At 31.4% G+C, this 115343-nt stretch carries 121 protein-coding genes (1 of these 121 running past the window's edge); 85 read left to right on the top strand and 36 right to left on the bottom strand.

What is annotated here, in order from left to right; translation table 11 throughout:
* On the bottom strand, window positions 1-1410 hold the 5' portion of the coding sequence (gene ilvB, locus HMPREF2586_RS12500) for a biosynthetic-type acetolactate synthase large subunit (RefSeq protein ID WP_070039243.1). Its footprint begins 381 nt before the window's first position; 1410 of the gene's 1791 nt are visible here — the first part of the coding sequence; the start codon lies at window positions 1408-1410; its stop codon lies off the left edge, out of view.
* 12 nt (window positions 1411-1422) lie between these two features.
* On the bottom strand, window positions 1423-3111 hold the full coding sequence (gene ilvD / locus HMPREF2586_RS12495) for a dihydroxy-acid dehydratase (protein WP_064210000.1): 1689 nt from the start codon (window positions 3109-3111) through the stop codon (window positions 1423-1425).
* A 612-nt stretch (window positions 3112-3723) separates the two neighbouring features.
* On the opposite strand from ilvD, the gene tsaE reads away from it, so the two are divergent.
* The 5 genes from tsaE to HMPREF2586_RS12470 all read left to right on the top strand — a co-directional run bounded on the left by tsaE (window position 3724) and on the right by HMPREF2586_RS12470 (window position 7037).
* Entirely contained in the window at window positions 3724-4185 is a 462-nt protein-coding gene (gene tsaE, locus HMPREF2586_RS12490) for a tRNA (adenosine(37)-N6)-threonylcarbamoyltransferase complex ATPase subunit type 1 TsaE (RefSeq protein WP_070039252.1), read from the top strand.
* Complete coding sequence (tsaB, locus tag HMPREF2586_RS12485) at window positions 4166-4828, top strand: tRNA (adenosine(37)-N6)-threonylcarbamoyltransferase complex dimerization subunit type 1 TsaB (RefSeq protein WP_046206530.1); 663 nt, start codon at window positions 4166-4168, stop codon at window positions 4826-4828. Before tsaE ends, tsaB begins: the two co-directional genes overlap by 20 nt.
* A complete protein-coding gene (gene rimI, locus HMPREF2586_RS12480) occupies window positions 4801-5265 on the top strand; it encodes a ribosomal protein S18-alanine N-acetyltransferase (protein WP_070658268.1) in 465 nt (154 codons plus the stop codon). The genes tsaB and rimI overlap by 28 nt, the downstream gene beginning before the upstream one ends.
* Window positions 5258-6286 (top strand): tRNA (adenosine(37)-N6)-threonylcarbamoyltransferase complex transferase subunit TsaD, encoded by a 1029-nt coding sequence (tsaD, locus tag HMPREF2586_RS12475; protein ID WP_070812752.1) that lies wholly within the window; start codon window positions 5258-5260, stop codon window positions 6284-6286. Before rimI ends, tsaD begins: the two co-directional genes overlap by 8 nt.
* Window positions 6287-6614: 328 nt before the next feature.
* Window positions 6615-7037, top strand: a complete 423-nt coding sequence (locus tag HMPREF2586_RS12470; protein WP_064209770.1) for a VOC family protein — start codon at window positions 6615-6617, stop codon at window positions 7035-7037.
* A 102-nt stretch (window positions 7038-7139) separates the two neighbouring features.
* Here HMPREF2586_RS12470 and HMPREF2586_RS12465 read toward each other — a convergent pair whose 3' ends face one another.
* Window positions 7140-8741 (bottom strand): MutS-related protein, encoded by a 1602-nt coding sequence (locus HMPREF2586_RS12465; protein ID WP_070658272.1) that lies wholly within the window; start codon window positions 8739-8741, stop codon window positions 7140-7142.
* A 345-nt stretch (window positions 8742-9086) separates the two neighbouring features.
* Window positions 9087-11015, bottom strand: a complete 1929-nt coding sequence (locus HMPREF2586_RS12460; protein ID WP_070658274.1) for an ABC transporter ATP-binding protein — start codon at window positions 11013-11015, stop codon at window positions 9087-9089.
* A 147-nt stretch (window positions 11016-11162) separates the two neighbouring features.
* Between HMPREF2586_RS12460 and HMPREF2586_RS12455 the strand changes: the two genes are divergently transcribed.
* The 5 genes from HMPREF2586_RS12455 to HMPREF2586_RS12435 all read left to right on the top strand — a co-directional run bounded on the left by HMPREF2586_RS12455 (window position 11163) and on the right by HMPREF2586_RS12435 (window position 16587).
* Window positions 11163-11804, top strand: coding sequence for a redox-sensing transcriptional repressor Rex (locus tag HMPREF2586_RS12455; RefSeq protein WP_046206525.1), 642 nt, complete (start codon window positions 11163-11165; stop codon window positions 11802-11804).
* 185 nt (window positions 11805-11989) lie between these two features.
* Complete coding sequence (locus tag HMPREF2586_RS12450; protein WP_070658276.1) at window positions 11990-13075, top strand: YeeE/YedE family protein; 1086 nt, start codon at window positions 11990-11992, stop codon at window positions 13073-13075.
* 26 nt (window positions 13076-13101) lie between these two features.
* Entirely contained in the window at window positions 13102-13326 is a 225-nt protein-coding gene (locus HMPREF2586_RS12445) for a sulfurtransferase TusA family protein (protein WP_019469551.1), read from the top strand.
* 813 nt (window positions 13327-14139) lie between these two features.
* Window positions 14140-15621, top strand: a complete 1482-nt coding sequence (locus HMPREF2586_RS12440) for a sucrose-6-phosphate hydrolase (protein ID WP_070658277.1) — start codon at window positions 14140-14142, stop codon at window positions 15619-15621.
* A complete protein-coding gene (locus tag HMPREF2586_RS12435; protein ID WP_070658279.1) occupies window positions 15622-16587 on the top strand; it encodes a carbohydrate kinase family protein in 966 nt (321 codons plus the stop codon).
* Between the two features lie 168 nt (window positions 16588-16755).
* Here HMPREF2586_RS12435 and agrA read toward each other — a convergent pair whose 3' ends face one another.
* The 6 genes from agrA to HMPREF2586_RS12405 form a co-directional block, all read right to left on the bottom strand.
* Window positions 16756-17472, bottom strand: coding sequence for a quorum-sensing response regulator AgrA (agrA, locus tag HMPREF2586_RS12430; RefSeq protein WP_046208006.1), 717 nt, complete (start codon window positions 17470-17472; stop codon window positions 16756-16758).
* Window positions 17473-17484: 12 nt separating this feature from the next.
* The gene (gene agrC / locus HMPREF2586_RS12425; protein WP_070658281.1) at window positions 17485-18780 is read right to left on the bottom strand and encodes a quorum-sensing sensor histidine kinase AgrC; all 1296 of its coding nucleotides are present in this window, start codon (window positions 18778-18780) and stop codon (window positions 17485-17487) included.
* A gap of 26 nt (window positions 18781-18806) precedes the next feature.
* Window positions 18807-18944: a cyclic lactone autoinducer peptide AgrD gene (agrD, locus tag HMPREF2586_RS12420; RefSeq protein ID WP_019469556.1), complete on the bottom strand. Its 138-nt coding sequence runs from the start codon at window positions 18942-18944 to the stop codon at window positions 18807-18809.
* A gap of 2 nt (window positions 18945-18946) precedes the next feature.
* A complete protein-coding gene (locus HMPREF2586_RS12415) occupies window positions 18947-19516 on the bottom strand; it encodes an accessory gene regulator AgrB (protein WP_070658283.1) in 570 nt (189 codons plus the stop codon).
* Window positions 19517-20253: 737 nt separating this feature from the next.
* The gene (locus HMPREF2586_RS12410; protein WP_064209760.1) at window positions 20254-21039 is read right to left on the bottom strand and encodes a carbon-nitrogen family hydrolase; all 786 of its coding nucleotides are present in this window, start codon (window positions 21037-21039) and stop codon (window positions 20254-20256) included.
* A gap of 227 nt (window positions 21040-21266) precedes the next feature.
* Window positions 21267-21896, bottom strand: a complete 630-nt coding sequence (locus HMPREF2586_RS12405) for a nitroreductase family protein (protein ID WP_046208001.1) — start codon at window positions 21894-21896, stop codon at window positions 21267-21269.
* A 193-nt stretch (window positions 21897-22089) separates the two neighbouring features.
* On the opposite strand from HMPREF2586_RS12405, the gene HMPREF2586_RS12400 reads away from it, so the two are divergent.
* Entirely contained in the window at window positions 22090-23859 is a 1770-nt protein-coding gene (locus HMPREF2586_RS12400; protein WP_070812751.1) for an SdrH family protein, read from the top strand.
* A 94-nt stretch (window positions 23860-23953) separates the two neighbouring features.
* Here HMPREF2586_RS12400 and mroQ read toward each other — a convergent pair whose 3' ends face one another.
* Window positions 23954-24697, bottom strand: a complete 744-nt coding sequence (gene mroQ / locus HMPREF2586_RS12395; protein WP_046207999.1) for an intramembrane glutamic endopeptidase MroQ — start codon at window positions 24695-24697, stop codon at window positions 23954-23956.
* 175 nt (window positions 24698-24872) lie between these two features.
* Here mroQ and groES point away from each other — a divergent pair, with 175 nt between their 5' ends.
* The gene (gene groES / locus HMPREF2586_RS12390) at window positions 24873-25157 is read left to right on the top strand and encodes a co-chaperone GroES (RefSeq protein ID WP_019469562.1); all 285 of its coding nucleotides are present in this window, start codon (window positions 24873-24875) and stop codon (window positions 25155-25157) included.
* Between the two features lie 51 nt (window positions 25158-25208).
* Window positions 25209-26831: a chaperonin GroEL gene (gene groL, locus HMPREF2586_RS12385; protein ID WP_046207998.1), complete on the top strand. Its 1623-nt coding sequence runs from the start codon at window positions 25209-25211 to the stop codon at window positions 26829-26831.
* 67 nt (window positions 26832-26898) lie between these two features.
* Here groL and HMPREF2586_RS12380 read toward each other — a convergent pair whose 3' ends face one another.
* A complete protein-coding gene (locus HMPREF2586_RS12380) occupies window positions 26899-28068 on the bottom strand; it encodes a tyrosine-type recombinase/integrase (RefSeq protein ID WP_048787037.1) in 1170 nt (389 codons plus the stop codon).
* Between the two features lie 20 nt (window positions 28069-28088).
* Entirely contained in the window at window positions 28089-28835 is a 747-nt protein-coding gene (locus tag HMPREF2586_RS12375; protein ID WP_048787038.1) for a helix-turn-helix domain-containing protein, read from the bottom strand.
* A 167-nt stretch (window positions 28836-29002) separates the two neighbouring features.
* Here HMPREF2586_RS12375 and HMPREF2586_RS12370 point away from each other — a divergent pair, with 167 nt between their 5' ends.
* The 16 genes from HMPREF2586_RS12370 to HMPREF2586_RS12295 all read left to right on the top strand — a co-directional run bounded on the left by HMPREF2586_RS12370 (window position 29003) and on the right by HMPREF2586_RS12295 (window position 38574).
* On the top strand, window positions 29003-29221 hold the full coding sequence (locus tag HMPREF2586_RS12370; RefSeq protein ID WP_048787039.1) for a helix-turn-helix domain-containing protein: 219 nt from the start codon (window positions 29003-29005) through the stop codon (window positions 29219-29221).
* A 3-nt stretch (window positions 29222-29224) separates the two neighbouring features.
* Window positions 29225-29533: a helix-turn-helix domain-containing protein gene (locus tag HMPREF2586_RS12365; RefSeq protein WP_048787040.1), complete on the top strand. Its 309-nt coding sequence runs from the start codon at window positions 29225-29227 to the stop codon at window positions 29531-29533.
* Entirely contained in the window at window positions 29530-29718 is a 189-nt protein-coding gene (locus HMPREF2586_RS12360) for a hypothetical protein (protein ID WP_048787041.1), read from the top strand. The genes HMPREF2586_RS12365 and HMPREF2586_RS12360 overlap by 4 nt, the downstream gene beginning before the upstream one ends.
* A 1-nt stretch (window position 29719) precedes the next feature.
* Window positions 29720-30034, top strand: a complete 315-nt coding sequence (locus tag HMPREF2586_RS12355; protein ID WP_048787042.1) for a hypothetical protein — start codon at window positions 29720-29722, stop codon at window positions 30032-30034.
* A 100-nt stretch (window positions 30035-30134) separates the two neighbouring features.
* Complete coding sequence (locus tag HMPREF2586_RS12350; protein WP_048787043.1) at window positions 30135-31022, top strand: primase alpha helix C-terminal domain-containing protein; 888 nt, start codon at window positions 30135-30137, stop codon at window positions 31020-31022.
* Between the two features lie 13 nt (window positions 31023-31035).
* A complete protein-coding gene (locus HMPREF2586_RS12345) occupies window positions 31036-32763 on the top strand; it encodes a DUF927 domain-containing protein (protein WP_048787044.1) in 1728 nt (575 codons plus the stop codon).
* A 330-nt stretch (window positions 32764-33093) separates the two neighbouring features.
* Window positions 33094-33507, top strand: a complete 414-nt coding sequence (locus HMPREF2586_RS13010) for a hypothetical protein (protein WP_080983400.1) — start codon at window positions 33094-33096, stop codon at window positions 33505-33507.
* A 90-nt stretch (window positions 33508-33597) separates the two neighbouring features.
* Complete coding sequence (locus HMPREF2586_RS12335) at window positions 33598-33798, top strand: hypothetical protein (protein WP_225791488.1); 201 nt, start codon at window positions 33598-33600, stop codon at window positions 33796-33798.
* Between the two features lie 13 nt (window positions 33799-33811).
* Window positions 33812-34429, top strand: a complete 618-nt coding sequence (locus HMPREF2586_RS12330; RefSeq protein ID WP_048787046.1) for a hypothetical protein — start codon at window positions 33812-33814, stop codon at window positions 34427-34429.
* An 11-nt stretch (window positions 34430-34440) separates the two neighbouring features.
* A complete protein-coding gene (locus tag HMPREF2586_RS12325) occupies window positions 34441-34914 on the top strand; it encodes a hypothetical protein (RefSeq protein WP_048787047.1) in 474 nt (157 codons plus the stop codon).
* A 1168-nt stretch (window positions 34915-36082) separates the two neighbouring features.
* Window positions 36083-36556: a phage terminase small subunit P27 family gene (locus HMPREF2586_RS12320; RefSeq protein WP_064783232.1), complete on the top strand. Its 474-nt coding sequence runs from the start codon at window positions 36083-36085 to the stop codon at window positions 36554-36556.
* 40 nt (window positions 36557-36596) lie between these two features.
* The gene (locus tag HMPREF2586_RS12315) at window positions 36597-37133 is read left to right on the top strand and encodes a hypothetical protein (protein WP_064783230.1); all 537 of its coding nucleotides are present in this window, start codon (window positions 36597-36599) and stop codon (window positions 37131-37133) included.
* Window positions 37133-37456 (top strand): hypothetical protein, encoded by a 324-nt coding sequence (locus HMPREF2586_RS12310; protein WP_371101082.1) that lies wholly within the window; start codon window positions 37133-37135, stop codon window positions 37454-37456. Before HMPREF2586_RS12315 ends, HMPREF2586_RS12310 begins: the two co-directional genes overlap by 1 nt.
* On the top strand, window positions 37453-37788 hold the full coding sequence (locus tag HMPREF2586_RS12305) for a hypothetical protein (protein WP_064783228.1): 336 nt from the start codon (window positions 37453-37455) through the stop codon (window positions 37786-37788). The genes HMPREF2586_RS12310 and HMPREF2586_RS12305 overlap by 4 nt, the downstream gene beginning before the upstream one ends.
* A 174-nt stretch (window positions 37789-37962) precedes the next feature.
* On the top strand, window positions 37963-38154 hold the full coding sequence (locus tag HMPREF2586_RS12300) for a hypothetical protein (RefSeq protein WP_065581076.1): 192 nt from the start codon (window positions 37963-37965) through the stop codon (window positions 38152-38154).
* A 9-nt stretch (window positions 38155-38163) separates the two neighbouring features.
* Window positions 38164-38574 (top strand): YolD-like family protein, encoded by a 411-nt coding sequence (locus tag HMPREF2586_RS12295; RefSeq protein WP_048787476.1) that lies wholly within the window; start codon window positions 38164-38166, stop codon window positions 38572-38574.
* Between the two features lie 28 nt (window positions 38575-38602).
* Here HMPREF2586_RS12295 and HMPREF2586_RS12290 read toward each other — a convergent pair whose 3' ends face one another.
* The 3 genes from HMPREF2586_RS12290 to HMPREF2586_RS12280 all read right to left on the bottom strand — a co-directional run bounded on the left by HMPREF2586_RS12290 (window position 38603) and on the right by HMPREF2586_RS12280 (window position 40291).
* Complete coding sequence (locus tag HMPREF2586_RS12290) at window positions 38603-39091, bottom strand: P-loop nucleotide/nucleoside kinase family protein (RefSeq protein WP_002455578.1); 489 nt, start codon at window positions 39089-39091, stop codon at window positions 38603-38605.
* Between the two features lie 182 nt (window positions 39092-39273).
* Window positions 39274-39777 carry a hypothetical protein gene (locus tag HMPREF2586_RS12285; protein ID WP_048787477.1) on the bottom strand — a complete coding sequence of 168 codons (504 nt, stop codon included), beginning with the start codon at window positions 39775-39777 and terminating at the stop codon, window positions 39274-39276.
* Complete coding sequence (locus HMPREF2586_RS12280; protein WP_037554460.1) at window positions 39770-40291, bottom strand: hypothetical protein; 522 nt, start codon at window positions 40289-40291, stop codon at window positions 39770-39772. The genes HMPREF2586_RS12285 and HMPREF2586_RS12280 overlap by 8 nt, the downstream gene beginning before the upstream one ends.
* Window positions 40292-40642: 351 nt before the next feature.
* Here HMPREF2586_RS12280 and HMPREF2586_RS12275 point away from each other — a divergent pair, with 351 nt between their 5' ends.
* The 3 genes from HMPREF2586_RS12275 to HMPREF2586_RS12265 all read left to right on the top strand — a co-directional run bounded on the left by HMPREF2586_RS12275 (window position 40643) and on the right by HMPREF2586_RS12265 (window position 42949).
* Window positions 40643-40963, top strand: coding sequence for a nuclear transport factor 2 family protein (locus HMPREF2586_RS12275; RefSeq protein ID WP_048787478.1), 321 nt, complete (start codon window positions 40643-40645; stop codon window positions 40961-40963).
* 343 nt (window positions 40964-41306) lie between these two features.
* A complete protein-coding gene (locus tag HMPREF2586_RS12270) occupies window positions 41307-41822 on the top strand; it encodes a hypothetical protein (RefSeq protein WP_048787479.1) in 516 nt (171 codons plus the stop codon).
* A gap of 659 nt (window positions 41823-42481) precedes the next feature.
* On the top strand, window positions 42482-42949 hold the full coding sequence (locus HMPREF2586_RS12265) for a bacillithiol transferase BstA (RefSeq protein ID WP_064209736.1): 468 nt from the start codon (window positions 42482-42484) through the stop codon (window positions 42947-42949).
* Window positions 42950-43322: 373 nt separating this feature from the next.
* Here HMPREF2586_RS12265 and HMPREF2586_RS12260 read toward each other — a convergent pair whose 3' ends face one another.
* Window positions 43323-44615 carry an aminotransferase class I/II-fold pyridoxal phosphate-dependent enzyme gene (locus HMPREF2586_RS12260; RefSeq protein WP_070658286.1) on the bottom strand — a complete coding sequence of 431 codons (1293 nt, stop codon included), beginning with the start codon at window positions 44613-44615 and terminating at the stop codon, window positions 43323-43325.
* A gap of 200 nt (window positions 44616-44815) precedes the next feature.
* Between HMPREF2586_RS12260 and HMPREF2586_RS13005 the strand changes: the two genes are divergently transcribed.
* The 7 genes from HMPREF2586_RS13005 (at window position 44816) to HMPREF2586_RS12230 (ending at window position 49117) form a co-directional block, all read left to right on the top strand.
* Window positions 44816-44911: a Trp-rich small protein gene (locus HMPREF2586_RS13005; RefSeq protein WP_225309943.1), complete on the top strand. Its 96-nt coding sequence runs from the start codon at window positions 44816-44818 to the stop codon at window positions 44909-44911.
* Window positions 44912-45140: 229 nt separating this feature from the next.
* Window positions 45141-45335 (top strand): SE1626 family protein, encoded by a 195-nt coding sequence (locus HMPREF2586_RS12255; RefSeq protein ID WP_046207995.1) that lies wholly within the window; start codon window positions 45141-45143, stop codon window positions 45333-45335.
* A 220-nt stretch (window positions 45336-45555) separates the two neighbouring features.
* Window positions 45556-45936: a PSM export ABC transporter transcriptional regulator PmtR gene (locus HMPREF2586_RS12250; RefSeq protein ID WP_046207994.1), complete on the top strand. Its 381-nt coding sequence runs from the start codon at window positions 45556-45558 to the stop codon at window positions 45934-45936.
* Entirely contained in the window at window positions 45933-46799 is an 867-nt protein-coding gene (locus HMPREF2586_RS12245; protein ID WP_046207993.1) for a phenol-soluble modulin export ABC transporter ATP-binding protein PmtA, read from the top strand. The genes HMPREF2586_RS12250 and HMPREF2586_RS12245 overlap by 4 nt, the downstream gene beginning before the upstream one ends.
* A 36-nt stretch (window positions 46800-46835) precedes the next feature.
* Complete coding sequence (locus HMPREF2586_RS12240) at window positions 46836-47498, top strand: phenol-soluble modulin export ABC transporter permease subunit PmtB (RefSeq protein ID WP_046207992.1); 663 nt, start codon at window positions 46836-46838, stop codon at window positions 47496-47498.
* 18 nt (window positions 47499-47516) lie between these two features.
* Window positions 47517-48389, top strand: a complete 873-nt coding sequence (locus tag HMPREF2586_RS12235; protein WP_046207991.1) for a phenol-soluble modulin export ABC transporter ATP-binding protein PmtC — start codon at window positions 47517-47519, stop codon at window positions 48387-48389.
* Window positions 48389-49117: a phenol-soluble modulin export ABC transporter permease subunit PmtD gene (locus tag HMPREF2586_RS12230; RefSeq protein WP_046207990.1), complete on the top strand. Its 729-nt coding sequence runs from the start codon at window positions 48389-48391 to the stop codon at window positions 49115-49117. The genes HMPREF2586_RS12235 and HMPREF2586_RS12230 overlap by 1 nt, the downstream gene beginning before the upstream one ends.
* Before the next feature lie 71 nt (window positions 49118-49188).
* Here the strand turns inward: HMPREF2586_RS12230 and HMPREF2586_RS12225 are convergent, their stop codons facing one another.
* On the bottom strand, window positions 49189-49749 hold the full coding sequence (locus HMPREF2586_RS12225; protein ID WP_064209734.1) for a thioredoxin family protein: 561 nt from the start codon (window positions 49747-49749) through the stop codon (window positions 49189-49191).
* Between the two features lie 452 nt (window positions 49750-50201).
* On the opposite strand from HMPREF2586_RS12225, the gene HMPREF2586_RS12220 reads away from it, so the two are divergent.
* Complete coding sequence (locus HMPREF2586_RS12220) at window positions 50202-50762, top strand: HAAS signaling domain-containing protein (protein ID WP_064209733.1); 561 nt, start codon at window positions 50202-50204, stop codon at window positions 50760-50762.
* Entirely contained in the window at window positions 50759-51610 is an 852-nt protein-coding gene (locus tag HMPREF2586_RS12215; RefSeq protein ID WP_046207987.1) for a DUF4097 family beta strand repeat-containing protein, read from the top strand. The genes HMPREF2586_RS12220 and HMPREF2586_RS12215 overlap by 4 nt, the downstream gene beginning before the upstream one ends.
* 191 nt (window positions 51611-51801) lie before the next feature.
* Here HMPREF2586_RS12215 and HMPREF2586_RS12210 read toward each other — a convergent pair whose 3' ends face one another.
* A complete protein-coding gene (locus HMPREF2586_RS12210; protein ID WP_046207986.1) occupies window positions 51802-52842 on the bottom strand; it encodes a C45 family autoproteolytic acyltransferase/hydrolase in 1041 nt (346 codons plus the stop codon).
* A gap of 429 nt (window positions 52843-53271) precedes the next feature.
* On the opposite strand from HMPREF2586_RS12210, the gene HMPREF2586_RS12755 reads away from it, so the two are divergent.
* The gene (locus HMPREF2586_RS12755; RefSeq protein ID WP_019469577.1) at window positions 53272-53442 is read left to right on the top strand and encodes a hypothetical protein; all 171 of its coding nucleotides are present in this window, start codon (window positions 53272-53274) and stop codon (window positions 53440-53442) included.
* A 186-nt stretch (window positions 53443-53628) separates the two neighbouring features.
* Here HMPREF2586_RS12755 and HMPREF2586_RS12205 read toward each other — a convergent pair whose 3' ends face one another.
* Window positions 53629-54054 carry a YolD-like family protein gene (locus tag HMPREF2586_RS12205; protein ID WP_064209731.1) on the bottom strand — a complete coding sequence of 142 codons (426 nt, stop codon included), beginning with the start codon at window positions 54052-54054 and terminating at the stop codon, window positions 53629-53631.
* 312 nt (window positions 54055-54366) lie between these two features.
* On the opposite strand from HMPREF2586_RS12205, the gene HMPREF2586_RS12200 reads away from it, so the two are divergent.
* On the top strand, window positions 54367-55404 hold the full coding sequence (locus HMPREF2586_RS12200; protein ID WP_070658287.1) for a 6-phosphogluconolactonase: 1038 nt from the start codon (window positions 54367-54369) through the stop codon (window positions 55402-55404).
* A 55-nt stretch (window positions 55405-55459) separates the two neighbouring features.
* Here HMPREF2586_RS12200 and HMPREF2586_RS12195 read toward each other — a convergent pair whose 3' ends face one another.
* The 3 genes from HMPREF2586_RS12195 to HMPREF2586_RS12185 form a co-directional block, all read right to left on the bottom strand.
* On the bottom strand, window positions 55460-56839 hold the full coding sequence (locus HMPREF2586_RS12195; RefSeq protein ID WP_070812750.1) for an aldehyde dehydrogenase: 1380 nt from the start codon (window positions 56837-56839) through the stop codon (window positions 55460-55462).
* 150 nt (window positions 56840-56989) lie between these two features.
* On the bottom strand, window positions 56990-57916 hold the full coding sequence (locus HMPREF2586_RS12190; protein ID WP_046207982.1) for a manganese-dependent inorganic pyrophosphatase: 927 nt from the start codon (window positions 57914-57916) through the stop codon (window positions 56990-56992).
* A gap of 55 nt (window positions 57917-57971) precedes the next feature.
* Window positions 57972-58523, bottom strand: coding sequence for a cysteine hydrolase family protein (locus HMPREF2586_RS12185; protein WP_070039281.1), 552 nt, complete (start codon window positions 58521-58523; stop codon window positions 57972-57974).
* A gap of 136 nt (window positions 58524-58659) precedes the next feature.
* Between HMPREF2586_RS12185 and HMPREF2586_RS12180 the strand changes: the two genes are divergently transcribed.
* Together HMPREF2586_RS12180 and HMPREF2586_RS12175 are read left to right on the top strand one after the other, a co-directional pair.
* The gene (locus HMPREF2586_RS12180) at window positions 58660-59742 is read left to right on the top strand and encodes a glycosyl hydrolase family 28-related protein (RefSeq protein WP_046207980.1); all 1083 of its coding nucleotides are present in this window, start codon (window positions 58660-58662) and stop codon (window positions 59740-59742) included.
* 132 nt (window positions 59743-59874) lie between these two features.
* Window positions 59875-61428 carry an SLC13 family permease gene (locus tag HMPREF2586_RS12175; RefSeq protein WP_046207979.1) on the top strand — a complete coding sequence of 518 codons (1554 nt, stop codon included), beginning with the start codon at window positions 59875-59877 and terminating at the stop codon, window positions 61426-61428.
* 96 nt (window positions 61429-61524) lie between these two features.
* On the opposite strand, the gene HMPREF2586_RS12170 is transcribed toward HMPREF2586_RS12175, so the two are convergent.
* Together HMPREF2586_RS12170 and HMPREF2586_RS12165 are read right to left on the bottom strand one after the other, a co-directional pair.
* Window positions 61525-62334: a prephenate dehydratase gene (locus HMPREF2586_RS12170; protein ID WP_046207978.1), complete on the bottom strand. Its 810-nt coding sequence runs from the start codon at window positions 62332-62334 to the stop codon at window positions 61525-61527.
* A gap of 33 nt (window positions 62335-62367) precedes the next feature.
* Window positions 62368-63435, bottom strand: coding sequence for a nitric oxide synthase oxygenase (locus HMPREF2586_RS12165; RefSeq protein WP_070658291.1), 1068 nt, complete (start codon window positions 63433-63435; stop codon window positions 62368-62370).
* 240 nt (window positions 63436-63675) lie between these two features.
* Here HMPREF2586_RS12165 and HMPREF2586_RS12160 point away from each other — a divergent pair, with 240 nt between their 5' ends.
* From HMPREF2586_RS12160 to HMPREF2586_RS12115, 10 genes are all read left to right on the top strand, one after another.
* Window positions 63676-65145, top strand: a complete 1470-nt coding sequence (locus HMPREF2586_RS12160) for a nicotinate phosphoribosyltransferase (RefSeq protein ID WP_070658293.1) — start codon at window positions 63676-63678, stop codon at window positions 65143-65145.
* Window positions 65138-65974: an ammonia-dependent NAD(+) synthetase gene (gene nadE / locus HMPREF2586_RS12155; RefSeq protein WP_070658295.1), complete on the top strand. Its 837-nt coding sequence runs from the start codon at window positions 65138-65140 to the stop codon at window positions 65972-65974. Before HMPREF2586_RS12160 ends, nadE begins: the two co-directional genes overlap by 8 nt.
* Window positions 65975-66043: 69 nt before the next feature.
* Complete coding sequence (locus tag HMPREF2586_RS12150) at window positions 66044-66622, top strand: DUF2179 domain-containing protein (RefSeq protein ID WP_019469590.1); 579 nt, start codon at window positions 66044-66046, stop codon at window positions 66620-66622.
* Entirely contained in the window at window positions 66619-66804 is a 186-nt protein-coding gene (locus HMPREF2586_RS12145; protein ID WP_046207974.1) for an NETI motif-containing protein, read from the top strand. The genes HMPREF2586_RS12150 and HMPREF2586_RS12145 overlap by 4 nt, the downstream gene beginning before the upstream one ends.
* 327 nt (window positions 66805-67131) lie before the next feature.
* Window positions 67132-68427, top strand: a complete 1296-nt coding sequence (gene purB, locus HMPREF2586_RS12140) for an adenylosuccinate lyase (protein ID WP_064209727.1) — start codon at window positions 67132-67134, stop codon at window positions 68425-68427.
* An 85-nt stretch (window positions 68428-68512) separates the two neighbouring features.
* A complete protein-coding gene (locus HMPREF2586_RS12135; RefSeq protein WP_046207972.1) occupies window positions 68513-68815 on the top strand; it encodes a YerC/YecD family TrpR-related protein in 303 nt (100 codons plus the stop codon).
* A gap of 295 nt (window positions 68816-69110) precedes the next feature.
* Window positions 69111-69803: a heptaprenylglyceryl phosphate synthase gene (locus tag HMPREF2586_RS12130; protein ID WP_070039287.1), complete on the top strand. Its 693-nt coding sequence runs from the start codon at window positions 69111-69113 to the stop codon at window positions 69801-69803.
* Window positions 69800-72004, top strand: a complete 2205-nt coding sequence (gene pcrA, locus HMPREF2586_RS12125) for a DNA helicase PcrA (protein ID WP_070039289.1) — start codon at window positions 69800-69802, stop codon at window positions 72002-72004. The genes HMPREF2586_RS12130 and pcrA overlap by 4 nt, the downstream gene beginning before the upstream one ends.
* A 3-nt stretch (window positions 72005-72007) precedes the next feature.
* The gene (gene ligA / locus HMPREF2586_RS12120) at window positions 72008-74011 is read left to right on the top strand and encodes an NAD-dependent DNA ligase LigA (protein WP_070658297.1); all 2004 of its coding nucleotides are present in this window, start codon (window positions 72008-72010) and stop codon (window positions 74009-74011) included.
* A 12-nt stretch (window positions 74012-74023) separates the two neighbouring features.
* Entirely contained in the window at window positions 74024-75235 is a 1212-nt protein-coding gene (locus tag HMPREF2586_RS12115; RefSeq protein WP_064209724.1) for a CamS family sex pheromone protein, read from the top strand.
* 98 nt (window positions 75236-75333) lie between these two features.
* On the opposite strand, the gene putP is transcribed toward HMPREF2586_RS12115, so the two are convergent.
* Complete coding sequence (putP, locus tag HMPREF2586_RS12110; RefSeq protein ID WP_070658299.1) at window positions 75334-76869, bottom strand: sodium/proline symporter PutP; 1536 nt, start codon at window positions 76867-76869, stop codon at window positions 75334-75336.
* Window positions 76870-77250: 381 nt separating this feature from the next.
* On the opposite strand from putP, the gene gatC reads away from it, so the two are divergent.
* The 7 genes from gatC (at window position 77251) to dinB (ending at window position 85346) form a co-directional block, all read left to right on the top strand.
* Window positions 77251-77553, top strand: coding sequence for an Asp-tRNA(Asn)/Glu-tRNA(Gln) amidotransferase subunit GatC (gene gatC, locus HMPREF2586_RS12105; RefSeq protein WP_019469599.1), 303 nt, complete (start codon window positions 77251-77253; stop codon window positions 77551-77553).
* A 1-nt stretch (window position 77554) separates the two neighbouring features.
* The gene (gene gatA, locus HMPREF2586_RS12100; protein ID WP_046207966.1) at window positions 77555-79012 is read left to right on the top strand and encodes an Asp-tRNA(Asn)/Glu-tRNA(Gln) amidotransferase subunit GatA; all 1458 of its coding nucleotides are present in this window, start codon (window positions 77555-77557) and stop codon (window positions 79010-79012) included.
* Between the two features lie 12 nt (window positions 79013-79024).
* The gene (gene gatB / locus HMPREF2586_RS12095) at window positions 79025-80452 is read left to right on the top strand and encodes an Asp-tRNA(Asn)/Glu-tRNA(Gln) amidotransferase subunit GatB (protein WP_046207965.1); all 1428 of its coding nucleotides are present in this window, start codon (window positions 79025-79027) and stop codon (window positions 80450-80452) included.
* A gap of 448 nt (window positions 80453-80900) precedes the next feature.
* Window positions 80901-81818, top strand: a complete 918-nt coding sequence (locus tag HMPREF2586_RS12090; protein ID WP_046207964.1) for a diacylglycerol kinase — start codon at window positions 80901-80903, stop codon at window positions 81816-81818.
* A 137-nt stretch (window positions 81819-81955) separates the two neighbouring features.
* Complete coding sequence (rlmD, locus tag HMPREF2586_RS12085) at window positions 81956-83317, top strand: 23S rRNA (uracil(1939)-C(5))-methyltransferase RlmD (protein ID WP_070658301.1); 1362 nt, start codon at window positions 81956-81958, stop codon at window positions 83315-83317.
* Window positions 83318-83521: 204 nt separating this feature from the next.
* Window positions 83522-84076 (top strand): DUF3267 domain-containing protein, encoded by a 555-nt coding sequence (locus tag HMPREF2586_RS12080; RefSeq protein ID WP_070658303.1) that lies wholly within the window; start codon window positions 83522-83524, stop codon window positions 84074-84076.
* Window positions 84077-84275: 199 nt separating this feature from the next.
* The gene (dinB, locus tag HMPREF2586_RS12075) at window positions 84276-85346 is read left to right on the top strand and encodes a DNA polymerase IV (RefSeq protein ID WP_064209720.1); all 1071 of its coding nucleotides are present in this window, start codon (window positions 84276-84278) and stop codon (window positions 85344-85346) included.
* Window positions 85347-85384: 38 nt separating this feature from the next.
* On the opposite strand, the gene HMPREF2586_RS12070 is transcribed toward dinB, so the two are convergent.
* Window positions 85385-85939 (bottom strand): 3'-5' exonuclease, encoded by a 555-nt coding sequence (locus HMPREF2586_RS12070; RefSeq protein WP_046207960.1) that lies wholly within the window; start codon window positions 85937-85939, stop codon window positions 85385-85387.
* Between the two features lie 215 nt (window positions 85940-86154).
* Window positions 86155-86661, bottom strand: a complete 507-nt coding sequence (locus HMPREF2586_RS12065) for a ferritin (RefSeq protein ID WP_046207959.1) — start codon at window positions 86659-86661, stop codon at window positions 86155-86157.
* 168 nt (window positions 86662-86829) lie between these two features.
* Here HMPREF2586_RS12065 and HMPREF2586_RS12060 point away from each other — a divergent pair, with 168 nt between their 5' ends.
* Together HMPREF2586_RS12060 and HMPREF2586_RS12055 are read left to right on the top strand one after the other, a co-directional pair.
* Window positions 86830-88149, top strand: coding sequence for a lipid II isoglutaminyl synthase subunit MurT (locus HMPREF2586_RS12060; RefSeq protein ID WP_070658305.1), 1320 nt, complete (start codon window positions 86830-86832; stop codon window positions 88147-88149).
* Entirely contained in the window at window positions 88146-88871 is a 726-nt protein-coding gene (locus HMPREF2586_RS12055) for a lipid II isoglutaminyl synthase subunit GatD (protein WP_064209718.1), read from the top strand. The genes HMPREF2586_RS12060 and HMPREF2586_RS12055 overlap by 4 nt, the downstream gene beginning before the upstream one ends.
* An 84-nt stretch (window positions 88872-88955) precedes the next feature.
* On the opposite strand, the gene HMPREF2586_RS12050 is transcribed toward HMPREF2586_RS12055, so the two are convergent.
* The gene (locus tag HMPREF2586_RS12050) at window positions 88956-89942 is read right to left on the bottom strand and encodes an FUSC family protein (protein WP_064209717.1); all 987 of its coding nucleotides are present in this window, start codon (window positions 89940-89942) and stop codon (window positions 88956-88958) included.
* A gap of 176 nt (window positions 89943-90118) precedes the next feature.
* Here HMPREF2586_RS12050 and map point away from each other — a divergent pair, with 176 nt between their 5' ends.
* The 5 genes from map to HMPREF2586_RS12025 all read left to right on the top strand — a co-directional run bounded on the left by map (window position 90119) and on the right by HMPREF2586_RS12025 (window position 93739).
* Window positions 90119-90871 (top strand): type I methionyl aminopeptidase, encoded by a 753-nt coding sequence (gene map / locus HMPREF2586_RS12045; RefSeq protein ID WP_046207955.1) that lies wholly within the window; start codon window positions 90119-90121, stop codon window positions 90869-90871.
* A gap of 104 nt (window positions 90872-90975) precedes the next feature.
* Window positions 90976-91362 carry a hypothetical protein gene (locus tag HMPREF2586_RS12040; protein ID WP_070658307.1) on the top strand — a complete coding sequence of 129 codons (387 nt, stop codon included), beginning with the start codon at window positions 90976-90978 and terminating at the stop codon, window positions 91360-91362.
* Window positions 91363-91378: 16 nt separating this feature from the next.
* Window positions 91379-92080, top strand: coding sequence for a cell wall-active antibiotics response protein VraT (liaF, locus tag HMPREF2586_RS12035; RefSeq protein ID WP_064209716.1), 702 nt, complete (start codon window positions 91379-91381; stop codon window positions 92078-92080).
* Window positions 92077-93120, top strand: coding sequence for a sensor histidine kinase VraS (locus HMPREF2586_RS12030; RefSeq protein WP_046207953.1), 1044 nt, complete (start codon window positions 92077-92079; stop codon window positions 93118-93120). The genes liaF and HMPREF2586_RS12030 overlap by 4 nt, the downstream gene beginning before the upstream one ends.
* Window positions 93110-93739, top strand: a complete 630-nt coding sequence (locus tag HMPREF2586_RS12025; protein WP_019469616.1) for a response regulator transcription factor VraR — start codon at window positions 93110-93112, stop codon at window positions 93737-93739. The genes HMPREF2586_RS12030 and HMPREF2586_RS12025 overlap by 11 nt, the downstream gene beginning before the upstream one ends.
* Window positions 93740-93808: 69 nt before the next feature.
* Here HMPREF2586_RS12025 and HMPREF2586_RS12020 read toward each other — a convergent pair whose 3' ends face one another.
* From HMPREF2586_RS12020 to HMPREF2586_RS12010, 3 genes are all read right to left on the bottom strand, one after another.
* Window positions 93809-94897 carry a YihY/virulence factor BrkB family protein gene (locus HMPREF2586_RS12020; RefSeq protein ID WP_046207952.1) on the bottom strand — a complete coding sequence of 363 codons (1089 nt, stop codon included), beginning with the start codon at window positions 94895-94897 and terminating at the stop codon, window positions 93809-93811.
* A 303-nt stretch (window positions 94898-95200) separates the two neighbouring features.
* Window positions 95201-95485, bottom strand: coding sequence for a YtxH domain-containing protein (locus tag HMPREF2586_RS12015; protein WP_046207951.1), 285 nt, complete (start codon window positions 95483-95485; stop codon window positions 95201-95203).
* 7 nt (window positions 95486-95492) lie between these two features.
* Window positions 95493-95957 (bottom strand): low molecular weight protein-tyrosine-phosphatase, encoded by a 465-nt coding sequence (locus tag HMPREF2586_RS12010; RefSeq protein ID WP_046207950.1) that lies wholly within the window; start codon window positions 95955-95957, stop codon window positions 95493-95495.
* Window positions 95958-96089: 132 nt separating this feature from the next.
* Between HMPREF2586_RS12010 and HMPREF2586_RS12005 the strand changes: the two genes are divergently transcribed.
* The 3 genes from HMPREF2586_RS12005 (at window position 96090) to HMPREF2586_RS11995 (ending at window position 98222) form a co-directional block, all read left to right on the top strand.
* Window positions 96090-96293 carry a DUF1128 family protein gene (locus HMPREF2586_RS12005; protein WP_046207949.1) on the top strand — a complete coding sequence of 68 codons (204 nt, stop codon included), beginning with the start codon at window positions 96090-96092 and terminating at the stop codon, window positions 96291-96293.
* 14 nt (window positions 96294-96307) lie between these two features.
* Window positions 96308-97546 carry an aminopeptidase gene (locus HMPREF2586_RS12000; protein ID WP_064209715.1) on the top strand — a complete coding sequence of 413 codons (1239 nt, stop codon included), beginning with the start codon at window positions 96308-96310 and terminating at the stop codon, window positions 97544-97546.
* Between the two features lie 154 nt (window positions 97547-97700).
* Window positions 97701-98222, top strand: coding sequence for an acyl-CoA thioesterase (locus HMPREF2586_RS11995; protein ID WP_070658309.1), 522 nt, complete (start codon window positions 97701-97703; stop codon window positions 98220-98222).
* A 118-nt stretch (window positions 98223-98340) separates the two neighbouring features.
* On the opposite strand, the gene yfkAB is transcribed toward HMPREF2586_RS11995, so the two are convergent.
* Window positions 98341-99501, bottom strand: coding sequence for a radical SAM/CxCxxxxC motif protein YfkAB (gene yfkAB, locus HMPREF2586_RS11990; protein ID WP_176745331.1), 1161 nt, complete (start codon window positions 99499-99501; stop codon window positions 98341-98343).
* Between the two features lie 176 nt (window positions 99502-99677).
* Between yfkAB and HMPREF2586_RS12750 the strand changes: the two genes are divergently transcribed.
* The 7 genes from HMPREF2586_RS12750 (at window position 99678) to HMPREF2586_RS11960 (ending at window position 105456) form a co-directional block, all read left to right on the top strand.
* On the top strand, window positions 99678-99848 hold the full coding sequence (locus tag HMPREF2586_RS12750; protein WP_019469624.1) for an SE1561 family protein: 171 nt from the start codon (window positions 99678-99680) through the stop codon (window positions 99846-99848).
* An 89-nt stretch (window positions 99849-99937) separates the two neighbouring features.
* Window positions 99938-100456: a type 1 glutamine amidotransferase domain-containing protein gene (locus HMPREF2586_RS11985; protein WP_046207946.1), complete on the top strand. Its 519-nt coding sequence runs from the start codon at window positions 99938-99940 to the stop codon at window positions 100454-100456.
* Between the two features lie 320 nt (window positions 100457-100776).
* Complete coding sequence (gene sgtB / locus HMPREF2586_RS11980) at window positions 100777-101589, top strand: monofunctional peptidoglycan glycosyltransferase SgtB (protein WP_046207945.1); 813 nt, start codon at window positions 100777-100779, stop codon at window positions 101587-101589.
* A 350-nt stretch (window positions 101590-101939) separates the two neighbouring features.
* Complete coding sequence (gene recX / locus HMPREF2586_RS11975; protein ID WP_046207944.1) at window positions 101940-102758, top strand: recombination regulator RecX; 819 nt, start codon at window positions 101940-101942, stop codon at window positions 102756-102758.
* Window positions 102736-103050 carry a YfhH family protein gene (locus HMPREF2586_RS11970; RefSeq protein WP_046207943.1) on the top strand — a complete coding sequence of 105 codons (315 nt, stop codon included), beginning with the start codon at window positions 102736-102738 and terminating at the stop codon, window positions 103048-103050. The genes recX and HMPREF2586_RS11970 overlap by 23 nt, the downstream gene beginning before the upstream one ends.
* 15 nt (window positions 103051-103065) lie before the next feature.
* On the top strand, window positions 103066-104598 hold the full coding sequence (locus HMPREF2586_RS11965; RefSeq protein ID WP_046207942.1) for an ATP-binding cassette domain-containing protein: 1533 nt from the start codon (window positions 103066-103068) through the stop codon (window positions 104596-104598).
* 9 nt (window positions 104599-104607) lie between these two features.
* Window positions 104608-105456 (top strand): sugar ABC transporter permease, encoded by an 849-nt coding sequence (locus HMPREF2586_RS11960; RefSeq protein ID WP_070658312.1) that lies wholly within the window; start codon window positions 104608-104610, stop codon window positions 105454-105456.
* 82 nt (window positions 105457-105538) lie between these two features.
* Here the strand turns inward: HMPREF2586_RS11960 and HMPREF2586_RS11955 are convergent, their stop codons facing one another.
* Window positions 105539-106516, bottom strand: coding sequence for a metal-dependent hydrolase (locus HMPREF2586_RS11955; RefSeq protein ID WP_046207940.1), 978 nt, complete (start codon window positions 106514-106516; stop codon window positions 105539-105541).
* 123 nt (window positions 106517-106639) lie between these two features.
* Here HMPREF2586_RS11955 and mutY point away from each other — a divergent pair, with 123 nt between their 5' ends.
* The 3 genes from mutY to HMPREF2586_RS11940 all read left to right on the top strand — a co-directional run bounded on the left by mutY (window position 106640) and on the right by HMPREF2586_RS11940 (window position 110228).
* On the top strand, window positions 106640-107686 hold the full coding sequence (gene mutY, locus HMPREF2586_RS11950) for an A/G-specific adenine glycosylase (RefSeq protein ID WP_070658314.1): 1047 nt from the start codon (window positions 106640-106642) through the stop codon (window positions 107684-107686).
* Between the two features lie 66 nt (window positions 107687-107752).
* Window positions 107753-108295, top strand: coding sequence for a nucleoside tri-diphosphate phosphatase (locus tag HMPREF2586_RS11945; protein WP_019469633.1), 543 nt, complete (start codon window positions 107753-107755; stop codon window positions 108293-108295).
* 196 nt (window positions 108296-108491) lie between these two features.
* A complete protein-coding gene (locus tag HMPREF2586_RS11940) occupies window positions 108492-110228 on the top strand; it encodes an ABC transporter ATP-binding protein (RefSeq protein WP_070039301.1) in 1737 nt (578 codons plus the stop codon).
* Between the two features lie 84 nt (window positions 110229-110312).
* Here the strand turns inward: HMPREF2586_RS11940 and HMPREF2586_RS11935 are convergent, their stop codons facing one another.
* Both HMPREF2586_RS11935 and HMPREF2586_RS11930 read right to left on the bottom strand, forming a co-directional pair.
* A complete protein-coding gene (locus HMPREF2586_RS11935) occupies window positions 110313-111407 on the bottom strand; it encodes an FUSC family protein (RefSeq protein WP_046207937.1) in 1095 nt (364 codons plus the stop codon).
* Window positions 111408-111482: 75 nt separating this feature from the next.
* Complete coding sequence (locus tag HMPREF2586_RS11930) at window positions 111483-112772, bottom strand: glutamate-1-semialdehyde 2,1-aminomutase (protein ID WP_070658317.1); 1290 nt, start codon at window positions 112770-112772, stop codon at window positions 111483-111485.
* Window positions 112773-112853: 81 nt separating this feature from the next.
* On the opposite strand from HMPREF2586_RS11930, the gene bcp reads away from it, so the two are divergent.
* The 3 genes from bcp (at window position 112854) to perR (ending at window position 114822) form a co-directional block, all read left to right on the top strand.
* The gene (bcp, locus tag HMPREF2586_RS11925) at window positions 112854-113309 is read left to right on the top strand and encodes a thioredoxin-dependent thiol peroxidase (protein ID WP_070658320.1); all 456 of its coding nucleotides are present in this window, start codon (window positions 112854-112856) and stop codon (window positions 113307-113309) included.
* Between the two features lie 6 nt (window positions 113310-113315).
* Window positions 113316-114266, top strand: coding sequence for an NAD(P)-dependent oxidoreductase (locus tag HMPREF2586_RS11920; protein WP_070658321.1), 951 nt, complete (start codon window positions 113316-113318; stop codon window positions 114264-114266).
* A 94-nt stretch (window positions 114267-114360) separates the two neighbouring features.
* Complete coding sequence (gene perR, locus HMPREF2586_RS11915) at window positions 114361-114822, top strand: peroxide-responsive transcriptional repressor PerR (protein WP_046207933.1); 462 nt, start codon at window positions 114361-114363, stop codon at window positions 114820-114822.
* Window positions 114823-115343 lie beyond the last annotated feature (521 nt).

Here is a 115343-nt window from a genome sequence, read left to right as displayed (position 1 = left end):
TGTTTTATCAGGTTCAGCTAATTTTGCACCTATTGCTGCAGGTATGCCAAAGCCCATTGTTCCTAAGCCACCACTCGTAACTAATTGACCGTGATTTTTAAATGGATAATATTGGGCAACCCACATTTGATGTTGACCGACATCAGTTGTAACAACTGCGTCACCTTTAGTAATTTCTCCTATATATTCAATAGTACGCTGTGGTTTTGAAAATGTACCATCTGGATCTTCTTTGTATGCAAAAGGTTGCTCTGCTTTATTGTTAAAGCATGTTTCTAACCAGTCATCATGGTTGATTGAATAGCTGTCGAATTCAAGTAATGCTTCTAAAGTTGCTTTACAATCTGCAACAATACCTAAATCAACTTTGATTATTTTATTTATTTCTGATGGATCAATGTCGATATGAACAATTTTTGCATTAGGTGCAAATTCATCTGGTTTACTTGCAAGTCTGTCATCAAAACGACTGCCAAAGTTTATAAGCAAATCACAATCTGTTAATGCCATATTGCTTGCGTATGATCCGTGCATTCCCCCCATACCTAAAAATAGGGGATTTTCATATGGTATGGCACCTAACCCTAATAAAGTACTAACTACAGGCAATTGATGTCGTGTAACAAATTCAGTGAAAACTTCATTAGCCTTAGCGTGATTTACACCAGCTCCTGATAAAACCACAGGTTTTTTAGAAGATTTTAAATAATCACGTAATTTTTGAATTTCTGTTTTGTCTGGTTGATTAGGAACTGAATAACCAGGTAGGTTCAATTCGTTTGAAACTTCTGCGTTAGTAGATAAGATTCCCATATCCTTTGGGAAGTCAATAACGACTGGTCCTTTTCTTCCTGAGTTTGCCACGTGAAATGCCTCATGGATTATTTTAGGTATTTCATTTACATTTTTAATCTGATAATTATGTTTAGTTATCGGTGTAGTCATTGAAAGCAAGTCTGCTTCTTGGAAAGCATCTTTCCCTATACCAGCTGTTGCAACTTGACCTGTGATAACGACAAGCGGTAGTGAATCACTATAAGCATCAGCAATACCAGTGATTGCATTTGTTGCTCCAGGACCACTTGTAACGACAACGACACCAGTTTTTCCAGAAACACGCGCATAACCCTCAGCAGCGTGTGAAGCACCTTGTTCATGTCTCGCTAGAATGTGTTTAATTTTCCCATCATAAAATGTGTCATATAGTGGAAGTACAGCACCACCAGGGTAACCAAATATAAAATCTACGTCTTCATTTACAAGTGAATCTACTAATAATTCTGAACCAGATTTCATTTCATCAATTGTTTCTTTTTCTAATTCAACTTCGGGCTCAATTGCTTCTGCTGTTTCAAAATAATCTAAATTTTCTGATTTTTCATATTCAAGTATTTCAGTTTGTTTAGACATCATACTCACTCCTTAAATGAGATCTTCAGGTACTTGCATAATACCACCAGTATTAGCACTCGTTACTAATGCTGTATAGCGTGCAAGATAACCTGTTTTCACTTTTGCTTTAAATGGTTTCAAGTTTTGCTTTCTAGATTCTAATACTTCGTCTGTAACTTCTACATTTAATGTTCTGTTTGTTAAATCAATTGTGATATCGTCGTTGTTTTCAATTAAAGCGATAGGTCCACCCGCCGCAGCTTCTGGTGAAATATGACCAACAGCAATACCTCGTGTTGCTCCGGAAAATCTACCATCAGTGATTAATGCAACGTCTTTACCTAACCCTCTTCCTACAATAGATGATGTAGGGGCCAACATTTCCGGCATTCCTGGTCCACCTTTAGGGCCTTCATACCTAATTACAACCACATGACCTTCACGAACTACGTGATTGTCAATTGCTTCAACTGCTTCATCATGTGAATCAAAACAAATTGCTTTTCCTTTAAAGACTTTAATTGAAGGATCAACACCACCGACTTTGATGACCGCACCTTTAGGAGCTAAATTACCATAAAGGATTGAAAGGCCACCTTGTTTATCGTATGGATTATCAAGGTGTCTGATTACATCACTATTTAATATCTCTTTGTGTTCGTTATTTTCACGAAGTGTTTTACCTGTGGCTGTAATTCTGTCTGGATGAAGTGTACCTTCTTTTTTAAATAATTCGTTAATGATAGCTGGAACGCCACCAGCTTCATGTACATCATGCATAGAATAGGAAGAACTTGGTGCTATTTTTGACAAATAAGGCGTTTTTTTCGCAATTTCATTTATTCTTGATAAGTCATAATCAATGCCAGCTTCATTTGCAATCGCTAATGTGTGTAGTACTGTATTGGTAGATCCCCCCATAGCCATGTCTAAAGCAAATGCGTCATCAATTGCTTCTTTAGTAACAATATCTCTTGGTTTAATGTCATTTTTGATATTATCAACAAGTTTAAATGCTGCTTCTCTAATCATTTCTCTACGTTGGTCACTTACTGCTAGGGCTGTACCGTTATATGGGAGAGCTAAGCCTAAGACCTCCATTAAACAATTCATTGAATTTGCTGTAAACATACCAGAACATGAACCACAAGTAGGGCAAGCATTTTGTTCCATATCTAAAAACTCATCTTTTGAAATTGAACCATCTTTAAATGCTCCAACTGCTTCAAACATTGAAGAAAGTGTTAATGCTTTACCTTGTGATGATAAACCTGCTTTCATAGGTCCACCTGAACAGAAAATAGCTGGAACATTGGTTCTTACAGCTGCTAGTAACATGCCAGGTGTAATCTTGTCACAGTTCGGTATGTAAAAGACACCATCAAACCAGTGTGCATTGATAACTGTTTCTGCAGCATCGGCAATAATTTCTCTAGATGGCAGTGAATATCTCATTCCAATATGTCCCATTGCAATACCATCATCTACACCGATTGTGTCAAATTCAAAGGGGATGGCACCTGCTTCTCGAATTGCTTCTTTAGCAATGTCAGCTAATTCTCTTAGGTGAACGTGTCCTGGTACAATGTCGATATATGAATTACATATAGCTACGAAAGGCTTATTCATATCTGTTGGTTTTTCTAAAGCACCTGTTGCATGCAAAAGGCTTCTTGCTGGAGCTTGATGATCTCCTTTTTTGATCATATCGCTTCTCATATTAATTCCCCCATAAATTTGAAAATAAAAAAGCGTCCCAATAAATAATTGGGACGCTTTCAAGTCCCATTCAACTAGAAATAGGACTTAAACATTTAGTAGATTCTTTACTAAAGTTCCAGTCCTAATAGCATAATAAAATGACTAAAATATTTGAAGTTGTTGGTTGGTATTGCATTGTATATTTGGTCATCTTATTATGCTCCTTTCCGTTAGAATGGTTTATCTGTTAATGTGTTAAATTGAATTGTCTAAAAATTCGATAAATTAAATTTACTATATTGAACTTGTGCTGTCAATGATTTTTTTAAATTTTCTATCAATTCAAATAATTTCAAAATGTTGGAACTTGTTTTAGTTTGAAGTAAAATAAGAAAAAATTTGTTAAACTATAGTAGTTAATTTAATGATAATAAAGTATTAAAGTAATAGATGATCATTTTGTGCTGATAAAAATCAATAAGAAAGTAGTCACTTTTAATGTTAGTGAATTTAAAACTTTTTTTATCCATCATTATTGATTTGGAAGTAAATAGAAATACTTGAGCGATGCACAAGCATATGCGACACTAATCCAATTGATTTGGAAGTGTCGTTAAAAAGGAGAGACATATGATTAAAATAAATGATTTAGAAAGTATGGAACATTTTGCAAAATTGTTAGCGAAACATTTATCTGCAGGGGATATTATTTTATTAAATGGTGATTTAGGTGCTGGTAAGACAACATTAACGCAATTTATTGGTAAAGCTATGGGCGTAAAACGCAATATAAATTCTCCAACGTTTAACATCATTAAATCTTATCAAGGAAACGCATTTAAGTTACATCATATGGATTGCTATAGATTAGAAGATAGTGAAGAAGATTTGGGATTTGATGAATATTTTGAAGATCAAGCTGTCACATTGATTGAGTGGAGTGAATTTATCGAATCATTTTTACCAAATAATCACCTAACTATAGATATTAAAACCATAAATGAAACGACAAGAAATATAGAAATGAAAGCAGTAGGTCAACATTACAAAACGTTAAAGGAGGCCGTTGAACATGATTTATCTGTTGATTGATACATCTAATCAACCGTTGTCTGTTGCAGTTATGCAAAATAATGTAGTACTAGGTGAAATCAATACTAACGTGAAGCAAAATCATTCTACTCAGTTAATGCCGGCGATTCAACAGTTGTTTCATGAGAGTGGAATTGCAAAAGAAGAAATAAATGCGATTATTGTCGCGCAAGGACCTGGCTCTTATACTGGACTTAGAATTGGCGTAACGGTTGCTAAAACTTTGGCCTATGCATTGAATGCTGAACTATATGGTGTTTCTTCGCTAAAAGCGTTAGCTGCAACTGTTCAAGACGATGAACGACTTTTGGTGCCGATATTTGATGCACGTAGAGAAGCAGTATACACTGGAGTTTATCGATATAATGGAAACCAATTGCTCCAAGTAGAAGAAGATCAATATTTACCAATACAAGAACTTCTCAACTTATTACATAGAATGGGAAAACCATATGTATTTGTTGGCATAGACACTGAAAAAGTAAAAGATTTATTAGATAGTGATTGCATACCTAATATACCAAAAGCAAAATATATGAAGCATTTAGTTGAAACTACTGAAGATATACATCAATTTAAACCCAATTATATTAAATTGTCAGAGGCCGAAAGAAATTGGTTAAACCAACAGAAAAAGAACTAAATATACGCTTGATGACTTTGAAGGATGTACCTCAAGTATTTGATATTGAAAGAAATAGTTTTAACGACAGTAGTTGGACAATCGATGCTTTTTATCATGAAATAGAACAGAATGAGTTTGCACATTATTTTATAATTGAGTTTAATGGTGTGATTATTGGTTATATTGGTATTTGGATAGTGATAGACCAAGCGCAGATTACAACAGTTGCGATAGATGAATTATATAGAGGCTATGGATTAGGACAATTATTATTAAAATATGCGATGAATTATGTACAAACCAAATGTGAAATTATGAGTTTAGAGGTTCGGATAGATAATGTGGTGGCACAACATGTGTATACAAATTTAGGATTCCAATTTGGAGGCAAACGTAAGAACTATTATGGTGAAGGTGAGGATGCAATAGTGATGTGGGTGAATTTAAATGAGTAATCAAACATTGATTTTAGCAGTTGAGTCAAGTTGTGACGAAACAAGTGTAAGCATTATTAAGCAAGGCACAGAAATTTTAAGTAATATTGTATTGAGTCAAATTGAAAGTCATAAGCGATTTGGAGGTGTGGTACCTGAGGTCGCTAGCCGGCACCACGTGGAAGGTATTACAACGACAATTGATCAAGCATTATATGAAGCAAATGTATCCATGGAAGATATAGATGCAGTAGCGGTAACTCAGGGTCCTGGACTCATAGGTGCATTGTTAGTAGGCATTAATGCAGCTAAGGCGTTAGCTTTTGCTTACGATAAACCATTGATACCTGTACATCATATTGCAGGACATATTTATGCGAATCATTTAGAACAACCATTACAATTTCCTTTAATAGCATTAATCGTGTCAGGTGGGCATACTGAACTAGTATACATGAAAGATCATTTGAATTTTGAAGTCATAGGAGAAACTAGAGATGATGCTGTTGGCGAAGCCTATGATAAAGTGGCGAGAACGATTGGTTTAGGCTATCCAGGTGGGCCACAAGTTGATCGATTAGCTGCAAAAGGTCAAGATAGCTATAATTTCCCGAGAGTTTGGTTAGAGGCTAATAGTTACGATTTTAGTTTTAGTGGATTAAAAAGTGCAGTCATAAATAAATTGCATAATTTACGACAAAAAGGAGCTGAAATAAAACCTGAAGGTGTAGCAACGAGTTTTCAAAATAGTGTTGTCGAAGTTTTAGTTGGCAAAGCAGTGTCAGCTTGTGAGGCATATGATGTGAAACAGTTAATTATTGCGGGTGGTGTCGCCAGTAATAAAGGTTTAAGAGCAGCGCTTGATAAATCCTGTAAGCAACATGAGATTAATTTGCGAATACCGAGCCCAAAACTTTGTACAGATAATGCTGCTATGATTGGTGCTGCAGCACATTATTTATATCAAGCTGGATTTGTTGGTGACATGTCATTAAATGGATTTAATGATATGGATATAGAGCAATTTTCAATAAACAATTAAACTTGATAGGATGAACATTTAAAAATGTAATCACTTCATTTAGTGTAATATTAACTTAATATGATATTATCTCTATAAAAATGGATACAGCTTAGATTAATTATATATGAAATTAGGAAGTAGGAATATTAAATCAATGTTTGATGTTTCTACTTCTTTTTTAAAAGTTTAATGCTATGTATTTCGTTAAATAAAAAAATATGTACATTATAAATATTATTAAGTTCAAATGTTTAAATATTAAAAAAGGGGTATATATTTTAATGTATAGTCATACTATATAGAATAATGTAAATTTAGAATTACATTATCAGGAGGCGGCTTATCAATGAAATCAGTTCAGTATTTTAATTTTGAAAATAGTTTAGCAGCATTAGACTTTTATGAAAAAAATTTAGGTGCCACAGATATTCAACGTATTGGTGGTGACCATGAAATGTTTAAAGATATGCCAGAAGAATTCCAAGTAGACAAAAACTTTACAATGAATGCTTCATTTAAAGTTTTAGGTGAAACATTTTATTGTAGTGACACATGGAAAAATAAAAAAATCGATAATAGTGGTGCAATTGTAACATTTACATTTGATCACAGTAATGAAGCGGATAAACAACTAGCCATCGATTTCTTTAACAATGCAATAGCAGCTGGTTGTGAAGAGGCAATGCCGTTAGGTAAAACGGAGTGGTCAGAATTATATGGCATGTTTAATGATCCTTTCGGTATTACTTGGATGATTAATGCTGAATAAAATAGTTAAAACAAATAAAGGAACAATGAAGCGAATATAAACTTCATTGTTCCTTTTCTGTATTTATTAGCGCATTTGTAGTTAAATGATTTGGTCTAAGTCTTAAAGGAATTGATTGGAGGATGTTTTAGCACGTGTATATACTTGATTAGGAAATTTTAAGATTCTTAATAATTCAATTGCATTTCTTGTATCTGCTTTGCCAGGTTTAATTTTAAAATCAAAAGCAATCTCATTTTCATAAATGGTTTCGTTAAAGTGAAAGTTTTTGTACTGATATTCTAATAATGTAGCTAATTCAATATCATGGGTCGCAGCTATGATTTCGTAATTTTGGCTATTGCCTAAATAATTTAACACGGATTCAGAAGCGGCAATTCGTTCTGTTGTATTAGTCCCTTTAAATATTTCATCAATGAAGCAATAAATTTTATCCTCTGTTTTTAAATCAAACAATCGTTTAATAGATTTGATTTCTGTCATAAAATAACTATCGCCAGACAAGATATCATCTTGGTTCACCATGGATGTAAAAATTAAGCCAGGTTTATATTTAAAGTACTTTGCTGTAACTGTATTTATCGTTTGAGCTAGTAAAAGATTTAAGGCGATTGCTTTCATAAATGTTGACTTGCCTGACGCGTTCGAACCAGTTAATAATATATGACTATTAATTACTAAATCATTAGAAATAGCATCGACAAGCAGTGGATGTGTAAGTGCTTCAAATTCTACTGAATCATCATTACTTGCTTGAGGCAATGCATATTGTGTTAATGTTTCTCTCCACAATGCTATTGCATAGTGATTGTCTATACTTCCTATATATTCATAACACGCCATAACTTCAGCTTCATATTTTTTAAAACTATGTTGTATTAGATGGAAGATATGGTAGTCCAACATAAATATGGCTTTTAATAAGAATGCAAATACCATAGAATCTTCTGCTGTATTAACTCTTCCCAATAGACCACTTAGCCTACGAGCAACTTTAAAATGACTAAAGTCAACATCAATGGTAGGCGCACCATCTATTTTGTGAATTGCATAAGCCTTTTTAATAACATTTGATGTATAAAATAATGAATTTAAGTCTTGATCAAATGTCCTTTTGAGTACGCCACTTAAAATCATATTAAATATAGCAACAAGTATAGTTAAAAGAATACCGATTTCAGGTTTTAAAAATGCAAACAGTAAAAAGATTAACGGTAAATATGTAGTCAACATATACAGATGATTGCGTTTCACTGTTGTTAGTTGATCAGGGAACGTTGGATAAATCGCTTTACCGATTTTAGCAAGGTGGGTCGATATCTTTAGTCGAAAAAGTTCGTCATTTTTAAATTTTTGAATTAACATCTGATTATGAATGGTAAACATTTTCCTTAAAGTTGCATATAAACGCATCTCACCAATAGCAGTAAAATTAAAGTTCATGCTGTCGAAAAGGGCTTTTAAATTCAAGTCTGCGTAAGTTTTATCATCTATCAGATTTGTTTCATCAAACTGGTGTTTATATGTATCGAATTGATAACTATACCTGTGATTTGGTCGTACAAAAGATTCTAAAGGTTTTCTTAAGGACCATAAAGGTTTGATATCATGTTTTAATCTTTTATTGGCAATGATTGATGTGATAATAAATAAAAGAGTTGTTCCAATTATTAAAACGATTAGGAACCAAAGAATAGGATACATAAGTTTCACCTCATACTAGATTAATATGCTTTATTATGTCATGAAATAAATTGATATACAAATCGCTATTTAAGTTAAATATTTATAGATGTCAATAGAGAACGTGCGTACTTATCAACAATTAGTGTATAACTTGTTGATAAGTCGTGGGCAAATGTGTGGACATACATTGTTTTCTGAATATTCATTGGCGAAAAAGTAACATTTTACCTGTGTATAACTAGGATAACTCTGTGGATAGCTTTGATGATAGGGTTAAAGTTGTGAATAGTTAATGTGTAAAAAGTTAATAAAAAAGTACGAAAAATGAATTTTTCATTTTCGTACTTTTAGTTCAAATATGCTTTAAATTAACTTTTCTTGTAATTCTGCCCATTCTGACATAACTTGTTCTAATGCTTGTTCGTTATTTTCTTTCTCGTTAGCTAAACGCTTTGCTTCCTCTGGATCACTGTATATATCTGGTAGAGTTAGCATTTCATTGATTTCATTGATTTTAGTTTCAAAGTTATCTATTTTAGTTTCGCATTCATCAATTTGTCTTTCAATTTGGCGTTGTTCACGTTTTTGAAGTTTTTGATCGGTATAATGATCATTTTGTGATTCTATTGGTTTTGTTTGATGTGAAGTTTCATTTTCCTTTTTAGCTTGAATTGCTTCATTTTCTTCTTTCTTCTCAATAAAATATTGATAATTGCCTAAATACATTGTGCCACCATGAATGTCCAAATCATAAACTTTGTTTGCAAGTTGATTTATAAAATAACGATCGTGAGAAACAAATAAAATTGTACCTTCAAAATGATCCAATGCTTGCTCTAACATTTCTTTTGAATCTATATCGAGATGATTTGTAGGTTCATCTAAGATAAGTACATTGTTACGCTCAAGCATTAATAAAGCTAATTGCAATCTAGCTTTTTCACCACCAGAAAGGTCATTAATGATTTTTTTAACATCTTCTTGTACAAATAAAAATCGGCCGAGTACTGCGCGAATATCTTTTTCATTCATTGAAGGGTATTGGTCCCACAGATAATCTAGTATTGTTTTACTAGATTTGAATTCAGCTTGTTTTTGATCATAGTAACCGATTTTTAAATTTGCACCAGTAGTGATTTCTCCGTTCAATTTCGGTTGAATACCTGCAATTGTTTTGATTAAAGTCGATTTTCCGATACCGTTAGGCCCAATAATGGCGATATGGTCTCCTTTAGTCACTTCAATATTGATACCTTTGGTAACTGGCTGCTCATATCCAATATCTAAATCTTTGATATGGAAAACATCATTTCCTGTATTTCTATCAAAGTCAAATTGGATATTAGCACTTTTGGCATCAATCATTGGTTTATTGATTCTTTCCATTTTTTCAAGCATTTTTCTACGGCTTTTTGCCATACCAGTAGTTGAAGCCCTTGCTATATTTTTCTCAACAAAAGTTTCTAAGCGTTTAATCTCATCTTGTTGACGTTCATATTCTTGCATGCGTTTTTCATAATACTTATCTCTTTTTTCAATAAATTGTTTATAATTACCTATATAATGTTGCACATCGCCAAGGGCTACATCATAGATTTGATTGACTATTTTATCTAAAAAATATCTGTCATGGCTAATGATAACAATAGCACCTTTAAAATAGTTTAAATAACTTTCTAACCATTGTGTTGTTTCCATATCCAAATGGTTAGTAGGTTCATCAAGTAATAATAAATCAGGTTCACTTAATAACATTTGGGCTAATGAAAGCCTAGTTTTTTGACCACCACTAAAATCATTAATAGGGCGATTGAAATCCGCTTCAGTAAAATTCAGTCCATGGAGCACGGTTTTTATTTTACTTTCATATTGATATCCATCCTGTTGTTCGAATTCATTGGATAAATATTCATAACGATCGATATGACTTTTATATTCGTCTGTATCATATGCATTTGCATGTTGTGCTAACCAATCTGTTTCTTTTTTCATTTCAGCTTCTAGCTTTTTCATATTTTCAAAAGGTTTAGACATTTCTTCAATCACAGTTTGGTTTGTGTTGAGTGTCATTTGTTGTGTTAAATAACCAAGTTTTAAATTTTTACTTTTTGAAACATGTCCACTATCATAACCTTCGACGCCAGCAATAATTTTCATTAATGTAGATTTACCAGCACCGTTACGTCCTACGATACCAATGCGTTCACCAGTTTTCACTTCAAAATCTACATTGTTAAAAATATCTTCTCCGTCGAATGATTTAGTAATGTCATTTAATTGTAATAATATCATCAGATTTTGCACCTCTCTATTCATTATCATTCTACCGTATTCTGCGTGTTGTTAAAACTACCAGTGTTTATTTTTATAATGTATTAATGTATAATGTTGTAGTAATTATAAGATTAATTAGACATTATAGTATAGGAGGACAAGATCTTGGCTAACCAAAGCGAAAAGATTCCTCGTGCCACGTTAAAACGGTTACCGTTATATTATAGATTCGTCAATACTTTGAAATCTAAAGGGATAGACAGAGTTAATTCTAAAACAATTAGTGAAGGTTTGAACATTGATTCTGCAACAATTCGTCGTGATTTTTCTTATTTTGGTGAATTAGGCAAAAAAGGGTATGGTTATAATATTGATAGCTTGTTACATTTTTTTAAAAATGAAATAAGTGAAAATGATGAAATTAAAATAGCCATCGTAGGTGTAGGGAACCTAGGTAAAGCATTACTAACATATAATTTTTCTATTCATGATGAAATGACTATTACAGAGGCGTTCGATATACGAGATGATGTGATAGGAACACAAATAGGCAATGTGGTTGTAAGCCCATTTTCGAAAATCACCGATGTCTTAAAGCAAGAGCAAATTGATGTCGTGATATTAACAACGCCTGAAAATGCAGCACAACAAGTTGCAGATACATTAGTTGGAGCTGGCATTAAAGGGATTTTAAATTTTACACCAACACGTGTTTATACGCCATCAGATGTTCAAGTTCATCATATTGATTTAGGGATTGAACTACAATCTTTACTTTTCTTTATGAAAAATTACAGTAATAAATAATAATTTTTAATATTAACTTTGTATAGATGCACACATTTTTGATGTTTAGTTGTCTATGCAAAGTTTTTTTACTAGCAAGTTTTCATAGCACATCTTTTCATAAGACTTAAAACAGAAAGGTTGAAATTTCACTGTAAATCTAATATGATAATTCGTATTGATTTCATCGGAAAAGAGGTAATGTTATGACGTGGTTAGTAATCAGTGGCTTAATCGTAGGCGGGCTTTTGGGGTTTGTCATGCAACGTACACGGTTTTGTCTTGCTGGTGGATTTAGGGATATGTATATCCAAAAAAGTAATAAAATGTTTTATGCCTTATTAATAGCAATATCCGTTCAAAGTATCGGACTACTCGTTTTAACTTCAACAGGGTTAGTGCAAATACCAGAGTCCACATATCCAATCATAGGTACGGTTATTGGCTCATTTATTTTTGGTATTGGCATTATATTAGCAGGCGGTTGTGCAACTGGCACATGGTATAGAGCAGGAGAAGGATTAATTGGTAGTTGGATAGCACTTATTGCATATGCATTTACATCAGCTGCTACTAAATTTGGTTTATTATTACCTTTAATGGACGGTATCAATAAACCTACTAATGTAAATACAAGTATGGCTCAAACTACAGGTATTCCGACATGGATTTGGGTCACTTTATTAACAATGATAACGCTCATATTTGTTGTAAAAACACTACGCAAACCAAAACCCAAAATTGCCGTACCAAAGTTAAAACAAAAATTTACAGGAATTCGCTATTATTTATTTGAAAAAAAATACCATCCATTTGTTGCAGCTATTGCAGTTGGACTCATTGCATTATTGGCTTGGCCAGTGAGTGAATCTACTGGTAGAATGTACGGTTTAGGCATTACAACACCATCTGCAAACATTGTTCAATTCTTTGTAACTGGTGATGTCCAACTATTAGATTGGGGTGTCTTTCTTGTTTTAGGTATTTTTGCTGGTTCTTATATTGCAGCAAAAGGTGCTAGAGAATTTAAGTGGAGATTACCAGATAAAAAAACAATCCGCAATAGTGTTATTGGTGGCGTATGTATGGGATTTGGTGCATCAGTAGCAGGCGGTTGCTCTATCGGAAATGGTTTAGTTGAAACAGCTACAATGTCTTGGAAAGGTTGGATCGCGCTTGCATCAATGATATTAGGTGCTTGGTTTATGAGTTACTTCATATTTATCAAACCAATGAGAAAAGCTCAAAAATCTACAACGCAAAAAGTTTCTACACAAACACAGACGACGTAAATTTTATTTTTTAGGAGGATTTCATTATGGTATATGAATTAGGTACAGTAGGTATGGTTTGTCCTTTTCCTTTGATTGAAGCACAGAAGAAAATGACTACTTTAGAGAACGGGGACGAATTAAAAATTGATTTTGATTGTACCCAAGCAACTGAAGCAATTCCAAATTGGGCAGCTGAAGAAGGTTACCCAGTTACTAATTATGAACAACTTGATGATGCTTCTTGGACAATCACTGTTCAGAAAGCATAGTGATATAAAACTAAATTTGAATATCTGAATAAGATAAAACACAATGCTATATGAAGTGATTTCACTTCGTTAAAGGCTGACTACAGAAAAAAAGTCCGAGACATATTTTATGTTTCGGACTTTATTTAGTTCTATAAAAATTTCTCATTTAGTTACACGCGTTGTAAGGTTAAACGAGGTTAGTCCGAGTTGAACTATTTATAAATTTTCTTAAAACTAACAAAGTATATTGATGATTTTTTGAAAGTGTTATTCATAAAGTTGTCAATTGTTAAAAGTGTTTATAAAGCAAGTTGACTTTGATTTTTAATAGTATTTAAAGGGATTACAATATGATAAAATAGAGGATGTTTACAGTGCCAAGTAGATTGATTGGAAGAGATAGTAAAAATGATTTACATATCAAAGCGAATTGTCTGTCGGATGATAGAATATCATTTCAATTACAGTCTATATGAATATTTATGATGTCAAAATAATGTGCGAAAAGTTAAATTAAGGCATTTAATAAAGCTATACTAATATTAATATTAAGTTAGAAACTATTTATAGGGATGAATGTTGATGAAACAGAACTTATGTTAAGCATTGTTGATCTGATGTGGTCTTAGTCATAGGAATCATATATTGATTAAACATCATACAAGGTGTAATGATATTGAAGAAGAGAAGCCATAGCGCTTTGAATCGATAAAAAGACAAATCTAATTAAATAGGAATGAAATAAAAACAAATGATGCATAAATGTTATGCTGAGTTGAATTGAGATGGACAATATCCGGAAAGTAGTAGTTAATAATAGGAGGAAATAAAGTGAGTGAATGGACAAGAGATGAACGTTATCAGCGTTACGAAGATATTGATCAAGAAGTAATGGATGAATTAACTGAGCTTGTGAATCAATCTAAATATAGACAATTATTTCATATACAGCCGAAAACAGGACTCTTAAATGATCCTAACGGTCTAATTTATTATAAAGGAGAATACTACATCTCACACCAGTGGTTTCCTTTAGGAGCAGTCCATGGTTTGAAATATTGGTATACATATAAAAGTAAAGATTTAATAAATTTTGAAGATCAAGGGATTTCACTAAAACCAGATACAAAAGATGATAGTCATGGTGTTTATAGCGGCAGCGCATTTACATATCACAATAACTTGTATTATATGTATACAGGAAATCATAGAGATGAAAATTGGAATAGAAAGTCGACACAACATATAGCTAAAGTACTCGATAATGGCGAGGTTCAAAAATTTCCAAAAGCAGTAATAGCAGCACCGCCGTCAGGATATACACAACATTTTAGAGATCCTAAAGTGTTTGTTAAAGATGGAATTTACTATGCAGTCATTGCTGCACAAAATGAAGAAGGATATGGAAGAATACTTCAATACCAATCAACAGACATTGTGAACTGGACATTTCAAGGAGAAATAAAAACAAAGCTTGAGGCGTTTGGTTTTATGTGGGAATGCCCAGATTATTTTAATTTAGATGGCTTCGATTTACTGTTATTTTGTCCACAAGGTATTGAACCGGAGGGTGAAAAATTTAGGAATATTTACCAATCTGGTTATATTATGGGGCAATACGACATAGATCACCTTGTTATGGATCATGGTGATTTTCATGAATTAGATTATGGTTTTGATTTTTATGCGCCTCAAACTTTTACAGATGAATTTGGCGACAGAATACTCATTGGTTGGATGGGTTTACCAGAAGTGACCTATCCTACAGATTCAGATGGTTGGGCGCATTGTTTAACAATTCCGCGTATTTTGACAATTGAACAAGGCAATTTAAAACAACGTCCTATTAAAGCACTTCAACAATTAAGAACGAATAAAGAAACAGCATTAGGTTACGCTAATAAATTTACGCGATTCTTAAAACCATATGAAGGTAAACAATTTGAATTGATTATTGATATCTTGGAAAACGAAGCTACTGAAATATATTTTGAAATAAGAGCCTCAAAATCACAATCTTTGCGCATCGCTTATAATACAAAAAATAAAAAAATTACATTAGATCGTAGTGAAAGTGGCGCATTACCAGAACCAGTAGAAGGTAAAACACGTAGCACTTATTTGGATACACCTTTATCACAATTACAAATGTACGTTGATACATCTAGCATTGAATTATTTTGTAATGATGGTGAGCGTGTAATGACTTCAAGAATTTTTACAGATGATGATGCGATAGGATTTAAAGCTTCTACTGAATCTGGGCAAGCCTTTCTCAATTTCACAAAATATGATATAAAGGGTGGACAATAAATGAAACGTTTACTTGCAATCGGCGAAGCACTTATCGATTTTATTCCTAATCAAAAAGACTCAAAATTAAAAGACGTAGAAGGGTTTACAACACAAGTAGGCGGCGCACCTTGTAACGTTGCTTGTACAACCACAAAATTAGGTGGTCAAGCAGCTATGATCACTCAGTTAGGAAACGATGCTTTTGGTGATTTAATTGTAGAAACAATAAGTAATATTGGTGTGTCTACAAACTATATCCGACGAACAGATGAAGCGAACACAGCTTTAGCATTTGTAAGTTTAACCAAAGAAGGAGAACGAGATTTTTCATTTTATCGTAAACCATCAGCAGATATGTTATATCAACCTAGCAATATAGATGCAATAACTGTAACAGAAAATGATATGTTACATTTTTGTTCTGTTGATCTCGTAGATAGTCCAATGAAACAAGCGCATAAATCGTTAATAAATAAAGTGAAATCAGCAAATGGTACGATTATATTTGATCCTAACGTACGGTTGCCATTATGGCCAAGTGAAGCGGAATGTAAAAATGCAATTCGTGAATTCTTGCCATCAGCACATATACTTAAAATTTCAGACGAAGAATTGTCATTCGTCACTGGAAAAAAAGATGAAAAAGAAGCAATCGCTTGGTTATTCCAAGGTAGTGTAGAAGCTGTTATATACACTAAGGGTAAAGAAGGTGCTGAAATTCATTTCAAAGATGGTACCGTGCTTAGTCATGGTGGTTATAAAGTGAAAGCAATAGATACGACTGGTGCCGGTGATGCTTTTGTAGGTGCATTAATTAATAGATTAGCAGCATCTGATATTATCAATCCGATAGAAGCATTAAAACGAGAAGGTGGAACTATGCTTCAATTTAGTAACATCGTTGCTGCAAAAGTTACTACAAAATATGGCGCTATTGAGAGTATACCTACTTTAGATGAAGTTCAAGTGTTACTTGATTATTAAAAAGAAAGGGAAGGACTGCAATAATTCTCTCAAGTTAAGGTGATTAAGGTTGAATGGGTGTTGAAGGTTGATTTAAGCTAAACGCATATATGAGTTTCACACAATAAATTGAAGAGTGATGTTAAAAGGCTGAGACATTTTTGTAGTCTCAGCCTTTTAGTTTATGTATTAAATTTTTTTAACATTACGTACAGAAGCATAGCAGTGTTCATTATTTTTGAAATAAACAATACGTGACTTAGAATCAATGGATTCAATATTGTGTCTATTGACAACAAAACTATTATGACATCTGAAAAAACGCTCGTCTAAATTATCAATTTCTTTTAAATTACCATAAAATTCAATTTGCCTATTGTCCAAATGAGCAATCAAACGATGCGAATTCGAAGATGATTCAAAGAACATGACATCATCGTATTGTACATAAATAGAATTGCTGCCGCGTTTAAGTTCGATTGTTTCAACCGTGCTTTCTTTTGAAAGTAATTTCAATCGAGTTTCTGAAGTTTCGAGGCAATCAATCACTCTGGATTTTAATTCGTCAGGATCATCTTTGAAGATGAAATCCATAGCAGCAACTTTATATACAAAGGTTAAATAAGTGAGCTCACTATGACTTGTGACAAATATGATATTGCTCACAGGATCATATTTTCTAATCTCACTTGCTAATTTAATACCATTAATATCGGCCTCTAATTGTATATCAAGAAAATAACAACCAATATCTTTAAGTTCCTTTGCACGTTCCAATACCTCATAAGGATCTGACGTAGCTACTTCAATTTCCATTGGTTTTTCTTCTATCATGATGTAATTATTGATAATAGAAACTATATTTTCACGTTGTCTTACATCATCTTCACAAATGAATATTTTCATATTTACACATCCTTATGAATTAGAATTTAATATTTCTACTTTTTGAATAAAGTAGTTATTGTCTATAGTTGTATCTAATAAAACATTGGAAGTTGCATCGGTTATTTCTTTTAAGTTAGATAATCCTAAACCACGATTTTTTCCTTTTGTTGAGTAATTTTCTTGGAACAAGGTATGTACTCTAGGCATATCAGGCTTACATTTGTTCATGATGATAAACATAACTGAATCGTCTTCATTTTTGATAAAAGCAATGCGAATTAGAGGATCATCCTCTATTTTTTCTGAAGCTTCTATAGCATTATCTAATAAAATACCAATAATTCTACTCAAATTGATAATAGGCATATCAATTTTTTCAATTGGCTCTGGAACTTCAATACTTAATCTAATATTTTTTTCTTGAGCTTGTAATATTTTTGTTGTGATTAAACCTTTAATTTCACGGACTTTTAAATTTTCAATACCATTAATTTTAAGTGTTTTCATTTGCATATTATCTTGCATAGGTATGATTTCTTCATTGAAATACTTACGTAAACCTTCCATATCATTTTCTCGAATATAATCAGATAATGTTGAAAGGATATTAACATAATCATGCCGAAACTTACGCATCTCATTATTAATCTTTTCAATTTGTAACGTATATTTATAATAATTTTCTATTTCTTTAATATTACGTTTATATTGGATTTGACGTATAATGCTAAAGGAAATAGTTATGATTAAAATAGCCGTAGTAATGATAACCACAGCATACATGATTACTACAAATTTAATATCTGAAAAAGACAAAATTGAATTTGGCAAATAAAAATAAATTAACAGTAAAACTGTGAGTAAAAATAAACATACAATTGAAAGATATATTTTATTTAATGATAAAAATGAAGTTGACATTTTTATGAAAAAATATTTTATTATGTATCCTAAACTTATTGCAATTATGATAAAACTCACTGCATAGAATGAGCTGAAAATATAATTTAATGTGATAACTTCTATTAATTGAGTAGCTAACCAAATAGAAATGAAATTAGCCATATATAAAATGAAAAAACTGATTAATGCTGCCACGACACCTATGGTTTGCTTTCTTATATACATAAATATAACTACAGCTATTAATAAAAAAATAGTTGTCTTTTCACTAATAAAATAATAGATAATAGTAGAAGGGATTATAATGCAAATCATTGCGATATAATCCCTAATAGTATATTTGATATTTGTTAAAGTTTTAACATTAACGAATAAAAGAACTGATTGTATTATTGCTAACAAAACAGAATTAAAAACTACCATATATATACACACTTTCTAGTAACAAATTATTTGTATAAATCTGTAATTTCTTTTGGTACCTCAGGTTCATCAAAATAAGCACTGCAAACTTTTCCACCTGAAACTGCTCCTAAAACACTGAAAAATTTAACGAATAAGTTTATGATAGATTCAAAAATATGCATATTTAAACATCCTCCTTAGGGAAAAATATTGGAATCTGTGCAAACGCAATTAGTGTAATGCCTAAAAGTACTAATTGTGAATACGGTTCCTTTAAGATTAGTGAAACAAATAATAATAATAAAGTTACAACAATTGTTTTGATTTTTTTACCTTTTCTAAGTTTTAATGGGATAGGTTGTTTTTTAGTTGCTGAAGGTGCATAAATAGCTAAAATAATGAAACCTAACAAAGCAAGCATATACATAAGAATAATATCCATTTTTATATACCCAATAAACCAAGGTAGTAAAACAAATAAAACAATGTTTTGAATATGGCACGAAAGCGATGACTTTGCATGTGCACCGTGTGCATATTGTCTAATCAAGTAATATGATAAGTGTACAGTTAGTGTGTATAAAAATATATGGCAAAGGATTGAAATGCCATAAACTACAATAGTTTTCGCAAGATTGCTAACAAAAACTTGCATGCCTAAACGGAGTTTTAGGAATTCAAGGTGATCAAGATTATTTCTTTGTTGCAGATATCGTGCTAAGTTTTCAATTTTGTTATCAATTCCCCTTAACATGGCTATTCTCTCCTCACCCGTATTATACAATTTTAATTATATTTTAGGCGTCTCATTGCTTAAGTGTATGTTTTGTATTCCTAACTGTTTGTATTTCTTATCTTTTTAATTTTAACATATAATTCTTAACAAATAAGTATGAAATATAACGAGTTAGGAATTATTAAACGCAATTTCAAAAATTCATGGTTTAATAAACTTGTATCACAAAGAAGTGATAAAATTATTTAGACTTAGCCGTTTAAATGATGTTGTTAGTTAGGCTTTTGAGCAGGAGCCTAATTGACTTTACTAAATTGTGACTGTATCTTCGTATAGTTATTGGAGTTACAAGTTTAGTTGTCGGTTTCATTTCTTTGAATACGGATAAGAGGAGGCTGATGTTGTGACAAGAACCTTTTCAGTAATAGCTAGTGGTTTCGTGAAATAGTACTAAATTAGTACACAACTCGCTTAATACGTTAAGCAAATCCCTTAAATTTGTATTTGTAGACCTTTCCCAGTCTCAAAGCAAATCTATTTTAACATTGTCTATAACAGAGACAATTTAAAATTTAAACATGTAAGCTATCGGAAACATCATTCAATTTATCATTTTAATCGGTAAATTCACTAATTTTTTTCATAATTAATAACATCCCCAAAAATAGATAGAGAAATAACTGTATAAAACATTCCCTTAATAATAAGTTACAAAAAACCGTGAGTCCCTCCCAAGCTCACGGTTTTTTTATGTTTTATTTATAAAGATGAGGTCTCAAATTTTTAAATACGGGTATTGCTTCACGTTGTTTAGAAACCTCATCTAAATTTAACGAACAATTTAATCTTCCTTCTTTATCATTGAGTTGATCTATAATTTCACCATTTGGATTAATAATTATTGAGTTACCAGCATACTCAGTTTTACCATCGTCACCACAGGTATTACAACCGACAACAAACATATCATTTTCTATCGCACGTGCTTTTAATAAGGCTATCCAATGGTCTAATCTAACACTTGGCCACTGTGCTACATAAAATGCGATTTCTGCTCCTTTACGTGCTGGATAACGTAGTATCTCAGGGAAACGCAAGTCATAACAAATAATTTGAGCAATTTTTACACCGTTAGAAAGTGAAAATGGTTCAGGAACAGCATTGCCTGGGCTCATAAAGAGTGGTTCATCTAACATTGGTACAAGATGTACCTTATCGTAACTATTGATTAAATAGCCTTGCTTAGATACTGCAAAGGCAGTGTTATATACACTTTCTTTCATGATATTAGATACAGAGCCTGCTACAATATCTACTTGATACTGAATAGCTAATTTTGAAATGAACTCAAAACTTCGTGATAATTGTTGATCTGCTAGTTTGTTCAATTGGGGTAAGGCATATCCGTTGTTCCACATTTCTGGCAATACAACAACATCTGTGTCAGTCGTCACATAATTAGAGAACCAATTTTTAATGGTTGCTTCATTAAAAGAAACATTTGCTGGTTCAATTTTAAGTTGAAAGATTTCTATATTCATCAATTTCACCCCTTAAATTAGTATTAGACTAAATATACTAAATATATTTAGAAAATTCAAAATATGATAAATTGTATTATATCTAGATATGAAAAAAGAGGCGAAGACACAGAAGTCTAAGCCTCATATTTTGGCAATCATACTAACATTGATAGAAAAGGAATGCATTTTGTCCACGTTTTTGAAGGTGGATGTATAATAACATGTCATTCCATATATTTAATCTTTTATTTTTTTATAAGGAATCGTTTGCTTATATCATTAAATTCTTTTTCATTAGCTGCTTCACGAATATTACCGAAAGGCATTTGTGCCATCAGTTTCCAAGTTTTTGGAATATCAAAAGCTTCAGAAACAGCTACATCTACAAGTGGGTTATAATGCTGTAATGAAGCCCCAATACCTTCAGTGCTTAGTGCTGTCCAAATAGCGAATTGATGCATTGCGTTTGTCTGATTAGACCAAATTGCAAAGTTTTCTGCGTAATTAGGCATTTGATTTTGTAAGCCTTCGATGACTTCTTCGTCTTCAAAATATAAAATTGTTCCATATGAATGTTTAAAATTATCAATTTTATCAGCAGTCGGTTGGAAATCGCGATCAGGTCCCATTGTATTTTTCAGTGCTTCTTTTGTAATTTCCCAAAATTTATCATGGTTATCATTTAATAATAAAACAATACGTGTAGATTGAGAGTTAAATGAAGATGGTACATGTTTAACTGCATGTTCAATTATATTTTCAACTTCTTTATCAGAAATTGAAATTTCTTTATCTAAACTATAAATTGTACGTCTTGTTTCGATTGCATTTTGAAATGCATCTAAATCTTTTGATTTTTTAGAGAAAATTCCCATTATAGTAGCTCCTTTATTAATTCAAAATATATATCTAGTATAATAATTATACCTGAGTTTGTAAATAGGGTTTTTACAAAAAATTTCAGATTTATTACTTTTTCCTTTCAATAACCATCTATTTAATGAAAAAAAGTGAGCTTTCTAATATAATTATAATGAATACAAGGATTACTAATATGGAGGTGAGAAAATGAAAGGGTATAAAATGAATAAAGTATTAATCTCTAGCTTCGCTTTTGCAATAAGTGCCGCTTTAATATCTAAACCAATTCAAGCTGTTGAAGATCAAAATAATAACACATCGACTGGCACAAAGAATAAATTTGCTGAAACTGATGAAATGGGACGTTCATATTTTGCACCTTCAATTTCCAACCTTTATAATGTAGACGATAAAGAAAATTCTGTCTCTAACGTTGAAAATAATAATATAATAAAAAATGAATTGACAGATGATAATTTAAAATCAGATGAAAACTATGATTCATTGAATGATAATGCTTCTAACAATGATGGAAGTGATACACACATTCAACCCGACAATCCAAGTGAAGGAGACATATCTGATACAAATGAAGAGGGTGGTACAGAAGAGACGGCAAAATCTGACCAACCTGATAAAGATGAAGATACATCTTCAAAACCAGATGAACCAAGCGAAGGAGACACTTCTGATACAAATGGAGACGGTGATACAGGAGAAACATCAAAACCAGACAAACCCAATAAAAATGAAGAATCACCTTCAAAACCAGATGAACCAAGCGAAGGGGACACGTCTGATACAAATGAAGATGGTGATACAGGAGAAACATCAAAACCTGACCAACCTGATAAAGATGAAGATACATCTTCAAAACCAGATGAACCAAGCGAAGGGGACACGTCTGATACAAATGAAGATGGTGATACAGGAGAAACATCAAAACCTGACCAACCTGATAAAGATGAAGATACATCTTCAAAACCAGATGAACCAAGTGAAGGAGACACGTCTGATACAAATGAAGGTGGAGGTTCATCGCCAAAACCAGACAAACCCAGTGATGGAAATACATCCGGTTCAAATGGAGGTACAGGAACACCGACAAAGCCTGACCGACCAAATGAAGGTGGAGGTTCATCACCAAAACCAGACAAACCCAGTGATGGAAATACATCCGGTTCAAATGGAGGTACAGGAACACCGACAAAGCCTGACCGACCTAATTTGACACCACCGTCAAACTCTCATTATCCCAATACACCAAGTAATGGAAATCATGAGAGTGGTAATGGAGATGCGTATCAACCAACAAAACCAATCAAACCATCATATTCTGCGCGTCCGAACTTAAAAGGGTCAAGTGAAAATGCACAATCAAATAAATATCAAAGTGATTTTAATTATGGAGATTTAGCAGTTAAAGAAGATACAAATCAAGCGTCGACGCATACAAAAAGTGACCGTCAAATTTTAAATAGATTTAACCAAATGTCTACCGGTTCATTTAAATATAATCCTTTTGTTGTAAACCAAGTAAAACAATTAAACAATGGTGAAGAAAAAATTTCTAATAGAGAAATTTTATCCATATTAAGACCACAACGATTTGATGATAATGCTTTTTTAAATGAGTTACAGAAAGGAACGAATTATTTTAAATTTCAGTATTTTAACCCATTAAAATCGCAGGATTATTATAAAAATTTAGATAATCAAGTTTTAGCTTTGATTACAGGTGAAATTGGCTCTATGCCAGATTTGAAAAATCCAAAAACGGAAAGTGCTACAGGTAAATATGAGTATCATTCTAGTGGCGATGAAGAAATGACTGAAACTGCAGATAAAGATTCAAAAAATACTATTGATATAAAATTTGAACGTATATTATTTGCTTTAATAACAGCTATTTTTATTATCTTTGTAGGTGTCGTAGTTGGTTACTTTGTTCATCGTAAAAACAAAAATAATGAATAACTAAAATATAAAAAGGGTTAATCCATTTCATAAGATGGATTAACCCTTTATTTTGAGAATGTAACTATTTTCTTATTTTATAATAAAATGTTAGTTAAACAATAAGATTAAAAATAAATGAAGTAGTTTCTTGTAACTCTTTTATTTTTTCTGGTCCAATTAAAACTTGAATAATTACTACAAAACCATTTTGCATCATATGTACAGCAATAGGAACCCATATGCGCTTAGTAAATGCATATAATCCTGAAAAAATCATTCCCATACCAAAGTAAATGATGAAGAAAGCTGGGTCACCGTGTGCAGCACTAAATATAATAGAACTTACTACCGAAGCTACAATGAATTTTAGGGTCTTATTACCTTTCATAAATTGATATAACTCACCAAAGATAACTTTTCTAAACACATATTCTTCAAGAATTGGGCCTACAATTGAAATTAAAATAATGAAGACAGGTATATCTTGAGCGACTTTCATTAACCTTTCTGTATTTGGACTTGATTGCGGTCCACCTAATACAAACATATTAATTAAATTAGCAATGATTTGATAAACCATAACACTAACATATCCAACGAATGCCCATAGTATTGCGTAGCGTTTCTTCTCTTTTGCTTGTTGTTCTAACTGTGTTGGATTAGCAATGAAATTATTGATTATAATGATAATGATGGATGCAATTATAAATAAAATCACTTGTGTATAAATATTGGTAAACATTAACGATTTACCACTTAAATTGCTGAAAAAACCAGCCATATGTAAAAATAAAACACCATATTGTGCTAGACCATAAATAACTAATGTCAATATGGATACCCACAAACGAGACATAATGAACCTCCAAAAATAGTTTATATCTTATTTTAGCGTAAATTATGTTCATACACAAAATATACAACGATGGTTTTAACTTGAAATATTGACCAACTTTGATTATTATAGAAAATAGATTAGCACTCAAGGTAATAAAGTGCTAAAGATTTCCAATTCTAAGGAGGAACAATCAATGTTAAAACCATTAGGTAACCGAGTAATTATTCAAAAAATAGAACAAGAGCAAACAACAAAAAGTGGTATTGTATTAACAGATAGCGCTAAAGAGAAGTCAAATGAAGGTACGATAATTGCAGTAGGTGCAGGACGTATTTTAAAAGATGGTTCTCGAGTTGCTCCTGAAGTGAATGAAGGCGATAACGTTGTTTTTCAACAATACGCTGGCACAGAAGTTAAACGTGGAGACGAAACATATTTAATTCTAAACGAAGATGATATTTTAGCAATTATTGAATAATAAAAATTATAACTACGATAAAATATACTAACAACATGGAGGTTAAGAAATATGGCTAAAGATTTAAAGTTCTCTGAAGATGCACGTCAATCTATGCTAAGAGGTGTAGATAAATTAGCAAATGCTGTCAAAGTTACAATTGGTCCTAAAGGACGTAATGTTGTATTAGATAAAGAATACACTTCACCATTAATTACTAATGACGGTGTAACAATTGCAAAAGAAATTGAATTAGAAGATCCTTATGAAAATATGGGTGCTAAATTAGTACAAGAAGTAGCGAACAAGACAAATGAAATCGCTGGAGACGGTACAACTACAGCTACTGTATTAGCACAAGCAATGATTCAAGAAGGTTTGAAAAATGTTACAAGCGGTGCTAATCCAGTTGGACTACGTCAAGGTATTGACAAAGCTGTAGAAGTAGCAATTGAAGCTTTACATGAAATTTCACAAAATGTAGATAATAAAAATGAAATAGCACAAGTTGGTTCTATTTCAGCAGCTGATGAAGAAATTGGTAAATATATTTCTGAAGCAATGGAAAAAGTTGGAAATGATGGTGTGATTACAATTGAAGAATCAAGTGGCTTTAATACCGAATTAGAAGTTGTAGAAGGTATGCAATTCGACAGAGGTTATCAATCTCCATATATGGTCACAGATTCAGATAAAATGGTTGCAGAGTTAGAAAGACCATATATTTTAATTACAGATAAAAAGATTTCATCTTTCCAAGATATTTTACCGTTATTAGAACAAGTAGTTCAAGCTAATCGTCCAATTTTAATAGTAGCTGACGATGTTGAAGGCGATGCATTAACAAATATAGTATTAAACCGCATGCGTGGCACGTTTACAGCAGTTGCAGTAAAAGCGCCTGGATTTGGCGATCGTCGCAAAGCAATGTTAGAAGATTTAGCAATTTTAACAGGTGCACAAGTGATTACTGACGATTTAGGCTTAGAACTTAAAGATGCAACAATTGATATGCTTGGTACTGCTAATAAAGCTGAAATTACTAAAGACAATACGACAGTTGTCGATGGTGATGGTGATCAAAACAATATCGATGCAAGAGTAAGTCAAATCAAAGCACAAATTGATGAAACTGACTCTGATTTTGATAGAGAAAAATTACAGGAACGCTTAGCGAAATTAGCAGGCGGTGTTGCAGTAATTAAAGTTGGCGCAGCAAGTGAAACAGAGTTAAAAGAGCGTAAATTACGTATTGAAGATGCTTTAAACTCTACAAGAGCTGCCGTTGAAGAAGGGATTGTAGCAGGCGGTGGTACAGCATTTATGAACATTTTTGATGAAGTATCAAAAATTGAAGCTGAAGGCGACGTAGCTACAGGGGTTAATATCGTCTTAAAAGCTCTAGAAGCACCTGTACGTCAAATAGCAGAAAATGCTGGCTTAGAAGGCTCAATTATAGTTGAAAGACTTAAAAATTCAGAAGTAGGCGTTGGCTTTAATGCTGCTACTAATGAATGGGTGAATATGCTTGAAGCTGGTATTGTAGATCCAACTAAAGTAACACGCTCATCACTTCAACACGCAGCAAGTGTTGCAGCTATGTTCTTAACAACAGAAGCAGTTGTTGCCAATATTCCTGAAGAAAATAACAATGAACCACAACCAGGTATGGGTGGCATGCCAGGCATGATGTAAAAAGACCATAGAACATTGATATGACAGTATATCGTTCGTCCGATGGTCATAATTTGGTCATAGAAATTTAAAATAATTGTTTTGAGACGTTTTCCATGAGATTACTAAATCTTTGGGAAGCGTCTTTTTTGTATGATTTTGTAATGCTTGCGTAAATATTCATAGTTGTTTGTATATCTTTATGGCGTAGTCGTTCCTGTATCTCTTTAATATGCACACCAGCTTCTATTAAAAGGCTGCAATGAGTGTATCTGAACGAGTGCGTCGTGATATTCTTATCAATATCAGTCTGTGGCATAATTGCCTGAATCCACTGTGACAGCTTCTTAATGACAAGTGGGTAGCCGTTATTGTCTGTGAATATAAAATTATTATCCACGTACAACTCATTTTTCCATTTGTCTTGCACATTCACTTTATAATCTAACAACAATTTTATAACGTTAGGATCTATTGAAATTTTACCGATAGATGATTCAGTTTTCGGTGTGAGTATCTGATAATTTTTCTTATTGTTATTCGGATTATAATATGTTTTGGTTATACTTACAGTACATTCTTCATAGTCGATATCAGACCATTTAAGCGCCAGTAATTCACCAGCACGTAATCCGAGATATGCAAGACTTACGAACACTTCAAAGCTATTCAGTGGCTTATGGTGGTTCTTAGCAACACTTAGAAACTCAAATAATTCATCTTTTTCAAGAAATTTTTGTTGTAAGCTATTCTGTTCCAAATCCTCAACAGTCGGCTTAAATTTAGCCCTCTTAATTCCCTCAATAGGCGACTTAGCAATTATCTTCATATCCAACGCATACTTAAATATAAGATTGGTTGAGCTTACAATACTATCAACATAATTTTTACTAAATTGAGTACTTATATCGTCCACAAACGCTTGGTAGTCACGCTTAGTTATAGTCTGTATACTTCTATTACCAAATTGTTGTTTAGCGTGATATATGGCTTTTTCTCTTGCTCTAACACTACTCACTTTTGCATTTCTACTATAATGATTAATCCATTCATCAGCTACATAATTAAATGTATGAGTAGACGGTGCAATATACTCGCCATTTCTTATTTGTCTTTCTACCATTTCAGCATGATTCTTAGCATCAGACTTGCGAGCAAAACCTGACTTAGATATATATTCATATTTACCAGTATTAGGATTTTTACCTAGTGATATGCGATAACGCCAGTTGTTACCACGTTTTTCATAGTTTGCCATTTAATCACCTGCCTATTTGTCTATAAGTCATCTTCGCTTATTTCTTCTTCAGTATAATAATTATTTAAGACTTTTATACTGCCATCTTCCAAAAATACTAAATTTTTTAAATGTTTATAGGCTGGAATAGTTTTTTTATTTAAAAAGTCATTTTCATTGTAATACTTCATAGTACTTACGATTTGGGTATACGGTAATAAATTAATTGAAATTGTTTGGGAGTTAAAATTAAACATTTTTTTAAAATCTTCATTTTTTTTATAACTTTCTATTAAAATTTGAAGGATAAATTCAAATTCTAACGATACGTATTCTTTCATTTGACCAGAAACTACTGGTTTATAATAGTATTTTCCACTAGTTAAGAACTCCATAGGTAAAACCCCTGAAACAGCTACATCTATATAGTCTTCTGTAAAAATTACAGTTAACAATATATTTTGTTGTTCACTTTCATTTTCGATATAAGAACATGAAATGTTATAAATCCGATCATCATCAGGTTTACTAAAGGCAAATAAACCATGTTTTGAAACTGATATATCTAATAATTTTAATTCTTTAAACCCATCATCTAAAACAATTAAATCTTTTACGTTACATTTTAGAGATTGTATTAATTTCTCTAATGTATCAAACTGTATACCTTTACTTTTGCCTGTAGATAAAAGACTTAATGTGTTTATTGATAATCCAGTATTGGCTGATAACTCTTTGAGAGTTATCTTTTTTTCTTTCATAACTTTTTTTAAATTGAATTTAATCATGAGAAACCTCCATTGAAGATTAAATAAAATTTATCATATGTTAGTAAAATATACAATAAATATTGTGAAAAAAAGTTGACAGTATTAAAACAAGAAGGTACACTTTAGTTAATTACTAATAAGTTAGTAATTTTATAACAATATATTGGTAAAAGGAGAGAGGGAAAATGACCATTACTGTCAATGAAACATTAATTAAAAAAGCCATGTTTATTAAAGGGTTTAATTTATCTGACTTAGCTCATGAAACAGGTGTAGGTATTTCATATTTAAGCCAAATTATAAACGGCAAGAAAATTCCGAGCCCTAAATTAGCTAAGAAAATGTCAGAAGTTTTACAGGTTGATGTAAGTGAATTATTCGAATTTGAAATTAAGGAGGCATAAACCATGTTTAATATCGGCATTGATGAAGATGAAGCACGTGAGATGCTGCAACAAGCAATTGACGAGCGTATCGAAGAATTAGCGAGAGAAAAATACTTCATGACTTACAACGAGTTATCAAAATATCTTAATTTATCTAAACCTACTATAGAAGATTTGCTAATCAAAAATGGAATGAAATATTACCGAGTAGGTGTGACATACAGATTTAAGAAATCTGATGTAGATGAATTTATGAATCATATTACTTCACAAATGGACATTGTGAACAACGATCTAAAAAATTTGAAATTTAAGGAGAATGCAAAATGAAAACATTTATCGGATTAATAACACTTAGTGCCACAGCATCATCAGTAGTAGGGATTGTTACACAGGATATATTTAACACTCTAGCGTTATATACGCCACTAGCACTTATATCAATAGTAGTTAAAAACAGTTTGGACGATAGAAGAATCAGACGTAAATATAAACAATTAATGGAGGAAAAATAAAATGAATTATTCAGAAAAAATAGAAGAAACAGTGGAATGTACAGATTTAGGAAATAAGATTCAATCGTGTATGGATTATCTTGCAACAGAGATTGAAGCAGTAGAACAAACTAGAGAATGGGCAATCAAAAATAATGAATTTAGGTTACAACAAGAAATTAATAATGCTTGGAAGTCACATTATGTTGCGTTATCTATTTTAAAAAGCATTAGAGAAGATAACGAACGTATGAATGATGAAATAGTAATGATTGTTAAAAATGAGCAAGAAAAAAGCGCATCTGTACAGTCGGCAAACTCAACAGATAACGCTTAACGCAATTTAGAATTTTAATAAAAAACAAGCATGGAACGGCTTATTTATATATTAATTATACCATTTCATGCCTTGTTTTAACAGTAGGAGGGCAAAAATAATGGGTTTTGAACAAATAAAATTACAGCATGATATTCGATTAAATATTATAGAGTACAAAAATTTATCTTCCTATTCTTTTGTTCAAACTAATGATGTGATGTGGTCGGAATGGCTTAATAGATTGCAAACACCAATGAACCACAATGAAAAATATCAACGTGGGTTGGTAGTTTATGGTGATGTTAAAGATGTTGAACAAGATGGGAAACTAATACAAAAATATCGCAATGATGAAAATATTATAAATAGAAATACACTAGCACTTGATTATGATGATATTGAAGATTTCAAAGGATTGTACAGTGCTATCTGTAAACAGTTAGAAGGCTTTTGTTGGGCATTTCACACAACTTATAACCACACTACAGAAAAACCACGTATTCGCCTTATGGTGCCTTTAAATAATCCTGTGAGTTCAGATGATTATAGAAAGTATACACAATCATTGGCGAAGAAAATAGGCTATAAGATTGATGAAGGTAGCTATCAACCATCAAGAGCAATGGCGTTACCAGTAAGACCAGATAAGGATATACCATATATTTTTAAATATAATGATGCACCAGCAATAACAAATGATGATTTAGTTGAGTTATCGAAAAATCTAGAAAATACGCAAAAAGATAAATCAATTACCATCAACTACTCAAGTCATTTGAAAAAACGTGATTCAACTTATTGGCGTGATCTTGCGTTTGGTGTAAGTGAAGGTGGGCGTAATCAAGCGCTAGCATCAATTAGTGGTTACTTATTGCGTAGGTATGTAGACGTAAACCTTGTATATGGTCTAGTGATAGCATGGGGGAAATCTTGTAATCCACCTATGGACGATGGAGAAATAAACAAAACATTTAACTCGATACTCAAAAAGCATATGAACAACTAGAGGGGGACGGTATATGACAGTAGAGGAAATGGAAGTAACTAAAGAAGATGTATTTGAAACTATGAATAGTCTTGAAAAATTTCAAGAAATCAATAAAGATAAACCAACTATTCCAGAACCTTATTTAATCAAAGGAAAATGGTTGTATTTGGAAAAAGAGAAGAAAAACACCAAAGGTGAAGTTATTGATATAGCTCATATTTATATTACAAGTACGCCACCTTATGTTACTGAAAGGTATAAAAATGTTGAAACTGGTGAATTTTATTACGAATTACAATTCGAAGATGAAAAGCGTAAATATAAATTACCAGTATTGGCTCGAGATATTACGCAAGGCAAATTTTTAGTAGAACTTGCCAGTAAAGGTTTAGAGGTTACTCAAAATGAAGCAGGTAATCTTGTTCAATATCTTAGTTTTTATAGACGTTTTAATAATATACCTGATTATGATGTAGCTACACGATTAGGTGAAATTAAAGGTCATTTCATATCACCATATCAAGAAGATCAGCAAGATAATCGGTATAAAATATTTAATTCAGACAGAGGATATCAAGCGCTAATTGATGCATTTGAAACAAAAGGAAATATTGATGATTATATAAAAGGTGTATTTAATCCTATAAAGGACAATCCAATGGCTATGATGATGTTTTATAGCTCACTAGGTTCAGTATTACTTAAAGATTTTGATGTAGACCCTTTTGTAAGTGAGATATCAGGGCGTACATCAAGTGGTAAAACTTTTATATTAAAGATATGTGCAAGTGTATGGGGAAACCGAAAATTAGTTACCGAATGGAATGCCACTAATGTGAGTGTAGAACGTATGGCTTCATTTATGAACTCATTTCCTTTGATTAAAGATGATACTCGAAAAGCCGATAATCCATTTAGAATACCAAGTATCGTATACCAATTTTCTGGAGGGCAATCAAAAGGACGTGGTAATTCAGACCGTTCTATTGATTATTTGGAACCGTGGAACAACATCATGCTTTCAAGTGGTGAAGTTGCTATACCAGATATAGCACCAGATAAAGCAGGAGTCGCAGGACGTGTGATTACTTTACAAGATGACCCATTTCCTAATACTGATAAAACTGAATTTGGTGATATAGCAAAAGCAATGGAAAATAATCATGGTCTATTAGGTAAGTTATTCATCAAACAATATCGAGCTGATAAAGATAAATATAAAGCATCATTTGAAGGTGCTGTTAAATATTTCATGAAACAGGCTAACGGTAACGAAGTAATGGATCGTATCGCACGTAGTTTTGCGCTATTACAAATCACAGGCGAGATATTAAATGATATTGAAGGCTTTGAACATGACCCATATATTAATGTGAATAAAGCACATACAAGTATGATGAAGAATAATAAAAATATTGATAAACCAAAACAATTATTAGAAGAATTACTTGAAAAGTTAAATGCCAATCGTGGACGTATTGCATATAATAAGCATTATTATCATGATAATGCAGAGTTAATGGCAATTTATAGAGTTGATTTTGTTCTTGTTATGACACCAACAATAAAAGAAATGTTAGGTGCTGAATTTAATTCCACTGTCAAACAATGGGATGAAAGAGGGTACCTTGAAACGAATAATTATGGGAAACAAAAAAATATAAGATTTAATGGAGAACAACAAAAAGGTTATGCCATCAAAACTGAAATCATTAACGAATTAGGATTCGACTTTAAGAAAGAAGCACAAAGTTACTAGTAGTTACCACCTAGTTACTAGTTATTCATCAAAAGTAGTAACATCTATAAGCCTTGATATGACAGTCTTTATAATTGGTTTTAATATAAATGTTACTACTGTTACTACTTTCAAAATAGGAGGTCATATATAAATTAATACAAAAAACTCTTTCTTGCTTATAAGAGTACCCCCTTAAAAAAAGTAGTAACACTAGTAACAGTAGTAACTTATAAACTAAAACATTTATATGGCAGCATTTATGGAATATCAGAAAGTAGTAACTTTAATAAAAAAGTAGTAACCAAGTAGTAACATTTTAAAGTAACGGACAAAAAGGAGAATGAGAAAATGAGATACCTATACAATAGTGGCAACAGATATGGAACAGTAGTAACTAATAATAATGTACATCGTGTGATTACAGAATATCCTCGTGAAGTATTTTACTTTAACGATGAAGAACTATATCAATATATGTCATATAACGATTTAGGATTTAACGCAATTGATTTTAACGATATGACAATGCTGGAACTCGAAACACTATTAATGTGGTGTAAACAATTAGAGCCTATAAAATCAGTTAATGAAAACTATTCCAGTTACAACTTAAAGCATATGTTTGAACGTGAGCCTTATGGCTTTTATATATCTAACGGAAACATGAAAGAAGTCATGGCACTTGCAGGATTTAAGCCTAAAAATGCTGATGATCTCAACTGGTTTTATCCGATAAGTGAGCGAAGTATTAAGCAACTTTAAAAGGATACGAACATTTAAGTTTATATGCTTACAAACAAATAATAGGTATTAACGATATTTTATATCTATATTATTAAAGGGGATATGCACATGTGGTATAGAGATGTGGTTAATCAAATTGTTGCCAGATTACCAACAAACATAAATAATGTTTCAGATAGTTATTTAGATACTGTAATCAAGCGATATGTAACTAAGCATGAAGATATTGAAGAAGTGAAACAATGTATTAATGATATGAAACAAAGCAAGAAAATTAAAACATACAAAGATTTTATAACTAAAAAATAAGGGAGTTTTTTTAATGGCTAAAGTAAATGAAAAATCAATCGAAGTATTCAATAAGGTAATTGAACCAAAGGTAGAGAATAAAAAATATGTAGCGTTAGAAAAGATTAAAGTAACTGACAAACTTAAAGAGTTTGATTTTAAAATGTCTCACTATCGTGCTGAAAACGATTATACAATGATTGCTTCACTTAAAAAGGAACAAGGGAAACTTGAGAATGAGATTGTGGCATTACATGAGCAAAGTGAAGATGATAATCATAAGTTGTTAGATAAAGATATTAAAGACTTTAACAGCGCTTATGAAAAAGAGGTTAAAGAATTAAGCGATATAAATAGTAAGTTAATTCAAGACTTCAATAACAAATTGCAAGATGCATATGAAGTATATGAAAAGATTGCAGCTAACAAAGTAGAAGCTATTCGTAGAGCGTCAAGACGCAATTATTTGAACACAGCAATAAGCAATCCAGACCAATGGAGATTAAGTTTACAACGTAATACAAGCTTAGTTGATGATCCATTTAGAACTAATACAGACCCTAGAATAATAGCTAATAAATTTGAACAGAAGTTATTTAACATTAATGGTCATGCAGATTCAGAATTTAACAACGGAAATAAAAAATGGTAGGGGGAATTTAAATGAGTTACACAGTTTTAAGTCCATTAGAACAAGATTACGCATTAGGGTTTGATGAAAAGAAAAATACTATTATTTTAAAACCACTATATTCAAATACGAAAGTTGGAATAGCTACGTCCGATGGTGTTGCAAATTCTAGTATTAATTATAAGAATGGTTCACTTACAAGAAGAGTGTTCAAAAATTTTAAAGATACAGACGGAATAAACATAGTATTGAATAACAGTAAAAACTCATTCGTTGCTAATAGTAAAGATAAGGGCGTGCTTACTGTTATTAATGAAGAATATATTGGCTTTGGTATTCAGGTAGATAAGGTTGAAGATAAAGGCGAAGGATTACAAGAATTAGTAGATATAGCCAAGAATAAGAAATCTGTATCAGTACAAAGCTATGCAAGTAAAATAGGGATGGATAATACAACGATAGGGAACATTGATAAGATAGAATTAATATCTGTTAATACAAAATAAATTACTTATAAAATAGTATTGTTATAATATTATTTATGTAGTATAATGTAAGTAGGTAGAAATCTACCATTGAATGCTTTATAAATCATTCAGTTAATTCTTCTGGTAACAATTTATTAATAGCTTGTTCTTGTAAATTGCACGTTTCCTTATACGCCATCATCACTTGTCCTGCTCTTGTACTTGTGGTGGTGGCTATTTTAATATCAAGAGTTTGTGCATACTTATATATTCAATAGATCATTCATTCTTCATATATAACTTATGATTGATGTGTGATTAATATATTGATATTGAACATTGTTAAAGCAAGAGAAAGATTATAAATTGTTGTGATATTAATAATAGAAGTATTCAAGTTAGAGAATATTATAAGTTATAAGTTGTATTGAATGATGAACAACAGATTGATTCAATGATGATTAAAGAATAAATAATTAGTTCAATAATGATATTGAGATTAGTAATTGTATTTAACTAAATGATTAGATCATATTAAATCCTTTTACAATAACAATAGAAGATTGATTAAGTAAAATAATTTTGATGAACAAACTTAGATGATTACAAAATGTTTTTGTTCTTTCGTTTGAAGTTAAAATTAAAATAAATTATAAAAATAAAAATTAATAAACAATTATAAATAAACATTTAACTTGAACATGAATACAAGAAGTATCTTCATACTAATTCATAGGTTAAATGCTAAATAGTGTTAATAGCTTTATAGCAAACAGTTTGCTAATACAATGGTTATAAATCGTTCGATAATAATGAGAGGTGTTCAGAAGTTGAAATAATCATATAATGTGGCTAATTGTAGATCTAAATAGAATCATAATAAATAGCAAGTTACATGATGAATAAGATGATAAAACACTTGAAAATCATACTTCATACAAGTCATTTAGAGCTTGTTTTAGAACATGTAACAACAGTGTGATAAAGGCGTTATAAATAGTAAATGCATGTCATTTTAGTGCAGCTATTACCAGTTGAACAGCATCAATTTAAAAAGGGGAGGCATCTATTAGCCCCCACTTGTTTTGAAGTTGTTTGTTATCGGTCGACAGGTAATCTCGCTAGAATGTTGAAAATGAAAGTTGAAAATGTGTAAAGAAAAGTAGCTTTACATAGTGAGAAAATCATTTAGAAAAGGGGAAATTGAATGGCTCAAAGAAAATTATTGTCACAGCAAAAGAGTAGATTAACTACAGAAGCACAGGAAACTAAGCAAGCTACAGAAGAAGCATTGAAACAACTTACTAAATTACAACCAGAGCCACCTGAATGGTTAGATGATACAGCCACAAAGGAATGGCACAGGATATTCCCGTTACTAGAAGAATTACCAATAGCTAGTTTAGATTTAGCACTTGTATCAGCATATTGCACAGCGTATTCGGACTATATCAATGCAACTATACGAATGAAAAATGAAAGTGCAATTATAGAAACGGAACGTGGCACGAAACTTAATCAGAATCACGCTATTAAAAGAGATTCACTATCACAATTAAATAGTATTGCGCCTAAGTTGGGACTTACTGTGGAATCAAGATTGAAAATATTAGATCCTTCAAAAGAAAAAGTGACTGGAAAATCAGTTTTTGACATATTCGGTATGGATGATGACGATTAAAAATAAATTTGTTTCATTATAAGTGTCTAGGAGGGCTACTATGATATTAAAACGTTGTAAATCAGTTTTGTGGTATAAAGAAGAAATGAAAATTACTGAATATGAGTTGCTAACTAATTACAATCCACAATTCATTAATAGTAAGATTCGAGCAATACAGGAACAAATCAATGCAATGTATCATCTTAATACATCCCATACAGTGTGTGATGAAATCGCTGGTGTTATTACAGTTTCATATCCATTAGATAAATTAGTTATATGGATAACTGATCAAAAAGATGAATTGAATCGTTTTAAAATTAATAGTACCAAGAAACTCAATTTATTGAAGAAACTTATCAGTAACTATACACCTAAGGAACAAAAAGAAGTGATGAGATATTTCAAATCTAATGGGAGTAACAAGCCTTATAAGACAATTGATAAGTTACAGGAAGATTTATATAAGATACATCACAATAAACGTATAGAACGCAATGAACAGCGTGAAAAAGAGAATGAAGTTATATATCAAAACTTTGTAGTAGAAGTGAAAGAAAGCTTAAATAAAGAGCGTGAGGAGTTGGTTGTGTGATTAGAGGATTAGATAAAGTAGATTATCCAATATTAGAAAAATACATGCGCAATTATCATAGTATGGTTGATACTTATAAGTATCAACCTAGTGATGTGAACGAATTAAAGTATATGAACCTAGAATCAATTGTAAAGGGGATTACAGAAGTATATAACGATAGTGAAGTTAAAGTGCAACAGATTATTAAACTCACATGGTGGAAAGATAAGAAGTATACAGATGAAGTGATAGCAAGTGTTATAGGTATCACAGAATACACTTTAAGACATGCTAGAGAGGTTATATTAAAGCGTGTAGCAAAGGCAGTAGAATATGTATGAGGTATGACAAAGCAACTGTAAAAGAGTTCATATTAAACTACCACAAGATACAAGATAATAGCTATACATGTGATGAAGATGTTGGGATTGATGACTTTTTTAATGTTAACAATCAAGTAGAAACTCATGAGATAGATAATAGCAACATTGAAGATGTGATATTCTATAATGAACTAGAAGCTGTTATTGAAAGAGTAGCGACTGAAAAAGAACATAATTTGTTTTTATTAATTTGTAATGGTGTGAGTTTTGAAAAGGCTGGAAATATATTTGGTGTTAAAGAGGCAAGAGCTAAGCAAATGTTGAATAGATTGTTGGATAAGTTGGAATGAAAAACTAGGGGTAGGCACTTATGTGCTTGCCCTATTTTTTTATGGTATAATTTATTTACATGTATAAGCCCTTTCCCGAATAGTTTTATATCCGCCACCCACACATGTCACTGGGTGGTATTTTTTTATTTACATATGCGAACAAGTGTTCTATTATATTCATGAGGTGATTATATGATTCCAAATTTAGATTGGAATAAAAACTTTCAAGAATTTCAAGAAATATTAAATTCTGGTATTAATCCAGAGTGGTTATATAATGCTAAAGCGAATATGGTTTTAAACTCAGCTTATACTGGTGAAGGCAAACAATTCTTCTTTACAAAAGATATTATAAAAGCTAGTAAAACGATTCCATTTTTTTGAGGTGATTATATGAAACCAATCAATCCAGATGTACCAGATGAATACAAATACGAAACTGATTACCGTAATATACCTAGAGAGTATCTTAATCCACGTATACCAAAAGGGCGTGGAATTGTTAAGTGGCAAGCCTTTAAGACGCTGCCTGAGCAATACGAGCAACTAGAACAATACATACAAGACCAAAATAAAATTGAAAAACCGATATTAGACGACGATCAGTTGAATGAATTAAATAACACATTAATTTTCAAAATGTACAACGACCCATCTATTGAATTGCGTTACTTCGAAAATGGATATATTAAAACGAAAGTAGGTTACATTCATAAAGTAGATGTGTATACTAAAACACTGCACATGTATGAAGATACTGGAATTAGTATATTGAATTTAAAAGATATTGTGGAGATAAAATAAGCCCACCTAAATGAAAAGATGGGGTTAACTATTTGATTTCTATAATATTTAAACCTTCTGAAAATTCAGGGGGTTCGAAGAAACTAGAAACATATTCGAAAGTTTCTTTAGTATCGAATTGTTCTCTTTCTGGTTCTTCACTACGTCTTATATTAATTTGTTTCAAACATTTATCATCACTTATATTGAGAAAAATTAATTGATGATTTGCATTAATTTCTGAAGCTACACTTAATAGCCATTTTCTTTGAGTTTTAGTGTTACCTGGAAAATCTAATACTACATTACTACCGACTTTTAAAATTCGCTGGATGTGCTCTTTCAATAATGGTTTTATTAACTTTGAGTAACTTAAGTAATCATCAAAATCATTTATTTGATTTGGATATAATTTTTCTAACCATTCATCTTCAGACAATAAAACTGCATTTTCAGTTTGTGCTATCTCTTTAGATCTAGTTGATTTTCCTGCTCCCATTTTTCCTGAGAAAAAATATAAAGTTCCTAAATTATTCAAATTTATGTACCTCCGATTTTTTTGAAAAGTGTGTAAACGAATTCTTCTTGTGTTGATATTAATTATATGAAAAATTATATTAACAAACAACCCCCCACTCATTTATATGAATAGGTGGGTTGTTTTGTATGTCAATTAAGATGAAAAATAATAAGGGTAGGTGTACTACCCTTATTATTAATTTATAGCCATCCGAGACTTTTAGCAATTGTGAAACCTAAACCAACTATACCAATAGTCCAACCTATAATTGTGTTTCTATTTTGCTTTGCTTCTTTGTCTAATTCTTTATTGTTTTTTAGTAAAATATTTTCAACTTCAGAATTAGTAGGTAACTTACTAATAGAATTTTGCATTTCACTGCGTAAATAATTAGAATTAGTATTCATTTCTGTACGTAAACTATTCATATTATTGTTCATATCAGTTCTGATGCTATTCATGTTGTTATTCATATCAGTTCTCATAGCACGCATTTCATCTTTGAATTCTTTTATTCCATTATTAAATTCATCTCTAGTTACATAGTTGTTCATATCGCCACCTCCGGATTCATCGTTTTTATTTAATTCCATTATATCATCTTTTTGATTTTTAGTATCATTCATAAAATTGACTGGAATATCACCATTTGGATATATTCTGTTTAATAAAGTTTTGTGAGGTACAGGCTCTAAATTACTCATTATTAATCTCCTTGTGATGATAAATAGGTATTTTAGTACTTAAAATTTCGTTCTGTTGTGGCCAAGTCATCCAATTCATAAAAGTATCTTTGTCAATTTCTTCTTTACCAATTTCTTCAGGCAAGACTAATACTTTTAATTGTTGATAAATATTAGTGAAATCGTAACTTCTATTATTAGGTTCAAATTTATATAACGTGAATTGGATTGTTTCATAAGGTTTTTTCATGGTTTCGGCATTTAAATTTAATGTCCAAAAATTACGTAAATCAAAACCGATACCTCCAACCTTATCGTATAATAGAATTATTAAATATAATTCATTATCTGTATTATAAGGATTATCAATTTTGTCTAAACCACTCAAAGTGAATTTAATACCTAATTCTGCGTGTTCATATAACAATGAAAAGTCTAGCAATGGATCATGTTCAGGTTTGCCTGTTTGACCTATGTAAAACTGTAAATTACTTAGTGTAGGTTTTATTTCTAAATTACTATTTCCAACACCCATTCTACATACCCCCTTATTTAATTTTTTTATATTCAAACACACGCAATGCCTCAAACTGAAATTATTAAAATTCGTGCAACTTATTAATGGATATTGTAAAAAAGATAATGATTTAATTGTACTATATCTAAAAAATAATGGTGATAACAAAAAGTTATGATTAATATAAAAATTTAAGAATTTGTTTATATTTAATGATAATATGGACATAATTATAGAACGTCAAACGAACAACTATACGTTAATTTATTTCTCGATGCAGCACAGGGCGAATGTCAGAATAGATAAATCTCTTAATTATGGTTAGAATATTTAAAGTATATAAAATATTTCCAAAAAGGAAGATGTGAAATGATTGAATATGAATGGTTGCATCTAAAAAGTGAAAATAGATCTAATAGTAAAATTTTGAATGTTTTGCATCCCGATTTTAAAGAATTTGGAAAGTCGGGAAAAGTTTTTTATAAAACTGATATAAAGCAAGCACAACTAGATGAAGATGACTATAGGATTAGTAATTTTGAAGAATACATATTGTCTGAAGATTGTATATTATGTACATATACTATGGTTAATACAACAAATAATATTATAACTAATCGAAGTTCTATTTGGAAATACTATAAAAATGATTGGAAGTTATTGTTTCATCAAGGTACAGAAATACAATAGCTGTAAGTTATATTTATCATTCAACGTAGTACAGAGTGTAAAATTTTGGTTTTGTAGTTGTATAATTATTTGATCACAATAAGTAGGTTTAGATAATCTATAGCACGATGTCTATGTGACTAGGTAAGTTATATTAAAAACTCACTACAACTTACAAGATTTGAATCAGTTCGTTTATTAAAAGTGAAACCGTGTTTTTAATAAACGAAGGAGAAGACTCAATTTTAGTTTCGTTAAACTTTATAAATAAATTAAGTGTTTAAGTAATACAATTTTCTTGTTATTTTAAAAAATTTATATGAGAATGGTAATATATTACATCATATTAAAAAGGGGAGAAATAATGGACAAAGGACAATTAGAAGATAATTTAGCAACCGAACTTGGTTACTTGGAACGACTTGTAAATGATAATGAAAATACTATATTAGGTGATTTGAAAATGGGTAGAAATATAGAAGAATCCCTTAGTTGGTTTTTAGTTAATTTCTTTGCTCAATTTTCAGAAGAAAATTTTATTTTAAGCAAATACACAATATTAGATGCCTTTGATTATGTTAATAGTAGTAAAGTTTTATTATTAAACGGAGAAAAAGGATTGATATTTAATAAGGAAGAAAAGTCTGTTGAAATTATAAATGTAAAGGTGGACAAAGTTAAGTTCAACTATGCAAATTTTGCAGTTTATGATGAAATGGAGAAAAAGACTGTTTCTTACCCGAAAATTGAGGAATTGACTTTCGAAATAAATGAATGTAATAATCTTTTTACAATTTCTGAAAAAGCTATAGTTTCTTCAAACCAGAATGAAGACTTCCAAAAACTAATTGAAATGTTATGTATAAACAAATGGTCTTGATAAAATTTTTATATTACTTATTATGTGCTACTTTAATAAATTTATTTTAAGGAATCGGAATAGATTAATTACAGATATCAATAAAAACCAAAAATAGGTATCTCACACATACGATACGTGGTCATAATTTGGTCATAACAGAATGAAAAAACTAAAAATAATGGCATATGTAAAATTATAAAACATTGATTTAACAGTCTTTTGTTAACGTATTTATAGTAGTTTGTATATGTACAGAATGCCAGGCATGATGTAAAATATTTATCACATCTATGTTTAGTTGGTTGATATGACGAAATAATATAAAAATTAAAAACAAACTTTATAGAAGATACTCATGGACGTTTCTCATTTAAACAAATTTTTTGAGAAACGTCTTTTTTATATATCATAGTATAAGTTAAAGCAAAACAAACGTGTTATTAAACTGGAGATTTACTAGTGATAATAAAAAGGTGTCAGTGTATGCTTTTTGATTATAAATTATATCTAAATTTTGAATCGATGGATTAGATATTAATAATTAAAATATACATTGTTTATAATAATTTTACTTATGTGAATAAGTATTAAATAAAAGGGTAGAGAGTGGATGTACGTTTTTATAGCCACATTATATTTAAGTTGCACGATATTTGAAGAGTGGAGGGGATTAAATTATGACAAAGAAATCAGTATATGATGTTATTGATATGGGTGTTAATTATTTAATTTCAGGTTATGATAATTGGAGTAATGATCAAGTATTGGACGATAAAATTGATTTATTCCCAAATACAATACATTGGCAATATGGTCATGTTTTAACTATATTTGAATCTGCATTATCTTTATATGATAAAAATACAGTAGATGTAGAGAAATACACACGTTTGTTTGGTTATGGATCCTCACCAGAAAATTGGGGAGATGAAACAGTACCAAAAATAGATGAAATCTTGAACGATTTACAAACCTTACCAGAGCGTGCTCAAAAAATTTCAGATGAAGAACTACAAGCAGAATTAACTGAAACCATTGCAGGTTGTAATACGTTAGACGAATTGTTGGTATTAAATGCCATTCATATTCCTTTACATGCTGGTAAAATTGAAGAAATGTCTCGTGTTTTAAAACAACAACAATAAATTAAATAGATACTGATATATAAATCCTAGAAAAATAGCACGCAGATGATTTAATGATATAATTTAATCGATCTGCGTGCTTCTTTATTCTTCAGTATTTCGTATTGTTGACTCGCTTTCTTAGGAAGGGGGGCAGCTTCATCCTGTGATCTTCAGCTTATCTTGTTCCCCCAAGCGTCTCGCTAAAATACAACTCATTCACATGTAATTCCACATTAAAATACTTTAAAAAACAAGGCTCTATATCAAACCAGGTAGTAGCTCAATGAGCTAACTATAATTAACACAATATTGAAAAGGGCAATTTCTATATGATTTCAATAGAAATTGCCCTTTTTTACTTGTCCAAGAACTTTATGTCCCAGTGACTTTTTTATACATTTTGTAAATCAGAAATGGCTTTAGCTATTGAATCAAAGACATGAGGGATATCATCTTTTTCTACACAACTAAAAGCAATTCTAATGTCAGAATCATTTAATGCAATTACACCAATAGAATAATTTTCAATTAAATGCTTACGTAACTGTTCTGGATTAACATTTTTAACTTTAAGCGCCATAAAGTATCCAGAGTTAAAATCATAGGGTTGCCAATATGTTGAATATTTTTGGTCATAAACAACAGATTTTGTAGTTTGGTATCTTGCATTTAATGTATCTATATTCTTTTGAATCTCTTTGTCAAATTGATCATGGTTTTCAAGTACATATTTAACTGCACTTTGAGAAGGCATTGGTCCACTAGAAATATTACTTCTAATTAACCCTTTTACTTTGGCTTCTAAGACTTGTTTTGTAATAGGATCGTTCACACCAAAACTAATAAATCCAACACGTAACCCCCATGCAAAGAATTCTTTAGTAGCTCCATCTAAGCGGATAGGTAATAAATTAGGCAAATGTAAATTTGTTAATGCAGTAAATAGAGATTGCGTGTAAACATCTTCATAGAATAAACCATAGTAAGCGTCGTCTATTAATGCAATAACATTAGTGCCACGCTCTGCAAGTGATTTGATGGCATCGACAATAACGGCTACTTCATCTTTAGTAGGCGTATAGCCAGTTGGGTTATTAGGATAATTCAGGATTAAAATAACTTTATCTTTGTTATATTGTTCTAAAGTATGAACAAGTTGTTCAGTGGTGAAATGTCCATGCTCATCGAAGATATCATATGTTTCAATTTCAGCACTATGTCTTGTACTATATACTAATTTATAGTTACCCCAATTATGTGATGGTAGTAAAATTGTGTCTCCGCTATCAACAAACATATCTCCCACAATAGATAGACCGTGTGTCAATGCATTCGTAACAATAGGTCTTGTCATGTGATTCGCAGTTAAATCAGGATTGTCTTTTAACATTTTTTGTTGCCATAAATCGCGAAGTGCTTCTAAACCTTGAGGAGGTGCGTACGGAAAGATGTCATTTGGTTCTAAATGATTGAACATATCATTTAACGTTTCAGCATACATTTTACTATCTTTATATGTTGCCATACCAATTGTGGCATTATACTTAGTAGCTTTCGCTTCTGCAGATTGTGATAAAATGCCTTTGGGATAATACATTAATTTGCCTAAATCAGAAAGCATATCTGCGATTTCTGGATTGGATTTAGATAATTGTTCGTTTAAATCTAAAGCTAAAGGATTCATAGTTTGTTAACCTCTCTTTACTTTTTAAATGATATAACTATATTATCTTGAAATCAGTCAAAATTAAAGCGTTCTAAACATTTTATAAGAAAAATATAAATTTATGGTCATTTTATGCGAACGTGTGTTCTTATTTATGTTAGAATATAGATAGGCCATCAAAATCCTACATGGTACTTTTTTGTGGGGGGTGTAGTATGATTACGTGGTGGCAAGAAATTTTAGTAACTTTAATAACAGGTGGCTTACTTGTTGTATTCCGTGTTTGGTTAGAAGATAAGTGGAAAGACAAATAGGTGGCCTTACACAAAAAACCCCAAGTCTGATAGCGCAGACTTGGGGTTGTGTAGTATAATTCGTGGATACAATTATATTTTAGCACCACCAAGTATAAACTGCAAACAATATATTCTATTGCGTGTAATGGAAATTAATAAAATAATAAATTTAAATAGAAATAATACGAATGAGTTTTAGAAATTGCGAGTAAATTTTGATACAATATAATTATTTGAGGTGAGTATAGTGAAGCATTTAACAAAAATATTTGTGGTTATTGCTATTGTATTGTTTGTCGTTGGTTATTATTTGCAGGCTACTGGTCATGAAAATTCAGGCATAAAATTATTAATTGCAGCAATTATGTTTATGATATGTGCATTTATAAATAGAAGTAATGATAGACGCAAAAGAAATAACCAAAATCATAAAAGGAAATAAATAGTAAGATAGAGACAACAATTTCTTTCTTACTAAGAGTAAGGCTACCCATTTTTTATGTGGGTTAGCCTTTTTTATTTTAAACGATATAATTATTGGTTTTAATATTTAAAACAAAATTTTCAATCACTGTAAATTTTTATTTAAAATGAAATTTTGACTTTACAAGTGTGTATATATTGTATATATTGTGTATATACAGTTATGAGGGAGGACGTTAATGAAAATACTTTTAAAAAATAGTAGTGAAAGGCCGATTTATGAGCAAATCAAACAACAAGTAAAAGAGAACATTTTAAAAGGATACGTTGCTCCTGGAGAACATTTGCCTTCAATGAGAGAATTAGCACAGGATTTAAGTGTCAGTGTAATCACCACAAAACGTGCCTACGAAGATTTAGAAAAAGATGGTTTTGTTTTTACTATAAGAGGAAAAGGTACATTTGTGAAGGAGCAGGACAGTTCAATTTTAAAAGAAAAACAATTTATAGTTATAGAATCCTTAGCTAAATCAATGAGTAAAGAAGCCAAGACCATTGGGATGACTTTGTCAGAGTTACAAGAAATATTAGCGTTGATTTATGAGGAGGACGACGAATGAATGCAATAGAATTGAAAAACATTAATTACCATTTTAAAGAATTTCAATTAAATGATATTTCATTTAAAGTCCCTCAAGGATTTGTAACTGGTTTTATCGGAGCAAATGGTGTTGGTAAAACGACAATTATCAGGTTAATCATGGATTTAATTGAACCTAATGATGGTGAAATATTCGTTTTTAACCAAAAAATGAAAAATAATGCTGTAGCAATAAAAGATAAAATTGGTTTTATTTATTCTGAGTTATATCTTAATGATAAATGGACAATAAAGAAAACAGAAAGTTATATTGCGCCATTTTATAGTTATTGGAGTCATGATATTTTTAAACATTATGTTGAGTTGTTTGGTTTACCTTTTAATAAAAAGATTAAAACATTTTCAACAGGAATGAAGATGAAGTTATCTATTGCAATCGCATTTAGCCATCAAGCGGAATTATTTATTTTAGATGAACCTACTTCAGGCCTAGATCCTATTGTTAGAAATGAAGTTTTAGATATCATTCAAAAAGAACTTATTGATGAGAAAAAGACTGTTTTTTTATCAACGCATATTATTTCTGATTTGGAAAAAATTGCTGATTATTTAGTCTATATTAAAGATGGAGAAGTTGTTTTGAATGATTTTTTAGATAAACTTTTAAATCAGTTTAAAATTGTCAAAGGTGATTCCGATCAAATTGATGAAGAGTTAAGGCAATTAACTCAATACTTTGAAAGTAATAAAACGGGTTATACTGCACTAACAACTCAAGCCAATGTGTTTTATGAAATATTTGGAAACGCCGTTGCAATCACTAGTCCAACAATTGAAGACTTAATGGTTTACCTCGAAAAAGGTACCCAAAAGAATGATTAGGGCCTTTCTAATAATTAACAACGCGGGAGGTATAAGATGAAAAATTTACTTATTCGAAACCTTAAGTTACGTAAATGGACGATTGTTTTATATGCAGTTTTACTTGTTATTTCGCCTTTACAATTAATTTTGAATCATGACACCTTGATGAATAAAGTGATTTATTCTGCACTTGTTATGGTACTGGTAGTTATTTCAGTTTTAGATTCAGGACATGTTTTTCGTTTTAATAAAAAGCTAGGACACAAACAATCCTATGACTTTTTTGCTAGTTTACCGGTTTCTAAATTATCTTTATTAAATGCGAACTATATAACTGTTTTGGTATTTACTTTTATTGGTGCAGGCATTTTATCTTTATATGGTATTTCCAATGATAACTATACAAATAATACAATTAACATTAACTTCACATTGCCATTTTCTTATATTGCCATCAACTTCTTTGCCATACCATTAGGCTTTAAGCGTTATACAGAACAAAAGGCAGAATATATTTCATTTATTCCTTACGTGCTAGGGATGTTAATTTTCTTACCGTTTGTCATTGCAATTATCATTATTGGTTGTTCATTACTATTTGATTATGACTTTGAACATTTAAAATATTTTAAAAATTTCTTTAACTATGGCTTTTTGTCACTAAGTGTTATATTTTTAGGAATAAATTATATCATTCAATATAGAAAGCTAAATTAACTTTAAAGGAGGCGCATTATGCAGTTAAAACAAATTACTAAAACATATGGTAGTAATAACGTATTAGACCATATTGATTTTGATTTTGGCCATAGTCAAATTGTTGGTTTAATAGGTAAAAATGGAGTGGGTAAAACCACTTTAATGAAAGTGATGAATGGCAACATTGTAAATTATAAAGGTGAAGTTCAACTAAGTAATAAAGAAAACGTAGGTTATTTAATTGAGCATCCTAAATTATACGATAATAAATCTGGCTTATATAACTTGAAGCTTTTTGCAAATGTGTTAGGAAAAGGATTTGATAAAAAGTATGCTGATCAAATTATCGATGCATTTGGAATGCGCGGTTATATAAAAAAGAAAATCAAAAAATATTCAATGGGTATGAAACAAAAGTTAGCTATTGCAGTGTCTTTAATGAATAAGCCCAAATATTTAATTTTAGATGAACCAACAAATGGAATGGATCCTGACGGTTCAATTGATGTTTTAAAAACGATACAATCACTTGTTCAAGAACTAGATATGAAAATCCTGATTTCAAGTCATAAACTTGAAGACATAGAGTTAATTTGTGATAGAGCAGTCTTTTTAAGAGATGGAACATTTGTACAAGATGTTGATATGAAAGAAGGTGCTCCAACAGATTCTACGGTATTGAATCTTGAAGCAGGTGACTTTGAGGCAGGATTAGCTTATTTAAATGAACATTTTGATGTTATACAGTCTCAAAAAGAAACAGGAGAAGTTATATTAAAGGCTCAAAAAAGCTATAAAGACATATTACGAGGGTTAGCAAGTAAAGAAATTTTCCCTGAATTTATTGAAACACGTAAAAGTTCGTTACGTGATACGTACTTTAATATCAATCAGAAAGGTGGCCAATAATGAACAGTATACAACTCGTAAAATATGACTTGATTAGTATATTTAAAAGTCCTTTAACTTACTTAGCATTATTATTGACGATTTTACCAATGATTGGATTTACAATTTTATTTGTTCAACAATCTGATGAAATGAATGGTAATACATTACTTTCAATTGGTAGTTGGTTCTTTTCTATTATGGGTCTACTTTTTGTAATTAAAACAATTACACGTGATATTTCTCAAGGTACGATTCAATTATATATGAATAAAACATCGAGTCGTGTGGGTTATGTTGTTGCAAAAGTTGTTTCTATTATACTAATTGCTATATTAATAACAGCTATTCTTGTTGCATTTGTTTTAATTGTTCAAGGTATTGTAGATGGTAAAAATATTAAAATGGATAAAATTTTTGAATTACTATGGTTTTTCCTAATGTTCCATTTATTCTTTGGATTACTATTATATTTATTTGCATTAGTAGTGCCTAAAACAGCGCTTATTTTCACATTAGGAATTTTCTTAGTATTGATTGTGCCTTTTGCAGAGCCTTTCTTACCAATGATTCCAAAAATTGGAGATAACATACAAGACTCATTAAAATATATTCCATTTAGTTATTTAACATCGAAAACGACTTCTGGAGATTATACATTCAGTAATTGGCAATGGTTTATTACCTCAGCTTCAATTGTTATTTTATTTATTATTAATCTATTCTATGCATCTAAAAAAGATATTTAATAGTAGAAATTAAACTTCAATAAAAACACGTATGAATTGTAGTAAAGCTCATCCAATTCATACGTGTTTAATTATTTAGTGATTAATTTATCTAAGATTGAATCGTAAACATGTTTCCACATTTGTGAGTCTGTTTTGTAACGATTTGCAATAATTGTGTGTGTTTCTGCTGATTTGTCTTTAAATGTAGGGTCGTCTTTTTCAGGTAATTTTGAGCGCGTATCATCTACAAAGTTTTGGACTTGTCTAGCACGAGGGCCCCAAACAGTTTGTTGTTCAAAATCATCATTTAGAAAGACAAATATTGGAATAGATCTAGCCGTGCCATTTGTTAAGTATTGATCTATTAAATCAGTATTTTCATCGCGATGGAATACTCTGACTTCCAAGTGTAATGCTTCACTTATATGTTTTAGAATAGGAAGATTCATCATAGCATCTCCGCACCAATCTTCTGTTATTACAAGCACTTTGCTGTAAGGTAAAGATTTGATTTTTTCAAGACGTTCATCATCTTGAGGAAGTGAGAATGATTTATAAATTGTAAGTAAATTTTCTTGGTTTTCAGTCATATCCTCAATGTACTGATCAAGTGGCTGACTGTTTTTGAAATAAGTTTCTAAACTTGTCATTATTTTTCCCCCTTTAATTTATTAGCTATTATTATAGCAACAATTTTTAATGAAAGAAAATTTTTAATACTTAGAAAAGTAATAAGTTTTAATATTTGTTTTAAATGAAAATACTAAATGATTATGCTATATTAATTTAGTATGAATAGTGTAAAACAACATTGGATTACATAACTTTTTGATATTAGTTTTTAACTAATAATATTTAAACATTAAATTTATTATATTTAATCATTGAATCTTTGATATGTTAGATTATGTTTACTTAATAATCTTAACGCAACATTTAGATGATGAATATATTAAAGTGTTTGTTATACATAGAAATGATGAAATTAGAGCGTTGAAATTTGTATTATTAAATTTGGTAATGACATGCCTTATCGGTTTGCCATGTTTTGAATTGAAATAGAAATCGATGAAATCTTACAATTTGAATGGCGGTAGATAACTTGGATAAAATCACATTTTTAAATGCGTTAGAACAAGAATTAGAAAACCTACCTCGAAACGAACGAGATAAAGTGATGTATGAATATGAGCAGTATTTTTTTGAACAAGAAAACAATGGGAAAAATGAATACCAAATCATTGGAGCTTTAGAATCGCCAAAGCAGATTGGTAAACAGATAATGGCAAAAAATGCTATTGTATCTGCCGAATATAGACCAAGTACTAAAAATATTGTCAGAGCAATAATGGCTTCTCTAGGTATGGGGATTTTGTCATTAATTATTATTTTGATACCTATGGTAATATTAGCTGTATTTATGTGTGGCTTATTACTCGTTGCGTTTTTCTTAACTATTAGCCCTATATTGTTAATTGTTCATGGATTATTGAATCACATGATTAGTCTTGCGATAAGTAATTATTTTTTTGCTTTTTCTTTTACAGGGTTAGGTATTGTTTTATTTGTAATTATAGCTAAACTAGCTCAACTTGTTTATCGTTTAATTTTAAAATACTTAAGATGGAATATCCGAACAATTAAAGGAAGTGTAGATTTATGAAGCGGTTATTTTTAGGTGGATTAACTTTATTTATAACGTGCTTTCTTTTAGGTAGTGTTACATGGTTCGGTTTTGAAAAGCAAAATGAAAAATTAAATAGTGTTAATAAAGTATTAGATTCTAAAGATATTAAAAATTTAGATGTTTTAACTGAAAATTGTAAAGTTTTAATTAAAGCTGGAGATAAAACGTCAGTGAGATATAAAGGTAAAAGAAATCTTGATATTAGCAATCATGATAAAACGTTGAAAGTTAAAGAGACTGAAAAACTAGAAAACCATTATGGTTTAAATTACAATCCTTTTAGAAACTTTGAGGATAACTTAATTATCACTTTACCTGAAGAAAAATTAAATGAACTGCATGTTTCAAGTAAATATAACACTATAACGGTTAAACAATTAAATGTAAATGATGCAGATTTTTCAAAAAAGCATAAAAATGGAGGTAAGGTGTTTGTAAATGAATCTAAGTTTGAAAAGTTAAGGTATAAAGGACTAAATTCAGCTATAACGTTTAAAAATAGTGAAATAAATAATGCTAATATTAAAACTGAAAATGCCAGAATAAATAGTGAAAATACTCTTATCCAAGCGTCTGTGTTATTAGTAAATAATGGAAGCATAAACTTATCTAATACAGAAATCGATTCAAATTTTAAGGCTTCTGCTAAAAAAGGTGATATTAATATTAGTTATAAAGCGGCGCCGAAAAATACACTTCTAAAGTTATATCCATTTCATGGAGATGAAAAAGTTAACAATAAGCATTTTGTGAATCAAAAAATAGGAAATGGGGATAATATTTTAGAGTTATATACCACTGACGGAGATATAGTGATTGATTAATTACTTTTATAGAATCTGGGACATCATTGACTCGTCCCAGATTTTTTCATATTGTTAGTGAGCCTTATGTATAAGATTCAGCCCAGGTACTCATTTTGTACTTTTTTTCGATTTTAATCATCATTGCTAGGAGAGAGACAATAAAATCTTTTTAATAAAATTAGATCTCTGTTTCACTCCTTTTGTATAGTCTAATAAGTTGCAAAGGTTAATTCGGTATCTAATTGACCAAAAAGTGTGTCTGTAGATAAAGCTTGCCCATTAAGCCAGTTTGCAAAGTTTATTTTGGTCGGATGTTTATTTTCACCGATTGCAATATATGCAGTTAAAGTCTGTGGTTCATACATACTCGTATGTATTGTTCCTGACCAACTTCTAAAAAGCTTGCTATAAATGTTATATTGAGGGTTATTAAATAATTTAAAAGCTTCTGCTTTATTTAGGTGTGCTGGTTTATGTTTAATAAGCCGTTCTAAACGCGCCTCTGATTCTGCTGTATAATTTCTATTTTCATGTGTTAATAATTTAAAGTGATTCGTACAAGTTTGGTCATAGCGCACGTTAATTGAACGGGGTGTAACTTCAATAATTGCATGATCTAGATTTTTATCCATAACAATGTAGCTAAATGAACTTCTATGTGGGATTTCCTTTAATAGTTGTATTGCTTCTGGTACAGTTTTACAATACTGTAGAATAATTCTACCTATCATATAACATACAAAACCGTCTCCAGGATGTTTACGGTGCATGAAATTGTAACCCATAGACAGCCCAGCTTCGTTCATTCCATCCATTCTTCCAGTTACACGCGAAGTTGGCCCAACCTGTGCTAAACCACCATCATTTGGTTGAAATAATAAATATCGTCCATCATAAGTGGCAGGATGGTAGTCGTAATTGCGTACCATGTAATCATTTCCTAAAAAGACAGTGCAACCGCTATTTTTTAATGGTGTAAAACGGTAATGTCCGAAGTTTAATATCATTTGTTTGGTAGGGAGATTCAAAACTTCTTGCATACCTTTTATTTCTTCCCAAATTTGTGGGGCATATATTTGGAAAATTTCATATGTTTCTTTAATATTTATATCAAATCTAGGCATGCGTTTTTTCCATTCTTTTTCTCTATTTTTTAGCATTGGTGTTTGCTGCATCCATTTAGCAGTTTTGACGCCTAAATCAAAATGTGATCCTCGGTGCGTTAAAATATCTGATTGTACTTTTTGCATAAAAAAACTCCTATGTTAAGTGTAACCTTACAATAATGTTATCTCATTGTAACGTCATGTTAATTGTATTACTGTTCTGTGGAAGTTATCATAAAATTAACTTTTAAAACTAAATCTTAATTTAGTTGAATGAGGTGATGATTATGTTAAATTACTATGGACAATTAAGAGATGCTCTATCAACTTGGTGGGGTAATTAATATCTAATGATTATTTTATAGTAGTATCATGTTTACTTCAAATGGTTATTAAATTCCAATTCTTTTCAAACTATTTAAGTTATAATGGTTATTTAGTATATTTATAATGTAATTTTATATTATGAATCCTTAGAATAATTTATTTGAAAATGGGTATATATTTATTGATGTCTTTAAGTATGCTATCATAATTGTTAGACATGTTAATAAATTATTGAGGTGAAACAGAATGTGGAATTTTATTAAAGGTTTATTTAAATTTGTATTCGGTACAATTCTTACTGTATCGTTAGCAGCAGGAATAGGTGCTGTTGTATTCGCTTATATCTTCAAAAAAGACTTTGAAGATATCGAAAATAAAACAAAAGAAATCGTTTCAGACATCGAATCTAATAATTAATTACTGATAGAACACTTTTAAGTGTTCTATTTTTTTTAGCCTCCGTTCATCTGCCGAAAGCAGATGCTACGGAGGCTTATGCAGTCGGAAGACTGCGAACCAAAGTAAAAGAACTGCCGAAAGCAGATGCTACGGAGGCTTATGCAGTCGAAGGACTGCGAATGACATGTGTGCAATAACTGACTTTTAGTACGATGTTGGTTGATGCTTTAGGTTTATGTTTGTGATATCAAAAAGTGATAGCTTTATTGTGTTTGAATTGGCAAGTGGATATCCCTCTAAGTACATATGAAGCATATCAATATTTTTAATTTCCAATGTGATATATTCTAGCCAACCATTCTTATAATATTCGATATCCACTGGTATATTTGCATGTAGTGCTTGATGTAGTTGAATATTAAGTTCATTTAATTGATCGTCTGATAAAATAGGACGGTCAATTTTATTTTGATCAATGATATGTTGTTGTACTGCCTCAAATTGTTCGGGTAACGTTGCAAATGGTGCCCACTTAACCATTCCGCGTCCTTGTGGAATATTAGGATTTAATTTTTCCCTAGGTATTTTTCTATAATCAGTTTCTTTATTATTATATTCATTTGAAAGCATCTAATCACCTCAATTCAATAATAGAACATTTGTTCGTATTATTGCAAGTTATTTTTCAATATTTAATAAAATGTTAGCGTAACGTCTGAAAACTGACCTGATTTATAAAAGAAAGCAGATAATAATTAAAGTGAAAGCTAGAAAATGATATGTTTAATTAAGATAAATTAGTTTAATAAAAGTAAAAGTTATTTTTGTCATATAGGTTACAATGAGATGATGTATAATCGCGTATTAGCACTAAAACCATTATATTGTCATTTAGCATTAATATTTATTAAAATGAAAGTATCATTATATGGAGGGGTTTACATGACTACAGTAGGATATATCGGTTCATATACGAAAAAAGAGGGGAAGGGCATTTACCGTTTCGAATTAGATGAACAAACAGGAACGATTGTTGAGGTAGAAACAGGTTATGAATTAGAAGCATCAACATACGTGAATCAGCATGACTCATTTTTATATGCTGTCACACGTGAAGGCGAAGACTGTGGTATCGCAAGTTTTAAAATAGACCAAGATGGCAAAATTAGCTTTATTAATAAATGTTTAGCTTCAACAAAAGGTAGCGGATGTTATGTTTCAGTTTCGCCAAATGGAAAATACATTTTTGAAGCAGTTTATGGTGCAGGACTGGCTCGTATTTATGAAGCGAATCCGACTACTGGTGAAGTTATTCGTTTAATTCAAGAGTTAACACATGATTACCCAACAGGTCCTTTAGAAAGACAAGAACAACCTCATGTCCATTACCTTGGTATAACACCAGATGAAAAATATGTGGTGGCTATGGATTTAGGGACAGATAAGATTGTAACGTATGAATTTGGAGATAATGGATACAGTGAATATGCAGTATATGACTTTGAGCCAGGAGATGGACCACGGCATATTGCTTTCCATGAAAATGGGAAAATCGCTTATGTTGTACACGAATTATCAAATATTGTAAGTGTTATGGAATACGAAAATGGTGAATTCTCAGAAATTGAGCGCCATGCAACAATACCCGAAAATTTTGAAGGTGCAACCAAGTTAGCTGCAGTAAGATTATCTCACGATCAAAAGTTCTTATATATTAGTAATAGAGGACATGATAGTATTGCTATCTTCAAACTTGGAGACAATGGCTCAACAATTTCACTCGTAGATATAGTGGCAAGTGGAGGAGCATTTCCTCGTGATTTTAATATTTCTGAATCAGATGACTTCTTAGTTTGCGCCCATCAAGAGGGTGATTATGAAGTTGTTGTATTTAAGAGAGACAAAGTTACTGGAAAATTAGAGAAAGCAGATGACCATAAAAATGCACCAGAAGGTGTTTGTGTTCAGTTTTTAAAATAAATGATAAAAATCCCGAAAACTTAGCTTAGTTTTCGGGATTTACTATATTAAAATATTATTTGTTGAAGAATGCTTTAATATATTTAAATTTTCCTTTGTAAGGAGGGAACAATAGGCTTGATTCCAACCTTGTAGATTTAAAAATATATGATTTATCATGACTAAAAGTATCAAAAGAATATTTTCCATGGTATTTTCCTATACCAGAAGCACCAACACCACCAAAAGGTAAATTAGGGTTTGCTAAATGCATTAAGGTATCATTGATTGCACCACCACCAAAGGATAATTCATTTAGTATTCTCTCTGAACTGTTTTCATCTTCACTAAATAAATAAAGGCTAAGTGGTTTAGGTTTAGTACGTATTAAATCAATTGCTTCGTCAAAATCATCGTAAGTTATAATAGGTAAAATTGGTCCGAAAATTTCATTTTCCATAATTTTTGAATCGAAAGTAGTACCGTCTAAGATAGTAGGTGCAATAAAATTTTCATCAATATCAGTTTGACCACCAAAAGTAATCTCAGGGTGATGAATATTTAACAATTCATTTAAACGGTGATAATGTTTTTTGTTTACAATACGTCCAAAGTCTGGACTATCTTGAATATTTGTACCATAAAATTCAGTTATTGTCTTTTTTAATGCACTGATGAGCTCATCTTTTACTTTACGATTTACCAGTAAGTAATCCGGTGCAACACAAGTTTGTCCAGCATTTGTAAACTTACCAAAACAAATGCGTTCACTTGCAACTTTAATATTTGCACTTTCGTCAATGATTGCAGGTGACTTTCCACCTAATTCTAAAGTTACAGGCATTAAGTTTTTGCTTGCAGCACTATATACGATGCGTCCAACTTGCTCACTACCTGTGAAGAAAATATAATCAAAAGGTAAATGAAGTAAAGACTGAGTTGTATCAGCATTTCCTTGAATGATATTAATATACTCAGGATCAAAGGCGTCGGAAATGATTTGCTGTATGACATCAGATACATTCGGTGTGAATTCAGAGGGTTTTAGTATTATAGTGTTCCCTGCAGCAATTGCACCAATCAACGGTTCTATTAACAATTGGAATGGATAATTAAAAGGTCCAATAATTAGCACTGTGCCATAAGGTTCTTTCATAATGTAACTTTTGGTAGGAAACATAAATAAGGGTGTATTGACTTGTTTGGTTTTGGCCCAATTTTTTAGTTCTTTACGAGCTGATTTAATATTTTTTAATGTAAAGCCAATCTCAGTTGCGTAGGCTTCTACTTTATTTTTACCTAAATCTTTTTGAAAAGCTTCAAGTAAGTCATTTTCATAATTTTTAATACTCTTACTTAACTGTTTGAGTTGTTTTTTTCTAAATTTAAGTGATTTGGTTTCATGAGTATTAAAATATTGTTTACTATTGTGGAAAGATTGTTCTATTGAATTCAAATATTATTCCTCCTAGTATATTGATGATTTAGATAGTTTAAAAAGATGGATAAAAAACTGGAACATAATTATTATTATGTCCCAGTTTTTCTATATAGTAAACTATTTAAGTTTTTACTATATAGTGTTATATATTGATAAAGTATGAGATTAGCTTAAAGCTTCTGTAATTTGTGGTACAACTTGTTTTTTACGAGATACAACACCTGGTAAAAATGCAGTATTATTGTCTAGTTTAACGTTGAATGCGTTGCCTACTTTATCTTTTTCAGCACCAACAACTAAAATTTTAGAATCACTGTTGATGATATCAGTTACAAGCAGTACAAATAAATCATATTTTTCATTTGTACTTACTTCTAACATTGCTTTTTCTAACTCTTCTTGACGTTGGAATACTTCATCAATATCAACGGTATTAACTTGACCAATACGTGTAATATAGTCACCCATATTAAATGATTTTGCATCCATATTTAATAGCTCAGATGCAGTTTTGTCAGTTGTTGAAGCACCTGCTTTTAACATTTCTAAACCATAAGATTCTAAGTCAACATCTGCAATTGATTTTAAAGCTTCAGCAGCGTCAATATCTTCTTGTGTACAAGTTGGTGATTTAAATAGTAAGCTATCTGAAATGATAGCAGAAATCATTAAACCAGCAATTTCAGGTTTGATTTCAAAACCACGTTCTTTGTACATTTTGTATAAGATTGTTGCAGTACAACCTACTGGCTCAGCACGGTAATATAATGGTCCTGCAGTTTCAAAGTTTGAAATTCTATGATGGTCAACGACATGTTGAATTGATGACTTATCAATTGTATCAGCACTTTGTTGGAATTCATTATGGTCAACTAAGATAACATTTTGATTATTTAAATCATCACTAAGTAATTCTGGTGTGTCTACATTAAAATGATTTAATGCATATTGAGTTTCAGGTCCTACTTCGCCTAAACGATAAGGTGTTGCGTCTGTATTTCCTGTTTGTTGTTCAAAATCTGCCATAATAATAGCTGATGAGATTGCATCTGTATCTGGATTTTTATGACCGAAAATATAAGTTTTTGCCATGTTTTAATTCTCCTTAATTTTTTATTTAATTTTATTTTATCATGATTTTCTATTGTTATTCTACTTCAGCACCTAATGAATTTTTAAAATGATCTAATGCCCATTGATGCCCTGTTGGATTAAAAGAAGCGACACCCTTATGAGAAATTGAAATAGCATATCCCAAATTGTAAGCAGTGATTGCGGTGTGCAGCACGCAAATATCTGTACATACACCAACAATTTCTAAATGCGTAATGTTGCGTTCACGTAACATAATGTCTAAGGGCGTACCACAAAATGAATCATAACGTGTTTTATCTAAATAATGCACATGATCATTAAATAAGATATTTTGAAAAATATCATTTACTTTACCGTAAAGTTCTCTTCCAGTGGTATCAATTATATTATGAGGTGGAAAAAGATTGTTTTCTGGATGATAGCTATTTTCTTCATAATGTAAATCCATAAGAAAAAAGATATTAGCCTGTTTTTTATTATATGCTTCAATTCTTTCAACAATATAACTTTCAATTTGTTGACCCGGAAGGCCACAAGTTAATTTACCATTATCAGCAACAAAATCATTTGAATAGTCAACAATAATAAGCGCGCTATTTTTCATCTAATGTAACACTCCCAAAATTAAGATTATAGTTATTATATACTAAGTACATAAATCATTAAAGGTGCATTTAAAGCGTTTGAAAAACGAACTATTAGTTTATTATAAAGTATTAAGTGAGGAGGAAGAATTACTAATGATAATTAATGCAATGCAGTTCGGCCTAAAAGGTAAGCATAGATGGGCAGATACACGCGCGATTCAAAAAGCGTTAAAATACGCTAGAAAACACAAAAACACAACAATTTATATTCCTAAGGGAGAGTATCATATTCGTAGACCGTTGGTAATATATGATTCAACTACTTTGATAATGGACGACGAAGCAGTATTAAAAAGAGTAGGCAAAGATACTTTATTGAAAAATGGTAGATGGCTGAAATCTTATTATGGATATGAAGGTAATAGTGAAATCTGCATTGCTGGTGGAACATTGGATATGAATGGTTATGAGTATCCATATAACAATACAGCAATGTGCATGGGGCATGCTCAAAATATTCAAATTTTAGGTGTAACATTTAAAGATGTTGTTGGAGGTCATGCAATAGATGCATGCGGCATTAATGGCCTATATATAAATGGTTGCGAATTTTTAGGATTTAAAGACGATAAAGGAGAAAGGTTATTTTCAGAAGCGGTACAAATTGATATACAAGTAAAAGGTGCTTTCCCAAAATTTGGTGCCACGGATGGTACGATAACTAAAAATGTAATAATTGAAAATTGTTATTTTGGAAATTCAAAGACACCAACGATGGGTGCTTGGAATAGAGCAATTGGATCTCATGCGAGTAGATTTAATCAATTTTACGAAAATATACACATTCGTTTTAATACATTTGAAGGTATCAACCAATACGCACTGACACCTTTAAAATCAAAAGATACTTTTATCCATGATAATATATTTAAAAATTGTGGAGGAGGGATTCGATTTTTAGCAGTGAAAGATGGAAAAAATGCACAAGATCTCACAGGTAAGGCAAGACCAACGCAATCTGGAAGTAATTTAAATATTTATCATAATCACTTTATAGGTCATATGTCTAAAGATGCCATTCGAGTGCAAAGCTATAATAACGTAAAACACAACAATATATTTATAGCACAGAATTATTATGACAATAAGCAGCAAAGACTTTATTTAAAAGATATAGAAGATTTGTATCTCTCAAATCAGGAAAATATAAGCGTTAAAAAAATAAATATAAAATAATGATTCTTTATTTTAGTAGTTCTGAATTAAAACACAATATAAAACATATTGTAATTTAATAGAAATTATATTATGTTAAAGAGTAATAAAGTAAGAAAATTCAGAAAGTAATTGAAATCGGGGGGAATCATTATGAATAATATAAACAAAGGGGAATATAGGCGTTCGCAGTATTTAACATTTTTTTCTAAAAAAAATAAATCTTATAATGCAGGACAGCTTACAGGGTTGATTTTAGGGCCACTACTATTTATTTTGACATTGTTAACTTTTGAACCTGAAAATTTATCGTATAAAGGCGTTTTTGTATTAGCGATTACTATTTGGATCGCTATTTGGTGGATTACTGAAGCAATACCAATTGCTGCAACTAGTTTGTTGCCATTAATTTTATTGCCTGTTGGACATGTACTTAGCCCAGAAGAAGTATCTGCTCAATATGGTAATGATATTATTTTTCTATTTTTAGGTGGATTTATATTAGCTATTGCTATGGAAAGATGGAATTTACATACACGTGTTGCCTTAACAATCATTAGTATTCTAGGTACAAGTACTGGAAAGATTTTATTAGGTTTTATGATAGCGACAGGATTCTTATCTATGTTTGTTTCTAATACTGCAGCTGTGATGATTATGATACCGATAGGTTTAGCGATTATTAAAGAAGCAAATGATTTAAAAGGGGAAGAAATGAATGCTACAAGCATCAGTAAATTTGAACAATCGCTAGTGTTAGCCATTGGGTATGCAGGAACCATTGGTGGTTTAGGAACTTTGATCGGAACGCCTCCACTTATTATCCTTAAAGGCCAATATCAATCTGCATTTGGTGAGGAAATAAGCTTTGCTAAATGGATGGTCATTGGCGTACCTACAGTCATTGTACTATTGATTTTAGTATGGTTGTATCTACGTTATGTTGCATTTAAACATGATATGAAAGAACTGCCAGGCGGTCAGAACTTAATTAGGAAAAAATTAGATGAATTAGGAAAGATGAAATACGAAGAAAAAGTGGTACAAGCAATTTTTATATTAGCAAGTTTGTTATGGATTAGTAGAGAATTCTTATTGAAAAATTGGTCGTTCACCTCAGAAGTGGCAGACGGTACAATTGCCATGTTTATAGCTGTATTATTATTTTTAATACCGGCTAAAAATAAAGAACAACATACGCGAATTATTGATTGGAATGTTGCCAAAGACTTGCCATGGGGCGTACTCATTTTATTTGGTGGAGGTTTGGCACTTGCTAAAGGTATCTCAGAGAGTGGCTTAGCGAAATGGTTAGGTGAACAATTAAAGTTGATTGAAGGCGTTAGTCCATTAATTATCGTTCTTGTCATTACAATATTTGTGTTGTTTTTAACAGAAATAACTTCGAATACAGCTACTGCGACTATGATTTTACCTATACTTGCAACACTTTCAGTTGCAGTTAATGTACATCCTCTACTACTCATGGTACCTGCTGCTATGGCCGCTAATTGTGCTTATATGTTACCAGTTGGCACACCACCAAATGCTATTGTATTTGGAACTGGAAGGATTAGCATTAAAAAAATGGCGTCAGTTGGATTTTGGGTTAACCTGTTGAGTATTATTGTTATTGTGTTAGTAGTTTATTTCTTAGTACCACCAGTATTAGGTATAGATATTACCAAACCATTACCATTAAAATAAATCAAAGCGTCATAGAGCCTGAGACAATTAAATGTCTCAGGCTCTATTATTTTTGAAGTATCATATCATGATAAGTTTTTGAATTTTACTTTCTGATTAATCGTGATTTAACTTATTGAAAGATCCAATGATTGTAACTTGAAAATCTAAAGTGTTCAAGATTTTAATGACTTTCGATAACGCTTCTGTTAAACCAGTATCTGCTTGGACGAAAAAATGATACATGCCCAGCTGTGTTTTTAAAGGTCTAGACTCAATCCAAGATAAGTTGATGTTAAAAAGCACAAAAGTGTTTAAAATACTTGCAAGTAAGCCTGGTTTATCAAATTGTGGTGTAATGAGTAACATTGTGTCACTAGCATTGTCCGAATGTTGTGGCTGGTTACTTACGACTAAAAAACGTGTGACATTGTGAGGGAAGTCTTGAATGTTTTGTTCTATAGGTTGAAAGCCATAAGTTTCCCCACTACCTAAAGGTGCGATTGCACCCACTTGGTTGGTTATTTTTTCTAAACTTTGTATCGTGCTATCTACATAATCATATGTGAACTTATGTTGTTGTATATATTGGCTCGTTTGACTAATTGCTGGGCTTATTGAATAAACTTTTGATATATCATTGACTGTTGCATTTTCAGGGCCATATAAAGCAAATTGTATATCTAAATGTATTTCTCCCTGTGCATAAATATTTTGTTGTGTTAAGGCATCGGCAACAATATTGATTGTACCTTCAATTGAATTTTCGATGGGCACAACAGCAATACTATGATTATCTTCTGAGACAGCAGTAACGACTTCATACAAATTAGATTTAGACGTATATTCGAACTCAGATTCTGATAGATATTGTTTTGCCGCTAAATATGAAAATGTTCCTTTTGGACCTAAATAATATAATTTCATGTGACGTTACCCCTTGTATATATGTGTTAAAAATTAATGGAAAGGACACCCAGAAACAGATGATTGTTTTTTATAAAAGAAATTCGGTTCTTTCATCTCATTTTTATACCCGTGATGGTAATTAGATACTAAAGTTGGAGATAAAGATGGTGCCAACCAAGACCATTTTCCGGTTACATCTCTTCCATTTTTCCGTTCGTTTTTTTCAAATCTTTCAAATTGTTTTGACGCAGTTAGATGATCAACCATTGATACGCCTTCATTTTTAAAAGAATGATATACTGCATAATTCAATTCGACTAACGTTCTATCTTTGTTAAAAGAATTATTCTTTAGTGTATCAAATTCAAAAGCTTCTGCAATGGTTTCTAGTAAATTGTAGCGATATGAATCAGTAAAATTTCGTACCGCAATTTCATTTACCATGTACCAGCCGTTGAACGGCGCGGTTGGATATGTGATTCCACCAATTTTTAAGTCCATGTTAGATATAATTGGTACGGCATACCATTTTAGCCCAAGCTTTTCTAATTTTGGAAAACGATCATGGGTAATAGGCACTTCTTTTATCATTTCAGGTTGATAATTGTAAAACTTTAACGATTCACCAGGAATTTTATAAATTAAAGGTAAAATGTCAAAATCTGTATGTTTGCCTTGCCAACCTAAATGTTCGGCTAATTGTGTGATTTTTAGTTCGGAAGGGTCACCTACGTCTTCATAACCTGCATATCTGATAAGTTGATTATTATATATTTTTGGAGGATGTTGAGCATCAAAAATAGTGATACATGGTTTTATTTTCCCTCCATTTGTAGCGAATTGAATATGATTTTCTATTGCATCTAAAAATTCTTGTTCAGTCTGGATATGTCTTGCATCATTGACGGTTAATGAGTCCCAGAATGCACGGCCTATACAACGATTTGAATTTCTCCAAGCCATCTTAGCACCATATACAAGTTCCTCGTTAGTATGTTTATACGTACCAGTTAAGTTTATTTGTGTTTCTATCTGATTAATTCGTTTTAAAATAGTATTTTCGTTATAATTTAATTCTTTATACATTGTTTGAATAAATGATTTAGCTTCATTTAACATATAAAACACCTCGCACACATTATACGGTATTTTTTCTATTTTTAATGTTTAATTATAGAATTGTCATGATTTTGTCGCTACTATTTTGAATTTACTACTAACTAAATAATAATTAAATAACAAAATTATATTTAATATTATGATGCGTTATGTTTGAAGTAATATGGATAAATTCATTTCAGATATAAACGTTTAATTTTTTGTGTTAAACTAATGAAAAAGCCGATAGGAGAGATAGCGGTGTACCAATTTGAGGATGATACATTAGTATTACATAATGATTTATATCAAATAAATATGGCGGAGAGTTATTGGAATGACGGGATTCATGAAAGAAATGCTGTATTTGATTTATATTTTAGAAATATGCCTTTCAACAGCGGATATGCAGTGTTTAATGGATTGAAACGAGTGATTGCTTATATCAATAACTTTCATTTTTCAGAAGCGGATATTAAATATTTAAAATCCATTGGTTATCAAGAAGACTTTTTAGAATATTTAAAAGATATGAAATTTACTGGTAATATTCGTTCTATGCAAGAAGGAGAATTATGTTTTGGTAATGAACCTTTATTAAGCGTAGAAGCACCACTTATCCAAGCACAATTAATTGAAACGATGTTGTTAAATATCGTGAATTTTCACACGCTAATTACTACGAAAGCAAGTAGAATAAAACAAGTAGCGCCAAATGACACATTAATGGAATTTGGAACAAGACGTGGACAAGAAGCAGATGCTGCTTTGTGGGGTGCAAGAGCAGCATATATTGGTGGATTTGATTCAACGAGTAATGTGCGCGCTGGAAAACTTTTTGGCATACCAGTATCAGGAACGCATGCGCATGCAATGGTTCAAACTTATGGTGATGAATATATTGCATTTAAAAAATATGCAGAACGCCATAAAGATTGCGTGTTCTTAGTTGATACTTTTCATACTTTGAAATCTGGTGTACCAACAGCGATAAAAGTTGCTAAAGAGCTTGGTGATGAAATTAACTTTGTTGGTATACGTTTAGATTCTGGTGATATCGCTTATTTATCAAAAGAAGCACGTCGCATGTTAGATGATGCAGGATTTACTGAAACTAAAATTATTGCATCAAATGATTTAGATGAACAAACGATTACAAGCTTGAAATCGCAAGGTGCAAAGGTTGATTCATGGGGTGTTGGTACTAAATTAATTACTGGTTACGATCAGCCTGCCTTAGGTGCAGTATACAAACTTGTGGCAGTAGAAGATGCTTCAGGGAATTATGTAGACCGAATAAAGCTATCAAACAATGCAGAAAAGGTAACTACACCAGGAAAGAAAAACGTCTATCGTATTATTAATAAGAAAACAAACAAAGCTGAGGGTGACTATATCACGTTAGCGCATGAAGATCCTTATGATGAGTCTCCACTTAAATTGTTCCATCCTGTACATACGTATAAGATGAAATTTATAAAATCCTTTATAGCCAAGCCGTTACACCATGATATTTTTAAAGACGGTGAACTCGTTTATGATTTACCAAATGAAAAGGAAGCACAAAATTATTTGACTAAAAGTCTTTCGTACTTATGGGATGAGAACAAGCGTCATCTTAATCCTCAGGAGTACCCAGTTGATTTAAGTACAGAATGTTGGGAAAATAAACATAAACGTATATTTGAAGTGGCAGAACATGTGAAGGAGATGGAAGAAGAAAATGAGTGAAATTCAAGATATTATCGTAAGAGAAATGAAAGTCAAGCCCAGCATTGATAGCAAATTAGAAACGCGTAATATTATTCAATTTATTAAAAATTATATCCAATCTCATTCATTTATTAAATCATTGGTTTTAGGTATTTCAGGTGGGCAAGATTCGACTTTAGCTGGTAAGCTATGTCAAATCGCGATAAATGAATTAAAAGAAAAAGATATTGATTGTCAATTTATTGCAGTTAAATTACCATATGGCGAACAAAAAGATGCTGATGAAGTTGAAGATGCTTTGAAGTTTATACAACCGGATCGAACAATTACAGTCAACATTAAACCTTCAGTAGATCAAAGTGTAGAATCGCTAAAAGAATCTGGAATTGTGTTGACGGATTTCCAAAAAGGGAATGAAAAAGCGCGTGAACGTATGAAAGCACAATTTTCGATTGCATCCAATCAACAAGGAATTGTTGTGGGTACTGATCACTCAGCGGAAAACTTGACTGGATTTTTTACAAAATATGGCGATGGTGCAGCAGATATCGCACCGTTATTTGGTTTAAATAAACGTCAAGGGCGACAAATATTAGCATATTTAGATGCTCCAGCACATTTATATGAAAAAGTACCAACTGCTGATTTAGAAGAAAACAAACCACAATTACCAGATGAAGATGCACTTGGTGTTAGTTATGCTCATATAGATGATTATTTAGAAGGAAAACAAGTGCCAAAAGAAGCAAAAGCTATCATAGAAAATCATTATATTAAAAATGCACATAAAAGAGAATTAGCTTACACAAGATATACATGGCCGAAAAATCAAACAGATTTCGAATGATTTTAGTGACAAAATAATAAGTTACTGATAAAATAATTTGAATTTAATGAGAAAGAAAGGGAAATGAACATGTCAGTAATTACTTCTAATCCATGGTTAATGGTTTTAGCTATTTTTATTATTAATGTTGCTTATGTAACTTGTTTGACAATGAGAACGATTTTAACACTCAAAGGTTATCGTTATGTTGCAGCAGTGGTAAGTTTCTTAGAAGTTTTAGTATACGTTATCGGTTTGGGAATGGTTATGTCTAGTTTAGATCAAATTCAAAATGTCTTTGCATATGCATTTGGGTTTTCAATCGGTATTATTGTAGGAATGAAAATTGAAGAGAAATTAGCGCTTGGCTATACAGTTGTGAATGTTACTTCATCTGAATATGAATTAGATTTACCAAAGCAATTGAGAGATTTAGGTTATGGCGTTACACATAATACTGCTTATGGCAGAGATGGCACGAGATTAATTTTACAAATATTAACACCAAGACGTTTTGAGCTGAAATTGATAGAAACCATTAAGCAAATTGATGAAAAAGCGTTTATCATCGCATATGAACCAAGAACAATTCACGGTGGTTTTTGGGTTAAAGGTGTGCGTAGCAAGAAACTTAAACAATATGATCCAGATAAAGTGGAAAGTATATGAAAAAGCAGCAAAAGTTTAAAGTAGAAGAAAACGAAACGATACAGGCTTGTTTGCAACGTATGCGAGATGCTGGATATATGCCTATTAAACGCTTTGAAAAACCAATTTATAAAGAAAATAAAGATGGTAAATATGAAGTATACAGGCAAGAAATTCAATTTGTTGGAAAATTAATAGAATAATCGTTTAAAACAGATACTTAGTGTTAGATATATAAATGTAATCGTTGGCAGAGATAGAAATCTCAGGTCAACGATTTTTTTATCATATAATCGCAAATTAATATAAAATGATAAATCTTGAGGAGAATAAGGTTTTTATGCACGGCTTTTGATAAAACGTGTTAAAATTTCTATAAAGAAGATAGAAAAGACTTATACATTTATGATCAATTCTGTTAAACTAATAATGACAAGAATAAACACGAACTTTAATTGTATTTTTTGATGGAATGTACATGTTTTTGGAGTTTGTGAACTAAAACTTACGCAAGATAGGAGCTTATTTTAATGATAGAACGTTATTCTAGAGAAGAAATGTCTAATATTTGGACGGATCAAAATCGCTATGAAGCTTGGTTAGAAGTAGAAATACTAGCATGTGAAGCTTGGAGTAAATTAGGAGATATACCTGCTGAAGATGTATTGAAAATTCGTCAGAATGCAAAGGTTGATGTTAACCGCGCAAAAGAAATTGAGGAAGAAACACGACACGATGTCGTTGCATTTACAAGACAAGTATCAGAGACATTAGGTGAAGAGCGTAAATGGGTACACTACGGGTTAACATCAACTGATGTAGTTGATACGGCATTAAGTTATGTCATTAAACAAGCAAACGATATTATTGAAAAAGATTTAGAAAGATTTATTGATGTTTTAGCACAAAAAGCTAAAAATTATAAATATACTTTAATGATGGGACGAACTCATGGTGTACATGCGGAACCAACAACATTTGGTGTCAAAATGGCATTATGGTATACAGAAATGAAACGTAATTTAGAGCGTTTTAAGCGTGTGAGAAAAGAAATAGAAGTTGGTAAAATGAGTGGTGCAGTAGGGACTTTTGCAAACATCCCACCTGAAATTGAAGCGCATGTCTGTGAAAATTTAGGTTTAGATACAGCCGCTGTTTCTACTCAAACGTTACAACGTGACCGACACGCATATTATATAGCTACTTTAGCGTTGATAAGTACTTCTATGGAAAAATTTGCAGTGGAAATACGCAACTTACAAAAAACTGAAACAAGAGAAGTTGAAGAAGCTTTTGCTAAAGGCCAAAAAGGTTCGTCAGCGATGCCACACAAACGTAATCCAATTGGCTCAGAAAATATTACTGGTATTGCTCGTGTTATCAGAGGATACATTACAACTGCATATGAAAATGTAGCTTTATGGCATGAAAGAGATATTTCACATTCATCTGCAGAAAGAATCATGCTGCCAGATGTAACGATAGCTTTAGATTACGGGTTAAATAGATTTACAAATATTGTAGAAAGACTTACTGTATTTGAAGATAATATGTTAGCAAATATCGATAAAACTTTTGGTCTTATTTATTCGCAACGTGTATTATTAGCGTTGATAAATAAAGGTTTAGCACGTGAAGCAGCATATGATAAAGTACAGCCAAAAGCGATGGAGTCTTGGGAAACAAAAACACCATTTAGAACATTAATTGAACAAGATTCATCTATTACAGATTTATTGAGCACTGAAGAATTAGATGAATGTTTCAATCCAAAACATCATTTAAACCAAGTTGATACGATTTTTAAACGTGCAGGATTAGAATAATTGAAATTTACTTATGAAATCGTTACACTTTAATGTATTAGCACGTTGAATTAAGATTAAAATGAAAGTACAGGGGTTGTTTTTAATGCAAATAGAAAAATTAAGAGGAAAAGCATTAGATGAATTATTTGATGCAATTCTTACATTAGAAAACAGAGAAGAATGTTACCAATTCTTTGACGATTTATGTACAGTAAATGAGATTCAATCGTTATCTCAACGATTGCAAGTCGCAAAAATGATTAAGCAAGGATATACTTATGCGACGATTGAACAAGAGTCTGGTGCTTCAACTGCAACGATTTCTCGTGTTAAGAGATCTTTACAATGGGGAAATGATGCTTACACAATGATTCTAGACCGCATGAATATTGAAACGGCCGATTAATTAACAATTCTATATACTGTAGCGAAGTGTAATTTTAATGATTTCATTAGTAAAGCTGTTAGTAAAGAAACTTTCTTTGCTGACAGCTTTTTATGTTGTTAATTTAAAGTGTATTGATAAAATAGATACGAAGCGATTATTTTTCTGAAAAATTTTGAATATATTTAATGAGAAACATGATTAATCTACCATTGTATGTCATGTTAGAATTCAATATAAAATCCTATATCGTTTTAGAACTCAGTGGTTAAAAATGATATAATCAAAAGTATGCTAAAAAAAGGAGTAACATATCATGTATGACATTAAAAAATGGAAACATATTTTTAAATTAGATCCTGCTAAGTCGATTTCTGACGATGATTTAGATGCGGTATGTATGTCTCAAACCGATGCAATTATGATAGGTGGCACAGATGATGTTACTGAAGATAATGTTATTCAATTGATGAGTAGGGTGAGAAGATATCCTTTACCTCTCGTTTTCGAAATTTCCAATATCGAAAGTGTTATGCCTGGCTTTGACTTTTATTTTGTACCGACTGTATTGAATAGTACAGATGTAAAATATCATAACGGTGTACTTTTAGAAGCATTGAAATCATTTGGACATGTCATAGATTTTGAAGAAGTTGTTTTTGAAGGATATGTTGTCATGAATCCTGAAAGCAAAGTAGCACAAGTTACACAAGCTGAAACAAATTTAACAGATGAAGATATCGAAGCATATGCTCAAATGATTAATGAAATGTATAAATTACCAGTTATGTACCTTGAATATAGTGGTGCATACGGAGAAGTTGAAAAGGTAAAGACAGCTGCAAATATGTTAAGTGATACACAATTATTTTATGGTGGTGGCATTAGTAATCAAGAAGAAGCTGAAGAAATGGCTTCGATTGCTGATACGATTATCGTTGGTGATATTGTTTATAAAGATATTAAAAACGCATTAAAAACAGTTAAGATAAAGGAGTCACATAAATGAATGCATTAGTAAATAAGATGAATGATGAACAAAGTTTAGCAGTACGCACTACAGAAGGGCCACTACTTATTATGGCGGGTGCGGGTTCAGGCAAAACACGTGTTTTAACTCATCGTATAGCTTACTTGCTTGATGAAAAGGACGTATCCCCATACAACATTCTAGCGATTACTTTTACAAACAAGGCAGCAAAAGAAATGAAAGCACGTGTGGAAGCTTTAGTAGGAGAACCGGCTCAAGTTATATGGATGTCAACATTTCACTCAATGTGTGTAAGAATACTGAGAAGAGATGCGGATAGAATTGGTATTGAACGTAATTTTACTATAATTGATCCTACGGACCAAAAATCAGTTATCAAAGATGTATTGAAAAATGAAAATATAGATAGTAAAAAGTTTGAACCAAGAATGTTTATAGGTGCTATAAGTAATTTGAAAAATGAATTGAAAACACCAGAGGATGCACAAAAAGATGCTGAAACATATCATGAACAAATGGTTGCTACAGTGTATAAAGGATATCAAAGACAGTTATCAAGAAATGAAGCGTTAGATTTTGATGATTTAATCATGGTTACAATTCGATTATTTGAACGTGTGCCAGATGTGTTAGAATTTTATCAAAATAAATTCCAATACATTCATGTCGATGAGTACCAAGATACAAACAAAGCACAATATACATTAGTAAATCTTTTAGCATCTAAATTTAAAAATTTATGTGTAGTTGGTGATTCTGATCAATCTATTTATGGTTGGCGTGGTGCTGATATTCAAAACATACTTTCCTTTGAAGAAGATTATCCTGAAGCTAAAACGATATTTTTAGAACAAAATTATCGCTCAACTAAAAATATATTAAATGCAGCTAACGAAGTAATCAAAAATAATTCAGAGCGTAAACCCAAAGGGTTATGGACAGGTAATACATCTGGAGAAAAAATTCACTATTATGAAGCTACTACTGAGAGAGACGAAGCGGAATATGTAGTTAAGGAAATTATGAAACAACAACGTAATGGAAAAAAATATAAAGATATGGCTATCTTATACCGTACCAATGCTCAGTCTCGTGTGTTGGAAGAGACATTTATGAAATCTAATATTCCATACACAATGGTTGGTGGTCAAAAATTCTATGATCGTAAAGAAATTAAAGATCTACTTAGCTATTTGAGAATAATAGCCAATAGCAATGATGATATCAGTTTACGTCGTGTAATCAATGTACCAAAACGTGGCGTAGGTCCATCGACAGTAGATAAAATTCAGGCATATGCTGCTCAAAACGAGATAAGTATGTTTGATGCACTAGCAGAAGTAGACTTTATAGGCTTATCTAAAAAAGTAACACAAGCATGTATTTCATTTTATGACATGATACAGAACTTAATTAAACAACAAGAATTTTTAGAGATTACAGAAATCGTTGAAGAAGTATTGGTGAAATCAGGTTACCGTGAGATGTTGGAACGAGAACAAACATTAGAATCAAGAAGTAGATTAGAAAATATAGATGAATTTATGTCAGTCCCTAAAGACTACGAAGAAAACACGCCATTAGAAGAACAGTCGTTAATCAATTTTTTAACAGACTTATCTTTAGTTGCTGATATAGACGAAGCGCAAATAGATGATGGCATAACGTTGATGACAATGCACTCAGCCAAAGGATTAGAGTTTCCTATTGTATTTATTATGGGCATGGAAGAATCATTATTTCCACATATAAGGGCGATAAAAAGTGATGATGATCATGAAATGCAAGAAGAAAGAAGAATTTGTTATGTAGCGATTACACGTGCTGAAGAAACGTTATATTTAACGCATGCGACATCAAGAATGCTTTTTGGAAGACCGCAGTCCAATATGGCTTCAAGATTCTTAAATGAAATACCTGAAGATTTATTAGAAAACGAAAATAAATCACGAGCAACTACACAAGGAAATCGATTTAAATCTGCAACCAAACAACCTGAAAAAAGAGGATATAGTAAACGTGTGACATCCTCGAAAAAAGCACAACAATCGACGGATTGGCATGTTGGTGACAAAGTTATTCATAAATCATGGGGTGAAGGTATGGTAAGTAATGTTAATGAAAAAAATGGTTCGGTTGAATTAGATATTATCTTTAAATCTGAAGGACCTAAACGTTTGCTTGCTCAATTTGCACCTATTGAAAAGAAAGGGGAATAAAGCGTGGCTGACTTACAATCGCGTGTCGATGTATTACATCAATTACTAAATCAATATAGTTATGAATATTATGTACAAGACAACCCTTCAGTACCAGACAGTGAATACGATAAACTTTTACATGAATTGATAGATATTGAGGCGAACAACCCAGAATATCGAACAGCTGATTCACCTACAGTAAGAGTGGGCGGCTCAGCTCAATCAACTTTTGAAAAAGTGAATCATGATACACCGATGCTAAGTTTAGGGAATGCTTTTAATAAAGAAGATTTAAAAAAATTTGATCAGCGTATACGTGAACAAATTAATCATGTGGAATACATGTGCGAATTGAAAATAGATGGTTTAGCAGTTTCTCTCAAATACGAGAATGGTAAATTCGTACAAGGTTTGACACGTGGTGACGGTACTACGGGTGAAGATATCACCGAAAACTTAAGAACGATACATGCAATACCATTAAAGATTAATGAAGCTAGAACATTTGAAGTTCGTGGTGAAGCATACATGCCCAGAAAATCATTTTTTGATTTAAATGAAGCTAAAGCACAAAATGATGAGCAACCTTTTGCCAATCCAAGAAATGCAGCTGCTGGTTCACTTCGACAATTAGACTCCAAACTTGCAGCAAAGAGAAAGTTAAGTGTTTTCTTATATAGCGTAAATGACTTTACACAATTTCATGCACATACACAAAGCGAAGCTTTAGATGAATTAGATAAATTAGGTTTTAAAACAAATAAAGAAAGAGAACGTGTCCAAACTATAGAAGAAGTATTCGATTATATTGAAAAATGGACTGAAGCACGTGAACAGTTACCTTATGATATCGACGGCATTGTTATCAAAGTAAATGATTTAGACCAGCAAGATGAGCTTGGCTATACACAAAAATCTCCTCGTTGGGCAATTGCGTATAAGTTTCCTGCTGAAGAAGTCATAACAGATTTATTAGATATTGAACTGAGTATTGGTAGAACAGGCGTCGTTACACCTACGGCTATACTTGAACCAGTTAAAGTTGCGGGCACTACAGTTTCTAGAGCTTCTTTACATAATGAAGATCTAATACATGAAAAAGATATTCGAATTGGTGATAGTGTTGTAATTAAGAAGGCGGGAGACATTATACCAGAAGTCATAAAAAGCGTATTAGATCGTCGACCACAAAATGCTGAAGTTTATCACATGCCTACACATTGCCCTAGTTGTAGTCATGAACTTGTAAGAATTGAAGGAGAAGTGGCTTTAAGATGTATCAATCCAAAATGCCAAGCACAACTTGTTGAAGGTATGATTCATTTTGTATCACGACAAGCAATGAATATAGATGGTTTAGGTACTAAAATTATTCAACAACTTTATGAAAATGAAAAAATAAAAGATGTTGCTGATATATTTTACTTAACTAAAGACGATTTGCTACCATTAGAGCGAATGGGTGAAAAGAAAGTAAACAATCTATTAAATGCGATTGAAGATGCTAAATCAAACTCATTAGAACATTTGCTATTTGGTTTAGGAATTAGACACTTAGGTGTCAAAGCGAGCCAAGTCATTGCTGAAAAATATGGAACCATGGATGATTTGTTTAATGTTACAGAAGAGTCATTGATTGAAATCTATGATGTTGGTCAAAAATTAGCACAATCATTAGTCACTTATTTAGAAAATGAAGATATCCGTGCACTTATTAATAAATTAAAGAAAAAACATGTTAATATGACTTATAAAGGTGTCAACACAACAGAGTTAGAAGGACATCCAGAATTTATTAATAAGACCATTGTTTTAACTGGAAAGTTATATCAAATGACAAGAAATGAAGCTTCAAAATGGTTAGAGATTCAAGGTGCTAAAGTTACAAACAGTGTTACAAAAAAGACAGATTTAGTAATTGCTGGAGAAGACGCTGGTTCAAAACTTACAAAAGCTGAACAATTTGGTACAGAAGTTTGGACAGAAGATGACTTTGTCCAGAAACAAAAAGAAATAGAGGGATAGAGGAGATAATGCATGAAAAGAACGATTATACTATTCATCTCAGCAATTTTTCTATTATCAGCATGTGGAAATGAGGATAATGAAAAAAGTAAAGAACAATCTAATGACAATAAGCAGCAAGAAAAATCAGGTTCAGTTAAAGAAATTGCTACCGATAAAAATGTTCAAGGCAATAATTATAGAACGATTTTACCATTTAAAGAAAGTCAAGCACGTGGTTTATTACAAGATAATATGGCAAATAGTTATAACGGTGAAGATTTTGAAAACGGGCTTTTAGAATTGAGTAAAGAAGTTTTTCCAACTGACGATTATTTATATCAAGATGGTCAATACTTAGATAAAGATACGATTAACGCTTATTTAGACCCGAAATATACCAAATCAGAAGTAGATGCAATGGATGAAGATGAACGAAAAGAAAAGAAAGCGAATGAGAATTTAGGTTTAAATCCATCACATAATGGTGAAACAGATCCAGAAAAAATTGCGGAAGATTCACCTGCATATCTTTCTAATATTTTGGAACAGGATTTTTATGCGAGTGGTGATACTAAAGGGAAGAAAATTAAAGGTATGACCATTGGACTAGCAATGAATAGTACTTATTACTATCAAAAAGAAAAAGATGGCGAGACCTATAGTAAAGATTTAGATGATAAAGAAATTAAGAAACAAGGAAAGCAAATGGCAGGCGAAATTTTGTCAAGAGTCAGAGAAAATAAAGCTTTGAAAGACATACCTATACACTTTGCAATTTATAAACAAACTGGCGAAAATTCAATTGTACCAGGAGAGTTTATTGCTGGTACGACAGTTGAAGATGGTAAGACACGTATTAATGAATGGAAAGATATTAATCAAACAACAGCATTGTTACCTTCTGATGAAGCAAGTAAAATTGATGAAAATTTAAATAATAATTTCAAACAATTTAATGATGATTTACAGACGTATTTTAATAACTTTACTCAAGCAGTAGGGACAGTTAAATTTGATAATAAAAAAGCGAAGCAACTAACTGTTGATGTACCGATTGATTATTATGGCGAAGCAGAAACAATTGGTATCACACAATATATCACTGAACAAGCAGAGAAATACTTTGATGATATTGACGAATATGAAATTCGTATAAAAGATGGTAACAAGGCAAAAGCTTTAATCAGTAAAACTAAAGATGACAAAGACCCACAAGTCCATATTTATAAAAACAATAATTAATAAGCGTATACACATTAAAAGCCACACTTGTAATCAAAATATGTATTACAAGTGTGGCTTTTTTAGTGTTAATTTATAGTGAAAGAGTTATTACACGATTATTCTTTGACAATCTCTTTTACTTTATTTAAATCGTTATTTACAAATTCACCGGGCTTTTTCGTAATTTTACTTACTAGATAAGTAACGATCACACTGGCTAGGAAACCAGGAATTATTTCATACATACCGAAGATTTCATTTATTGATGCTAATGGTTTAATCCAAGCAATCCATACAATAACGACTATAGCACCGGTAATCATACCGCTCAAAGCACCAGCGTGAGACAAACCCTTCCAGTAAAGTGAGAAGATTACTAACGGACTAAATGCCGCGCCAAACCCTGCCCAAGCATTACCTACAAGGTTTAAAATTGTATCATTTGGAGACCAAGCAATCCAAATTGCAATAATTGCTACTAGTAAAACAGATAGTCTTCCTATCATTACAAACTCTTTTTCGTGTGTTTTTGCTTTCGATTCACCGCGAATAAGTTTATAAAAATCTTCAGTCAGTGAACTAGAAGTTACTAATAACTGAGATGAAATTGTGCTCATGATAGCTGCCAATATAGCTGCTAATAAGAATCCACCAACGAGTGGATGGAATAAAATTTGGCTCATAATGATAAATAGTGTCTCTGGATCTTCCATTTTAATATGGTATTGAGGTATAAATGCGATACCTGTTAACCCTACAGCAACTGCACCTAAGAGCCCTACAACCATCCAGCTTATACCTAAACGTCTAGCTTTTGGTAAAAGTTTATGTGTTTTAATGGACATAAAACGAACGATGATATGTGGTTGTCCAAAATAACCTAAACCCCAGGCAAATAAGGAAATAATACCTAAAAATGTAGTCCCTTTAAACAAGTCCATATTGGTAGGTTTCATAGCTGCTACCTCACTAAATGTATCCAAACCGTTGAGTTTTATAAGTGCTACGATAGGGACCATGACCATAGCAATTAACATAATTACACCTTGAAAGAAATCTGTAATGGATACAGCTAAATATCCACCAAAAAACGTATAAAAAATAACGATTGCTGCAACAATGATAAGCCCCCAATGATAGTTCAAGCCAAAAGCACTTTCAAATAATTTACCACCAGATACAAACCCAGAATGTGTATATAAAGTAAAAAACACGACGATGATTAGACCTGAAATTATTTTTATGTAATTTTTGCGGTCGTTGAGTCGATTTTTAAAAAAATCTGGTAAGGTAATAGCATCTCCTGCAATTTCAGTATAAATACGAAGTCGAGGTGCGACTACAAAATAGTTAACATAAGCGCCAAGCGATAAACCAATTGTAATCCACATTGCAGATAATCCAGTACTATATACAGATCCAGGAAGCCCCATAATCATCCATCCACTCATATCAGATGCACCTGCTGATAGGGCAGTTACATAAGGGCCAATACTTCTACCTCCAAGCATAAATTCACTTAAATTACCTGTGGATTGCTTATAACCGTAATAGCCAATAACTAATAAAATGATAAAATAAATAATAATCATGATATACGTTTGCCAAGTAGCGTGAACTTGATTCGCTAAAGATGTGCCTAGAATAAACATAATACTTCAACTCCCTTATCCCCAGAATATTAAATTGTGTTACATGAATTATTATACAATGAAATTTATAAATAGAGTAGAAATATTTTTTGTTTTTCAAAATAATTAGCTCAATGACAAAAATGAAAATGCTTACATTAAATGAAATAATATTACACTATTTATAAAAAATATGGTTTATTATGCAATGATTGTTATAAATGCTGTGATACTTAAGTAGATTATGTTCAAAATATATTTAAGTCACATAATTCCAAAAGGTTGAGCAAAAGGAATTAAAATAAACAAGGTTATTTATTGTTATTGGTGAAAAGTTTAGATTTTTGCTTGGAATTTTGATACAATTTTATAATGAATGAGTAAAAAGGAGGCTTTTATTTAATGGCTAAAGTTACACGTGAAGAGGTAGAGCATATTGCTAATTTAGCTAGACTTCAAATATCAGAAGAAGAAACAATTGAAATGCAAGATACATTAGAAAGTATTTTAAATTTTGCTAATCATATAGATACAGCAGACACTAGCTCAATTGAGCCAACTTATCATGTATTAGATTTACAAAACGTGTTAAGAGAAGACAAAGCAATCGAGGGCATTCCTCAAGAGCTTGCATTAAAAAATGCTAAAGAGACGGAAGATGGACAATTCAAGGTGCCATCTATCATGAATGAGGAGGACGCTTAAGATGACCATCCGTTATGAATCTGTGGAAAATTTAATTACATTAATAAAAAACAAAGAAATTAAACCTTCACAAGTAGTAAACGATATCTACGATGCAATTGAAGAAACTGATCCAACAATCAAATCATTTCTTGCATTAGATAAAGATAATGCTATTAAAAAAGCACAAGAATTAGATGAGTTACAAGCCAAGGACCAAATGGAAGGCAAACTTTTTGGTATTCCAATGGGAATTAAAGATAATATTATTACTGAAGGTGTAGAAACAACATGTGCTAGTAAAATGCTAGAAGGATTTGTACCTATCTATGAATCCACAGTTATGAATAAATTACGCAACGAACAAGCGGTTTTAATTGGAAAATTAAACATGGATGAATTTGCAATGGGAGGTTCTACAGAAACTTCTTATTTTAAAAAAACGTTAAATCCATTTGATCACACAGCTGTTCCTGGTGGTTCATCTGGTGGTTCTGCAGCAGCAGTTGCAGCAGGATTAGTTCCTTTTAGTTTAGGCTCTGATACTGGTGGTTCAATTCGTCAACCTGCAGCTTATTGTGGAATCGTAGGCTTAAAACCAACTTATGGTCGTGTATCACGTTTTGGTTTGGTAGCATTTGCGTCTTCATTAGACCAAATCGGACCGTTAACACGCAATGTTAAGGACAATGCATTAGTATTAGAAGCAATCACTGGTTTAGATGAAAATGATAGTACAAGTGCACCAGTAGAAGATGCAGACTTTACATCTGATATTGGTAAAGATATTCAAGGACTTAAAGTAGCATTACCAAAAGAATATCTTGGCGAAGGTATATCTGACGAAGTGAAAGCATCTGTGAAAAACGCTGTTGAAACATTGAAAGAACTAGGTGCTACAGTAGAAGAAGTTTCATTACCAAACACAAAATATGGCATTCCTTCTTATTATGTAATCGCATCATCTGAAGCATCATCAAATTTATCGCGTTTTGATGGTATCAGATACGGTTATCATTCACCAGAAGCAAATTCACTTGAAGAATTATATAAAATGTCAAGAAGTGAAGGATTTGGTGAAGAAGTTAAGCGTCGTATTTTCCTTGGTACATTTGCGTTAAGTTCGGGTTACTATGATGCGTTCTACAAAAAATCACAAAAAGTTAGAACATTAATTAAAAATGATTTCGATCGTATTTTTGATAACTATGATGTTGTAGTAGGACCAACAACACCAACAACTGCATTTAATATAGGTGAAGAAATCGATGATCCACTTACAATGTATGCGAATGACTTACTAACAACACCAGTTAACTTAGCTGGTTTGCCAGGTATATCTATTCCTTGCGGTAAAGCGAATGGACGTCCAATTGGTTTGCAATTTATTGGTAAACCATTTGATGAGAAAACATTATATCGTGTCGCTTTCCAATATGAAACAAAATTTAATTTGCATAATGAATACGAAAATTTATAAGGAGTGGAAATCATGCATTTTGAAACAGTTATTGGACTAGAGGTCCATGTTGAGTTAAAAACAGAATCTAAAATGTTTTCTCCATCACCAGCACATTTCGGAGCAAAACCTAACTCAAACACAAACGTCATTGATTTGGCTTACCCTGGTGTATTACCGGTTGTCAATAGACGTGCGGTTGATTGGGCGATGAGAGCATCAATGGCATTAAATATGGATATTGCAACAGAATCAAAATTTGATCGTAAAAACTATTTCTATCCAGATAATCCTAAAGCATATCAAATTTCACAATTTGATCAGCCAATTGGTGAAAATGGTTATATTGATATTGAAGTAGATGGTGAAACGAAACGTATAGGTATCACACGTTTACACATGGAAGAAGATGCTGGTAAGTCAACACATAAGGATGGTTATTCACTAGTTGACTTAAATAGACAAGGTACACCATTGATTGAAATTGTATCTGAACCAGATATTCGCTCACCACAAGAAGCGTATGCATACTTAGAAAAATTGCGTTCAATCATACAATATACTGGTGTCTCTGATTGTAAAATGGAAGAAGGATCATTGCGTTGTGATGCTAATATTTCTTTACGACCATATGGTCAAGAAGAATTTGGAACAAAAGCAGAATTGAAAAATTTAAACTCATTTACTTATGTACGTAAAGGGTTAGAATATGAAGAAAAACGTCAAGAAGAAGAATTATTGAACGGCGGAGAGATTTTACAAGAAACGAGACGTTTTGATGAAGCTACAGGTAAAACGAATCTTATGCGTGTAAAAGAAGGTTCTGATGATTACCGTTACTTCCCAGAACCAGATATTGTGCCTTTATATGTTGACGATGAATGGAAAGAACGCGTACGTCAAACAATACCTGAATTACCAGATGAAAGAAAAGATAAATACGTCAATCAATTTGGTTTACCAGCATATGATGCACATGTGATTACATTGACAAAAGAAATGTCTGATTTCTTTGAAGGTGCAGTAGCTGAAGGTGCAGATGTAAAATTAACTTCAAACTGGTTAATGGGCGGCGTTAATGAGTATTTAAATAAACATCAAATAGAATTATTAGATACTAAACTTACACCACAAAATCTTGCAGGTATGATTAAGTTGATTGAAGATGGCACAATGAGTAGTAAAATCGCTAAAAAAGTTTTCCCAGAACTAGCTGAAAATGGTGGAGATGCCAAACAAATTATGGAAGATAAAGGCTTAGTTCAAATCTCTGATGAAGCAACACTGCTTAAATTTGTAAATGAAGCGTTAGACAACAATCCACAATCCGTTGAAGATTATCAAAATGGTAAGGGTAAAGCTATGGGCTTCTTAGTTGGTCAAATTATGAAAGCTTCCAAAGGTCAAGCTAACCCACAATTAGTGAACCAATTATTAAAACAAGAATTAGATAAAAGATAACATCATCATTCATTTTTAAACAGTTTTAATCTAATTAAAGAAAAACCTGAGACTGAAGCATCTTAAATTAAAAAATAAACGTCAATTTCTATTACAAATATAGGAATTGGCGTTTTTTGTTGTTGTAACATTCAGGAATATATCATTATCATCTTTTTTTAGCGATTTTGGCAATTATTGACACCAGGGGGATTATTTAAAATGAGCAAATGAGGATAAGGTATATTCATGTAAAATGTAGCACAATCAAAACTTTAAAATTTCTAATGTGATAGCAATTCTTAATTATGGATTAATGCTTATGTTTTAGCCATTGGTATGGATGTTTCAAAAACTTTAATATTGAGTAGTATATTATATTTTCTTTTTAAAAATAGCCTAAATGCTTTTATCATTTAACTAAATCATTTAATATATATACTGAGTATAAAAAGTTGAGGGATAAAATATGAGAAAACGAGCTAGAATCATTTATAACCCAACATCTGGTAAAGAATTGTTTAAGCGAACATTACCAGATGTGTTAATAAAATTAGAAAAGGCCGGTTTTGAAACGAGTGCCTATGCGACTGAAAAAATTGGAGATGCTACCACTGAGGCGAAGCGTTGTTTAACACAAGATTATGATGTTTTAATAGCTGCTGGTGGTGATGGGACACTTAATGAAGTCATCAATGGCATAGCAGAACATCCGAATAGACCTAAGATTGGCATTATCCCAATGGGAACTGTAAATGATTTTGGGCGAGCTTTGCACTTACCTAATGATATTATGAGCGCGATAGATGTCATTATTGAAGGTCATTCAACACGCGTTGATATCGGGAAAATGAACAGTAGATACTTCATTAATTTAGCTGCAGGTGGACAATTAACACAGGTATCTTATGAGACACCAAGTAGATTAAAATCAATTGTCGGCCCTTTTGCATATTATATTAAAGGATTTGAAATGTTGCCTCAGATGAAAGCTGTTGATTTACGTATCGAATATGATGATGAGGTTTTCCAAGGAGAGGCGCTCTTATTTTTATTAGGTTTGACCAACTCTATGGCAGGATTTGAAAAGTTAGTGCCTGATGCCAAATTAGATGATGGCTATTTTACCTTGATTATAGTTGAAAAAGCTAATTTAGCAGAATTAGGACATATTATGACGCTTGCATCTCGAGGTGAACATATTAAACATCCTAAAGTACATTATAAAAAAGCCAAATCGATTAATATTTCTTCATTTATAGATTTGCAATTAAATGTGGATGGTGAATATGGTGGCAAGTTGCCTGGTAACTTTTTGAATTTAAAACAGCATATTGAAGTCTATACACCAAACGATATTAAAAACGAGGAGTTAGTTGAGCAATAATAGACAATATATTAAAATAAAGCATCATCGTGAACGAGATTAATGAATAAGATAAAATGAATCTTCCAAAATGTTAATAGACAACGAGGTTAGGTAAAACTACAAATAGCCTAACCTCTTTTATATGGGGTGACAAAATGAGCATAATACAAAAAAATGAAATTATAGAAGGACGCGTAATTGATTTAACACATGAAGGACATGGCGTTGTAAAGTTAGACCGTTATCCTGTGTTTGTTCCTAATAGTTTAATAGATGAAACGATTAAATTTAAAGTGATCAAAGTAAAAAAGAATTTTGCGATAGGTAAATTAATAGAAGTTAAAGAACAAAGTAGTGAACGTGTCGAGCCACCCTGTGTATATTATTACAAATGCGGGGGCTGTCAATTACAACATATGACATACCAAGCTCAATTGAATATGAAGAAAGAACAAGTGGTTAATTTGTTTCATCGAAAAGCAGATTTTAAAGAAACGATAATTAATGAAACAGTTGGTATGGAAAACCCCTGGTATTATCGAAATAAATCACAAATACCCGTTGGAAAGAATAAAGAAGGAGAGATTATCTCAGGTTTTTATAGACAAAGAAGTCACGATATTATAGATATGGAAACATGTTTAATTCAAGACCAATTGCATCAAAAAGTTATGAACCAACTTAAAGTTTGGTTTAACGAATTAAATATTAGTGTTTATAATGAACAAAAAAAACAAGGGCTTATGAGACATGTTGTTATACGTACTGGACACCATTCAAGAGAATTAATGGTTATTTTTGTGACAAATGGCAGGAAATTTAAACAAAGTGATTTACTTGTACAAAAATTAATTGATACATTTCCTGAAATCACGAGTATTAAACATAATATCAACAATACACATTCCAATGTGATATTAGGAGCCGAGTCTAATACCTTATATGGTGAGACAACAATTAATGATAAATTATCAGACGTTACTTTTAAAATAAGCGATCAATCTTTTTATCAAATTAATTCGATACAAACTGAAAAATTGTATCAACTTGCGATTGAATATGCAAACTTAAATCAAGATGATATTGTCCTGGATACATATTGTGGTATTGGAACAATAGGTTTATATATGGCACCAAAAGCAAAACATGTTTATGGAGTAGAAGTCGTGTCAGAAGCCATTGAAGATGCACAACAAAATGCGACTATAAACCAATTTGAAAATACTACTTTTGTCTGTGGTAAGGCAGAAGAGGTTATATTAAAATGGAAATCACAAGGAATTAAACCAGATGTAGTGATGGTTGATCCACCTAGAAAAGGCTGTGATGAAACATTTTTACAAGCATTATTAGAATTAAATCCAAGAAAAATTGTCTATATTTCATGTAATCCATCTACACAGCAACGTGATGCGCAATATTTAGCGCAACATTACAAACTAACGAAAATTACACCAGTAGATATGTTTCCACATACAACACATGTTGAAACGGTTGCACAATTCAACCGTATTTAAAAATAGCTTAATAGATAAGTGTTATTCAATAAACTTTGTGTAAAGTTAATTAACTTGTTATTTACTCAGTATTGCAGTTTATTTCAATCTAAGAAGATTTGTTAAAATTCAATTACAAGTCATTAACTTTGTTCAATAGCTCTTTCTAAGTGGATAAAATCATTGTATACTCTAGGTAACAACAAAGCATTTGGAGGGTTGCTAATGTTTAAAATTGAGTTGTTTTCTAATAAAAAGTTATTAGAAGGATTTTTACTATTCCAATTGACAATAGTAATGATCAGTATATTGCTATCGTATAAATTTGCTTATTTATTTGCTTCAGTTATAGAGCAAAATATCTTATTTAATTTAATATATGGTATTTTAGGTTTTACAATTGTTTATTTCATACATGAATTGATTCATAACTTGATGTTTCGCATTTTATCAAAAGGTCAAAAACCAATTTATCGAGTTAAATATGGTTTGGTAAAGTCACATATGCCACAAGTTTATTTTAAAAAATGGCAATATAGCTTGATTATGTTAGCCCCTTTAATTGTTATATCATCCATTTTATTTATCGTATTTTTTATTACGCCTTATTCATCTATCATATTTATAGCAAGTTTCCATATTGGCTATTGTATTATGGATTTATATTTACTTTCCGGCGTATTAAATGACAAGGTTGAAGTGATAGAAGACACTGAGGATGGTATTAAATATTATACAAAAAGCCCTTCAAATGAATTGCAAGCTGAACCAAAATCATAAAAAATAATTAATCTGAGTTAGTATTACTACTATATACGCAGTTGTTTTTATGGATCATTGCGTGTTAAAAAAGTGGTTAGCTAACTCTTTTTTGTATGTTTTTTTTGTTATGAGCATATATTATGTAACAAAATCATTTAGATTGTAAGATAAATATCAAAAGCATCATAATATGAATTTTAAAAGGGAGGTGTGTGCATTGTCAGAAAGAAGGATTATTCATATAGATATGGACTATTTCTTTGCTCAAGTAGAAATAAGAGATAATCCAAATTTGGAAGGGAAGCCAGTCATCGTCGGTGGAAAGGCAAGTGGTAGAGGCGTGGTGTCAACAGCTTCTTATGAGGCAAGAAAATATGGTGTTCATTCTGCAATGCCCACCGCACAAGCTCATAAATTATGTCCGAATGGTTTTTATGTATCACCTAGATTTGAAGCTTATAAAGAAGCTTCAAATACAATTATGAATATTTTTAAAAGTTATACTGAAATTGTCGAACCATTGTCATTAGATGAGGCTTATTTAGATATTACGCATTTAGTGCGACCTGATTTACCGGCGTCTATGATTGCACAATATATTCGCAGAGATATATACGAAGCAACTAAGTTAACATCCTCTGCAGGTGTCTCATACAATAAATTTTTGGCGAAGTTAGCGAGTGGTATGAATAAGCCTAATGGTCTAACTATTATTGATTACAAAAATGTACACAATATATTAATGGGATTAGATATTGGAGATTTTCCAGGGGTGGGTAAAGCTTCAAAAGAAAAAATGCATGAACATAAAATTTATAATGGTCAAGATTTGTATAATCAAAGTGAACGTGAATTAATTCGTCTTTTTGGAAAACGCGGTTATGGATTGTACAATAAGGCAAGAGGTATAGACAATAATGAAGTGAAAGCTACAAGAATTAGAAAATCCGTCGGCACAGAACGTACTTTTGCAACTGATATTAACGATGATGATCAAATTCTGCAAAAAATATGGGAATTAAGTCATAAAACAGCTGAACGCTTAGCCAGAATTCAAAAATCTGGCAAAACCGTTACTGTTAAAATTAAAACTTTTAAATTTGAAACTTTGTCAAAACAAAGAAGTTTGAGAGATCCAGTAAGAAATGAGACGGATATTTATAATATTGCTTATAGTTTATATACTGAACTAAAAGATTCAGAAACACCAATTAGATTGGTTGGTGTGACAGTGGGTAACCTAGAAAAGGCGACCTATGAAAATATGACAATTTACGACTATATTTAAGTAAAATACAAAGGTAATATAGACTGATTTTAAATCCATTAATCTTTATCTTTTAACTGTTTACCAAATATTGATAACATACTGTTTAAATCATCATAGTGTTGTAATAGTCGAAAGGTAATCATTGCACATGCTTTCGCATCATTTAAAGCATCGTGATGACCATGAAAATCTAGATTGTAATAATGCATCATGTGGCTCAACCCATAACGATGACTATTTATTGTTTTTCTAGACAGTTGTAGTGAACAAAAATAAGTAATTGTTGGTGTTTCTTGTCCAATTTGTTTAATGCTGTCATACAACACATTCATATCAAAGGCTGCGTTATGAGCAACTACTGGTAAACCATCAATGAATTGCATCATATATGGATATACTGATTCAAATGTCGGCGCATCTTTCACATCATTTGGATTAATACCATGAACTGCAATGTTTTGTTTTGAAAAATAGTCATTTGGATTAACTAGTGTGTAAAAAGATTCTGTAATTTGATGATTGATCACTTTGACCATTCCCACTGAACATATACTCGTTCTTTTTCCATTTGCAGTTTCAAAATCTAAAGCAATATAAGCATTGGCTGTCATCAAGCAAGAATCCTTTCTCTTATAGAATATGTTATGACTTTATATAATTCTCTTTTCGAAGTCAAGTGAGTAAAACTCAATGAAACAAATAGTTGCATCTGCTAGTCTTTGCTGCTGACTCATAAATACTTAAAAAGCATGCCAACATCATTGGCATGCTTTTGTATAGTCATTAATAACTATATAGAAATAAGTAGTGAGTTACCACACTAACTCTATGCTTCATCTTCATTAAATGAACGTGAGGCTAATTCTTTCTCATATAAATATAAAGTATTACTATCATCACCGATACGTTTTAAGTAATCAATATGTGTATCAAACATTGATTCTTCTTCGACTTGTTCATCTAGGAACCAATTTAAAAATGAAATCGTAGCATAATCTTTATCTTTATTAGCTAAATCAGATAAGTTATAAAATCTGCGTGTTACGTCTTGTTCTTGAGCTAAGCCATCTTCAAAGGTTTCTAAGATACTTGTGAATTCAGATTTAGGTGCTGGTATCGAATTAAAGATTGCTTGTTCACCACGATCATTGATGTAATCATAAATTTTCTTACCATGAAATCTTTCTTCTTTTGCTTGCTGGATATAGAAATTAGCAAAGCCTTCGTAGGATTTGCTATCACAATATGCAGCCATTGCCATATAGGCGTGTGCAGCAAAATATTCGTGATTCATTTGTTCATTTAATGCATCTAATAATTCTTTATTCAACATAAGTCAAAGCCTCCATGTATCATTTTTTATTAGTATAGCAAATTTATTCTCATTCGTAAATAATAATTATTCTAATCTGGGAGGTTGATATATATTTGCATTGAGAATTGTTTGGAATACAACTTAATCGTGTTATAATATTTGAGTGAATAGTAGAGGAGGAAGTAGATGAGACAATGGACTGCAACACGCCTAGCGAGATTGGCAAGACAAGTAAGTCGTACTGTTGGGAAAAAAGGAACAGACTTACCAGGTCAAGTCGCTAGAAGAGTGGATAAAAATATTTTAAGAGAATTAGCATCTCATGTTGATGAGATTGTATTTATAAGTGGTACAAATGGGAAAACGACTACATCAAATTTAATAGGTCATACGTTAAAAGCAAACCAAATTGAAATCATACATAATAATGAAGGTGCAAATATGGCTGCTGGAATTACATCAGCTTTTATTTTGCAACTTAAAAAAAATACTAAAATTGCAGTTATTGAAATTGATGAAGGTTCTATACCAAGAGTACTAAACGAAGTTACACCTACAATGATGGTCGTCACTAATTTCTTTCGTGACCAAATGGATCGATTTGGGGAAATCGATATTATGGTAAATAATATTGCAAAAGCAATTGATAATAAAGGTATAAAATTATTATTAAATGCCGACGATCCTTTTGTTAGTAGATTAAAGATAGCAAGTGATACTGTTACTTATTATGGTATGAAAAAGCATGCGCATGATTTTGAACAAAGTTCTATGAATGAAAGTAGATATTGTCCTAATTGTGGTAGTTTATTACATTATGATTATATTCATTATAACCAATTAGGCCATTATTATTGTGAATGTGGTTTTAAACGAGAAAAAACAAAATATGAAGTATCTCAATTTGATTTAACTCCATTTCTTAACTTAAATGTTGGTACTACAACATTTAATATGAAAATTGCAGGCGATTTTAATGCATATAATGCAATTGCTGCTTATACCGTGCTCAGAGAACTTGGATTAAATGATGCGTCAATTCGAAAAGGGTTTGAAACTTATACTTCTGATAATGGCAGAATGCAGTATTTTAAAAAGGGTACCAAAGAAGCTATGATCAATCTAGCAAAAAACCCTGCCGGTATGAATGCAAGTCTCTCGGTCGGTGATCGAATAGAAGGGAATAAAGTTTATGTTATCAGTTTAAATGATTATGCTGCGGACGGACGTGACACATCTTGGATTTACGATGCTGATTTTGAAAAATTAGTGAATCAACAAATAGAAGCTATTATAGTTACAGGTTCACGAGCGGAAGAGCTACAATTAAGATTAAAACTTGCAGAGATTAATGTACCGATCATATTAGAAAGTGATATCTACAAAGCGACTGCGAAAACAATGGAATATACAAATAGCTTTACTGTAGCAATACCTAACTATACTTCACTTTCCCCTATGTTAAAGCAATTGAACCACTCTTTTGAGGAGGACAAAGTAAAATGAATGAGTTGACGGTCTATCACTTTATGCCCGATAAATTAAATTTATATAGTGATATAGGAAATATCATTGCACTTAAACAACGTGCTAAACGCCGTAATATCGAACTAAAGGTAGTAGATATTAATCAGACAGAAAATGTTACTTTCGATGAATGTGATATCTTTTTTATTGGTGGCGGTAGTGACAGAGAACAAGCATTAGCAACACAAGAATTAACTAAAATTAAAAGCAAGTTGAAAGATGCGATTGAAGATGGCTTACCCGGTCTAACTGTGTGCGGTGGTTACCAATTTTTAGGACGTAAATACGTTACGCCAGATGGTACAGAATTAGACGGTTTAAATATTTTAGATTTTTATACAGAATCTAAAAAAGATCGTTTGACAGGAGATATTGTAATCGAAAGTAATACTTTTGGCACAATAGTTGGATTTGAAAATCATGGGGGACGTACTTATCATAATTTCGGGACTTTGGGAGAAGTTACGCATGGTTTTGGTAATAATGATGACGATGCCAAAGAAGGTATTCATTACAAGAATTTATTAGGTACGTATTTACATGGACCCATACTACCTAAAAACCATGAAATTACAGACTATCTATTAGAAAAAGCGTGTGAACGCAAAGGCATTGTATTCGAACCGAAAGAATTAGATAATACTGAGGAAGAAGCAGCTAAGAAAGTCATTATTGAACGCGTTTCTCAACAGAAAAAATAGAATTTCGACTTTATTAAAACATAAAAAATAGCCTAGGACAAAGGTCCTAGGCTATTTTTTATGTTACGTATTTAATGTTATTCTTTAAGCAAATCGACTATTTAAAATTCTATAAATTAATAGTATTTCATAGACAATATGACTTTTTAATTGGTTTTTATCAAACTCATCTAAACCTTTGACCGTGGATTTAAGTAATGACGCTGATTCAGGATGACGTTCAAAATGTCCGGTACTATGTATATTATTTATACTGTCAGCAATATTCAGCATAGCAAGTTGCTCTTCTTTAGTAAAAGTAACCTGCGTGTCTTTTGGCAAATAAACTAAGTTAGATAGGTGTGTTATGAATAATCGATTTGTATGTGTACGTGTAGTTAAAGACTTTAAACGAATCCATTCTGAATGATGATGTTTATGATAACTGAGTTCGTCTTTTTGATAAGAAAGCAACGTTTCGACTTTTTGATTTAAATTTAATAAAGTGGCAAGTTGTTGATTGGTCGATCCATTATAAAATTTACCAACAACTAGTTGGCGTATACGCTTATGAAATAGTGCATACATTTTTTCTTCTGTTAAATTAATAGCATCATCCAGTTGATCATAATATTTGGGTGGTAAGACAATAAAGTTTACTAATCCAGCTGTTACTAATCCAATAATAGCTGTTAATAGTCTGGAAAAGAAATTAAAATAATAAGCATCATGTATACCAGGGATCATAGCCATTGCGGTTAATGTTGCTACAGTAGTACCAACTTGTAAGTTCAATTTTGTACATAAAATAATGGTGAATGTTGCACTAAATGCATAGGCAAAAGCAGATTGATCACCAAAAATAAAAGTGAAAATCACGGCAAATAATGCACCAATAATTGTAGCAGGAAGTCTTCTATACCCTTTTATTAATGAAGCCTTAGCGGTTGGTTCAATTGTGACTATAGCTGTTAATATAGCGAAAATTGGGTTTAAATTTAAGGCTAAACAAAAAAGAGCAGTTAAAAATGTAGCTAAACCTGTTTTTATTGTACGTGCACCAACAATATTTTTATACCAAGAATCATTCATATTAAAACTCCTATATAAATAAACGTTTAATGATTTAACCAGAATTGTAAAACTGGTTATGTCATTACTTCGTTAAAATGTTAAACTATATATGATAAAAATTTTCTAATTTATTATATCAAAAAAAGTCTGCTATAATAAGAAGGAATATAATTTACAAAAAGGAACGGGATAAAATGATTGTAAAAACAGAAGAAGAATTAACAGCACTAAAAGATATTGGATACATTTGTGCACTTGTCAGAGACAAAATGCAAGAAGCTACTAAACCTGGTATTACTACAAAAGAACTTGATGATATTGCAAAAGATTTATTTGAAGCACATGGAGCTATTTCAGCGCCAATTCATGACGAAAACTTTCCAGGCCAAACTTGTATCAGCGTAAATGAAGAAGTGGCACATGGTATTCCTGGAAAACGAAAAATTCGTGAAGGCGACTTAGTAAATATTGACGTTTCTGCCTTGAAAAATGGCTATTATGCGGACACAGGGATTTCATTTGTAGTTGGTGAAGCGGATAATCCATTGAAACAAAAAGTTTGTGATGTTGCATTAGAAGCATTTGATGCAGCTATGACCAAAATCAAGCCTGGTGCGAAGCTAAGTCAAATTGGTAAAGCAGTCCACGCGACGGCACGTAAAAATGATTTAACTGTGATTAAAAATTTAACAGGTCATGGTGTAGGTCAGTCATTACATGAATCTCCAAGCCATGTGATGAATTATTATGATCCAAAAGATAAAACATTGCTTAAAGAAGGCACTGTAATTGCTGTTGAGCCATTTATTTCTTCAAAAGCAACATTTGTCACAGAAGGTAAAAATGAATGGGCTTTTGAAACGCAAGATAAAAGCTTTGTTGCTCAAATTGAACATACCGTTATAGTAACGAAAGAAGGACCAGTTTTAACTACTAAAATAGATTAGAATGAGTTTCGGTCTAAAGTCCTAATATAAGATGGTTCCGGAGCCTATACTAATGGTTCCGGATATTTTTTATAATAGAATCTAATCAATCATGAGGTGATTCTATGAATTATATTACGACTTATTTAGAAAAAATGACCAAACAAACCTTTTATTCAAGCTTAATTGAGTATAGACAATATCTTGATAAAAAATTAAGAAGTATAGAAATGTACATAAATTATCTATTTGAAAGAAAAACTTATGTAGCTAGGCTAATAGATCATTTAACATTATCTTTAGAAAATAAATATATCGACATTTTAGATGAATCTGATATTGAATGTGCACAGGAAATTGAGCACTATGATATAGAAAAAATTAAAAGTGATTTGAATGAAATGGAAGCAGACTACGCACGTATTGTAGCCGATTTATCACAACAAGCTAAAGAAAAAGTAAATGTTGAAACAGAATGTGATTTAATCGAACAAATTAGTTTAGTCGCTTGAAGAAAGGTGGCGAAACATGACTCATAAATATATATCAACTGAGATGTTGATTGTGTTTACAGCATTAATGATAATAGCTAATTTCTACTATATTTTCTTTGAAAAAATTGGCTTTATTTTTGTATTATTATTAGGCTGTATATTGGTTTATGTAGGATATTTATATTTTCATAAAATACGAGGTTTATTATCATTTTGGATAGGGGTATTACTTATTGCTTTTACCTTATTATCTAATAAATACACGATTATTATATTATTTATATTTTTAATTGTGTTAATAGTGAGATATATCTTTTATAGATTTAAACCGTTGAAAATTATTGCGACAGAAGAGGCAGTAGAATCTCCAGAATTTATTAAACAAAAGTGGTTTGGTGAGCAACGTACACCTATTTATGTTTATAAATGGGAAGATTTACAAATACAGCATGGTATTGGTGATATTCATATAGATATGTCTAAAGCCGCTAATATTAGAGAACATAATACGGTAGTAATCAGACATTTTTTAGGTAAAGTGCAAATTATTGTGCCTTTAAATTACAATATAAAATTACATTTTTCAGCACTTTATGGCAATGCATACGTCAATGAAACATCATATAAAGTTGAAAACAACAATATTAAAGTTATTGAAGAAACAAAAGAAGATAATTATGCTGTTAATGTCTATTTGTCAACATTCATAGGAGATGTTGAGGTGATTTATAAATGAATCACTACATAAGAGCAATAGGGTCGATGTTGATATTAGTTTATAGTACATTTTTCGCTATGTTTTTTATAGATAAAGTATTTGTGAATATTATATATTTTCAAGGTATGATTTATACACAAATCTTTGGTATTCCAGTTTTACTATTTATTAATTTATTAGTTATATTACTATGCATCATAGTTGGCTCAGTATTAGCATATAAAATCAACCAACAAAATCATTGGTTACAAGATCAAATTGAGCGTTCTATTGAAGGACAAACAGTTGGTATCAACGACCAGAATATAGAATTATATAATGAAACAATTGAATTATATCAAACACTTGTACCGCTCAATCAAGAAGTTCATAAATTACGTTTAAAAACACAAAATTTAACGAATGAATCATATAATATGAACGATGTGAAAGTTAAAAAAATAATTGAAGATGAAAGGCAAAGACTGGCTCGTGAGTTACATGATTCCGTAAGCCAGCAACTATTTGCAGCAAGCATGATGCTCTCTGCCATTAAAGAAACTGATTTGAAAGCACCTTTAGATCAACAAATTCCAGTATTGGAAAAAATGGTCCAAGATTCACAATTAGAAATGCGCGCCTTGCTATTACATTTAAGACCAATTGGCTTGAAGGATAAATCACTTGGCCAAGGTATCAAAGATTTAGTAGTTGATCTACAGAAAAAAGTGCCAATGAAAGTCGTACATGATATTGAAGATTTCGACGTTCCTAAAGGCATTGAAGATCATTTGTTTAGAATTACACAAGAAGCAATTTCAAATACATTAAGACATTCAAAAGGTACAAAAGTTACGATTGAATTGTTTAATAGAGAAGAATATTTATTATTACGTATACAAGATGATGGTAAAGGCTTTAACGTTGATGATAAGGTAGAACAAAGCTATGGGTTAAAAAATATGCGTGAACGAGCACTTGAAATTGGCGCAACATTTCATATAGTATCACTGCCAGATTCAGGAACACGGATTGAAGTCAAAGCCCCATTAAATAAGGAGGATTCGTATGCCGATTAAAGTATTATTTGTTGATGATCATGAAATGGTCAGAATTGGTATTTCTAGTTATTTATCTACTCAACCAGATATAGAAGTAGTCGGAGAAGGGCAATCGGGGAAAGATGCAATTGAAAAAGCACATGAACTTAAGCCTGATTTAATTTTAATGGACTTACTCATGGATGATATGGATGGTGTAGAAGCTACAGAACAAATCAAGAAAGATTTGCCACACATTAAAGTTGTTATGCTAACCAGTTATATTGAAGATAATGAAGTATACCGTGCTTTAGATTCTGGTGTAGATAGTTATATTTTAAAAACGACAAGTGCCAGCGATATCGCCGAAGCGATACGTAAAACATATCGTGATGAATCTGTGTTTGAAGCAGAAGTGTTGGTTAAGATGAGGAATCGTATGAAACAACGCGCTGAATTATATGAGATGTTAACTGAACGTGAGATGGAGATATTATTATTAATCGCTAAAGGTTACTCAAATCAGGAAATTGCTAGTGCTTCACATATTACAATCAAAACAGTTAAAACACATGTCAGTAACGTGTTGAGTAAATTAGAAGTACAAGATAGAACTCAAGCTGTAATTTATGCATTTCAACATAATTTAATACAATAAAAAAAGCTAAAACCTAAGCAAATAATGTGTGCCTAGGTTTTAGCTTTTTAAATTTATATATAAAGAAAATTAAGTCGTTTCATTTACATCGTTATTTTTTTCTTCTTCAAGTTGATCAATGGTAATTTCTTCTGGTGTCTTACCTGCAACAACTTTTCTTTGATGCATAATAGCATTGATTTCAGCACCAATGATGATGATAAAACCAGTGATATAAAGCCATAGCATTAATATAATGATACCGGCAATACTGCCATATGTTTTAGAATAATTAGCAAAGTTTGAAATATAAATACCAAATAAATAAGAGCCGCCTAAAAATACGATAGTTGCAAAAATAGCACCAGGTATAACTGAAAGCATTTTAATTTTAACATTTGGCGCTAATGTGTATAAAACCATAAATGCAATTAGAACGACAATAACGGGCAATACAAAACGTACTGTATCAAATACCCATTTCACTTGTTCACCAAGTCCAATAGGCCCAAATAATAGATCGCCAATTTGTTGACCAAATGTAGGTAAAACAAGCGCAACTGGCATTACGATTATCATTGCTAATGTGAATAACACGCTATAGAGTTTAGAAACTACAAAGTTTCTACTATCTTCAACATCATATGCGACATTGAACGAATTCATTAATGCAGTCATACCGTTGGATGCAGACCATAATGCTGCGATTAACCCAATAGATAGTAAGCCACCACTAGCATTGTCCATAATATCACCGATAATAGATGATACTTGTGGTGCGTAATCTTGTGGTACATGTTCCTTAATCATGCTTCTAATTGAACCTTGTTTAATACCGAGATATGGCACAATAGATAACAAGAAAAGTAACATAGGAAATAGTGACAGCATAAAATAATAGGATAATTGTGCTGATAATCCTGATGCATCGTCTTTTCCTATTCTATATACTAAATAAGAGAAAAAATTTGAATCTTTAGTATATTTTGCTGGTTTATTGATACGTGAGACAAAAAATTCTTGATTATCTTTTTTTGGTGATTTCGATTTGAATTCATTTGGTGTTATGTATATGCGATCACGTTCAATTTGTTCGTGCTTATCTTTTTTGTTCTTTTGTTCTTCAACTTCTTTAGTTTCATTCAGAAAATTAGAAGATGTTTTTTCATTTTTAGACATATCAAATCTCCTTGTGTACTGATATTTTACGTATACAGTTTAATATACTGTAAAATCTATTAAAGGTAAATATGTGTTGCCACATTCTTTTGAAATAAAGTATCTTTTGAGAAATAAAATATCAGATAATAAATCAAAAATAAAGAGGGTAGGAAAGAAATCATAACTAACAAGTTGATTTCCAATTCCCACCCCCGCTAAGTTGACTATGTTATATTTCTGCTAGTCATCTTTGACGATTCACTTCAATTTATAAATATGAAATAGATAAACATTTATAATGTTCATTAGTAAAGCTGTTCCTTAATTTTTTAAACGATTATTTTTGCGTTCAACAAAAGTATCCTTTGCATCTTTTAAAGAACGTTCTAACTCAGGATTATTACGTCTAATTTCTTCAATTGCATCTTTCCAATATGAAACTTCATCTTTAATGTTAGAAAATGCTGAAGGCTTTTGTGAACGATTACCTTCTTTAATATCTTTAATTGATTGTTTTAATGATTGGCGTGTAGATTTGTCAGCAAGTGTTGCTGCGCCTCCTATTACAGCACCTAATAATATACCTGGAATTAATTTGTTTTGCATGATGTTGTTACCCCTCTCTTAAATTAGCATCTTTAATAATGAAATCAATTAAATTATCACAAGACGATTGTACCATTTTATACACGCCTTCGAAATTGTTTGTATAATAAGGATCTGGTACATCAGTTTCAGTCATATCACTGAAATCTAACAATTTAAATAATTTTCCTTTAATATTTGGATTAATACTTTGAATATCATCAACGTTGCTTTGATCCATAGCAATAATATAATCAAAGTCGTCGTTAGAATCAAATAGTTCACTAATCATCCCATCAAATGGAATATGATGTTCAGTTAATATTTTTTGTGTCCCTTCGTGAGGTGATTGACCAAGATTCCATTTACCTGTACCTCTTGAAGTGACTTCTATACCATCGATACTTCTATCTTTTAATCTTTGGCGCATTATAGCTTCTGCCATAGGTGAGCGACAAATATTTCCTAAACAAACAAATGCAACTGTAATCATATATTGACCTCCAAATTATATAATCCTATTTCCCATTTTAATGTTTTTTTAATCATTTCTAAAGAGGAATTATGATAAAAGTTTTACAAGGTTAGCAAATTTGATAAAATAAATTAAAAAGAGGTGAGAGTTGTGACTAAAAATAACGAAGAAATGATTGAAGAAATTCGTGATCGTTTAAATCTAGTTAATCAAAGTTTAATCAATCCCGAAAAATATAAATCTGCTGATGCGCAAGAAGTAAAAGAGGTATATGATTATGTAACTTCGAAAGCCTCATTTACGCCAAGTGAAGCTTCAGCAATTGCAGATGCGCTTGGACAAATTCGTAAATAAGGGAGAGTTTAAATATGGGGCAATTACAACATAAAATGAAACAGTACGCTGAATTATTAGCAGGCATTGGCATGAACGTACAAGAAGGCCAACCAGTATTCATCCGTTCAAGCGTAGATGCTTTAGAATTGACACATTACATAGTTGAAGCAGCATATAAAAGAGGGGCTTCAGATGTGAAAGTAGAGTATAGTGATGATCGTTTAGCACGTCTTAAATTTGAAAATGAAACAGTTGAACATTTTGAAAAAAATGAAGTTAAGACATACGAGGTAGCTAAACGCATGGATTATGTTAACCGTGGTGCAGCAAATCTAGCATTAATTACTCAGGATCCAGATTTATTAAATGGTATAGATAGTGATAAATTAGCCACGTTCCAAAGACAATACGCTACAGCATATAAAGGTTATATGGAAGCAAGTCAGAAAAATCAATTTCCTTGGTGTGTAGCTGCATTTCCATCAAAAGCGTGGGCAGCACGTGTATACCCAGAATTAACTGTAGAAGCAGCATATGAAAAATTTATTGATGAAGTCCTAGACATTGTACGTGTAGACGGAAATGATCCAGTGGTAAATTGGGAAAAGCATATTGCAAATTTAAGTAAACATGCAGATAAATTGCAACATAAAAGCTATGAGGCTTTGCATTATATCTCTGAAGGAACTGATTTAAAAATTGGACTTCCAAAAGGGCATATTTGGGAAGATGCAACGAGTTATACAGAGAATGGTCAAGCATTTGTTGCTAATATTCCGACAGAAGAAGTATTCACAGCACCGCATCGATTGAAAGTGAATGGATATGTAACGAATAAATTACCATTAAGCCATAACGGTAATATTATTGATGGATTTACACTTACATTTAAAGATGGTGAAGTAGTAGACTTTAAAGCCGAACAAGGTGAAGAAGTGCTACGTGATTTACTGAATACAGACGAAGGAGCCAAACACTTGGGTGAAGTGGCTTTAGTACCAGACGATTCCCCAATTTCTAATCGGAATACAATATTTTATAACACGTTATTTGATGAAAATGCCTCTTGTCATATTGCATTAGGTTCAGCTTATGGCTTTAATATTGAGGGTGGCACAACGATGACTACTGAAGAAAAATTAGCACATGGATTAAACGATTCACTGGTTCATGTCGACTTTATGATTGGTAGTTCTGATTTAACGATTTATGGAATCACAGCAAGTGGCGAGCAAGAACTGATTTTTGAAAATGGTAATTGGGCTAATTAATCATTTTAAAATAAAAATAGTTTAATCATTAGATATTTTCCAATTAAAATCATCATTTTCGGGGTGGGACGGCGAAATCTTTTTAATAAAAATAGGTTTCTGTCCCACTCCTAATTTATATTTGCTTAAGTTTAAAAAAGGGAAGGAATATATTATGGGAACTACTAAAATGAAATCGATGTCTGAATCGAGAAGTGTTAAAGCAAGACAAGTATTTCCGCAAGATACGAATCATCATCATACAATGTTCGGTGGAATGTTGATGGCTAACATTGATGAAATAGCAGCAATTACAGCAATGAAGCATAGTAACGCACAAGTTGTTACGGCATCTACAGATTCTGTTGATTTTTTAAAGCCAATTAAAACGGGCGATATCGTATCATATGAGGCAATGGTGTCATATGCAGGTACATCATCAATGGAAGTATGTGTACAAATTACAATTGAGGATGTTTTGAAAAATGAAAGGCACCTAGCAGCACTGAGTTTTTTGACCTTTGTTGCACTGAACAATGAAGGTAAACCATCAAATGTACCACAAGTGTATCCAGAATCAAAAACCGAAAACTGGTTTCATGAAACAGCATTAGCGAGGGTTAAACGCCGTAAAGAAAGAAGACAAGAAAGTAAAGAAACAATTGAGTTTTTAGCTAGTGTGCAGCATATTGAATAAAGATAAGGAATGTCTATTCCGAATATGATGATTGAAATCTTAGTTTTGACTAAGGATATTCATCTTATTTGAAAATGACATTCCTTTTTGATTGAATTATCAAATTTAATAGAGATGATCAATGCATAGGATAACGTCGATGCATATCTATTTCATTTTGTTTGAAATTTGTATCAGGATAATACATATTTTTCACAAGTACATTTGGTCCTAAGCAATTAAATTTAGGGCAATGGCAGTTTAATGATTGTGCTAAAGGTGTCTTTAACCATGCATCAAAAACATCTGTGAGTTTATCATTTTTAATATTTGATAAAGTACCATTTTCATCACCAAAATCAGTCACTATAATGTTTCCAGAGAACACATTCACATTTAATCTATTTCTACCATCTGGATCATTTCGCATCGTAACATTTTTGGAATTTCTTAATCTATGTAGTAATGCTTGATCATCTTCGTTGGAAATACATGGGTAAATGGGTAATGTTCCAAAAAGCATCCATATATCTGGATGTCGAATATCTAGTAAGTGATGAATTGCTTCTTTGATTTCAGCTAATGATAACACCTCTAATTGACTAGCAAAGTCAGAAGGATACATCGGATGAATTTCATGTCTTTGACATTTCATATCATTAACAATTTCATTATGTATTTTATTCAGATAAGGTCTTGTACTTTTGTTTAACATTGTTTCAGCAGAAATGAACATGCCTTGTTCAGAAAGTGTTTGAGCGTTTGATAACATTTGATCATAAAGTCTCAATTTTGCTTTCAATGGTGGCTGTTTTTCCATTGCTCCAAATCCAACTTCTGTAAATTCATCTATCGTTCCCCAATTATGTGAAATATGCATTACATCAATATATTCAGCTATATCTAAATATCTGTCGATAGGTAATGTAAGATTTGAATTCATTTGAACATAAATCCCGCGTTCATAGGCGTATTTCAATAGTGGTTTCACAACATTTTTAATAGATTTCTTTGAAAACATAGGTTCACCACCAGTGATGGACATCGTTTTTAAATTTGGGATTTCATCCAAACGTCGATAAATTAAATCTATTGGTAAAGGAGAAGGGTCTGCAGTTTGAAGTGTGTATCCTACCGCGCAATGACTGCAACGCATATTACAGAGATTCGTCGTGGTGAATTCAATATTACTTAAAGTTAATGCATTATGTTCTTGAATATCATTATAGGTTTCCCATGGATCATTAAATATAGATATAGGTTTTTTAATACTAGATAATATAGATTTTTGATATGTCATTTAAAACATCCTTTTATTAAAGCTTGGTTTAGGTTTAAATATATGAAATGGTTAAACATATAGAAATTATTCTAATTTTGTTAAATTATTTCAGTTTATAATTATTAAGACTTTAGCAAAATTTGTCAAATCCATGTTAGTATAATAATATCTGAAAAAAAGGAGTTACTAATACAATGGATGACAATCAAACAATAGATCAAATAAAAAAGAGATTAGAAAAATTTATGAATGATATCGATCATGTGAACCCAAATGAAGTTAAAGTAGAAGACATAGACGAATGGATTGGCTTATTAGATCAATTAGAAGAAAAAGTTAAATCAGTTTCGAAATCATCAGATTAAATTTCGGAGTATTGAAAGTTTTTATGTTTAAAAAACTCTAGTTTCGTCTATACAGAGTATATAACATAAATATGGAAAGGTGATAATTCATGGCTAAAAAAGTAGCAATTATTGTAACGAATGAATTTGAAGATGTAGAATTAACAAGTCCTAAAGAAGCAATTGAAGAAGCAGGACACGAAACTGTTGTTATTGGAGATGAAGCCAATAGTGAAGTTGTTGGGAAACATGGTGAAAAAGTTTCTGTGGATGTAAGTATTGCTGATGCAAAACCAGAAGATTATGATGGATTATTAATTCCAGGTGGTTTCTCACCTGATCATCTACGTGGTGATTCTGAAGGCAGATACGGTACATTTGCTAAATACTTTACCAAAAATGATGTCCCAACGTTTGCAATTTGCCATGGACCACAAATTTTAATAGATACAGACGACTTATCAGGTAGAACAGTAACTGCAGTACTAAATGTTCGTAAAGATTTAGCGAACGCTGGTGCACAAGTTGTTGACGAATCTGTAGTTGTTGATAAGAATATTGTAACTAGTCGTACACCTGATGATTTAGATGACTTTAATAAAGCAATCGTAGATCAATTAAATGCCTAATCATTTGTGGTACGTCAATTTTAAAAAATGGTATTAATGAAATAGTTGTCTATGTTTTAGATGAATTTACTTTGAATGTGCTAAAGTGGTTCATTATAAAATATAGGCAACTTTTTTGTTTCTTATTAGCATTGAATTTTAAATTCAAACCGTATTTTGGTATTGAGATATTATAAATTTTAAAAGCTTTGATCATAATGCCATGATAGGAGTTACATATACACCCTTGGACCGATTTTTATGATTTACTATAGATAAAAATTCCAACAATTGATAAACTCACTTATAATGATATGAGAGCAATATAAAGGAGCTACCGCATGAAAAGAAGCGATCGTTATAAGCAAACAACCAAAAAATCTCAAGCTGATACTGTAAACGAACCTCAATATAATACTTATTTTCAGCCAGTAACAAAAACAAAAAAACAGAAAAAAGGAAAAGGACTTTTCTTCAAATTACTTATTCCTATTTTAATTGTTTTAGGAATATTTATTGCTATAATGTATGCTTTGAGTACGCGCGCAGATATTGATGAATTAAAAAAAATAGAAAATAAGAATTCGTTTGTATCTGTCTCAAACATGCCAGAATATACTAAAGGTGCATTTATAGCTATGGAAGATGAACGCTATTATAGGCATCACGGATTTGATATAAAAGGAACGTCAAGGGCACTTTTTTCGACATTAAGTGATAAAAATGTACAAGGTGGAAGTACAATCACGCAACAGGTAGTAAAAAATTATTTTTATGATAATGAACAGTCTATTACACGTAAAGTTAAAGAATTGTTTGTAGCTCATCGCGTTGAAAAAAACTACAGTAAAGATGAAATACTTAGTTTTTATATGAATAACATTTATTACGGTAGTGATAATTATTCAGTAGAATCAGCTGCAAATTATTACTTTGGGGTTACGACAGATAAAAATAATCAAGAGTTGCCACAAATTTCAGTTTTACAGAGTGCCATTTTAGCAAGCAAAATTAATGCACCTAGTGTTTATAACATCGATGATATGTCGGATAATTTCATAAATCGAGTGAAAACGGATTTAGAAAAAATGAAACAACAAGAATTTATTTCAGATGAACAATACAAAAATGCATTATTAGAATTAGGCGTATGATTATAGTAATATCAGCAAGTATCACGAGAAGTATAAAATAAGTTGTCAAAGAGAAGTCCCTGCCTTAGTAGTCATGAAAAAATGAATGCTTGGAAGGGGCTTTTTTAAATATTTTAAAAATACAAAATACGTTAATTGCAACTGTGCAATGAAGGTTTTTTAAATGCTTGTTAAGTACTATAAAATATATTGAAATTTGTAGATTAACGATGTCATTTTGTGAAAGGAATAAACCTTGAACCATGATATAATTTGTATATAAAAATAATGAAGTTGAAGTTTGCAAATAAAAATCACTATAATTCCATTCATAAACAATATAAGTTATTCTTATAAGTGGAGTGAAGATAATGCCGAAAATCACAAAAATAGAAGTTCAAAAAAACAATAAAGAACGTTTTAATTTATATTTAGATGATGAATTTGAGATGGGTATTGATATTGATACTTTTGTCTATTTCAATCTTAAAAAGGGACAACTTGTTGAAGCAGCTGAAATGGAAAAAATTCAAAAGTATGAGCAATATAGACAAGCGATTAATATAGCGATTCAATATCTGTCATATAGAAAAAGAACTGAGCACGAAGTGGCACAGCATCTAGCAAAGAAAGATATTTCAGAAAGTGTTATTGCAGATGTATTAGATTATTGCCATAAGCAAAATTTAATAGATCATAAAGACTACGCGAATAGTTTAAAAAACACTATGATTTTAACTACGGATAAAGGACCTGAAATTTTCAAACAAAAATTACGCGAAGCTGGTATAGAGCAAAATATCATTGATGAATATGCGCTTTTATATAATGAAGAACAACCTTTAGACAAGATTATAAAATTAGCAAATAAAATATTGAAACAAAAAAAAGGGCCACAAATAAAGCGTGAAGAAAAGTTGAAACAATCTTTGATGCAAAAAGGTTATACATTTGAAACGATTAACATTGTGATGGAAGAATTAGATTTTTCACAATCAGAAGAATCATTAGACATGTTATTACAAAACGATCTAGAAAAAGCGTATACTAAGAGTTCGAAAAAGTATACAGGTAGAAAATTAGTCAATAAAACGATTGAAACACTTATGAGAAAAGGCTATCAATATGATAAAATAAAATCTAAACTAGAAGAGAGTGGAATTGAGAATGGAACGGAAGAAATTGAGTGAAATGAGTGAAATAGAATTACGTCATGAAATTCAAGGGTATAAAGAACAAATGCGCAAAGCAGAAATGAATGGTATTTATAACGAGTATGACGTATATGCAAGTAAAGCAATCATAGCAGAAAGCTATTTAGTAGATAGAAATAAAGTAGAACTTGGCAAAATTTATCAACTGAATGATGGTACAAAAAGTTATTTTAAGGTAGAACGACTTAAAGGTATTTTTGCATGGGGATTCAGAATCAATAGTTCAGAGCCAGAAGAAGGTTTGCCCTTAGCATTATTAAAACTGTAGAAGGATGAAGATAGTATGGGTAGTTCAATTATTTTAAAGTTACTTAATGTAACACATTACTATAGAAATAAAAAATCAAAAAAGTGGTATCAGCCTTTTGGTTATGATGCAGATAACATAGAGTTAAATAATATTAATCTACATATCTATCAAGGTGAATCACTTGGCATCATCGGTGAGCCTGCGTCTTCAAAATCTCTTGTAGGTCGGATATTAAGTGGTGAAATTAAACCTGATAAGGGAAGAGTTGTGCGCAAAACAGATTTGTTTTATGCAGATATAGACGATAAATATGCTCAAAATATATCGGTTGAAGATTACATATCTAATGCAGTTACATTATTCCCATACAAAGTCAATACGCATAAAGTTGAACAAGTTCTAAAATATGCACATGTCGAAGCGCAAAGTGATACGCCTATATGTGAATTACCAGATGAAGTATATGCCCGCATACTTTTTTCACTTGCCAGAACATCTAAAGCAAGTATTATTATTTTTAATAAAATACTGCAAAATTTAACGGATGAATATTTTGAAAAAGCAATTGAACTATCAGATGAATACATAAATAATAATTTAACCATTGTTATGATAGATGACAATGTTGAAAGAGTTAGTAAGGCAAGTAATTATATAGCGTGGGTTTCGCATGGTCAACTTAGAATGGAAGGTTCTATTAAACAAGTCATTCCTGTATTTAATGAACATGAGAGAGATAGAGCATCTTTAGAAAGTGATGAAGAAAAACGAAATTTTGATTTAGATTGGAAAAAAAGTAGAGCGCGTACGCCTGAGTTAACTTATAATTTCAAACGAATTGAAAGATATAACCACGTTAAACCACCGGTTGTACTAGTTAGATTCTGGACATTTATAACTATTTGTATGCTAGGTGTGCTTTTAACAGCAGTGTTAATATTTAATGATATTGGTAAAATTAACATAGGACAAAATGAAGACCAAGCCACTATTCAAAACCAACCTAAAAATCCTTACGAAGTTAAACTATCATACGGAATCGTATTAGATGATTCAGTTAAATTAAAGAACCTAAAAAAAGGAAAAGAGTTAAGTCCTAACAAGTACGCTTTGCTTACCATTACTGGTGAAAACACAAAAAATTATCGTGTTAGTGTCGATAATCAGTCTTATAAAGTCGGAAAAAAAGATATTCGTTATTTTGATCCAGCAGGTTTATTTGAAGAACATAGTGGGGATGCACTCGCGCCATTTATGAGTAAAAATTATAGTAATTATTTTGAATTTTTTAATAGTCACTTACATAAAAAGCATGGTACTGTGACAGATTCACTAGTTCCAGAAGAAGGGAAAAATGATCGCTTTATTGTACCTATCGTTCAACAACCGATTGCAATGATATTTAATGATCAAAATAAACTTTCCGGCTTTACAATTCCGATGAAAGATAAAGCGAAGTTAAAAGAGAAATTTAATATTGATAATAACTTCTGGATTACTAAATCAGGTGATGGTTATTTCATGGCAGATTTTAAAAATGATAAATGGATATATATTGAATTGTAGGTGTAGTAAATGATAGATAATTTAATTAATTTTTATAAGAATGCACCATTTTTAAGTAAACACTTGTACCATCGATTAAAGGGGCAATGGAAATGGTTTGTAATACCATTTATTATTAGCATCCTGTTATTATGTCTGCTAATGTTCATATTCAATGTGAATGGTACAGAAGAAATAAAACAAGCACGTGGTTATTTTAGATTAGCAGCATTAATAAGTTTTTCATTTATCTGGATAGCTATTTATCAAAGTTATCAATTGTTTAAAAAAGAGTATTTTACTGCTAAAGTTTTTAATTTGAACCCAATTTTTCAAACGATTATGATAGCTATTATTTCTAATTTATTAATGTTTATTGCGTTAATGATGATTATATTAATGACACCAGTTAATATAGAGAGTTCCATTCCATCGACAATATACTTTGTTATAATGTCAATTATCTTTGTCGTAGTTATTTCTACAGTATTTGGTTTACTAACTATTACAAAAAATAATGTAGATATCATATTTTATATATTATCAGTCATTATGTTTTTTCTCGTACCAATTGTGTATATTCCGTCCAGTAATTCAACAGTAATTTCTCATATTTTAATGTTGAACCCGTTATTTTATCTTATAGAGGGAATCTCACAGTCTGTTGTTTTAGGTGCATTAAGCTTAAATAATATACCATACCATTTTTATTTTATATTTTTAATGGCGACAGCTTGTGCTTTGATATTTGCTCTGTTTAGAACGACAGCATATCAGAAATATAGAGTTGCGCATGAGAAAAAGGATACTGATGACAAATTAAAAAATGATTCAAATCATAACGAAAATGTAATTGCTCAAAATACAAACCATAAATAATGATTTTATTCATTTTCAATCTTATTAGTAAAGGCTGAGACACAATCTTGTGTCCCAGCCTTTGTTACTATCAATAAAATTTTTACTTTGCAAATAATTTTTTTTGTAATTTATCTTCACTAAACACCCAACCAATATAAGAATGATCAATATTCATAAATTCGTCTAGATGTGCGATTGCTACAAAAGAATAGTGACCATTTTTTAGATAGCGTAAATCGATTAGTCTAATTTCTGTCGTGTCATCATCTAGCTTTCTAGCTTGCCAGCGATATATAGATGAAAAGTTAAGGAAAGTTTTTATGTTTTTATCATCTTTAACAAATTGCATTAAATCATTACTAGGAAAAGGATGACGCTCAGATTTATCACTAAAAACGATATTTCTACCATAACTGCGTCCAACATAATCGTGATTTTCTGTTTGAATAGCAACACGCCATTCCATAAATCGCATGGTAGGTGCAACAAAAACTTTAACAGGGTTATGTTCTTGCTTTATTTGTTTAAGCGCTTGTTGTTTAATGATGGCTTGCATCCTAAACCGAATAATATAATAAACAACAAGAATACCAAAAATAGGGAAAAATGAAAGGTATGGATGTAAGCCTAATACCCAAAGCAAAATGCCGACACACCAAAGGATGAATATGATTGGGTCAAATGTATTGATGACACTGAGTTGAATCCATTTATTTGTGATGGGTCTGAGCGCTTGGGTTCCATATGAATTAAATATATCAACAAAGACATGAAGAAAGACCGCAAGCTGAGCCCATAACCAGATATGGCTAGCATCAATATTTTTAAAAAATGTAAATATAAATAAAGTTATAAGTAATGGCCACAGAATCGTAAAAGGTATTGAATGTGTTATACCTCTGTGATTTGATATATAAGTGGCATTATCCTTAAGTTTTAAAACTGTGTCTCCATCTGGTATCAGAGAACCGATGATTAGAGTAGTTGCAGTTGCTGCAAATGAACCAGTCATCGCTGGGTCTTGTGTTGCCAAAGCGGTTAATCCAATACCCATGACAATATGCGTACCTGTATCCATAAGTATCCTCTCATTTCATTTCAATATTATTTCTATTATAATCTAATATACTAAATAATAAAATTAACATACTAAAATGAAGAAAAAAAGTTTTAGAATCACGTAGAGAAAGAGATGTATAACATGTATAACGAATCAGAATTTAAAAATAATCTCGTAAAATGGTTTGAGAAAAATCAAAGACAAATGCCATGGAGAGAAACTAAAAATCCATACTATATTTGGTTAAGTGAAGTAATGTTACAACAAACTCAAGTGAAGACGGTTATCGATTATTATCATAAATTTGTAAGTAGGTTTCCAACAATAACTGATTTAAGCAACGCACATGAAGATGAAGTGCTAAAATATTGGGAAGGACTCGGCTATTATAGTCGTGCACGTAACTTCCATAATGCAATCAAAGATGTAGCGGTAAATTATAATGGTGAGGTACCTAATGATCCGAAGCGTTTTGGAGAACTGAAAGGCGTTGGTCCATACACCAAAGCAGCAGTCATGAGTATTGCTTTCAACCTTCCATTAGCAACAGTCGATGGTAACGTTTTTAGAGTGTGGTCAAGACTAAATAATGATCATCGCGATACCAAATTACAAACTACGAGAAAAACATTTGAAAAAGAATTAGAAACATATGTTCAAGAAGATTCAGGTACTTTTAATCAAGCGATGATGGAACTAGGCGCATTAATTTGTACACCAAAAAATCCGTTATGTTTATTTTGTCCTGTACAAGAACATTGTGAAGCCTTTGAACAAGGAACAGTTGAGCAGTTACCTGTAAAAACGACTAAAGTGAAGAAAAAACATATAAAACAAAATGTCTATATAGTGCGTAACGAAAAGGGTGATTTACTTATTGAAAAAAGAACTCAAAAATTATTAAATAATATGTGGGAATTTCCTATGTATGAAGCGGAAAGCAACGAAAATATTAATACACAATTATTTACAGAAATTGAATTTCAAGCTAAACCTGTTTATTCTTTAAAACATCAGTTTACACATTTAACATGGGATATTGATGTGTATATATCTAAAAGTTGTGTTAATCGGCAAGAGATTACATTAGCTAACAATATGCAGTGGATGCCTGTAGATGATAAAGTTAATTATAACTTTCCAGTAAGTATGTCAAAAATATATAATTTTTTAATAACAAATAATTAAGGTCGTTCTATAATCGTTAACTATGTTATAATTCAATATGTGAAATCAGAAAAGGTGGTGTGGAGCATGGTTAAAGAGTCCATACCTAAAGAGGGTCAGACGATAAAAATTCAAAGTTATAAACACGATGGAAATATACACCGTGTTTGGTCTGAAACAACTATTTTAAAAGGTACGGATCATGTAGTCATTGGTGGTAATGACCATACATTGGTAACAGAAAGTGATAATCGCACATGGATTACAAGAGAACCTGCAATTGTATACTTCCATTCCGAATATTGGTTTAACGTTATTTGTATGTTTAGAGAAGATGGTGTTTATTATTATTGTAATTTATCCTCACCATTTGTCTGTGATGAGGAAGCACTCAAATATATAGATTATGATTTAGATATTAAAGTCTATCCCAATGGTAAATATCATTTATTAGATGAAGATGAATATGAACAACATATGCGTCAAATGAATTATTCATCTGATATTGATGTAATTTTACGAAGAAACGTAGATATTCTTCAACAATGGATTGAACAAAAAAAAGGTCCTTTTGCACCGGATTTTATTAAAGTTTGGCGTGAACGGTTTAAAAAGATTAGAGATTATTAAGCATATTTAATGTAATTGATAGTTATATCCGATATAGTATTAAAGGTATATATGATACAAGTTAATTGTATAGAATAAATCTTAATAGCAAATGCTTAACTAAATGATCTGATCGTAGATAATTGTAATAACAGCCTCGTTGAATTTCAACGAAGGCTGTTTCATTTGCTGAAATAAGCAGGGAGGTATAGTTTGTATGATTCGCAGATATATACAATTCGTAAAACCATATAAATGGCGGATCATTGCCACAATTCTTGTTGGTATATTAAAATTTGGTATTCCAATGCTTATTCCGTTATTAATTAAATATGTTATTGATGACATTATCAATAACGGTGCAATCTCGGTAGAAGAAAAATTTGCTAGATTGGGAATTGCGCTAGGAATAGCTGTATTTATTTTTGTAATCGTAAGGCCCCCTATAGAATTTTTAAGACAATATTTAGCTCAGTGGACAAGTAATAAAATATTATATGACATTCGTAAGCGTCTATATAATCATTTACAAGCACTAAGTGCAAGATTCTATGCTAATAACCAAGCTGGGCAAGTTATTTCACGGGTTATTAATGATGTTGAACAAACAAAAGATTTCATCCTGACAGGCCTTATGAATATTTGGCTTGATTGTATCACTATCATTATCGCTTTATCTATTATGTTTGTACTAGATGTAAAATTAACACTAGCTGCAATTATAGTATTTCCAGTTTATATTTTGACTGTCTACTTCTTCTTTGGACGTTTAAGAAATCTGACACGTAAGAGATCTCAAGCCTTGGCTGAAGTACAAGGATTTTTACATGAACGTGTACAAGGCATGTCAGTCATTAAAAGTTTTGCAATAGAAGATAACGAAGCAGTGAATTTTGATAAGCATAATAGCAATTTCTTACAACGCGCATTTACGCATACGAGATGGAATGCCTATTCATTTGCTGCAATTAATACAGTAACTGATTTAGGGCCATTAATTGTAATAGGTTCTGGTGCGGTTTTAGCTATTAACGGTTCCATTACAGTTGGTACGCTCGCTGCATTTGTGGGTTATCTCGAACAATTATTTGGACCTTTACGTAGATTGGTTTCTTCATTTACAACATTAACGCAAAGTTTTGCATCGATGGATCGTGTGTTCCAACTTATGGATGAAAGTTATGACATAAAGAATAAAAAAGGTGCCTTACCATTAGAAATTCAAGAAGGACGTATTGAAATTAATAATGTGAGTTTCCGATATAATGCGGATGAATCTACGATATTAAACCATATTAATTTGGATATCGAACAAGGCGAAACAGTAGCGTTTGTCGGTATGAGTGGTGGAGGTAAATCAACACTTATCAATCTCATACCAAGATTTTATGATGTTACAGATGGTGAAATTAAAATTGACGGCACCAATATTAAGTCCTATTTAACAGGTAGCCTCAGACATCAAATTGGATTAGTTCAACAAGATAACGTACTATTCTCAGATACGATTAAAGAAAATATTTTATTAGGCAGACCCGATGCAACAGATGAAGAGGTCATTGCTGCTGCAAAAATGGCAAACGCACATGATTTCATCATGGAATTAACAGATGGATATGATACAGAAGTGGGTGAAAGAGGAGTTAAACTCTCTGGAGGCCAGAAGCAACGTATATCTATAGCGCGAATCTTCTTGAATAATCCACCGATTATTATCTTAGATGAAGCAACGAGTGCATTGGATTTAGAAAGTGAATCTATTATACAAGATGCATTAAATATCTTAAGTAAAGATCGTACTACGTTAATTGTGGCACATAGATTATCTACAATTACTCATGCAGATAAAATTGTTGTTATAGAAAATGGTGAAATAGTAGAAAGTGGCACACATCAAGAATTATTAGCGAAAAAAGGTGCTTATGAACATCTTTATAGCATTCAAAATTTATAAAAAGACTTTGAACGAACTAATAAATATAAAAGACCAGAGACAATTTTAAATGTCTCTGGTCTTTTTAGTTAAAATATTGAGTTTTTATAGATCAAAATCTTCTTCTTCAATTTCAATTTCATTATCATTAGAATGATATGAGAAGAAACTGATAACTAAACGATCCAAGTGTTCTATAGTATAACGATATTCTTCTATAGCTGAAATAATCTGCATTATATTAGTGAATGAATATGTTGTCTGATAAGGATCTTTAATGATTTCGCGTTGGAAAGCATCCATTAAATCTTTTTTTTGTGGATTTTCTATCTGACTATCAAAGTGACTAATATCATAACGTGCTTTCTTTGAAATACTAATAAAGATTTGTTCGTGATAGGCGATTAGCAAATCTATTTCTAATTTTATTTGAAGTAACAGCTCGTTATTCAAATTATGAAGATCGTTTTGATAACGATTCATTCGTTTTAAAACATCGTATGCTTGCCGTGTGCTACGGACAACTTGTTTAAATAGAATTTTTTTTCTATTTTGCGCATACATTTGCTTTTTCGTCCAAGGTCGTTCTTCTTCGTAGTATTCAAAGATTTGTTCTAATTTTGTAATACGTTTGCTGATTAGCCCTCTATCCTCTTTTATATGATGATATTCAGAGGTATCATTTAATACAAGTTTGAACCATACAAAGATATCTGAACAAATGTTTAAAGAATTATAATAAATTTTAGACTCGAATTTAGGGGGTAAGAATAAAAGATTAACTGCAGAAGAACTAATTACACCTACCATAACAAGGACAAATCTGTAAAATGCAGAAATATAAAAGTTACCAGTATGTGTTCCCATAATAATTAATGCAGTTATACTTGCAAGTGTAGCTACATGTTCCAATTTAAAACGGAATAAAATAGCAATTAATAATATAACAGTAACCCCCATGATTACTGGATTATTACCAAAAACAGTAACCATAACAACTGCCAGTATTGCACCGATCAGGTTACCAATTGCTCTTTCAGAAATTGTTTTAATGGAACGAAAAACACTTGGTTGCATCGCGATTACCGCACTGACAGCAGCGATTGCTTTTAATCCTGCTTCATCAGGGAACAGAGAAGCGATAAACAAAGCAAGTATAATAGCTATACCTGTCTTCAGAATGCGTGCTCCTAATTTCAAATGTACCGCTCCTTCATATATTTAATAAATTTATGTTTATACTTGTTATACAACGATTCCCTATAAAATTCAAGTTTATTTCATTTGACTAAAAGCATAATCTACAGCATCTAATGTTTTTTCAATATCATTTTTAGTGTGTTCAGTCGTTAAAAACCAAGCTTCAAATTTTGAAGGGGCGAGATTAATACCTTGATGTAACATAAGTTTAAAGAATCGTGCAAAAGCATCACCATCTGAATTTTCAACTTGCTCATAGTGTGTGACAATTTCGTTTGTAAAATAGAGCGTTAATGCACCATAAACTCTATTGACTGTAGCAGTGATATTGTGTTTTTGTATTAATTTATTTAAACCATCTTCTAATTGTTGACCTAGGCTATCTAAATATTCATAAATACCATCTTGTTCTAATACTTCTAATAATGCGATGCCTGCTTTCATGGATAATGGATTTCCAGCCATCGTTCCAGCTTGATATGCAGGGCCTAGGGGAGCAACTTGTTCCATAATATCTTGTTTACCACCATAACCACCGATAGGTAAACCACCACCTACAATTTTACCGAAGGCAGTTAAATCTGGATAAACTTGGTATAAGTCTTGTGCACCACCATAATGGAAACGAAAAGCGGTAATAACCTCATCATAAATCACTAAACTTCCATTATTATGTGTAATTTCATTTACTTGTTCTAAAAATCCTGGTTTAGGTTTAACCATACCAAAGTTACCTACAATAGGTTCAACGAGTACTGCTGCTATATCATCTCCCCAATAATCAATGGCTTCTTTATAAGATTCTATATCATTATAGGGTACTGTGATGACTTCTTGGGCTACACTTTGAGGTACACCGGCAGAATCGGGTGATCCTAATTGGGAAGGTCCGCTCCCAGCTGCAACTAAAACTAAATCTGAATGACCATGATATTGGCCAGAAAATTTAATTATTTTATTTCTTTTAGTATACGCACGTGCCACACGTATTGTCGTCATTACAGCTTCAGTACCAGAATTAACGAAACGAATCTTTTCTAATGAGGGGATAGCATCGCGTAATTTCTTAGCGAAGTTTATTTCAAGTTCTGTTGGCGTTCCATATAATACGCCAAGTGCTGCTTGTTCTTGAATAGCTTGAGTTACATGAGGATGAGCATGACCAGTAATTATTGGTCCATAAGCTTGTAAGTAATCGATATATTTATTGCCATCTACATCATATAAATAAGCGCCTTGGCCAGATTTCATCATTACAGGAGCACCACCACCTACAGCTTTATATGAACGAGAAGGTGAATTCACGCCTCCTAATATATATTCATTTGAGTAATTTTGAAGTCTTTCACTTTCAGTAAATTTCATTAATATCAACCTCTTTTATTTAATATTTTCGTTTATTATCGTATCATATAATTATTAATAAAAAGAAATAGGGTGAGTTATTTGTTGAAAAAAGGAGATCAATTTCCGGAATTTAGACTTGAGAATCAAAATGGTGATATTATTTCTAATGATACATTAAGAGGAAATAAAGCAGTGCTTTATTTTTATCCGAGAGATAACACGCCAACATGCACGACAGAAGCCTGTGATTTTAGAGACAATTTATCATATTTTAATGAACTTAATACAAAAGTTTATGGAATTAGTGGAGATACAAAGAAAAAACATCAAAACTTCAGCGAAAAACATAGTTTGAATTTTGATTTATTGGTAGATAAAAATTATCAATTATCCGCGGAAGTGGGTGTATATCAACTAAAGAAAAATTTTGGAAAAGAAAGTATGGGAATAGTAAGAACTACGTTCATTATTGACGAAGATGGCGTTATTATCGATGTCATAGAAAAAGTGAAAGTAAAATCACAAATGGACGAATTAAAAGCAATTCTGGGGTGATTAGAGATGAAGGCAGTCAGTTTACAAAGAATGGGAGATTTAGAAAATGATTTAGTTGAAGCTTTTCCAAACGTTAAGTTTATATTTACACAGGGTGTTTCTGATATTAATGACCATGATAAAAAGGATTTGGACATACTATTTGGATATGATGGTAAATTAGATGAAGATTTTTTGGAGTCATGCTCGAATCTGAAATGGTTGGCCTGGTATGCTACCGGTGTAAACAAGCTTCCTTTAAACTATATCGATAGTAATAATATCTTGTTGACGAATGGTCGAGGTGTACACGCAAAACAAATGTCTGAATTTATCATGGCGTTTATATTAGATGACTATAAAAAAATGAAGACTTCATTTATTAATCAAACAAATAAAAAATATGATTCGAAGCTAACTGGAAAAAGAGTAAGCGGGCAAACCCTTTTATTTTTAGGGACAGGAAGTATAGCGCAAAAAACAGCAACCATTGCTAACGCGATGGACATGATTGTACAAGGTGTTAATACAACTGGTCATGATGTAGAAGGGTTTTCCAAAACGTATACTATCGATAATTTATTTCAAGCACTAGAAGAAGCAGATATTGTTGTTAATACGTTACCAGAAACGAAAGAAACAATACATCTACTACAAAGAGAACATTTTGAAAAGATGAAAAACGCTGCTTTATTTATTAATGTAGGAAGAGGAACAATCGTAGACGAAAATGTAATAGCAAATGTAATGAAAGAAAACATCATACGACAATCATATTTAGATGTGTTTGAAAACGAGCCACTTACTCCAAATAACCAATTATATAATATAAATAATATTACAATTACAGCACATATTACGGGCAATGGGACAGAAAACAAACAAGAAGTTACTCAGATATTCAAACGAAATCTTAGTTATTTTCTCAATAACAATACTTTAATTGAGAATGAAGTTGATCCCAATACAGGATATTGATTGAAATGGTCTTTGTTTATTGACAATTCGATAATGCAACAGTTATATTAATATTAAGTAATAATTATTATTAAATAGAAAGATGGTGAGGGACATGAGTGCAGAGATGGAAACAGTTGAACATCAATTAGAAGACTCGATTGCGTCTTTAAGAGATAATGGAATAAGAATAACACCACAAAGACAGGCGATATTGAAGTTTTTAATTGTTTCAGAAACACATCCCACTGCTGATGAGATTTATCAAGCACTTTCACCCGATTTTCCAAATATAAGTGTTGCAACGATATATAATAATTTACGTGTATTTAAAGGAATAGGCATTGTTAAAGAGTTGCCTTATGGCGACGCTTCAAGTCGATTCGATTTTAATACACATAATCATTACCATGTTATATGTGAAAATTGTGGAAAGATTGTTGATTTTCATTACCCACAACTAGATGAAGTTGAACAATTAGCTCAACACGTAACGAATTTTGATGTGACACATCATCGTATGGAAATTTATGGTCTATGTAAAGAATGTAAAGATAAAGAGAATTTACAGCAGTAATTATAATTGAACAATTACGAAAAAACTATTAAGTTAGAAAGTGCTACATTTATAAATGTAGCACTTTCTATTACTATGAGCTTATTTTATATCGATATAAGTGAAATCAAAAAATGCAATTTTAACTAACGGTATAATGCGTAATGTGTCCAAACAACACTGATATAATTATACAATTTGACATATTTATACATATAAAAAATAATTAGTTATTACAAAGGTAAAATTTAACTAAAAAGTTATTGAAATTGAATTGACGAGTGAGATTAATCTTGATATTATATAAAAGTCGTCAAAACGAGACGGCTTAAAAACAAACCAAAATAAAAATAATAGAAAGTGTAAATTTGACACTTGTTAAAATTATTGAATGGTTATACAATGTTAAATGTTGAGTTAACAAACGAAACAAACTTAACAATAACAAATAAAATTTATTATTGACTTAACAAAAACTTAATGTTACAATTAATTCTTGTAACACATCAATGAACATTGAAAACTGAATTGCAATATGTCAA

This window comes from Staphylococcus sp. HMSC034G07, from assembly GCF_001835975.1.
Taxonomy (GTDB): Bacteria; Bacillota; Bacilli; order Staphylococcales; family Staphylococcaceae; genus Staphylococcus; species Staphylococcus ureilyticus.
Note: the sequence above shows the minus strand (reverse complement) of the source record. Positions and strands in the feature narration are given on the sequence as shown.

Excerpts from the sequence above, each read along its gene's own strand:
- ilvD (WP_064210000.1), bottom strand. The coding sequence starts at position 3,111 with ATGAGAAGCGATATGATCAAAAAAGGAGATCATCAAGCTCCAGCAAGA.
- tsaE (WP_070039252.1), top strand. The coding sequence starts at position 3,724 with ATGATTAAAATAAATGATTTAGAAAGTATGGAACATTTTGCAAAATTG.
- tsaB (WP_046206530.1), top strand. The coding sequence starts at position 4,166 with ATGATTTATCTGTTGATTGATACATCTAATCAACCGTTGTCTGTTGCA.
- tsaD (WP_070812752.1), top strand. The coding sequence starts at position 5,258 with ATGAGTAATCAAACATTGATTTTAGCAGTTGAGTCAAGTTGTGACGAA.
- HMPREF2586_RS12470 (WP_064209770.1), top strand. The coding sequence starts at position 6,615 with ATGAAATCAGTTCAGTATTTTAATTTTGAAAATAGTTTAGCAGCATTA.
- HMPREF2586_RS12465 (WP_070658272.1), bottom strand. The coding sequence starts at position 8,741 with ATGTATCCTATTCTTTGGTTCCTAATCGTTTTAATAATTGGAACAACT.
- HMPREF2586_RS12460 (WP_070658274.1), bottom strand. The coding sequence starts at position 11,015 with ATGATATTATTACAATTAAATGACATTACTAAATCATTCGACGGAGAA.
- HMPREF2586_RS12450 (WP_070658276.1), top strand. The coding sequence starts at position 11,990 with ATGACGTGGTTAGTAATCAGTGGCTTAATCGTAGGCGGGCTTTTGGGG.
- HMPREF2586_RS12445 (WP_019469551.1), top strand. The coding sequence starts at position 13,102 with ATGGTATATGAATTAGGTACAGTAGGTATGGTTTGTCCTTTTCCTTTG.
- HMPREF2586_RS12435 (WP_070658279.1), top strand. The coding sequence starts at position 15,622 with ATGAAACGTTTACTTGCAATCGGCGAAGCACTTATCGATTTTATTCCT.
- agrA (WP_046208006.1), bottom strand. The coding sequence starts at position 17,472 with ATGAAAATATTCATTTGTGAAGATGATGTAAGACAACGTGAAAATATA.
- agrC (WP_070658281.1), bottom strand. The coding sequence starts at position 18,780 with ATGGTAGTTTTTAATTCTGTTTTGTTAGCAATAATACAATCAGTTCTT.
- agrD (WP_019469556.1), bottom strand. The coding sequence starts at position 18,944 with ATGCATATTTTTGAATCTATCATAAACTTATTCGTTAAATTTTTCAGT.
- HMPREF2586_RS12415 (WP_070658283.1), bottom strand. The coding sequence starts at position 19,516 with ATGTTAAGGGGAATTGATAACAAAATTGAAAACTTAGCACGATATCTG.
- HMPREF2586_RS12410 (WP_064209760.1), bottom strand. The coding sequence starts at position 21,039 with ATGAATATAGAAATCTTTCAACTTAAAATTGAACCAGCAAATGTTTCT.
- HMPREF2586_RS12405 (WP_046208001.1), bottom strand. The coding sequence starts at position 21,896 with ATGGGAATTTTCTCTAAAAAATCAAAAGATTTAGATGCATTTCAAAAT.
- HMPREF2586_RS12400 (WP_070812751.1), top strand. The coding sequence starts at position 22,090 with ATGAAAGGGTATAAAATGAATAAAGTATTAATCTCTAGCTTCGCTTTT.
- mroQ (WP_046207999.1), bottom strand. The coding sequence starts at position 24,697 with ATGTCTCGTTTGTGGGTATCCATATTGACATTAGTTATTTATGGTCTA.
- groES (WP_019469562.1), top strand. The coding sequence starts at position 24,873 with ATGTTAAAACCATTAGGTAACCGAGTAATTATTCAAAAAATAGAACAA.
- groL (WP_046207998.1), top strand. The coding sequence starts at position 25,209 with ATGGCTAAAGATTTAAAGTTCTCTGAAGATGCACGTCAATCTATGCTA.
- HMPREF2586_RS12380 (WP_048787037.1), bottom strand. The coding sequence starts at position 28,068 with ATGGCAAACTATGAAAAACGTGGTAACAACTGGCGTTATCGCATATCA.
- HMPREF2586_RS12375 (WP_048787038.1), bottom strand. The coding sequence starts at position 28,835 with ATGATTAAATTCAATTTAAAAAAAGTTATGAAAGAAAAAAAGATAACT.
- HMPREF2586_RS12370 (WP_048787039.1), top strand. The coding sequence starts at position 29,003 with ATGACCATTACTGTCAATGAAACATTAATTAAAAAAGCCATGTTTATT.
- HMPREF2586_RS12365 (WP_048787040.1), top strand. The coding sequence starts at position 29,225 with ATGTTTAATATCGGCATTGATGAAGATGAAGCACGTGAGATGCTGCAA.
- HMPREF2586_RS12360 (WP_048787041.1), top strand. The coding sequence starts at position 29,530 with ATGAAAACATTTATCGGATTAATAACACTTAGTGCCACAGCATCATCA.
- HMPREF2586_RS12355 (WP_048787042.1), top strand. The coding sequence starts at position 29,720 with ATGAATTATTCAGAAAAAATAGAAGAAACAGTGGAATGTACAGATTTA.
- HMPREF2586_RS12350 (WP_048787043.1), top strand. The coding sequence starts at position 30,135 with ATGGGTTTTGAACAAATAAAATTACAGCATGATATTCGATTAAATATT.
- HMPREF2586_RS12345 (WP_048787044.1), top strand. The coding sequence starts at position 31,036 with ATGACAGTAGAGGAAATGGAAGTAACTAAAGAAGATGTATTTGAAACT.
- HMPREF2586_RS13010 (WP_080983400.1), top strand. The coding sequence starts at position 33,094 with ATGAGATACCTATACAATAGTGGCAACAGATATGGAACAGTAGTAACT.
- HMPREF2586_RS12335 (WP_225791488.1), top strand. The coding sequence starts at position 33,598 with ATGTGGTATAGAGATGTGGTTAATCAAATTGTTGCCAGATTACCAACA.
- HMPREF2586_RS12330 (WP_048787046.1), top strand. The coding sequence starts at position 33,812 with ATGGCTAAAGTAAATGAAAAATCAATCGAAGTATTCAATAAGGTAATT.
- HMPREF2586_RS12325 (WP_048787047.1), top strand. The coding sequence starts at position 34,441 with ATGAGTTACACAGTTTTAAGTCCATTAGAACAAGATTACGCATTAGGG.
- HMPREF2586_RS12320 (WP_064783232.1), top strand. The coding sequence starts at position 36,083 with ATGGCTCAAAGAAAATTATTGTCACAGCAAAAGAGTAGATTAACTACA.
- HMPREF2586_RS12315 (WP_064783230.1), top strand. The coding sequence starts at position 36,597 with ATGATATTAAAACGTTGTAAATCAGTTTTGTGGTATAAAGAAGAAATG.
- HMPREF2586_RS12305 (WP_064783228.1), top strand. The coding sequence starts at position 37,453 with ATGAGGTATGACAAAGCAACTGTAAAAGAGTTCATATTAAACTACCAC.
- HMPREF2586_RS12300 (WP_065581076.1), top strand. The coding sequence starts at position 37,963 with ATGATTCCAAATTTAGATTGGAATAAAAACTTTCAAGAATTTCAAGAA.
- HMPREF2586_RS12295 (WP_048787476.1), top strand. The coding sequence starts at position 38,164 with ATGAAACCAATCAATCCAGATGTACCAGATGAATACAAATACGAAACT.
- HMPREF2586_RS12285 (WP_048787477.1), bottom strand. The coding sequence starts at position 39,777 with ATGAGTAATTTAGAGCCTGTACCTCACAAAACTTTATTAAACAGAATA.
- HMPREF2586_RS12280 (WP_037554460.1), bottom strand. The coding sequence starts at position 40,291 with ATGGGTGTTGGAAATAGTAATTTAGAAATAAAACCTACACTAAGTAAT.
- HMPREF2586_RS12275 (WP_048787478.1), top strand. The coding sequence starts at position 40,643 with ATGATTGAATATGAATGGTTGCATCTAAAAAGTGAAAATAGATCTAAT.
- HMPREF2586_RS12270 (WP_048787479.1), top strand. The coding sequence starts at position 41,307 with ATGGACAAAGGACAATTAGAAGATAATTTAGCAACCGAACTTGGTTAC.
- HMPREF2586_RS12265 (WP_064209736.1), top strand. The coding sequence starts at position 42,482 with ATGACAAAGAAATCAGTATATGATGTTATTGATATGGGTGTTAATTAT.
- HMPREF2586_RS12260 (WP_070658286.1), bottom strand. The coding sequence starts at position 44,615 with ATGAATCCTTTAGCTTTAGATTTAAACGAACAATTATCTAAATCCAAT.
- HMPREF2586_RS12250 (WP_046207994.1), top strand. The coding sequence starts at position 45,556 with ATGAAAATACTTTTAAAAAATAGTAGTGAAAGGCCGATTTATGAGCAA.
- HMPREF2586_RS12245 (WP_046207993.1), top strand. The coding sequence starts at position 45,933 with ATGAATGCAATAGAATTGAAAAACATTAATTACCATTTTAAAGAATTT.
- HMPREF2586_RS12240 (WP_046207992.1), top strand. The coding sequence starts at position 46,836 with ATGAAAAATTTACTTATTCGAAACCTTAAGTTACGTAAATGGACGATT.
- HMPREF2586_RS12235 (WP_046207991.1), top strand. The coding sequence starts at position 47,517 with ATGCAGTTAAAACAAATTACTAAAACATATGGTAGTAATAACGTATTA.
- HMPREF2586_RS12230 (WP_046207990.1), top strand. The coding sequence starts at position 48,389 with ATGAACAGTATACAACTCGTAAAATATGACTTGATTAGTATATTTAAA.
- HMPREF2586_RS12225 (WP_064209734.1), bottom strand. The coding sequence starts at position 49,749 with ATGACAAGTTTAGAAACTTATTTCAAAAACAGTCAGCCACTTGATCAG.
- HMPREF2586_RS12215 (WP_046207987.1), top strand. The coding sequence starts at position 50,759 with ATGAAGCGGTTATTTTTAGGTGGATTAACTTTATTTATAACGTGCTTT.
- HMPREF2586_RS12210 (WP_046207986.1), bottom strand. The coding sequence starts at position 52,842 with ATGCAAAAAGTACAATCAGATATTTTAACGCACCGAGGATCACATTTT.
- HMPREF2586_RS12755 (WP_019469577.1), top strand. The coding sequence starts at position 53,272 with ATGTGGAATTTTATTAAAGGTTTATTTAAATTTGTATTCGGTACAATT.
- HMPREF2586_RS12205 (WP_064209731.1), bottom strand. The coding sequence starts at position 54,054 with ATGCTTTCAAATGAATATAATAATAAAGAAACTGATTATAGAAAAATA.
- HMPREF2586_RS12200 (WP_070658287.1), top strand. The coding sequence starts at position 54,367 with ATGACTACAGTAGGATATATCGGTTCATATACGAAAAAAGAGGGGAAG.
- HMPREF2586_RS12190 (WP_046207982.1), bottom strand. The coding sequence starts at position 57,916 with ATGGCAAAAACTTATATTTTCGGTCATAAAAATCCAGATACAGATGCA.
- HMPREF2586_RS12185 (WP_070039281.1), bottom strand. The coding sequence starts at position 58,523 with ATGAAAAATAGCGCGCTTATTATTGTTGACTATTCAAATGATTTTGTT.
- HMPREF2586_RS12180 (WP_046207980.1), top strand. The coding sequence starts at position 58,660 with ATGATAATTAATGCAATGCAGTTCGGCCTAAAAGGTAAGCATAGATGG.
- HMPREF2586_RS12175 (WP_046207979.1), top strand. The coding sequence starts at position 59,875 with ATGAATAATATAAACAAAGGGGAATATAGGCGTTCGCAGTATTTAACA.
- HMPREF2586_RS12170 (WP_046207978.1), bottom strand. The coding sequence starts at position 62,334 with ATGAAATTATATTATTTAGGTCCAAAAGGAACATTTTCATATTTAGCG.
- HMPREF2586_RS12165 (WP_070658291.1), bottom strand. The coding sequence starts at position 63,435 with ATGTTAAATGAAGCTAAATCATTTATTCAAACAATGTATAAAGAATTA.
- nadE (WP_070658295.1), top strand. The coding sequence starts at position 65,138 with ATGAGTGAAATTCAAGATATTATCGTAAGAGAAATGAAAGTCAAGCCC.
- HMPREF2586_RS12150 (WP_019469590.1), top strand. The coding sequence starts at position 66,044 with ATGTCAGTAATTACTTCTAATCCATGGTTAATGGTTTTAGCTATTTTT.
- HMPREF2586_RS12145 (WP_046207974.1), top strand. The coding sequence starts at position 66,619 with ATGAAAAAGCAGCAAAAGTTTAAAGTAGAAGAAAACGAAACGATACAG.
- purB (WP_064209727.1), top strand. The coding sequence starts at position 67,132 with ATGATAGAACGTTATTCTAGAGAAGAAATGTCTAATATTTGGACGGAT.
- HMPREF2586_RS12135 (WP_046207972.1), top strand. The coding sequence starts at position 68,513 with ATGCAAATAGAAAAATTAAGAGGAAAAGCATTAGATGAATTATTTGAT.
- HMPREF2586_RS12130 (WP_070039287.1), top strand. The coding sequence starts at position 69,111 with ATGTATGACATTAAAAAATGGAAACATATTTTTAAATTAGATCCTGCT.
- pcrA (WP_070039289.1), top strand. The coding sequence starts at position 69,800 with ATGAATGCATTAGTAAATAAGATGAATGATGAACAAAGTTTAGCAGTA.
- HMPREF2586_RS12115 (WP_064209724.1), top strand. The coding sequence starts at position 74,024 with ATGAAAAGAACGATTATACTATTCATCTCAGCAATTTTTCTATTATCA.
- putP (WP_070658299.1), bottom strand. The coding sequence starts at position 76,869 with ATGTTTATTCTAGGCACATCTTTAGCGAATCAAGTTCACGCTACTTGG.
- gatC (WP_019469599.1), top strand. The coding sequence starts at position 77,251 with ATGGCTAAAGTTACACGTGAAGAGGTAGAGCATATTGCTAATTTAGCT.
- gatA (WP_046207966.1), top strand. The coding sequence starts at position 77,555 with ATGACCATCCGTTATGAATCTGTGGAAAATTTAATTACATTAATAAAA.
- gatB (WP_046207965.1), top strand. The coding sequence starts at position 79,025 with ATGCATTTTGAAACAGTTATTGGACTAGAGGTCCATGTTGAGTTAAAA.
- HMPREF2586_RS12090 (WP_046207964.1), top strand. The coding sequence starts at position 80,901 with ATGAGAAAACGAGCTAGAATCATTTATAACCCAACATCTGGTAAAGAA.
- rlmD (WP_070658301.1), top strand. The coding sequence starts at position 81,956 with ATGAGCATAATACAAAAAAATGAAATTATAGAAGGACGCGTAATTGAT.
- HMPREF2586_RS12080 (WP_070658303.1), top strand. The coding sequence starts at position 83,522 with ATGTTTAAAATTGAGTTGTTTTCTAATAAAAAGTTATTAGAAGGATTT.
- HMPREF2586_RS12070 (WP_046207960.1), bottom strand. The coding sequence starts at position 85,939 with ATGACAGCCAATGCTTATATTGCTTTAGATTTTGAAACTGCAAATGGA.
- HMPREF2586_RS12065 (WP_046207959.1), bottom strand. The coding sequence starts at position 86,661 with ATGTTGAATAAAGAATTATTAGATGCATTAAATGAACAAATGAATCAC.
- HMPREF2586_RS12060 (WP_070658305.1), top strand. The coding sequence starts at position 86,830 with ATGAGACAATGGACTGCAACACGCCTAGCGAGATTGGCAAGACAAGTA.
- HMPREF2586_RS12055 (WP_064209718.1), top strand. The coding sequence starts at position 88,146 with ATGAATGAGTTGACGGTCTATCACTTTATGCCCGATAAATTAAATTTA.
- HMPREF2586_RS12050 (WP_064209717.1), bottom strand. The coding sequence starts at position 89,942 with ATGAATGATTCTTGGTATAAAAATATTGTTGGTGCACGTACAATAAAA.
- map (WP_046207955.1), top strand. The coding sequence starts at position 90,119 with ATGATTGTAAAAACAGAAGAAGAATTAACAGCACTAAAAGATATTGGA.
- HMPREF2586_RS12040 (WP_070658307.1), top strand. The coding sequence starts at position 90,976 with ATGAATTATATTACGACTTATTTAGAAAAAATGACCAAACAAACCTTT.
- liaF (WP_064209716.1), top strand. The coding sequence starts at position 91,379 with ATGACTCATAAATATATATCAACTGAGATGTTGATTGTGTTTACAGCA.
- HMPREF2586_RS12030 (WP_046207953.1), top strand. The coding sequence starts at position 92,077 with ATGAATCACTACATAAGAGCAATAGGGTCGATGTTGATATTAGTTTAT.
- HMPREF2586_RS12025 (WP_019469616.1), top strand. The coding sequence starts at position 93,110 with ATGCCGATTAAAGTATTATTTGTTGATGATCATGAAATGGTCAGAATT.
- HMPREF2586_RS12020 (WP_046207952.1), bottom strand. The coding sequence starts at position 94,897 with ATGTCTAAAAATGAAAAAACATCTTCTAATTTTCTGAATGAAACTAAA.
- HMPREF2586_RS12015 (WP_046207951.1), bottom strand. The coding sequence starts at position 95,485 with ATGCAAAACAAATTAATTCCAGGTATATTATTAGGTGCTGTAATAGGA.
- HMPREF2586_RS12010 (WP_046207950.1), bottom strand. The coding sequence starts at position 95,957 with ATGATTACAGTTGCATTTGTTTGTTTAGGAAATATTTGTCGCTCACCT.
- HMPREF2586_RS12000 (WP_064209715.1), top strand. The coding sequence starts at position 96,308 with ATGGGGCAATTACAACATAAAATGAAACAGTACGCTGAATTATTAGCA.
- HMPREF2586_RS11995 (WP_070658309.1), top strand. The coding sequence starts at position 97,701 with ATGGGAACTACTAAAATGAAATCGATGTCTGAATCGAGAAGTGTTAAA.
- yfkAB (WP_176745331.1), bottom strand. The coding sequence starts at position 99,501 with ATGACATATCAAAAATCTATATTATCTAGTATTAAAAAACCTATATCT.
- HMPREF2586_RS12750 (WP_019469624.1), top strand. The coding sequence starts at position 99,678 with ATGGATGACAATCAAACAATAGATCAAATAAAAAAGAGATTAGAAAAA.
- HMPREF2586_RS11985 (WP_046207946.1), top strand. The coding sequence starts at position 99,938 with ATGGCTAAAAAAGTAGCAATTATTGTAACGAATGAATTTGAAGATGTA.
- sgtB (WP_046207945.1), top strand. The coding sequence starts at position 100,777 with ATGAAAAGAAGCGATCGTTATAAGCAAACAACCAAAAAATCTCAAGCT.
- recX (WP_046207944.1), top strand. The coding sequence starts at position 101,940 with ATGCCGAAAATCACAAAAATAGAAGTTCAAAAAAACAATAAAGAACGT.
- HMPREF2586_RS11970 (WP_046207943.1), top strand. The coding sequence starts at position 102,736 with ATGGAACGGAAGAAATTGAGTGAAATGAGTGAAATAGAATTACGTCAT.
- HMPREF2586_RS11965 (WP_046207942.1), top strand. The coding sequence starts at position 103,066 with ATGGGTAGTTCAATTATTTTAAAGTTACTTAATGTAACACATTACTAT.
- HMPREF2586_RS11960 (WP_070658312.1), top strand. The coding sequence starts at position 104,608 with ATGATAGATAATTTAATTAATTTTTATAAGAATGCACCATTTTTAAGT.
- HMPREF2586_RS11955 (WP_046207940.1), bottom strand. The coding sequence starts at position 106,516 with ATGGATACAGGTACGCATATTGTCATGGGTATTGGATTAACCGCTTTG.
- mutY (WP_070658314.1), top strand. The coding sequence starts at position 106,640 with ATGTATAACGAATCAGAATTTAAAAATAATCTCGTAAAATGGTTTGAG.
- HMPREF2586_RS11945 (WP_019469633.1), top strand. The coding sequence starts at position 107,753 with ATGGTTAAAGAGTCCATACCTAAAGAGGGTCAGACGATAAAAATTCAA.
- HMPREF2586_RS11940 (WP_070039301.1), top strand. The coding sequence starts at position 108,492 with ATGATTCGCAGATATATACAATTCGTAAAACCATATAAATGGCGGATC.
- HMPREF2586_RS11930 (WP_070658317.1), bottom strand. The coding sequence starts at position 112,772 with ATGAAATTTACTGAAAGTGAAAGACTTCAAAATTACTCAAATGAATAT.
- HMPREF2586_RS11920 (WP_070658321.1), top strand. The coding sequence starts at position 113,316 with ATGAAGGCAGTCAGTTTACAAAGAATGGGAGATTTAGAAAATGATTTA.
- perR (WP_046207933.1), top strand. The coding sequence starts at position 114,361 with ATGAGTGCAGAGATGGAAACAGTTGAACATCAATTAGAAGACTCGATT.